The following is a 115,343-nucleotide window of genomic DNA, read 5'->3' on the forward strand; positions in this document are numbered from 1 at the left end:
ACCGCTGCGGCCAGTCAGATCATTGCCGGTCAAAACCTGGCCGTCAACGCCAAGCGAGATATCACCCAGATCGGCTCAGACCTTGAGGCGTTCAACGATATCGACTTGACGGCCGGTCGCAATATCAAGATCGACGCTGCCCGCGAAATGCAACTGATCGAGCATCAACGCGAGAGCGAACGAAACGGCGCCAGCCTGAGCATGAACCACAACTACGGCCGAACCCGCGATGCCGTCAAAGGTGCCGGCCAGGGCGAAGATGGTGTCAGCAAGGCTTCCAGTACGTTGAAGGCTGTGGACGGCGTTTCCCAATTTGTTTCAGGCCCTACGTTCGACGCCAAGATCGGTAACAGCAAGCAGAGCACCAGTCAGCAGTTCATTGAACAGACCCGTCGCTCGTCGACGCTGAACGCAGGTAACGATCTGAATATTGCTGCCAACAACGATGTTCAGATCAGCGGCAGCCAATTGATCTCCGGTCGCGATATCAATATCAAGGGACGCGATGTCACCCTCGATGCCGCCAAAGGCAGCTATGCCGAAGAGACTCGTGAGCGACAAAGTTGGGGCGGTATCCATGGTGGAACCAGCGGCGGCTTCAAGCTTGGCGTCGGTGGCAGCAATGGTATTGCCAGCGGCGACAGCGAACAGCAAACGTCGACGGTCACTTCTCTGGATGCGGCGCGGGACGTCAACCTGCAGGCGAGCAATGATCTGAACCTGATTGGCTCGCAGGTCAAGGCTCAGCGTGATATCGACCTGCGCGCAGCAAACAACCTGAACATTCGCGCCGCCCAGAACGACAGCGGCAGCGACAACACCCGCAAGAGCGGCGGCGGTGAGGTAGGCCTCAGCGTCGGCTCTGAAGGCGTCGGCATTTACGCCAGCGTCAATCTGGGCAGAGGCAACCTGGAGCGTGAAGCCCAGCGGCAACAACAGGCCTATCTGTACGCAGGTAATCGCCTGGGCTTCACCAGCGGCAAAGACACGAATATCGCCGGTGCGGACCTGCGCGGCAATGAAGTCATCGGCCGGGTTGGCCGCGACCTCAATGTCTCGTCGGTGCCTGATACGGGCAAGGTCGAAGGCAAGGAATTCGACCTCAGCGTGACGGTGACCGTGGGGCCGGGAGCGGGTGTCAGTGGTTCGGTCGGCTATGGCCAGACCACTGGCTCGACCGAATGGGTCGAGCAACAGACTCGCATCACCGGGCAGGACAAGGTCGACATCCGTACCGAAAACCACACCCAGCTCGACGGGGCGCTTATCGCTTCGGATACCGGCAAGCTCAAACTCGACACCGGCACGCTGGGCTTCAGCGATATCGCAGGCAAGGACAAGGAGCATGGCTATTACCTGAACGTCGGTGGCAGCTACTCCAAGGGGGGCGGCGGAGCCCAGGACGGTAGCCAGGTCGGCAAGGGCGAAAAGGACAAGAACGGCTGGAGTGTCGAAGGCTGGAACTATGAGAAGGACCGCCAGCAGCTCGTACGGGCCACCGTGGGGGCGGGCGACGTCGTGGTGCGCAATGACGCCGGGACCGTAGCCGATTCGACCAAAGGCCTGAACCGCGACGTCGACAAGGCCTACGAAATCACCCGGGACGATGAACACCGTACAGACCTGTACGTGACCAAGTCTTCTATGACGGCAGCTCTTACGCCGTTTGAAACCGCCAAGGAGTGGACCAAGCAACTCCGCAGTTACGACGAGACGGCCAAGAAAAACTTCCAGCAAGCCGGCTACGACTTCAATGCGGCGGTCAACAAGATCGAGGCAGGGTTGGGGCGGAAAATGGATGCGGGTGCCTCGGCGATGGTGGGCGTCGATTTCGCCGAAGCGACTATGGAGGCGTTGATCATCGGTGGTCTTACGCGTGCTCAGGCCATGAAGACCATGAGTAACCCGGACTTCCAAGAGCGGGTGCTGGCTGAGGTAGGCCGGCTCGCTGGTGTGGATGTTAAGCAGGTCGAGGCTATTAGCAAGAAAGTTCAGGTAACCCCGTCTGACACAGGGCGCCCACCGGCTTTGGAACTCGATACCTCTTATGTCACTGAGGACGATGTCGAGAGGTTGAGTCTTGCCCAAGATACCTTACGGACATTTTCGGGTATCAATGAGTACACCGCTGCGCATCAGGATGAGCTGCAAGCGATCTCGGTGGTGATTGCTATGGCACAAGGTCCCAAAGGGCTTGTGCAATTGGCGGTCATCAACGCGGCCTCTGAAACCGCGCCGGGCAAAGCACTGCTTGAGAAAACCGAACAATTCAGCGAAGCCGTAGGGAAAGAAATCGCGGATGAGATAGAAGATACTACGCTTGATCCAAAGTTCGAAACGGACAAGTACCTGATCGGCGGCGGTCAGTTCATGGCCTCAGTGTTGACAGGGGTGCTTTCGAAACGTAAAGGTGTGGAGGAGCGTACTTCTGTTTCGGTGATGGATGGGAAAGGGGCAAAAGGTGCATCAGGTTCAAACGAGGTTTTGGGTGGAGCGCATCGCGATACATCGAAACCTGTAAACGACAATCTTGACTCTCATCATTGTCCTGCAAGATCCTGTTATACGGATGCTCCGATCAGTTCTGTTGATGGTCCTGCGATAAAAATGGACCCAAATGACCACAAGTTTACTGCTAGCAATGGAAATTCAGATGCTGCAAAAGCTTATAGAGCGCAGCAAGAGGAATTGCTAAAACAAGGGAAGCTTCATGAAGCTATAAAAATGGATGTCGACGATATACGAAGTAAGTTTGGTGATAAATACGACGCGGCTATTGAGCAAATGTTAAAGTATTCAAAAAGTCTTAATCCTGAAGATTTTAAACCGAGGTAGATTTCATGAGGTTAAATTACAGCCAGTCTAATGGTCTCGAAAATTTCTTTTGCGGGCAAGGTAGAGAGGAAGTCCGGAAAGTTATTGGTTTGCCATATAGGGTTTTTCCTAAAACTGAGTTTTCAGAAAATTCAGTTGACGCGTTTGGTGAGGCTGTAATGCAAGTTTGGTACAACTGCTCTGATGAGTTGTTGGGGTTGGAGGTATATCTTCCTAATGCTTGTTTTTATTATGATGGTAAGCAGCTTTTAGGTCTGTCTATTGAGGATGTTGAGAATTTTTTTGTGGCTGAGGGTGTGTCTTTTGAAGTGGAGAAAGATAAAACCGGCATAAACGTTAATCAGAACTCGGTCAGGTTTTATGCTCCTGATATGAACGATTTGGGGGGGCAAGCCACGGTAGAGGCTGTATATGTTGGCTTTAAGTAGGGGGGCGGGGCTTTAATTTAAAAAGTTAGCCTTAATTGCTACGGGGCAAAAGGCGCAGGCGCGGCAGATGCTCTTGCAAAGAACAAAAAGGGGAAGAACAAAAAGGGGGCAGATTTATTTTATAAGGTACGGAAAGAGTCGATTCATTGGCTTGCTCGGTGTTCTAAAATAAATCTGTCCCCTTTTTTTCTTTTTGTCCCCTTTTTTTCAAAAAAAAGTTTGACTAAAAATTAGAAATATTTCAGTGAAGATGGTCCATGAGTCAGGAAATCAATAAGTGTGTTGCGCGTGCCATCGCCGAAATTGCAATATTTCTTGAATTTTCTGGAGAGGATGTAGTTGCTCCGGATGCGTCTGTCCAGGCACTTGAGCAGTTGGCGGCGACTCTTCAAATGGCCGATTTAAAAACGAAAAACGCCCTATGTCTGCAATTTTCTGAGATCGCTACTGAGTATTCTGATGAGCAGGCCGATTTCGTTGAGAGTCTTGGGGAAGCATTGGGATTGGTTAATGAATAGTGAGGACTCGGGGACAGCCCGCCTTGACCTAATGCTAGAGAGCGGGGCAGGCTACTCCCGCACGGTAAGGTCACAATGAAAGCATTCAGCGAAAAGGGACAGCGAAAAGGGGACAGATTTATTTTATGAAATGCAGAGGGAGCGGGCTTATTGGCTTGCCCAGTTTTCTAAAATAAATCTGTCCCCTTTTTTCAAAAATAAATTTCTGAAGAGGTCTATCTGGAAAAATATACAGAGTTAGTGATTGATGGCCAGCTTGTAGTTGCTCCCAGTGTCAGCGAGTGGGAGGAGAGCTTGAATGCAGGCACGTATCAAGATGGAACTATTTTCAATGACAAACTTGAAATTGTTGTGCGCAATATGCTTGATTTTGTATCTGGGCGCGAAGGTCAATTCCGTTTGGGGCTACATTTGACTAAGTCGTTGAAGCCTTGGGTGCCATTATGTTTATATCGTATGGATGAACGATGGCAGCGAGTGCTCATCGAAAGGGTGGCTTGCGATCAATGCAAATGGGGTGGGAAAATTGCTAATCCTTCAGATCCGACTTTGTATTTTGGCGTTGATGATGGCTTAGGAGTTTCTTATAAGGCATTATCGCTTCCTCGTTGTAATTGCCCGAAATGTGGTATGGCGCTACCTCGGATAGCTGTGTGGGTGGAAGATATTGAAGCGGGCAGGAATAATTAAGTTGCCAGGTACGGCGTAAAGGAAAAAAGGGAGCCGAAAAGCGACCGAAAAGGGGACCGACCGAAATGGGGACAGATTTATTTATCGCGGCTTAAATAAATCTGTCCCCTTTATTGCTAAAGAGGCTGAAGGCGCGGGGTTGGAGATAACATTCCATTCTGGCGACACGATCGTCGTTGAGGCTGATAGCGAAGGTGGGTATGAGGCCTATTCAATTTATTTGGATTCTGGTGATGTTGTAGTGGTTTAATTTGCAAATAGATCTCCATCCTAGGTGAAAAAAGGGCGCATATCTATTTTGTGAGGCGCAGAGGGAGAGAAACGGAAAGGGGACGTATTTATTTAATGAAATGTAGCGGGCTTATTGGCTCGCCCAGTGCTCTAAAATAAATCTGTCCCCTTTTTTTTAAAAAAATTAGAAATATTTCAATGAAGGTGGTCCATGAGTCAGGAAATCAATAAGTGTGTTGCGCGTGCCATCGCCGAAATTGCAATATTTCTTGAATTTTCTGGCGAGGATGTAGTTGCTCCGGATGCGTCTGTCCAGGCACTTGAGCAGTTGGCGGCGACTCTTCAAATGGCCGATTTAAAAACGAAAAACGCCCTATGTCTGCAATTTTCTGAGATCGCTACTGAGTATTCTGATGAGCAGGCCGATTTCGTTGAGAGTCTTGGGGAAGCATTGGGATTGGTTAATAAATAGTGAGGACTCGGGGACAGCCCGCCTTGACCTAATGCTAGAGAGGGGTGCAGGCTACTCTCGCACGGTAAGGTCACAATGAAAGCATTCAGCGAAAAGAGCGAAAAGGGGACAGATTTTTTTTATGAAATGCAGAGGGTGCGGGCTTATTGGCTTGCCCAGTTTTCTAAAATAAATCTGTCCCCTTTTTTTTTGTCCCCCTTTTTTTTTTTCTTCTGGTTGCGGTACTCGCGTAAGTTCAGGCGGCTCAATTTCGCCGGTCAGACATGGACGGTCAATGTGCTTTTTCGGTTCTCGGTCGGAAGCCCCAAGCCAAAGGTTTATTTGGGCAAGAGTTCCGGTAATCCCGAGGTGGACATCGCCGTGGTGTCTGCGATGTACCGCCTGACCATGGAGGGTCCCTACATGGTTCCAGCGGGTCAGGAAACGTTCGACATTACGGCGCCGTTCGTCCTGTCTCCGAGTGCCAAACGTGGCTGACGGTTCGTATGATTTGAGTGGCGCGGATAAAAAGAAGCCCTTTGTGAAGCATAAATAAATCCCCTTTTTCGTCGAAGGCATGGTTGTGTTGGCGCTGTTTGAGGAGTTTTTGGCGCAATTGTGGCGCAGTTCTTGACGAACTGCGCCACAGCTCATCGCAGCAGATGGATGGAGTCGCTCCCGACGGTCGGGACTACGTTATGGCCACAAATAAAACCAATGCGCCCCGCTTAAATGGGTGGCATTGGGTTACCCACCAACCTAGCAGATTGACTCCTCAGCGCTTCCAGTCCTTCAGCACATCATCGATGCCAGCAGTGGCAGTGTCTCTAACGGATCGTGAAACGGGCGACCCCAAAGGTCGCCCGTTTTCATTTACTCAGCCGCCTGCGCCCGCAACGTAACCGTCTGGGCAACACATCTTCCTGATGCCATCGCTTAAGGCGATGGTGTCCACCTAAATTTAAGTGGACACCATTTTTTAGCCTTTTTAAGCGGACGCCCATGCCACAAGAACGTCGTTCCTATTCCAAATCCTTCAAGGCCCAAGTCATTGCCGAATGTGCGCAGCCTGACACCTCGATTGCCAATGTCGCTTTGACCCACAACCTCAACGCCAATCTAGTCCATAAATGGATTCGGGTGCATGCGCAGAAAACTCTGGCGCTGCAAACCGCCTTCATCCCGGTCAAGGCAGCGCCAGCGGTGCATCAAGTCCTTTCTGCCACGATTAGGATCGAAGTGCCTCATTCAAAAGGCGTAGTTGTGGTGAGTTGGCCGACAGAAAATGCAGCGTCGTGTTCCGCTTTCCTACGAGACCTGCTTCGATGATCCGCGTCGACTCCATCTGGCTCGCCACCGAGCCCATGGACATGCGCGCCGGCACTGAAACCGCGCTGGCGCGAGTTGTCGCGGTGTTCGGTGCGGCGAAGCCGCACTGTGCCTATCTGTTCGCCAACCGCCGCGCCAATCGCATGAAAGTGCTGGTGCATGACGGCGTGGGGATTTGGCTTGCCGCCCGGCGTTTGAATCAAGGACGCTTCTTCTGGCCGGGTGTGCGACACGGCTCAGAAGTTGAGTTGGATGCCGAGCAACTTCAGGCCCTGGTGCTCGGTTTACCTTGGCAGCGCGTCGGTGCAGGCGGAATCATCTCGATGCTTTAAGACCTGCCATGGCGCGCTTGCCAGCGCAATTGGCCCATCAGTCTGTCGCAGCCATGTGCCCTCTCTGGCAAAATCGGCGGTATGACTTCGCATCCGAATCTCGATCAATTAAACCCTGAAGAACTGCGAGCCTTGGCGGCGCAGTTGATCCAGCGCGTCGAGACGATGGACAAGCAAATTACTCATCACAAGTCGGTCAACGAGAAGCTGGCCCACGAGATCGCGCTGCTCAAACGCTTCAAGTTTGCCAAGCGCAGCGAGCAGCTAAGTCCGGATCAAGCCAGCTTGCTCGACGACTTGATCGACACCGATATCGCCGCCATCGAAGCTGAGCTTGAAGCACTGCAACCCGTGTCTGTCGAAGCCAAAATGCGCCAGCAGCCCAAGCGCGCTGCGCTGCCACCGCAGTTCCCTCGCACTCTGATCCATCACGAACCGGAAAACAGCCACTGCCAATGCGGCTGCGCCCTCAAGCGTATCGGCGAAGATGCCAGCGAAAAGCTCGACTACACACCGGGCGTTTTCACGGTCGAGCGCCATATCCGTGGAAAATGGGCCTGCGAGCAGTGCGAAACACTGATCCAGGCGCCGGTACCGGCGCACGTCATCGACAAAGGCATCCCGACGGCGGGCCTGCTGGCCCACGTCATGGTGGCCAAGTTTGCCGACCATCTGCCGCTGTATCGGCAGGAGAAAATCTTCGGCCGCGCCGGACTGCCTATTGCTCGCTCGACCTTGGCGCAATGGGTGGGCAACTGCGGCGTGCAATTACAGCCGCTGGTTGATGCGCTGCGCGAAGCCGTGCTGACGCACGGCGTCGTCCACGCCGACGAGACGCCGGTACAAATGCTGATGCCTGGCGCTAAGAAAACTCACCGCGCTTATGTCTGGGCCTATGCCACCAGCCAGTTCTGCGATCTGGCAGCAGTCGTTTATGACTTCAGTCCGAGCCGTGCTGGCGAACATGCCCGAGCCTTCCTTGGCCACTGGAACGGCAAGCTAGTCTGCGACGACTTCGCTGGCTACAAGGCAGGCTTTGAACTGGGCGTCACGGAGATCGGCTGCATGGCCCATGCACGCCGCAAGTTCTTCGACTTGCACGCGACCAACAAAAGCCAGATCGCCGAAAAAGCGCTGCACTACATCGGGGCCTTGTACGAAGTAGAACGAGAAGTCCGCGAGCTGGAACCGGGTGTCCGACAGCGAATACGGCAGGAAAAAGCAGCGCCTATTATCGACGCACTTCATACCTGGATGATCGCCCAGAGGCAGCTTGTGCCTGAGGGATCGGCCATCGCCAAGGCATTGGATTACAGCCTCAAACGCTGGATAGCGCTAACGCGTTATCTCGATGACGGTGCTGTACCCATCGATAATAACTGGTGCGAGAATCAAATTCGGCCGTGGGCTCTTGGTCGCTCGAACTGGCTGTTCGCGGGCTCGTTACGCAGTGGTAAACGTGCCGCAGCGATCATGAGTTTGATCCAGTCGGCGCGGCTCAACGGGCATGATCCGTATGCGTATTTGAAGGATGTTCTTACACGCCTGCCGACGCAGCGGGCGAGTGAGATTACCGAGCTGTTGCCGCACAGGTGGGTGCCCGTTTAATCACGCAAGGTGTGTTGGGCGGACGCTTACCCCGCAACCGCCTCCCAATCACATCCATCACGTCACACCCATCGCGCAACGATATTGTCAGCATTTTGCAAAGGTCGGAGAGCACCAGCGTGTCGGAGCTGATTTCCGAGCGGAACGCGATGTTCTCCAGCAGCTGGGTTACGGTGCGAATACGGTAATCGGCGGTTTCGAAGAGGACGTCGAGCGGGGCTTCGGTGTCGATGAGCAGAGTGGCGGGGATGCAGTCGATGCCGGTGATGGGCATGTATCTATTCATGAGTTTTCGCCTCGTTAGTAAGTAAAGAGCTACCCACTGTTCGTCGCCAAACGAAAAGGTGGCAGCTGTACGCAGGTTGGCGAACCGGAACGAGGCACCGGCAGACCCGGAGATCTCCCGCGCACAACTGCCATTGCGGCGGCAGTATCGCGGATGCGGGAGCGCCTGCAAACAAGCAATCGCTCTCGCACCTCGTTGCCGGGTCGCCAAACCCGAGTCGCCATTAGGGCGACGACGGAATATAGGCCGCCCTGCTTGAGAGCTACAAGACGTCACTTTCCGAGCTTCATGTAGGATTTTTTGGTCTGTCGGTGGTTGTATTTCGCCACGTTGGTTTTCGGCGAGCAAAGGAGCCAGAGCAGCCACTCCAAGCTCGTTCCCGAAACACTCAGGAGAGCCATTTGACCTTGACATAGGCGGCATAGGCGAATAGATTTTCGCCCAGCAGCTCAGTACAGCGCGCAGGCAATTGTTAGAACCTGCCCAGCAGTCCTGAGCTTTTTTTTGCCCAAGGAAAAGCCAGTGAAGCGAACCGCCGTTCTCATCGATGGAGGATTTTTCTTCCAGAGGGTTATGTTTTTCGGCCGTAAGTACTTCAGCAAGGAACTGCTGATATCCGCCGACCACCTATCCCAAATCATAAAAAAGTTAGTGAAGCTTCACATTGAAGACGAGCGCTCAGCGAGCCGCGAGCTGTATCGAATTTACTACTATGACTGCCCACCTCCCTCCAATCAGGTTCGATTACCAATAATTCCTGACGGTCACAAATCTGCTGGCCATATGGATTTCAAAGCTCATCCTCCCTATAGATTGCGAAGAGATCTCCACGATCAGCTTCGATCGAGCCGAAAAACGGCGCTTCGACTGGGCGAACTGGCCAAAAGCGGTGACTGGCAACTGAATTCCCATTCCCTTAGGGCCCTGTTGCGTGGTGAGAAGGTTTGGGCAGACCTCACGAATGATGATTTCCATTACAAGGTCGAACAAAAGACTGTCGATACCAAGTTGGGCATGGACATCACGACTCTTGCCCTTGAAAAGCTCGCCGATGTCATTGTTTTAATCGCCGGTGATTCGGATTTTGTGCCTGCTGCGAAATTGGCGAGAATGAAGGGAATCGATTTCGTACTTGATCCGATGTGGGCCAACACGACTGGGAGCTTAAGTGAGCACGTGGATGGGCTTCGATCCTTCGACATCGTTCGTCTCATTAGGGATGTCACCGGCCAACCTGTTACGACTCGGCCCGACTGGTGGGATGCTCGGACGAAGAGTGCAGCGCAGCTGTATGAGAATGTTGAGATTGCCGTTGCTGGTGATCTGGAACCTGATCCTGGACTGATATCTCAAATCGGTGCGCATCAGTAAGCAGCAGGCATGAACTTCATTTCGCAGCAGACCCTGCGCTCGCCCACTTCGGACTCATAGACCGTGCCCATCCCCATCCCCACCCGCAACGCGCTAATCACCCAACTCGCCACCCACCCCGATGACATCACCACACGTGCCGCGCTTTACCGCGATCTACTCGACGCCGCTGAGGTTTCATTGGACGGTATCCGCGTCGCGGCAGGGCTGGGCGATCCGGCGGCCAATGTCGTGATTGCTCAGTTGAATGCCACGGCACACGTCAATCGCCCCGGGCCGTTGCTGGCGCAGCTTGGCAACCTGCCGGTTGATCATGTGGCGTTGAATAACGCCGAGCCTGCGTGGTGCGATGCCTTGGCTGGGTTGCCTTTGCGCACGCTGGTGCTCAACAGCCCGCGATTCAGCTGCGATCAAAGCCTATGGCAGCGCTTGCCAGACCTTGCCCTCGAAGGCCTGGAAATCAGCGGATTCTCCCGCGACGATAACGCGGCCAGCCTTCCTTTCATCGAACGGCTGCGCCGGCTGAAGTTAAGCACTTACGGCGAAGACTTCGACGATAACTTCTTCGAGCAACTCGGCAATAGCGCGCTGGAGGAATTGTCGTTGGACCGTTGTGATGACGTGACCGACGCAGGCCTTGTCGGGCTTTCAAAACTCAAGTTGCGATCACTCACCTTGGAACGTGTGGGCGAGTTGACTTCACGTGGAATGGCGCAGTTATGCAGTCACCCACTTGAGCAACTGTCCCTCGGTTGGAGTGGCGCGATCCTGAAGGACCCTTCATGGCTTTGCGGTCTGACAGCTTTGCGTTCCCTGAGCCTGGATTATTGTTACGCAACGGACGCCACGCTGAATGCCATTTCCGGTTTGCCCATCGAACGGCTTTCGCTGCAGTCCTCTTATGTTTGCGAAGACGATCTTGAAGTACTGGTAGGCATGCCGCTCGCCGATCTGGATCTCAAGGCGTCACACCAGATAATCGAGCGGCTCGATGTGCTGCACGAGTTTCCACTAAAGCGTCTTGGGCTCTCTGATGTGCAAGGCATCAATGCAGATACGTTGAAGGATCTGCGCGGTTTGGAATTGGAATCCCTGGACCTGTCATTGAACGACGTCACTTGGAAAGAGTTGAAGCAACTCGCCGGCCTGCCACTGAAACGGCTGAAACTCAGCTTTTGTCGCGGCGTCGATGGCAAGGTTTTGCGCAAGCTTGTCGAGTTGGGTTTGCCATTGGAGCAGCTTGAAATCAGCGGCCTGGATCTGCGTGATGCGGACTTGGCTTGCCTGCGAAACTTGCCGCTGCAACGCCTCGGTTTGTATGACAGCCCTTGGCTCACCGACGCGGGAGTGGCCCATCTCGCCCGGATGCCGTTGCGTGACCTGACGATTGCGGCGGATCCCGGAACGTCGCGGATTACCTCAGGCGCCGTAGCGGTTTTAGAGCAACTGCCGCTGCGCACATTGGCGCTGTTCAATTGCACTGCCATCAATGCTGAAGGCTGGGATCGCCTGGCCAGGTTGCCGGCTCGCGTAATGGGCCCGGGTATCTGATTCCTTGTCAGCGTCGGCGAAGGTCTCAATAAGAGCGGCAGAACGGTTTCCCACATTTATGGGATATCGCTTTGCGCTCTTCGCTATAACCTTATAAGCCTCTGCGAATTAGACTTGAGGGAGTGCAGTCCGCGCGGCGATCAAGGAAAACAACGTGCAAGAAGTACTCAGCATTAACTGGCTGCTTTGGCTCTCGACCATGGTACCGCTGACCCTCAGTGCGGGCCCTGGCAACTTGATGGTCGCCACTTCCGGCGCACAGAGCGGCGTGCGCCGTTCGGTGCGGTTTATCGTCGGGCTGGACATCACTTACTTTCTGCTCGCGGTGCTGGTCGGGCTCGGGCTTTATCACACGTTGATGAACAGCCCCAAGTTGGTTTGGGTGCTGCAAGTGGTGGGCAGTTTCTACATCTTGTGGCTGGGTGTGCGCCTGCTGCGACGTCCCTTGAAAGCGCCCGGTGAAAAAGCCATGCACTTGCAATTTCGAGACGGCATCGTCGTGCAGCTGAGCAACGTGCAAGGAATCGTGATGCTGCTGGTGATGTTCTCCACCTTCACACCTTCTGGCGAGACGAGCAGCAGTGTCGTGTTGATCTTGAGCGCGGCGCTGATCTCGCTGAATTTTTTCTCTCACGTCATCTGGGTGTCCATGGGGTCGAGCGTGCAGAAGCTGATCCGGGCGCGACCAAGATTATTGGTACTTCAAAATGCGGTGTTTGGGCTGATGTTGATCGCGGTAGCGGTCTGGATATTCCTGCGGACTGGTCCGCTTTAAAGGAGCAACAGCCAGGACGCCGAACGCTATTGCATGTCTGCCGTTTTGTCGTGGAACAGCTGCGTCAGGTAATCCACCACTCGGTCGACGCGGCCCACACCTTGGGTCGCTTGATTGCGCAGCAGCCAGATATGGGAACGGTGTTGGGAACTGTCGGCCAGCACCTGACGCAGGCCCGACTGGTGTGCAACGTAGGCCGGTAGCGCGGCAATGCCAAGATTGGCTTCCACGGCCTTGAGTTGGGCGTTGAGGTTGGATACGCGGATCCACAGCTTCTGATCGTCGCTCAGTTCGCTCAGCCACTGCGCCAGCGGCATGTAAGACATTTCCTCGGTCCAGCCAATCAAGTGATGGTGCTTCAAGTCGGCGGGCTCCGCCGGCAGGCTATTGGAAGCGGCATAACCTTCGGAGCAGAACAGGCCCTGCACCAATGTCCCGACCCGGCGCATGGTGAAGTTGCCGTTATCGGGCCTGCGCAGTCGGATAATGATGTCGCTGTGGCTTTGGGTCAGTTTCGACGACACCGCCGAGTTGATGAAGTCGAAACTGATCTCGGGGTATAGCTCATGAAACTGGGCCAGCCCGGGGATGATCAGGTGCGTGCCCATCAACTCCGGGCAATCGATGCGCACCTGCCCGGCCATTCGATCGCTTGGCTGCGACATCTGCCGCTCGATGAGTTTGAAGCGCTCTTCGGTTTCCATCGCCAGCGGTAGTAATGCCCTGCCAGCTTCGGTCAGGAAATACCCATTGGTCTTTTTCAAGAACAACACGGTGCTGAGCGAGTCCTCGAGTGCGGCAATCTTGCGCGACACCGTCGAGGCCGAAACCTTGAGCGAGTTACCGGCCTCGGTCACGTTGTTCGACTTGGCGACGACGATGAAAACCTTCAGATCATCCCAGTTCACTTAAATGTCATACCCAAGAATGGAAAATCGATCCTCATCTATTTCTATTCGAAATGATCAGAGGCCAGTTTAAGGTTTTTCGCATGGTGCAACACCGTAGAGGATATAGGGGATGATACGTAACCCGATGCGCTCCCTTCCAGTTCATGCAGCCGTTCTTGAGTTGGCTGATAGCCAGGTTTCCTGTCGATCCCTTATTGCCTTCAACCCGATAACAAACGGGGCGCCGGCACGGTGGTGACTGCGCAAAATTATTACCACGGGTTCGAGGGCGAGCGGGTGGAGAACGCGTTTTCATTCCTGGCGGCGTTGCGGCAGAACATCCGGACCTATGATGGGGGGCGTTACCCCCGGGATGTCGTAGAGGGTGTCGTCGGACACTGGCGCGCGGACACAGGTTTTTGGGGTGGCGCAGGGCTGCATCCCTGCGCCTGGTCAATCTAGAAGCTGTACTTGGCGGTCATCATCAGGTTGCGTGGGGTGCCATAAGCGTCGCCGCCGTAGCTGATGGAATTGGCGACGGATGAGTAGTACTTGCGGTCGAAGATGTTATTGGCATTGAGCTGCAGGTCCAGATGCTGGTTGACCCGGTATCCGGCCATCAAGTCTGTGACCGCATAGGCGCCTTGCTTGAGCCGGTAGTTACTACCATCGAGCAACGCGACGTCGTTGTAGATGCGGCTCTGCCAGGAGACGTTGCCGCCGACGCGCAGTTTTTCCAGCGGGCCTTGGAATTGGTAGCGGGTGGTCAGCTTGAACAGGTGCTCTGGCGTGTCGGTGTCGAAGCGCTGATTCACCTTCTGCGGATTGGCGCTGTCCTTGATGGTATGCACGCGAGCGTAGGTATAGCCGCCACCGACCTGCCAATTTTCGGTCAATGCGCCTTGCAATTCGAAATCGACACCCTGGCTGCGAAGCTCGCCGGAGGCCTCGTAGCAAGAGGCCTGTGGACAGTTCGGCACGAACACTTGCACGGCGCGATTTTCCTGGTCGACGCGGAACAGGGCCATGCTCGCATTCAGCGCACCGTCAAAATATTCACCCTTGATGCCGACCTCGTAGTTCTTGCCGACGATCGGCTTGACCGGTGTGCCGGAGGTGTCCTTGGAACTCTGTGGCGTGAAGATGTCGCTGTAGCTGACATAGACTGAATGGTGGTCGTCCAGGTCGTATATCAAGCCTGCGTAACGGGTAACGTTTCGAGTGACCTTGTAATCCCCTTCGCCATCCCGATTGTCGTAGTCGTACCAGTCCAGCCGCCCGCCAAGAATCAGCTTCAGTGGATCGGCCAAGCTCAGGCGGGTGGTTGCGTACAGGCCATCCTGGGTCGTGACTTCGCGGCCATTATCCGTGTGGACGAAGTCCGGTTTGCCGGCGTTGATCGGCCAGTTCATGTCATACGGAGAATAGTTGTGAGTGGTCATGTCATAGATGCGCTTGCTGGCGCCCACCACCAGTTCGTGGGTACGTCCGAACGCTTCGAAGGGGCCATTGGCGAAAGCGTCCAGGCCGGCCTGGTTTTCATCATGGGCGGACTGGTAGACAGTCCGAGCCAGTGTGTTATTGACCCAGCGTGACTGGTACGAGCCAGAGAACAACGCGTTCTGCTCAGCGTAGTTGGCATTGAACTGAAGACTCCATTCATTGGCCAGGCGATGGCGGACTTCGGCGAAAAGCGTGTTGATCTCCTGATCCTTGTTCTCCCAATCGGTGCCAGGGTTGTACGACCGCGGCAAGTCCAGGTGATGGCCATCCTGGCCGATCATCGACGAGCCCCAGAAGTAATTGGTTTTGTCCTTTTGGTGCGAAAAGCCGAGGGTCAGGGTGGTGTCTTCGCTCAGGTCTGCTTCGGTGATTGCATAGAATAAGCCGTGATCCTCCTCGACATCGTCGATGAAACTGTTGGCATCGCGGTAAGACGCGACGACCCGACCACGCAGGTTGCCGCTGTCATTGAGCGGGCTGGACGCATCGATCTCGCCACGGTAATCGTCCCAACTGCCGGCGGCGCCTGTCAGCGTGACTCGCTGCTCGGCGAGCGGCCGCTTGCGTACCATGTTGATGGCCGCCGAAGGATTGCCTGCACCGGTCACCAGGCCGGTGGCGCCGCGCACGACCTCGACTCGGTCGAACATCGCAAGGTTCGGCTGAGCCCCGACGTTGACGCCGTCGTAGCCGCTCGGTATGCCGTCGTACATGAGGTTATCAATCTCGAAACCGCGCGCCGAGTACGTCTGCCGACCGGGGCCGCTTGAAAAGTCGAGGAACAACCCAGGGGTGAACTTCACCACGTCGTTGATGCTAGTCATGGCCTGGTCATCCATGCGCTGACGCGTAATGACAGTGGTGGCTTGTGGCGTTTCACGCATCGTCAGCGGCAGCTTGGTCGCCGTCGACATGATGCCCGTGGTGTAGGAGTCGGAGCCTTCCGTGATGCTGCCCAGCGGGCCGCTGGAAATTTCGGTCGCACCCAGCTCCAGGGTGGCGGGCTTGGATTTTTCCTGAGCAGCGCTGCTGTCATCGGCAAGGGCCGGTGAAAGGGCTGCCATGCAAATGGCCATGGCTAACAGATCACGTGACGCGTTGAAATAACACAGGGGTGTGGCGCGCGACATTGAAGGCTCCTGAGGCTCTAATGATAAGCAAGGTGTTGTTGAGAATTATTAGTGATTGTCGCAGGGTTTTCCGCTGTGCAAAAGCGTGATGCGTTAGAGGAGTGTTGAGTTTGGGGAGGGGGCTTCGGTTATGGCGCCGGGATGATTTGTTCGGGCATGAAAAAGGCACTGGCGAGATTCGCTAAGTGCCTGGTTTGTGGTGCTGGAATAGGCCCGTCGCCATTTGTGAGAACGTATTCCTTGTCTTTCGGTTTGAGCGCACATGAGATGTGCTCCCAAGATCAGCCTCGGGTAGCCGGGGATGCCATCTGCAATACCAAACAGCCCTGGGGCACAAAAAACTGGAAAGCCCCTTGCAGCGCTGAAACACCGAATGTACTGAATTTCAGGCACAAAAAAAGACGTCCGTGGACGTCTTTAGATGATGAAATGGTGGAGCCGGGGGGATTTGAACCCCCGTCCGCCAGTACTCCGCTGTCGGTACTACATGCGTAGCCGTGTCTATTAAGTTAACCCTCAGCGACCCGACGGGCAGGGTGCTTTGGGCGAGTTGTGTAGGTTTTAGCCGCTTCGTCCACAACGTACTGCACGGCGATTCCGTTCTATATGACAATCACTTTGGGTTTACGGACATCCCCTCGTGATTGCTGGACCCGAAGGTACCAGAAGCTCAGGCGTTAAGGCTGCTTACGCAGCGATAGCGTAGTCCTGGCCGTAGGTTTCGTCATTGGCAACTATAGAAGTTGCAACAGTGGATTTACGAGTTCTGTTACCAACTCGGCATGCACCTAGAGTTTCGCAACCGGCGTCGAATCCTAAACGGCCCCGAACCTGACGCTTCGTAAAGCTGTGAAGCGGCAGGCATTCGCAGTGTACGCCAATTCGCGTCTGAGGCCAACCCGAAGGCTGGCCTCAACCTGCTATGAGTTCTTGCCGTCTTTGCTGACCTTCCGGATTTCCTGGATGGTCTGGGTGGTTTCGGAAATGCATTTTTCGGTGCCTTCCTTGGTGTTCAAAGCCTGATGGGCCTTGGCTTGCTGGACGCTCGCCTCGACGCGCGCTTGCAGTTCCGGGGAGCCCTGGATCTGGGTCTTGGCGTTCTCAATGGTTTTCAGGTTGGTATCGCAGAGATCACTCGAGCCGCCGGCAGCGAACGAGGACGACGCCAGCATCGAGGCAGTGACAAACAGACCTAACAGTACAGAGCGTTTCATGTGTCTCTCCTTGACCCAAGGGCCGCATTTGCTGGCCATCAGGACGGCTACCTATTGAGGAAGCCCTGCATTTGCAGGACCTGCTCAATGGACTGCGGTCGTTCGCCAGGGTTCTATTTTTCTTCAGGTTGCCCTGGCCTGGGTCACTCGATCCACCAGGTAGACCAGCCCGTGGTAGTCGATTGCGCCGTGTTGCGTAAGACCAATCTCGCAGGTGCGGCTGGTGGAAATCCCTTCGCTGCAATGCTGGACCGCGTCCTTCAAGGTGCGCAGCGAATGGGCGTTCAATTGCGGCGTGGTGAAGCCTTTGTCGCCAGCAAAACCACAGCATTGGATGCCTTCTGGGATGACCACGTTTTTGCTGCATTTGCGCGCCAGATCGATCAACGCCTGGCTTTCGCCAAGGTGCTGCGTGCTACACGTAACGTGAACGGCGATGGGCGCCTCCTGTGGGATGAAATCGAGACGGTCCATCAAATGGGTGCGGATGAAACGCACTGGGTCGTACAGGTCCAGACGCACATCGCCCAGGTCCTGGACCAATCGCAACGTGCAGGGGCTGGTGTCGCAATAGATCGGATCAAGTCCGCCGCGACTGGCGTGCAACAGGGCGCCGATCAGTTCCTGGCGTTTGTGCTCGGCTTGTTCGACATAGCCTTTGGACGCAAAAGGCTGGCCGCAGCAAAGGCTGTCGACATTATCGGGAAAGACTACTTGGTAGCCGGCTTTTTCCAGCAGCCGTTGAGTCTTTTCGTACAGAGACATCTGCTCCTTATCCCCTGCTGCCGGGCCCATGACTCGCGATACGCAGGCCGCCAGGTACACCACTCTCGGACGCTCGTCCGACAAGGCGGGGCTGAAGCGGATGGCCTTTTCCGGCTGGGGCATGGCGTTGCTCCATTGCGGTACCTGGCCCTTGGACAGCCGCGTCAATGAGGCCGAAAGTTTTGCCAGGCGAGGCGCCCCTAGCAGCATTCGCGCACCGTTGGCGACGTGAAGGGCGAAGCGTGCGCCTTGCAGCGTGGTGGCGAAATTTCCTTCGATCCAGTTGGCGGTTTTCGTCTTCGTTGCCTCACGGCTGCGAAGCTTTTTCATCAGCTCGCCGGTATTGATGCCCACCGGACAACGTTGCGCGCACAGGCCCGTCGCGGCGCAGGTATCGATGCCTTGGTATTGGTAGGCGTGTTCCAGTTCCGAAGTATCGATGCCGGCGCGCTTTTTCGCCTGGATGTCCCGCCATATCACGATGCGCTGGCGTGGGCTCAACGTCAGGTCTTTAGACGGACACACCGGCTCGCAGAAACCACATTCGATGCACTTATCCACAATCTCATCGGCGGCCGGCAACGGCTTGAGGTGCTTGAGGTGGATCTGCGAATCCTCGCTGAGCACCACGTCCGGGTTGAGGATGCCGTTGGGATCGAGCAGGCGCTTGAGTTGCCACATCAATTGATAGGCATCGCTGCCCCATTCCAGCTCGACGAACGGCGCCATGTTGCGTCCGGTGCCGTGTTCGGCTTTCAACGAGCCGCCGAATTCCACTGCCACCAATTGCGCGACGTCCTCCATGAACGCCTGGTAGCGTGCGATTTCTTCGGGGTTGTTGAAGCCTTGGGTGAAGACGAAGTGCAGATTGCCTTCCAGTGCGTGTCCGAAAAGGATCGCTTCGTCGTAGTGATGTTTGTCGAACAGTTCGATCAGGCGATTCACCCCGATGGCCAGTTGTTCCACCGGGAAGGTCACATCTTCGATGATCACCGTGGTTCCGGTTTTGCGCACCGCGCCCACCGCCGGGAAGGTGTCTTTGCGGATGGCCCAGAGGCGGGCGTTCTCCCGTGGGTCTTCAGTGAAGTCGACCTGTTTTTCCACCGGGAAGCCCGCCAGCGAAGCCATGATCAGGCTCAGTTGTTCTTGGAGCAGCGACGAAGAAGCGGCGCGGGATTCGATCAGCAGGGCGCAGGCATTTGTCGACAGGTGCTGTACGAAATCCGGCATGCCCGGCTTGTCCTGTACCGAACGCAGGCTGCGACGGTCCAGCAGTTCCACGGCCGACACCGGTTGGTTTTTCAGCACAGTGACCGCGTTGCAGCAGGTTTCCACGTCCGGGAAGACGATCAGTGCCGACGCCTTGTTGGGATGGTCGATAACCGTGTTGTAGGTCACCGCACTGATGAAGCCGAGAGTGCCTTCGGAGCCCACCAGCAGATGACTCAAGATATCCACAGGCTCGTCGAAATCCACCAGGGCATTGAGTGACAGGCCGGTGGTATTTTTCAGACGGTATTTGTGCCGGATTCGCGCAGCCAGTTCGGTGTTGGCGCGGGTTTCGCGGCCCAGTGTCGCCAGGCGTTCCAGCAGTTCGTCATGGCTTGTACGAAAAGCCGCCACGCTGGCGTCGTCTTCGGTATCGAGACGTGTGCCGTCCGCCAGTACCAGACGCATGCCGGCCAAGGTGTGGTAAGTGTTCTGCGCCGTGCCGCAGCACATGCCGCTGGCGTTGTTGGCGACGATACCGCCAATCTTGCAGGCATTGATTGAGGCTGGATCAGGACCGATCTTGCGCCCGAACGGTGCCAGCCAAGCGTTGGCCTGGGCGCCGATTACGCCGGGTTGCAAACGAATCTGCGCGCCTTGCCCGCGGACTTCGCGGCCGTTCCAATTATCCCCCAGCACAATCAGCACCGAGTCGCTGATGGCTTGCCCAGACAAACTGGTGCCGGCGGCGCGGAAGGTGACGGGCACCTGGTCGCGCTGGGCGAGCTGTAACAATGCGACCACTTCATCTTCTGTTTCGACCCGTACCACCAGCTTCGGAATCAGCCGATAGAAACTGGCGTCGGTGCCGAAGGCCAAGGTTGACAACGGATCGTCGAAACGGCGTTTTTGTGGGATGAGCTGTTGTACGTCGCGTAGGAAAGAGGCCGGAAGGGTCATTGGTCCTCCAGGATCAAAACCACCAGATCTTTCGGGCCGTGGGCGCCGTAGGCCAGGACTTGCTCGATGTCGGCAGTCTTCGACGGGCCCGACACCAGCAGGGCGTTGGTGGGCATGCCTTGGGCCCATTCGAATTCCTGTTGCACTTCATAGAAATTGTCGCGGATCTCGCTGGCCTTGAGCAGGGCGAAATGCACCGGCGGCACGAGGCTCATCAATCGCGGTTCTTCCCGCGTCGGCCAGAGAATCAGGCTACCGGTCGCGGCGATGGCGCCAAGGGTGCCGGTCAGGCTGGCGGGCGTGTCGTTGAACAGTTCGGCTTTCCATTCTTCCACGGGGCGGTTGTAGGCCTTGAGGGCCGGCAGGTCCGGATTGTTCGCCCAGAACTGTGTGATTTTTTGCCCATGTGGCGTGGTCGGAGCGATAAGCAGGCTGGGCAGTTGCCGGTCGCGCAACAGCTGAGCCAGCAGCGCCGGCCAATCTTCGCCGGACGTCAGATGGATCTCCGTGTGTACCGCTTCCATCAGCTTGCGCAGCTGCGGGATACGTTCTTCGGGTGCGTAGCGGTAGGTCTGTGTCACCAGTTCGACATCGAAATTATCGGCAACGGGCGTGGCGCCCGTCAGACTTTTGCGCAGCTTGGCTAGGATATTTTCCTTGGCACTCATCGACGGTCTCCCTGCTGGTTCAGGTGTTCGCGGGCCAGGTCATGCAATGAGCGGGCAGCGGGTTTTGGAGCGCTGTGGTTCTGGGTCCATGGCCCGACATTACTCGGTGTCAGGGCGCGCAGGCGCGTGGCAAGGAAACCGAACAACCGGTACAGGCGCGGCGAGCTGTTGAGCCAGGCCCAGCCATTCCAGATGAAGCGCTCCTTGGGCGAGTACTTGCTGCCCTGACCGCGCATCACGGGATGAGCGCTGTCCGGCGCCTTGACGTTTTCTTCTCGCAGCCGTCGCAGCAAGGCCGGAATCGGGATTTTCACCGGGCACACTTCACCGCAAGCGCCGCACAACGAAGATGCACTCGGGTGGTCCGGCACCTTGGCCAGGCCGACCATGTGCGGCGTGATGATTTTTCCGATAGGCCCCGGGTACACCTCGCCGTAGGCGTGGCCACCGATTCGGGTATAGACCGGGCAGTGATTCATACAAGCGCCGCAGCGGATGCAGTTCAATGTCTGGCGCAGTTCACTGTCGGCAAACGCCTGGCTGCGACCGTTGTCCAGCAGCACCAGGTGGACTTCCTGGGGGCCGTCCAATTCATCGGCCTTGCGCGGACCGGAGATCATGTTGACGTAGGTGGTGATCGGCTGACCGAGGGCGGAGCGTGTGAGCAAGGAGAGCAGCGGCACGACATCGCGCAGGTTCTCCACGACTTTTTCGATGCCAGTCACGGCGATGTGGACTGGCGGCACGGTGGTGGACATCCGCCCGTTGCCTTCGTTTTCCACCAGCAGCAGCGTGCCGGTCTCGGCGACGGCGAAGTTGACGCCCGAGACGCCGATGTCGGCCTCGAAGAATTTCTGCCGCAACACCTTGCGACCGATCTGAATGAGTTGGTCAACGTCCTTGGTGTACTCCACGCCGAGTTTGTCGTGGAACAAGGACGCGACCTGACCGGCATTCTTGTGGATCGCCGGCATAATGATGTGGGAAGGCTTCTCGTGGTCGAGCTGGACGATGTACTCCCCCATGTCGGACTCAAGACATTCAATGTCCCGGGCCTCGAGGAAATGGTTCATCTCCATCTCTTCGCTGACCATCGATTTGCCCTTGATCACTTGCCGCGCCTCGTGAGCACGGATGATCGAGAGGACGATGCCATTGGCTTCGTCCACCGTCTCCGCCCAATGCACATTCACACCGTTGCGGGTCAGGTTGGTTTCAAGTTGCTCGAGCAGGTCGGGCAACTTGGATAACGCACGGGCGCGGACAGCATTGCCCAGCACTCGCAGGTGTTCCCTTTCGTGGGCATCGCTGAAGGACGTTGCCCGCTTGGTCATCAGTGAATCCATCGCATTGCGAAAGTTGTTTCGCAGTTGCGTGTCGCCCAGTGCCTTGTGGGCTCGGGCGCGAAAATCTTCTTGCACTTCAACCGTCGGAATCAGCGTCGGCGTACTCATGCGACACCTCCGGTACGCTGCCAGAGAAAGCTCGCCAGATGCTGACCGCGCAGCGCCTCCCGTTGTTTTTCCAGTGCGCCGTTGATGTTCATCAAGCAGCCGCAATCAGCACTGACGACCTGATGGGCGCCGGATTCCTTCAATGCCCGGGTCTTGTCGGCCACCATCGCGCCGGAAATGTCCGGCATGCGAACACTGAACGTCCCACCAAAACCACAGCATTCACTTTCATGGCTGTGTTCGACTCGCTCCACATTCTGCAACTGCGCCAACAAGGCACGGCCATGCAGGTGGGTGTTCATTTCACGCCGTGCCGAGCAGGACGTGTGCAGCGCAACCTTCACCGGCGCGCCACTGTCGTTGAGCTGGACCTTGCAGACAAACAGCAGGAACTCCGCCAGTTCGTAGGTCCGCGCAGCCAAGGCCTGGACCTGCTTGAGCGTATCGGGCTCGTCCTTGAACAGGTCGGCGTAATGCTCGCGCAGCATGCCGGCACAGGAGCCCGAGGGCACCACCACCGGATAGTCATTGGCAAACAAGGCCAGTTGCGCCCGGGCCACCGTCCGCGCCTGCTCGGTATAACCGGAGGTATAAGCCGGTTGGCCGCAGCAACTTTGCCCTTGCGGGTACTCCACCCGAATCCCTTCGCGCTCCAGCAAGTGAATCGCATCCATACCGGCTTCGGGATAGAACAGGTCCACCACGCACGTTCCGAACAGGTAGACCCGTTGCGGTTTTTCGCTGGGGTACTGCCGGGGCTCGGGCAATGGCGGGGCGACACGGGTCGCATTCGGCACAGCGTTGTAGAAAAGCTCGCTCATCAGGCGTGTCTCCGGGTGGTCCCGGTTATCCGTCCGCTGAGGCTGCTGAAATATAGACAGGAAATCTTTCAGCAGCCTTGCAGACCCGGTTGTGAATAGCAGATGCCGAATCACGGTTCGGCATCGGTTTTTTCAGTATTACGTGTAGGACTTAATGAACCAGCATGCCGGTGAACCAATAGGCCTGGGCCAGCGTGATCAAGCCGACAATCGTTGCAAAGAATAGGCTGTGTTTGAGCGTGAAACGGAACAGATCCGATTCCTTGCCCACCAGCCCGGTCGCCGCGCAGGCCACCGCGATCGATTGTGGCGAGATCATCTTGCCGGTCACGCCGCCGCTGGTGTTGGCCGCCACCAGCAAGGTGTCGTTGACGCCGATCTGGTGCGCGGTGGTGGCTTGCAACGAGCTGAACAGCGCGTTGGAGGAAGTGTCGGAGCCGGTCAGGAATACGCCCAGCCAACCCAGGAACGGCGAGAAAAATGGAAATGCCGCGCCGGTGGCTGCCAATACCAGGGCCATGGTCGATGACATGCCCGAATAGTTGGTAACAAAGGCGAACGCCAGGACCATGCCGATGGAAAGGATCGGCCAGCGCAGTTCAAAAAGGGTCTCTTTGAAAGTGGTAATACCAGTCTTGACATTGATTTTCAGCACCAGCATGGAAATCAGCGCAGAGAAGAAAATCGCGGTGCCGGTGGCAGAAATCGGATCAAGCTTGAACACGGCCGGAATGGCGGTGGGGTTGATCACGATTGGTGCGACTTTGATCACCATCTGGTCCAGGTGTGGAATGGCAAAGTTGAACACCCAGCTGTACATCGAGCCGCCAGCGGCGAACATCGCCTTGAATGGCTTCAAGGTCCAGATCGTCACCAGCACGGTGAGAATCAGGAAGGGGGACCAGGCCTTGAGGATTTCTCCCAGGCTGTAGGGCGATGCCACGGTGCTGCGAGGCAGTCCGAAACCACCGGCGCTGGCGGTGATGGTTGCGCTGGAGGTGGCGCCGGCAATCTGTGCGCCTGCGGTGCGTTTGGGTTGCCAGACTTTCAGGAACAGCGTCAGGGAAATCAGGCTGGCCAAGGCCGAGGTGATATCCGGCAGTTCCGGGCCGATGAAGTTGGAGGTGAAGTATTGAGTAATGGCGAAGCTCAAGCCTGCCACCAGCGCAGCCGGCCAGGTTTCCCGCACGCCGCGCAGGCCGTCCATCATGAACACCAGCCAGAACGGCACGAACAGCGACAGCAAAGGCAGTTGGCGACCGGTCATGGCGCCGATCTTGAACGCATCGATCCCGGTCACTTGGCCGGCCACGATGATCGGGATGCCCAGCGCGCCGAACGCCACCGGGGCGGTGTTCGCGATCAGGCACAGGCCGGCGGCATACAAGGGGTTGAAGCCCAGGCCGACCAGCAGCGCGGCAGTAATGGCAACTGGCGCTCCGAAGCCGGCGGCGCCTTCCAGGAATGCGCCGAAGCAAAAGCCGATCAACAACACTTGGAGGCGCTGGTCATCGGTAATCGACAGTACCGAACTGCGGATTACCTCGAACTGGCCGCTCTTGACCGTCAGTTTGTAGAGGAAAACGGCGGCGACGATGATCCAGGCGATGGGCCACAGGCCATAGGCAAAACCATAGCCGGCAGCGGCAAAAGCCATGTCCGCAGGCATGCCGAACGCAAAAATCGCCACGGCAATCGCCAGGGCCAACGTGATACTACCGGCCACGTGTCCCTTGAGGCGAAACACTGCCAGGGCCAGGAAGAAAAACACGATGGGAATAACGGCCGCGAGTGCGGACAAGCCGAGGCTGCCGAGCGGGCTGTAGAGCTGTTGCCAGGTTTGCATAATGGGTGGGCCCCTAATTGTTGTTGGTCAGGCACTGGTCAGCGATATTGGGTAATTGGTAATACCAATTTACAAGCGCTGATCGCTAGGGTAAAAGCCTTGGTTGTCGTGTGTCAATTTGCCGCCCTGAAACTTTCGTCGAATAAGCGGTGCAGATAGCATCTGATCCGTTCGAGCAAACCGTTTTTGATGGGTGTGGACTGGGTCCGGATGGGCCAGAATAGAGAGCCCGGCGAGCCGTCGGGATCGTGGAGAGTCGAGTTATGGGGTTTGATCAAATTCGTCAGCGCCGTTTGTCTGACGATATTGTCGAGCGGCTTGAGGGAATGATCCTTGAGGGGACGTTGAAGTCTGGCGAACGGCTGCCGGCCGAACGAACCCTGGCCGAACAGTTCGGCGTATCACGTCCGTCGTTGCGCGAGGCGATCCAGAAGCTGGCGGCCAAGGGTTTGCTAGTCAGTCGCCAGGGCGGCGGTAATTACGTGGTGGAGTCGCTGGGCTCGACGTTCAGCGATCCGCTGCTGCAGCTGTTGGAGAGCAACCCCGAGGCGCAACGGGATCTGTTGGAGTTCCGTCACACGCTGGAGGCTTCCTGTGCTTATTACGCGGCGCAGCGGGCCACGGAAGTAGATCGCGAGCGGCTGACGGCGGCGTTCGAAGCGTTGCAGGATTGCTATTCGCGCCACGAAGAAGTGAGCCGGGCGGAGGAGGGGGCAGCGGATGCGCGGTTCCATCTGGCAATCGCCGAGGCCAGTCATAACGCGGTCTTGCTGCATACCATCCGCGGATTATTCGACCTGCTCAAGCGCAACGTGGTGACCAATATCGGCGGCATGTACAAACAGCGCAGTGAAACCCGCGACATGTTGATCAGCCAGCATCGGGAACTGTACCAGGCGATTATGGACGGCCACGCCGAGCAAGCGCGGGAAGTGTCCAGCCGGCATATTTTGTATGTACAGGAAGTGTTGGAAGAGGTGCGTCAGGAAGTGCAGCGGGTTGCGCGGGCGGAGCGGCGCAAGGGGATCTAGCCAGTTAGTGTTGTTGTGGTTGGGCGATTGCATTCGCGAGCAAGCCCGCTCCCACATGGGATTTATGTCCAATCATCATTGTGTGATCGGTAGGACCAGGTGGGAGCGGGCTTGCTCGCGAATGCGGTCTCAAGGGCGAAAGACTCAGTCTTCCTTGCCCTTGTTGCGCACCGCACGCTGCAGTTCGCGACCGGCGTCGCGTTCGCGTTCGGTATCGCGCTTGTCGTATTCCTTCTTGCCCTTGCCTAGCGCAATCTCGCACTTGATCAAGTGCTTGCTCCAGTACAACGACGTACAGACGCAGGTGTAACCCTTCTGCTGCACGGAGGCGAAGAGCTTTTCCAGCTCGCGCTTGTTGAGCAGCAGCTTGCGCGAGCGCACCGGGTCGGCAATCACGTGGGTGCTGGCGGCGGTCAGCGGCGTGATGTGACTGCCCAGCAGCCAAGCTTCGCCATCCTTGAGCAGCACATAGCTGTCGACCAGTTGCGCCTTGCCGGCACGCAGACTCTTTACTTCCCAGCCGGCCAGGACCATGCCAGCCTCGAAACGCTGTTCGATGAAGTAATCGTGTCGCGCCTTTTTATTTTGCGCGATGGTCCCTGTGGGGTGTTTCTTCTGTTTAGCCATAGGGGCGGCATTATAGGCAGTTGCGTGCGTGTCGGCTACGGTGAAGCTGCATGCTTGAGCACGTTGAGTGAATCCCGGACAATGCGGCCTCTTTTTTGAACGCTTGGGCGTGATCACGATGTCGACAGACAAGGTTTCTGTGCACGGCAGTTGGGCTAGCCGCTGGGTCTTCATATTCGCGGCGACCGGTTCGGCCGTGGGGCTGGGTAGTATCTGGAAGTTTCCGTACATGGTCGGCGTCTACGGTGGCGGCGCCTTCGTACTGATGTTCCTGGCCTGCATCGCACTCATCGGCGCGCCAGTGATGCTGGCCGAAACCCTGATCGGTCGCCGCGCCCGACAAAGCCCGGCCAATGCCCTGAAGGTCCTGGCACTGGAGGCGGGGCATTCAACCAAGTGGTCGTGGGGCGCCTTCGCCGGGATGATCACGGCGCTGCTGATCCTTTCTTTCTATAGCGTGGTCGGCGGTTGGTCGCTGGACTACATCATCGACATGGGGCGCGGGGATTTCCAGGGCGCCACGCCGGACCAGGTGGGCGCCTACTTCGGTAACGTGATCGCCGATCCTTGGCGGCTCACCCTCTGGCATACGATTTTCATGGTGCTTTCCGCCGTGGTGATTGCCCGGGGCGTCGTCGCCGGGCTTGAACGCAGCTTGCGGATCATGATGCCGTTGCTGTTCGTGATGATCCTGGTGCTGCTGGGATATAGCATGACCACCGGGCATTTCATGGAGGGCGTGCATTTCATGTTCGATTTCCAGCCGGAAAAAGTCCTGGACGGCCTGTTGCCGGCGATGGGGCATGCGTTTTTCTCACTGAGCGTTGGGGTCGGCTCGATCATGATCTATGGCGCCTACATGCCCAAGAACGCGTCCCTCACGCGGACCGTGGTCGGTGTCGCGCTGCTGGATACGTTCGTGTCGCTGCTGGCGGGCGTGGCATTATTTCCGATTGTGTTTGCCGCCGGCCTGAACCCCAGCGAAGGGCCCGGGTTGATGTTTGTCAGCCTGCCTTTTGCCTTTGGCAGCATGGCGTTCGGTCAAGTGATGGGCGTTGTGTTTTTCGTCCTGGTGGCCATCGCGGCCTGGAGTTCGGCCATCTCCCTGCTGGAGCCCATGGTGGCTTATCTGGTTGAGCGGACCCGGCTCAGCCGCGCCTGGGTGACGTTCTGGCTGGCCTTTACCTGCTGGTTTGTGGGGCTAGGCACGGTGTTTTCCTTCAATATATGGAAGCAGGCGAAGTTTTTCGTGAACGAAGACGGCCTGTTCCGTCTCTACCAGTGGGGCGCAACCGGAGGTCTGGATTTCTTCGGCGTGATTGATTTCTTCACATCACGGATCATGCTGCCATTAGGAGGTATGTGTTTCGTGGTGTTTGCGGGGTGGATCATGGGGCGTGAGGCGGTGCGTGATGAATTGTCGCTGCGTAGCCCGGTATTGTTCGCCTTGAGCCTGTTCTTGATGCGCTATGTGGCGCCCATCGGCATTCTCGTAGTGTTTGCCGCCCAGCTGTGGAAGTGACGCTTACATGACGACACATATTCAACGCTCGGCCTTGCTGCCTTATCCGGCGCAGGCGCTATACGACCTGGTCAACGATGTGGCGAGTTATCCGCAATTCTTGCCTTGGTGTTCCTCCGCCGAAGTGCTGGAAAGCTCTGATACCCATATGCGCGCCAGCCTCAATATTGCCAAGGGAGGGTTGAGCCAGCGCTTCGTCACGCGTAATACCCTGGTGCCGGGGCAGTCCATCGAAATGAATCTGGAAGAGGGGCCTTTCAATCAGCTCCACGGCGTCTGGGTATTCAAGCCGCTGGGTGAGAAAGCCTGCAAGATCAGCCTGGATCTGTCGTTCGATTATGCCGGCCCACTGGTGCGAGCCACGTTGGGGCCGCTGTTCAATCAGGCGGCCAATACTCTGGTCGACGCCTTTTGCCAGCGCGCCAAGCAGAATGCCGAGCTCAAGCGTTGATTGAAATCGAAGTGGTATACGCCAGCGTTGAGCGCCAGGTCTTGCGTGCGTTTGCAGTGCAGGAAGGTACGACTGTTCGCGCAGCGCTGCTGGCTTCGGGGATTGCGGAAGCGTTCCCGGAGCTGGATCTGGCGACATGCCCGGTCGGGATTTTTGGCAAAGTGGTAGCCGATCCGGATCGTCAGGTCGTGCAGGCAGCTGATCGGTTGGAAATCTATCGGCCATTGCTGGCTGATCCGAAAGAAATTCGTCGTCTGCGCGCGGCCAAAGCGGCTCAAGCGCGCCAATAGTTGGCTTCGAATCGCAGGCAATAAAAACCCGGCATGCCGGGTTTTTTTATGTCGCGATTTATTGCGGTGACGTGTCCAGGGGTTCTGGAGTTGGGACAGGTACGGTCTCGACCTTGTCCACATCCTTCTGGATCTGGTCCAGCAACGAACCTGGCTTGGTCGGTTTTTCCGGCTTGGGCTTTTCGGCGTTCTGGGTCGGATCGGTGACAGTCGTGCCACTGTCCTTGCCCATGATGGCCTCGTCGCGGCTCACGCCAGGCATGAAATCACCCGACAGGCTGACGAGTTGGTCATTGGGGCTAAAGATAACGCTGATGCGCTCCTGTTGCCGCTCACCGCCGCCAGGCTGCAAGCTGTACAGATAATCCCAGCGATCGGCATGGAACGTGTCGGTCAGCAGAGGATTGCCCATGATAAACCGTACTTGCCGACGGGTCATTCCCGGGCGTAACTGGTCTATCATGTCCTGCGTGACGACATTGCCCTGCTGGATGTCGATTTTGTAAACCCCGGGGAATGAACAACCGGCGAGTGCGAGCAGTCCCACAAAGGTGAAACTGGTTAGCAAGAGCTTGGTGTTTTGCATCGGTGGGCGACTTCCACTATCTTGGCTGGGACAACGTAAACGCCGATCATACCCGCAATAAGAGAAGCTGCGAAGCAGCATCGCGAGAAAGCTGACCATGGTTGAAAATAGCGAACTACGCAAAGCCGGCCTCAAAGTGACCCTGCCACGGGTCAAGATTCTACAAATGCTCGATTCGGCAGAGCAGCGTCACATGAGTGCCGAAGACGTCTACAAGGCGCTTATGGAGGCTGGCGAGGACGTTGGTCTGGCCACGGTTTACCGTGTCCTGACCCAGTTCGAGGCTGCGGGTCTTGTGGCTCGTCATAATTTCGATGGCGGTCATGCGGTCTTTGAACTGGCGGACGGGGAGCATCACGACCACATGGTGGACGTGGAAAGCCGTGAGGTTATCGAGTTCTTCAGTCCCGAAATCGAGAAGCTGCAAAAGGATATTGCTCAAGAGCATGGTTTCGAGCTGATCGATCACCATCTCGTCTTGCATGTACGCAAGAAGAAGTAAGCACGCCGCGCGAGCCATAAGCTCTCAAAACGAAAGAAGGCGACCCCAGGGTCGCCTTCTTGCCATACGGCGTTCCTCAGGCTTTCGCCGCGACAACCATTTTCCTGGCATGGGCCAGGGATTCCTTGGTGAGGTCGATGCCTCCCAGCATTCTCGCCACTTCCTCCACGCGCTCGTTTTTATTGAGCTTGGACACTGCGGTACGTGTGGCATCCTCGCCGCGGACCTTGTGCACAAATAGATGCTGGTGTCCCTGGGCTGCGACCTGGGGCAGGTGGGTGACCGTCAGCACCTGGCCACGCTCCCCGAGTCGGCGCAGCAATTGGCCGACAATTTCCGCCGTTGGTCCCCCAATGCCCACGTCTACTTCATCGAATACCAGCGTCGGTACGCGCGAGGTCTGCGCCGTGATGACCTGGATGGCCAGGCTGATCCGTGACAGTTCGCCGCCGGACGCAACTTTCGCCAGTGCCTTGAGTGGTTGCCCGGGGTTGGCACTGACCAGCAATTCCACCTGCTCCAACCCATTGGGTTGAAGGTCATCGCTACTGTTGGGGCGCAGTTCGATGGTGAAGCGGCCACCTGGCATGCCCAGCCGCTGGATTTCCTGCTCCACGGCATTGGCCAGCCCTGTCGCGGCCTGCTTTCGCAGTTCGCTGAGCTGTTGGGCCTTTTCTTGATAATGACGCGCATAGGAAGCCAATTCGTCCCCCAGGCGTTCGATGGATTCATCGTTGGCGTTCAGGGTTTCCAGTTCATCCAGCAAGCGCTGCTGGAGTTCCGCCACTTCGGTTGGCTGGACGCGGTGCTTGCGCGCCAGCGTATAGATAGTGTCCAGGCGTTCTTCCAGGTATTGCAGGCGTGCCGGGTCGGCATCGAAGTGATCGAGAAAGCGGTTCAGTTCGCCCACCGCTTCTTCGACCTGGATCTGTGCGCTTGTCAGCAGGTTCGTGGCTTCGCTCAGTGCGCCCACCGAATTGTTCACGCTGGAAAGCCGGTTCAAGCTCGCCGTCAGCGCGTTGAGCACGTTCCCTGAATCGTTCTCGCTGCATTGCTCGACCACCTGGCGGCAAATGCCCAGCAGGGTTTCGGCATTGGTCAGGTTCTTGTGTTCCTGCTCCAGCTCCTCCAGTTCATTTTCACCCAGGGCCAGGTTCTCCAACTCTTCGAGCTGATAGCTCAGCAATTGATGGCGGGCGCGCTGCTCGTCGCCTGAATTGGAGAGTCGGTCCAGCTCCTGTCGTGTCTGGCGCCAGCGCTGGGCGGCCAGTTGAACCTGGCGGGCCAGGTCGGTGGCTGCGGCGTATTCATCGAGCAGGCGGCGGTGGGTATCGGTCTTGAGCAGGGATTGATGCTCGTGCTGGCTGTGGATGTCGATCAACAGTTCGCCGAGGGCCTTGAGGTCGCCCAATGGGCAAGGCGTACCGTTGATGTAGCCCCGCGAGCGGCCTTCGGCGGTGATGACCCGGCGCAGGATGCACAGGCCGTCGGTGTCCAGGTCGCGCTCGGCGAGCCAGGTGCTGGCTTCGGGAATGTCGACCAGGTCGAACGTCGCCAGGATGTCGGCCTTGTCCGCTCCGGGGCGCACCACGCCACTGTCTGCGCGATCGCCCAGCGTCAGGCCCAGGGCATCCAGCATGATGGATTTACCAGCACCGGTTTCGCCGGTAATCACGCTCATGCCCCGATCGAGCTCGAGGTCGAGATGCTCGACGATGGCGTAGTTGTGTACGGACAGGTGCACCAGCATGAGGCCGCTCCCAGATGTTAGGTCTGGTTATTTATACAGTGTTTTGTTTCCGGCTGACAATGCCTGGGCTTAGCTCGATTTGCTTGGCTGGGCGACTTTCTTAGCGCTGGAAGGAATGGCTTTGTAACTGTCTTTTGTAGGGTTAATTCGTCGGACGGCCCTTGAAGCTCGAAAACCTGGCCCCATATACCGGGGCAGAAGCGCGAGTCGAGCTCGCGGACGAAGTTGAAAGGAGAAATCTCTATGGCTGACGAACAGACGCAGGACACGCAAAATCTAGACGCCAATCAGGCTTCCCAGGATTCGGGTGAAGATCTGACGGCACGTGTACAAGTGCTCGAAGAGCAGCTGGCCGGTGCACAGGATCAGGCGTTGCGTGTAGCCGCCGACCTGCAGAATGTCCGCCGCCGCGCCGAGCAGGATGTGGAAAAAGCCCATAAGTTTGCTCTTGAGCGTTTCGCAGGCGACCTGCTGCCGATCATCGACAGTTTGGAGCGCGGCTTGGAATTGTCCAATCCGGACGACGAAAACATTCGCCCAATGCGTGAAGGCATCGAGCTGACCCTGAAAATGTTCCAGGACACGCTCAAGCGTTATCAGCTCGAAGCCATTGATCCACACGGCGAACCCTTCAATGCCGAGCACCACCAGGCCATGGCGATGCAAGAAAGCGCCGATGTCGAGCCAAACAGCGTCCTGAAGGTTTTCCAGAAGGGCTATCTGCTCAACGGCCGCCTGCTGCGCCCGGCCATGGTTGTGGTCAGCAAGGCGCCGGCACCCGTTTCGCCTTCTATTGACGAGCAGGCTTGAAATCGGTCGTAGCGACCCCATCTATATGTCAAGCGTTTAAGTGCTACCGCAGTTAGCCACCACTGCTGCGGCAACAAAATCCAAGTTCCGGGAGAGTTAACATGGGCAAGATTATCGGCATCGACCTGGGGACCACCAACTCGTGCGTCTCCGTGCTGGAAAACGGCAAGGCCAAAGTGATTGAAAACGCTGAAGGCGCGCGCACCACGCCGTCGATCATCGCGTACGCCAACGATGGCGAAATTCTGGTTGGCCAGTCGGCCAAGCGTCAGGCAGTGACCAATCCGCATAACACCCTGTACGCGGTGAAGCGTCTGATCGGTCGCAAGTTCGACGAAGAAGTCGTGCAGAAAGACATCAAGATGGTGCCTTACAAGATCGCCAAGGCTGACAACGGCGACGCTTGGGTTGAAGTGAACGGCCAGAAAATGGCTCCGCCACAGATTTCGGCCGAAATCCTGAAGAAAATGAAGAAGACCGCCGAAGATTACCTCGGCGAAGCGGTGACTGAAGCGGTCATTACGGTTCCAGCCTACTTCAACGACAGCCAGCGCCAGGCGACCAAAGACGCCGGCCGCATCGCGGGCCTGGACGTAAAACGTATCATCAACGAACCAACCGCAGCCGCTCTGGCCTACGGTATGGACAAGGCCAAGGGCGATCACACCGTGATCGTTTACGACTTGGGTGGCGGTACCTTCGACGTCTCCGTGATCGAAATCGCTGAAGTCGATGGCGAGCACCAGTTCGAAGTGTTGGCGACCAACGGCGACACGTTCCTCGGCGGTGAAGACTTCGACATCCGCCTGATCGACTACCTCGTCGACGAATTCAAGAAAGAAAGCGGCATGAACCTCAAGGGCGATCCGCTGGCCATGCAGCGCCTGAAAGAAGCCGCTGAAAAAGCCAAGATCGAACTGTCCTCGAGCCAGTCGACCGACGTGAACCTGCCGTACATCACTGCAGACGCCACCGGTCCTAAGCACTTGAACGTGAAAATCTCCCGCGCCAAGCTCGAAGCGCTGGTGGAAGACCTGGTTCAACGCACCATCGAACCTTGCCGTATCGCGATGAAGGACGCCGGTATCGACGTTGGCTCGATCAACGACGTGATCCTGGTCGGCGGCCAGACCCGTATGCCGCTGGTTCAGAAGTTGGTCACTGATTTCTTCGGTAAAGAAGCCCGTAAGGACGTGAACCCGGACGAAGCCGTTGCCATGGGTGCTGCCATCCAGGGCGCCGTCCTGGCCGGTGACGTGAAGGACGTTCTGCTGCTCGACGTCAGCCCGCTGACCCTGGGTATCGAAACCATGGGGGGCGTGATGACCGCGCTGATCGAGAAAAACACCACGATTCCTACCAAGAAATCCCAGGTGTTCTCGACTGCCGACGACAACCAGGGCGCCGTGACCATTCACGTGCTGCAAGGCGAGCGCAAGCAGGCTGCCCAGAACAAATCCCTGGGCAAGTTCGACCTGGCCGAGATTCCACCAGCCCCACGTGGTGTGCCACAGATCGAAGTGACCTTCGACATCGACGCCAACGGCATCCTGCACGTCGGCGCGAAAGACAAGGCCACTGGCAAGACCCAGTCGATTGTGATCAAGGCCAACTCCGGCCTGTCCGAGGAAGAAATTCAGCAGATGGTTCGCGATGCTGAAGTCAACGCCGAAGAAGACCGCAAGTTCGAAGAGCTGGCCAGCGCCCGCAACCAAGGCGATGCCCTGGTGCACTCGACCCGCAAGATGGTCGCCGATGCTGGCGAAAAAGTGACTGCGGAAGAGAAGACTGCCATCGAAGCCGCCGTGGTTGCCCTGGAAGCTGCCGTCAAGGGCGACGACAAGGCTGCCATCGAAGCGAAGATCGAAGAGCTGTCCAAGGTCTCCGCGCCAGTGGCTCAGAAGATGTATGCCGAGCAGGCGCAGCCCGCTGAAGGCGCAGCTGCCCAGGGCGAATCGGCCGAAAAAGCCGACGACGTCGTTGACGCTGAGTTCGAAGAAGTGAAAGACCACAAGTAACGCTTGTTGGTCGGCCGGTTGACTGCATTTGTGCGGTGGCTGGTAGGATGTCGCCGCGCGGGAGCTTGCTCCCGCGTTGGCGTGTCTGGAGCCAGAGAATTTTTACAGCATGCGACAGTGTTCGGATGCTGGCGGTGTGATCGGGAATGCTCCTGCTTTCCGGCGACAGGCACCGCGTTTTGGCCGGGGCCCTGGCTGAAAAATTAAAGACCAGGATCGTTGAATTGACGTGAGTTGGGTCCGGGCCTGTATTGGGGCTCAACGAGTTTGGCAAGGTTCAGGAGAGGTTTGCCGGACGTCCTATAAGAGTGCAAAGACTAATGGCAAAGCGTGATTTTTACGAAGTGTTGGGTGTCGAGCGGGGGGCCAGCGAGGCAGACCTGAAAAAGGCCTATCGTCGCTTGGCGATGAAGCACCACCCGGACCGTAATCCCGGCGATAAAGCGTCGGAAGAGATGTTCAAGGAGGCCAACGAGGCCTACGAAGTGCTTTCTGATTCGAGCAAGCGTGCGGCTTACGACCAGTATGGTCACGCCGGCGTCGACCCAAGCATGGGTGGCGGTGGTGCCGGTTTCGGTGGCCAGAATTTCTCCGATATTTTCGGCGACGTGTTCAGCGATTTCTTCGGTGGCGGTCGCGGCGGCGCCCGTGGCGGTGCCCAGCGTGGCAGCGACTTGCGCTATACGTTGGAGCTGAATCTGGAAGAAGCGGTGCGCGGTACCACCGTCAATATCCGTGTTCCGACGCTGGTCAACTGCAAGCCGTGCGACGGCTCGGGCGCCAAGAAAGGCTCCTCGCCTGTGACATGCCCAACCTGCGGCGGCATCGGTCAGGTGCGCATGCAGCAGGGCTTCTTCTCGGTGCAGCAGACCTGCCCGCGTTGCCATGGCCAGGGCAAGATCATTTCCGACCCGTGCGACTCCTGCCACGGCGAAGGGCGTGTCGAAGAGTACAAGACCCTGTCGGTGAAAGTGCCGGCCGGTGTCGATACCGGTGATCGTATCCGCCTGTCCGGCGAAGGCGAGGCGGGCGCTCAGGGCGGCCCGACCGGTGATCTGTACGTGGTTATCAACGTGCGTGAGCACGCGATTTTCCAGCGCGACGGCAAGCATCTGTTCTGCGAAGTGCCGATCAGTTTTGTCGACGCAGCCTTGGGTGGCGAGCTTGAGATTCCGACTCTCGATGGTCGCGTCAAGCTGAAGATCCCCGAGGGTACGCAAACCGGCAAGCAGTTCCGGATTCGTGGCAAAGGCGTTGCGCCAGTGCGCGGCGGCGGTGCGGGCGACCTGATGTGCCGCGTGGCGGTGGAGACTCCGGTGAATCTGAGCCGACGCCAGCGTGAATTGCTGGAGGAGTTCCGTAGTTCGTTGGCGGATGACAACAGTCATTCTCCGAAAACCACCGGTTGGTTCGAAGGCGTGAAGCGCTTCTTCGGCGATCTGTAAGGAGCTCACATGCGACGTATAGCTGTGATGGGCGCTGCGGGGCGCATGGGCAAGGCGTTGGTCGAGGCGGTGCAGCAGCGTTCGCCGCTCTCCGGCCTGACGGCGGCCATCGTTCGGCCCGACAGTACGCTGGTGGGCGCTGATGCCGGCGAGCTGGCCTCGCTCGGTCGTATCGGCGTGCCGATGTCCGGTGGCCTGGACAAAGTGCTCGATGAGTTTGATGTCCTGATCGATTTCACTCTGCCGGAAGTGATGCTGAAGAACCTCGCCATCTGCCGCAAGAACGGCAAGGCCATGGTGATCGGCACCACGGGACTGGACGCTGCGCAAAAGCAGTTGTTGGCCGAGGCTGGCAAAGACATTCCGATCGTGTTCGCGGCGAACTTCAGCGTGGGTGTGAACCTGTCGCTGAAGTTGCTGGACATGGCGGCCCGAGTCCTGGGCGACGATGCGGACATCGAAATCATCGAGGCACATCACCGGCACAAGATCGACGCGCCTTCGGGAACGGCCCTGCGCATGGGTGAAGTGATTGCCGATGCGCTGGGGCGCGACTTGCAAGAAGTGGCCGTCTACGGACGTCAAGGGCACACCGGTGCCCGTGAGCGCGACACCATCGGTTTTGCGACCGTGCGCGGTGGCGACGTGGTGGGCGATCACACCGTGCTGTTCGCCACTGAAGGCGAGCGACTGGAGATCACCCATAAGGCTTCCAGCCGGATGACCTTTGCCAAGGGCGCTGTACGTGCCGCGCTGTGGCTGGACGGCCGCGAGCCTGGTTTGTACGACATGCAGGACGTGCTCGACCTGCGTTAATGCTCCTTTGGAACGGGGTTCAGGTTATACTGCGCCCCGTTTTAAACCGCTTCGCGACGGCCTGTCGCATTCCCCTGCCTTTAAGGCTCATTAGCGGTGGACCAAAAAAGCCTTTTTCTGTAAGCTACAGCTTTAGTGTGTCCACTAAAAGCGCGCAGAATAATTCAGTGAAGAAGCGGGGTGACGTGTCCATACGTCACTCCGCTTTTTTACAACCTGCGATCGCCCTTTCAGGCTTTATTTACGGGAGGTCTTCTTGACTAAGCCAGCCATACTCGCCCTTGCTGATGGCAGCATTTTTCGCGGCGAAGCCATTGGAGCCGACGGTCAGACCGTTGGTGAGGTGGTGTTTAACACCGCAATGACCGGCTATCAGGAAATTCTTACCGATCCTTCCTACGCCCAACAAATCGTTACCCTGACTTATCCGCACATCGGCAACACTGGCACCACGCCGGAAGATGCTGAGTCAGATCGCGTCTGGTCCGCCGGCCTGGTCATCCGTGACCTGCCGCTGGTAGCGAGCAACTGGCGTAACACGATGTCCCTGTCCGATTACCTGAAAGCCAACAATGTCGTGGCGATCGCCGGTATCGACACCCGTCGCCTGACTCGCATCCTGCGGGAAAAAGGCGCGCAAAACGGCTGCATCATGGCCGGCGACAATATTTCCGAAGAAGCGGCCATCGCTGCAGCGCAAGGCTTCCCAGGCCTCAAGGGCATGGACCTGGCGAAAGTCGTCAGCACCAAGAAGCAGTACGAGTGGCGCTCCACGGTCTGGGATCTGAAAACCGACAGTCACGCGACCATCGAAGCTTCCGAGCTGCCGTACCACGTGGTTGCCTATGACTACGGCGTCAAGCTGAACATCCTGCGCATGCTGGTCGAGCGCGGTTGCCGCGTGACCGTGGTGCCGGCCCAAACCCCAGCCGTTGATGTCCTGGCCCTCAAGCCCGACGGCGTGTTCCTGTCCAACGGCCCGGGCGACCCGGAGCCTTGCGACTACGCGATCCAGGCGATCAAGGATGTGCTGGAAACCGAGATCCCGGTGTTCGGCATCTGCCTCGGCCACCAGTTGCTGGCCCTCGCTTCGGGCGCCAAGACCCTGAAAATGGGGCATGGTCACCACGGTGCCAACCACCCGGTGCAGGACCTTGACACAGGCGTGGTGATGATCACCAGCCAAAACCACGGTTTCGCCGTGGATGAAGCGACCTTGCCGGCCAGCGTGCGTGCGATCCACAAATCGCTGTTCGACGGCACGCTGCAAGGCATCGAGCGTACCGACAAGAGCGCGTTCAGCTTTCAGGGCCACCCTGAAGCCAGCCCGGGCCCGAACGATGTGGCGCCGCTGTTCGATCGCTTCATCAACGAGATGGCCAAGCGACGCTGACCGCGTGAAGCCTGAGGGCGGCCCCGAATTCGGCGGCCCCCTCAGGCGCTTCAAAGATTGTTCGACGGCCTAGCCGACTGACCTGCGGATTTGAGTGACAAACCCATGCCAAAACGTACAGACATAAAAAGTATCCTGATTCTCGGCGCTGGCCCGATCGTGATCGGCCAGGCCTGCGAATTCGACTACTCCGGCGCCCAGGCCTGCAAAGCCCTGCGCGAAGAGGGCTACCGCGTCATCCTGGTGAACTCCAATCCGGCCACCATCATGACCGACCCGGCCATGGCCGACGCCACCTACATCGAGCCGATCAAGTGGCAGACCGTTGCCAAGATCATCGAGAAGGAGCGTCCGGACGCGCTGCTGCCGACCATGGGTGGCCAGACCGCGCTGAACTGTGCCCTGGACCTGGAGCGCGAAGGCGTCCTGGAGAAGTTCGGTGTGGAAATGATCGGCGCCAATGCCGACACCATCGACAAGGCCGAAGACCGTTCGCGTTTCGACAAGGCGATGAAATCCATCGGCCTGGACTGCCCGCGCTCGGGCATCGCCCATAGCATGGAAGAAGCCAACGCCGTCCTGGAACGCCTCGGCTTTCCATGCATCATCCGTCCGTCCTTCACCATGGGCGGCACCGGCGGTGGCATCGCCTACAACCGTGAAGAATTCGAAGAAATCTGCGCCCGCGGTCTCGACTTGTCGCCGACCAAGGAGCTGCTGATCGACGAATCGCTGATCGGCTGGAAAGAATACGAAATGGAAGTTGTCCGCGACAAAAAGGACAACTGCATCATCGTCTGCTCCATCGAAAACTTCGACCCGATGGGCGTACACACCGGCGACTCGATCACGGTCGCACCGGCCCAGACCCTGACGGACAAGGAATACCAGATCCTGCGCAACGCCTCCCTGGCGGTACTGCGTGAGATCGGCGTGGAAACCGGCGGCTCCAACGTCCAGTTCGGCATCTGCCCGAACACTGGCCGCATGGTGGTCATCGAGATGAACCCGCGGGTATCCCGTTCGTCGGCCCTGGCATCCAAGGCCACCGGCTTCCCGATTGCCAAGGTCGCCGCCAAGCTGGCCGTGGGCTACACCCTGGACGAGCTGTCGAACGACATCACCGGCGGCAAGACCCCGGCGTCCTTCGAACCGTCCATCGACTACGTCGTTACCAAGCTGCCACGTTTCGCCTTCGAGAAATTCGCCAAGGCCGACGCACGCCTGACTACCCAGATGAAATCGGTGGGTGAAGTCATGGCTATCGGCCGGACCTTCCAGGAGTCCCTGCAGAAGGCCCTTCGCGGTCTGGAAGTGGGTGTCTGCGGCCTCGATCCGAAGCTTGACCTGAACGATCCTGAAAGCATGAGCGTGCTCAAGCGCGAGCTGACTGTGCCGGGCGCCGAGCGCATCTGGTACGTGGCTGACGCTTTCCGTGCCGGCATGACCGTCGAGCAGATATTCAGCATGAACATGATCGACCCTTGGTTCCTGGTGCAGATCGAAGATCTGATCAAGGAAGAAGAGAAGGTCAAGACCCTGGGCATGTCCAGCATCGACCACGACATGATGTTCCGCCTCAAGCGCAAGGGCTTCTCCGACATGCGCCTGGCCAAGCTGCTGGGTGTGACCGAGAAGAGCCTGCGCACTCATCGTCACAAGCTGGAAGTGTTCCCGGTCTACAAGCGCGTCGATACCTGCGCGGCCGAGTTCGCCACCGACACGGCTTACCTGTACTCCACGTACGAAGAAGAGTGCGAAGCCGCGCCATCGACTCGCGACAAGATCATGATCCTGGGCGGCGGTCCTAACCGGATCGGCCAAGGTATCGAGTTCGATTACTGCTGCGTTCACGCTGCGCTGGCGCTGCGCGACGACGGGTACGAGACCATCATGGTCAACTGCAACCCGGAAACCGTGTCCACCGACTACGATACTTCCGACCGCCTGTACTTCGAGCCGGTGACCCTGGAAGACGTGCTGGAAATCGTCCGCGTCGAGAAGCCCAAAGGCGTGATCGTCCAGTATGGCGGCCAGACCCCTCTGAAACTGGCTCGGGCCCTTGAAGCCGCCGGCGTACCGATCATCGGTACCAGTCCGGATTCGATCGACCGTGCCGAAGACCGTGAGCGCTTCCAGCAGATGGTCGAGCGCCTGAACCTGCGTCAGCCGCCAAACGCCACAGTGCGCAGCGAAGATGAAGCGATTCGTGCTGCCGCCAAGATCGGTTACCCGCTGGTGGTGCGTCCGTCTTACGTGCTGGGCGGTCGTGCGATGGAAATCGTCTACCAGGAAGACGAGCTCAAGCGTTACCTGCGCGAAGCCGTTCAAGTTTCCAACGACAGCCCGGTGCTGCTGGATCACTTCCTCAACTGCGCCATCGAAATGGACGTGGATGCGGTTTGCGACGGCAAGGACGTGGTGATCGGCGCGATCATGCAGCATATCGAACAAGCCGGTGTGCACTCCGGTGACTCCGCCTGCTCGCTGCCGCCTTATTCGTTGCCAGCGCACATCCAGGACGAGATGCGTGAGCAGGTCAAGAAAATGGCCCTGGAACTGGGCGTTATCGGCCTGATGAACGTGCAGCTGGCCTTGCAGGGCGAAGACATCTACGTCATCGAGGTCAACCCGCGCGCTTCCCGGACCGTGCCGTTCGTCTCCAAGTGCATCGGTGTTTCCCTGGCGATGATCGCGGCGCGCGTCATGGCTGGCAAAACCTTGAAAGAGCTGAATTTCACCAAGGAAATCATTCCGAATTTCTACAGTGTGAAAGAGGCAGTGTTCCCATTCGCCAAGTTCCCTGGGGTGGACCCGATCCTCGGCCCGGAAATGAAATCCACCGGCGAAGTGATGGGCGTGGGCGATACCTTCGGCGAAGCCTTTGCGAAAGCCCAGATGGGCGCCAGCGAAGTGCTGCCGACCGGCGGCACCGCGTTCATCAGCGTGCGTGATGACGACAAGCCACTGGTTGCAGGCGTGGCCCGTGATCTGATCAACTTGGGCTTCGAAGTGGTCGCTACGGCCGGGACTGCCAAGCTGATCGAAGCGGCAGGCCTGAAAGTGCGCCGCGTGAACAAGGTGACCGAGGGGCGTCCGCACGTGGTCGACATGATCAAGAATGACGAAGTCACCTTGATCATCAACACCACCGAAGGTCGTCAGTCGATCGCCGATTCCTACTCCATTCGTCGCAATGCGCTGCAGCACAAGATCTACTGCACCACGACCATTGCTGCGGGCGAAGCGATCTGCGAAGCGCTCAAGTTCGGTCCAGAGAAGACCGTCCGTCGCTTGCAGGATCTACATGCAGGATTGAAGGCATGAGCATAACCAAGTACCCGATGACTGTTCAGGGCGCAAAGGCCCTGGAAGAGGAACACGCCCACCTGACCAAGGTCGTTCGTCCGAAGCTCAGCCAGGACATCGGCACGGCCCGGGAATTGGGCGATCTGAAGGAAAACGCCGAATACCATGCTGCTCGCGAGCAGCAGGGTATGGTCGAGGCGCGTATCCGGGATATCGAGGGCCGCATGCAGAATGCGGTCGTCATCGATGTCACGACTATCCCGCACACCGGCAAGGTGATATTTGGCACTACTGTGGAAATCGCCAACGTCGAGACCGATGAAAGCGTCACTTACCAGATCGTTGGCGAGGACGAGGCAGACATCAAGCTTGGCAAGATTTCCGTCGGTTCGCCCATTGCTCGCGCCTTGATTGCCAAGGAAGAGGGTGATGTGGTGGCTGTGAAGACGCCCAGCGGTGTCATCGAGTATGAGATTGTCGAAGTCCGTCACATCTGAGCGAAGGCGCCCGCTGCGAGCCGGCGCCATGATCTGGCAGCTCACCCAGATGTTGTGGGTGGGCGGCGTCTGGTTGCTGCACATCGGTTTGCTGCCGGTATTGGGTCAAGTCGGCCTGGCACCGCTGCTTATCGACGAAATCGCGAGCATGCTGACGGCATTGCTGGTGGGGTTCTCGGCAGCGTGCGTGATGTTTCAGGCTTTGGTGCTGGTTCAGGCCGAGGGCCCAGCCAGTCTATGGCGTGACATTCGTGGGCAGTTGCTGCTCATGTCGTTGTACGCGTGCGGGATGTACTTTGTAGTACGTTTCGGTTGGCCAGATGCAAGCCAGTGGCAGGCATTCAGTTACTTGGTGCTGGGTTTTTCCGGGTTGGTGCTGGTATTGCAACCGGTTCCTGGATGGAGCGGCAGGGTGTGCAGCGCACACCCTTGACCCTTGGTATCACTTGAAGCGGTGAACGTTCGACAGTTGCTTGTTGACGCTGAAATTCTTGCGATAAATCAGCGCCATCTTGCCGATGACCTGCACGAGGTCTGCCTTGCCGGTCTTGCACAGTTCGGCAACGGCAGCCAGGCGGGCTTCGCGGTCGAGGATGTTGAGCTTGATCTTGATCAGCTCATGATCGCCCAAGGCGCGTTCCAGTTCGGCGAGAACACCTTCAGTCAAACCGTTGTCAGCCACAGTCAAAACCGGTTTCAGATGGTGGCCAATGGATTTGTATTGTTTCTTCTGCTCTTGAGTGAGCGGCATAATCTGACCCCTGCGTCTGATCTTGTAAAAAGCGGCGGCCAGTTTACCCGAGCGAGTACGGGACCGCCCACTTAATCACGACTCGTTTTATTTTTGAGGTGGCCCGTGGCCCGTTCCAAGACAAGTCTTAAATGGCTGCAAGAGCATTTCAACGACCCATTCGTGAAAATGGCGCAAAAAGACGGGTATCGTTCCCGTGCCAGCTACAAGCTGCTGGAGATTCAGGAAAGAGACCGTTTGATCCGTCCAGGCATGAGCGTGATCGACTTGGGCGCCGCCCCGGGTGGCTGGTCCCAAGTGACCAGTCGTCTGATTGGTGGGCAAGGCACACTGATCGCTTCCGATATCTTGGAAATGGACAGCATCCCGGATGTGACCTTCATTCAGGGCGACTTTACCGAGGACGCCGTACTGGCGCAGATCCTTGAAGCGGTTGGAAAAAACGAGGTGGACCTTGTGATTTCCGATATGGCCCCCAATATGAGTGGACTGGCATCTGTTGATATGCCGCGATCAATGTTCCTGTGCGAGTTGGCACTGGATCTTGCGACTCGGGTGTTGAAGCCAGGTGGTGATTTTTTGATCAAGGTCTTCCAGGGTGAAGGCTTCGACGAATACCACAAGAGCGTGCGCAAGCAGTTCGAGAAGGTCACGACACGCAAGCCGAAATCATCGCGTGATCGCTCCCGTGAGCAGTACCTGCTGGGCCGTGGTTTCCGTGGTCGCAGTGAGGAATAAGAGGTTTTTCGACCGGAGCGATAGGTTTTTCGTATTTCGTCCCGTGAGCATTAGCGAATATTGTGTAGAAAGTGTTTCACAAAGGGTTACAGACGGCGCCTGCCAGAGTCGTAGGTAATGTAGTAAGTTAGGCCGGTGAATATCATGCGAAGCGCGCGCCAGTAGCGGAGCTTGCTTCAGAGGGTAGTTAATTGAACGATATGGCAAAGAATCTGATCCTGTGGTTGATCATCGCCGCTGTCCTTGTGACCGTGATGAACAACTTCTCCAGCCCTAACGAGCCGCAGACCCTCAACTATTCCGACTTCATCCAGCAGGTCAAGGATGGCAAGGTCGAGCGCGTAGCCGTTGATGGCTATGTGATCACCGGCAAGCGCACCGATGGCGACAACTTCAAGACCATTCGTCCGGCAATCCAGGACAATGGCCTGATCGGTGACCTGGTGGACAACCACGTCGTGGTCGAAGGCAAGCAACCCGAACAGCAAAGCATCTGGACCCAGCTCCTGGTCGCCAGCTTCCCGATCCTCGTCATCATTGCCGTGTTCATGTTCTTCATGCGCCAGATGCAGGGCGGCGGCGGAGGCAAGGGCGGGCCGATGAGCTTCGGCAAGAGCAAGGCGCGGCTACTATCGGAAGATCAGGTGAAGACTACCCTGGCCGACGTCGCAGGCTGCGACGAAGCCAAGGAAGAAGTCGGCGAGCTGGTTGAATTCCTCCGTGATCCGGGCAAGTTCCAGCGCCTGGGTGGCCGCATTCCTCGTGGCGTGCTGATGGTAGGCCCACCGGGTACCGGTAAGACCCTGCTGGCCAAGGCGATTGCTGGTGAAGCCAAGGTGCCGTTCTTCACGATTTCCGGTTCCGACTTCGTGGAAATGTTCGTCGGCGTGGGTGCCAGCCGTGTTCGCGATATGTTTGAACAGGCCAAGAAGCACGCGCCGTGCATCATCTTCATTGATGAAATCGACGCCGTCGGTCGCCATCGTGGCGCCGGCATGGGCGGCGGTCACGACGAGCGCGAACAGACCCTCAACCAGTTGCTGGTCGAGATGGATGGTTTCGAAATGAATGACGGCATCATCGTGATTGCCGCCACCAACCGTCCTGACGTCCTTGACCCTGCACTGTTGCGTCCAGGTCGTTTCGACCGCCAGGTCGTCGTAGGCCTGCCGGACATTCGCGGTCGGGAGCAGATCCTCAAGGTCCACATGCGCAAGGTGCCTATGGGTGACGACGTTGCTCCGGCCGTCATCGCTCGCGGTACACCGGGCTTTTCCGGTGCCGATCTGGCGAACCTGGTCAACGAAGCGTCGCTGTTCGCCGCGCGTACTGGTAAGCGCGTCGTGGAGATGAAGGAGTTCGAGCTGGCCAAGGACAAGATCATGATGGGCGCCGAGCGCAAATCGATGGTCATGTCCGAGAAAGAAAAGCAGAACACTGCCTACCACGAAGCGGGTCACGCTATCGTCGGTCGTGTGGTGCCTGAGCATGATCCGGTCTACAAGGTATCGATCATCCCGCGCGGTCGCGCCCTGGGTGTGACCATGTTCCTGCCGGAGGAAGATCGCTACAGCCTGTCCAAGCGCGCATTGATCAGCCAGATCTGTTCGCTGTATGGCGGCCGTATCGCTGAAGAAATGACGCTGGGCTTTGACGGTGTAACCACCGGCGCGTCCAACGACATCATGCGTGCCAGCCAGATCGCCCGGAACATGGTGACCAAGTGGGGTCTGTCCGAGAAGCTGGGGCCATTGATGTATGCCGAAGAAGAGGGCGAAGTGTTCCTCGGTCGTGGTGGCGGTGGTCAGCATGCAAGTTTTTCTGGCGAGACGGCCAAGCTGATCGACTCCGAAGTGCGCAGTATCATTGACCAGTGCTACGGCACCGCCCGGCAGATTCTGACGGACAATCGTGACAAGCTGGATGCCATGGCTGATGCCTTGATGAAATATGAGACCATCGATGCCGAGCAGATCGATGACATCATGGCGGGCCGTGAGCCTCGCGAGCCTCGTGACTGGTCCGGTGGCACTGGCACTTCCGGCACGCCTCCGGCTGTACAGGGCGAGCGCCCGGAAACACCGATTGGCGGTCCGGCTGCTGACGTTTAAGGCTTGAAATGACTTCTGCTCAGTCCTCGACCCGGTTGCCTTGCGGCAACCGGGTTCTTGATTTGGCCCATACTCATGTCATGGGCATTCTCAATGTCACTCCCGACTCCTTTTCCGACGGTGGCCGATTCAGCCAGCTCGACGCTGCGCTGCGGCATGCCGAAGCGATGGTGATCGCCGGTGCCACGCTGATCGACGTGGGTGGCGAATCGACCCGGCCGGGTGCGCGTGCGGTCTCGCCCACCGAAGAGCTGGAGCGGGTTGCGCCGATTGTCGAGCGTATCCATCGCGAGCTGGATGTCATCATCTCGGTCGATACCTCTACCCCGGCAGTCATGCGCGAGACCGCGCGACTGGGGGCGGGGCTGATCAATGATGTACGTTCCCTGCAGCGCGACGGCGCGCTGGACGCCGCCGCGGCCACCGGTTTGCCGGTATGCCTGATGCATATGCTCGGCGAGCCCGGGACCATGCAGGACGATCCGCATTATCATGATGTAACTCGGGAAGTCGGCGAGTTCCTGGTGGCGCGTCTGGACGAGTGTGCGGCCGTGGGTATCCCTGCCGAGCGGATCATCCTTGATCCCGGGTTCGGCTTTGCCAAGACGCTGGGCCATAATCTGAGCCTGTTCAAACATATGGAAGCCTTGCATGCACTGGGGCGGCCCCTGTTGGTTGGGGTCTCGCGAAAGAGCATGATAGGCAATGCCTTGGGTCGTCCGGTGGGAGAGCGCCTGTACGGCGGTCTTGCACTCGCGGCCTTGGCCATTACCAAAGGCGCGCGCATATTGCGCGTGCATGATGTAGCCGAAACGATGGATGTCGTGCGGATGATCGCAGCTGTGGATTCAGCCGAATAAGAATGACGGAGCACTTATGAGCAAGAAATACTTTGGCACCGACGGTATTCGTGGTCGGGTCGGCGAATACCCTATTACACCTGATTTCATGCTCAAGCTCGGCTGGGCGGCGGGCATGGCGTTCCGCAAAATGGGCGCCTGCAAAGTGCTGGTCGGTAAGGACACACGAATTTCCGGCTACATGTTCGAATCGGCTCTTGAGGCCGGCCTGACATCGGCGGGCGCCGATGTGATGTTGCTGGGTCCGATGCCTACGCCGGCTATCGCCTACCTGACGCGTACGTTCCAGGGGCAGGCGGGTATCGTGATCAGTGCCTCGCACAACCCCCATGATGACAACGGCATCAAGTTCTTCTCCGGCCAGGGCACCAAGCTGCCGGATGACATCGAGCTGATGATTGAAGAGCTGCTGGATACGCCGATGACTGTGGTTGAGTCGAGCAAGATCGGTAAAGTGTCGCGGATCAACGATGCGTCGGGTCGCTACATTGAATTTTGCAAAGGCAGCGTGCCGACCGGCACGAGTTTCTCCGGCCTGAAGATCGTCGTCGATTGCGCCCACGGGGCCACCTATAAAGTTGCGCCGAGCGTGTTTCGGGAATTGGGGGCTGAGGTGGTGGTGCTTTCCGCCCAGCCTAACGGCCTGAACATCAACCACAATTGTGGCTCCACTCATACTGAGGCTTTGCAGGCTGCGGTATTGGCCGAGCAAGCCGATCTCGGGATCGCGTTCGATGGCGACGGCGACCGGGTTTTGATGGTCGATCACACCGGTACGGTCGTCGATGGTGACGAATTGCTCTTCATCATTGCTCGTGACCTGCATGGACGCGGCAAGTTGCAGGGTGGCGTGGTCGGTACGTTGATGAGTAATCTGGGGCTCGAGCTGGCCTTGGCGGACCTGGATATCCCGTTCGTGCGGGCCAACGTCGGTGACCGCTACGTGATTTCGGAATTGCTGGAGCGTAACTGGGTGGTCGGCGGGGAGAACTCCGGCCACATCGTGTGCTTCGACCATACCACCACAGGAGATGCGATCATCGCCGCCTTGCAGGTGTTGATGGCGCTCAAGGCGCGCGACGAAGGGCTCGCCCAGTCTCGCCAAGCGTTGCGCAAATGCCCGCAGGTACTGATCAATGTGCGTTTCGGTGGCGGTGCGAATCCGATCGAACATGCCTCGGTCAAGCAGGCCAGCGAACGTGTGACCCAGGCAATGGCGGGGCGTGGGCGCGTGTTGTTGCGCAAGTCCGGCACAGAGCCATTGGTGCGTGTCATGGTCGAAGGCGAGGATGAAGTGCAAGTTCGCGGTTATGCCGAAGAGCTGGCAAAACTTGTTACTGAAGTTTCTGCCTGAATTCGGCTTGCCAGTCATGAATCGGTTGGGTAACATCTGCGCCCACTTTGACCGACGAGGTACAGCATGCGTCGCCCTATGGTAGCTGGTAACTGGAAGATGCACGGTACCCGCGCCAGCGTCGCTGAGCTGATCAAAGGCCTTCGTCATCTGGCCTTGTCTAGCGGTGTTGATGTCGCGGTATTCCCGCCTTGCCTGTATATCAACCAAGTGGTTGATGGCTTGAAGGGCAAGTCGATTTCGGTCGGCGCGCAGAACTCTGCGGTGGAATCCATGCAAGGCGCATTGACCGGTGAGATTGCGCCGAGTCAGTTGGTGGATGCAGGTTGTTCACTGGTTTTGGTTGGGCACTCCGAGCGTCGCCTGATCATGCGTGAGCAGGATAGTGCCTGGGTTCGCAAATTTGCCGCGGCTCAGGCCTGCGGTCTGATTCCGGTGTTGTGCGTAGGGGAGACCCTCGAGCAGCGTGAAGCCGGAAAGACCCTTGAGGTTGTCGGGTCTCAGTTGGGCAGCATCATTGAAAATCTGGGTGTCGGTGCTTTTGCAAAGGCAGTCATTGCTTACGAGCCAGTCTGGGCCATTGGCACCGGGCTGACTGCTTCGCCGCAACAGGCGCAGGATGTGCACGCAGCCATTCGCGCACAGTTGGCGGCAGAGAATTCTGAAGTGGCACGAGGTGTGCGGCTTCTATACGGCGGCAGCGTGAAGGCGGCCAATGCGGTCGAACTGTTCGGCATGCCGGATATCGATGGGGGGCTCATTGGTGGAGCGTCCCTGAATGCAGATGAGTTCGGTGCGATCTGTCGCGCCGCGGGAAACTGAAAAAATGCTGGAAACAGTCGTAGTCGTTTTTCATCTGCTGGGTGCACTGGGCGTAGTTGCTCTCGTATTGCTGCAGCAGGGTAAAGGTGCGGATGCTGGCGCGTCTTTCGGTGCAGGTGCTTCAAATACTGTATTCGGAAGCCAAGGTTCCTCTACCTTTCTTAGTAAGTTTACTGCTATACTTGCCGCCGGTTTCTTCATGACCAGCTTAGGGTTAGGTTACTTTGCTAAAGAGAAAGCTCATGAGCTGACTCAAGTAGGTTTGCCAAACCCAGCGGTACTGGAAGCGCCCAAGCAACAACAACCGGCTTCTGATGATGTCCCGGTGCTTCAAGAGCAAAAGTCGGCCAACCCGGCGACTGACGTGCCTCCAGCTCAAGAGCAGAAGTAAGAAGGTTTCAAACGCTGTATTGCCGAGGTGGTGGAATTGGTAGACACGCAACCTTGAGGTGGTTGTGCCCATAGGGTGTAGGGGTTCGAGTCCCCTTCTCGGTACCAATTATCAGGAGAGCCCGCAATTGCGGGCTTTCTTGTAGGTGGAAGGGTTACATTGACCCTGTAATGGATCGGTCGTATACTTCCGCCCCAGCTTTGTCGCGGGATGGAGCAGTCTGGTAGCTCGTCGGGCTCATAACCCGAAGGTCGTCGGTTCAAATCCGGCTCCCGCAACCAGTTTCAGGGGCCCCTTCCAAGGGGCTTTTTGTTAGCTGGACACTTTATAACGCCGCTGTTCGACGGCGTTTCAGGGATGGGCGATTCGCCCATTTTTTTTTATTTGCACAGCATGCACAAACATGCACGAGGGGGTTCAGGTGTCGAGCAAGCTAGAACAGTTGCAGGCCTTGTTGGCCCCGGTGGTCGTGGCCCTTGGCTATGAATGCTGGGGTATTGAGTTTTCGGCTCAAGGTCGCCACTCACTGTTGCGCGTTTATATCGATAAGGAAGGCGGCGTGTTGGTGGACGATTGCGCCATCGTCAGCCGTCAGATCAGCGGTGTGTTGGATGTTGAAGATCCAATCACCTCCGAATACACCCTTGAAGTTTCCTCGCCTGGCATGGAACGCCCTCTGTTCACCCTTGAACAGTTCGCTTCGTTTGCCGGTGAACAAGTGAAGATCAAGCTGCGCTCGCCCTTCGAAGGTCGACGCAACTTTCAAGGCCTTCTGCGCGGTGTAGAAGAGCAGGACGTCGTGGTGCAGGTAGATGACCATGAGTTCCTGTTGCCGATCGATATGATCGACAAGGCCAACATTATTCCCAGTTTTGACTGATACGTGCCAGATACTGCGGATCCCGCGGATCCAATGGCTTGCGAAAGGCGAGGCGTACGATGAGCAAAGAAGTACTGCTGGTTGTTGAGTCGGTATCCAATGAAAAGGGCGTACCGGCTAACGTTATTTTTGAAGCGCTGGAGCTGGCCCTGGCCACTGCTACCAAGAAGCGGTTCGAAGACGAAGTTGATTTGCGTGTGGAAATCAATCGTCACACGGGTGCCTATGAGACTTTCCGTCGCTGGACGGTGGTCGAGGAAGCCGACCTGGACGATCCGGCTATCGAAACCTGGCCGAGCAAGGTTGCAGAGACGCATCCTGGCGCCAAGGTTGGAGACGTAGTCGAAGAGAAAATCGAGTCCATCGAATTCGGTCGCATCGCTGCACAGACTGCCAAGCAGGTCATTGTGCAGAAAGTTCGAGAGGCCGAGCGTGCACAGGTGGTCGACGCATATCGCGAGCGCCTGGGCGAAATCATCTCCGGCACCGTGAAAAAAGTCACCCGCGACAACGTGATCGTCGACTTGGGCAACAACGCCGAAGCGTTGCTGGCTCGTGAAGACATCATTTCCCGCGAAACTTTCCGGGTCGGCGTGCGCCTGCGTGCGCTGCTCAAGGAAATCCGCACCGAGAACCGCGGCCCGCAGCTGATCCTGTCGCGTACCGCGCCGGAAATGCTGATCGAGTTGTTCCGCATCGAAGTGCCGGAAATTGCTGAAGGCCTGATCGAAGTAATGGCCGCCTCCCGTGATCCGGGTTCGCGTGCCAAGATCGCGGTCCGCTCCAAGGACAAACGCATCGACCCGCAAGGTGCCTGCATCGGCATGCGTGGTTCGCGTGTCCAGGCCGTATCCGGCGAGTTGGGCGGCGAGCGCGTGGACATCGTCCTGTGGGACGACAACCCGGCTCAGTTCGTGATCAATGCCATGTCGCCTGCTGAAGTGGCGGCAATTATCGTCGACGAAGATGCCCATGCCATGGACATCGCCGTAGGCGCAGACAATCTCGCTCAGGCCATCGGTCGCGGTGGTCAGAACGTGCGTCTGGCCAGCCAATTGACTGGTTGGACCTTGAACGTGATGACCGAATCGGACATCCAGGCTAAGCAGCAAGCTGAAACCGGCGACATCCTGCGCAACTTCATCGAAGAGCTTGAAGTCGATGAAGAACTGGCGCAGGTGCTGGTGGATGAAGGCTTTACCAGCCTGGAAGAGATTGCCTACGTACCGGTGGAGGAAATGCTCAACATCGACGGCTTTGACGAGGAAATCGTCAACGAGCTTCGCGCTCGGGCCAAGGATCGTTTGTTGACCAAAGCCATCGCTACTGAGGAAAAGCTGGCAGACGCCCATCCGGCCGAAGACCTGCTCTCGCTTGAGGGCATGGACAAGGATTTGGCGATGGAACTGGCGGTGCGCGGCGTAATTACCCGCGAAGACCTGGCCGAGCAGTCTATTGACGACCTGCTCGACATCGACGGCATTGACGATGATCGTGCCGGCAAGTTGATCATGGCCGCCCGAGCCCACTGGTTCGAGTAATTAGGCGCGGCCTGAGGAGAGAAGTGCATGACGCAAGTCACGGTGAAACAACTGGCCGATGAGGTCAAAACACCGGTAGAGCGCCTGTTGCAGCAGATGCGTGAGGCAGGTCTGCCGCACACCGCCGCCGAGGAACATGTGACCGACAGTGAGAAGCAGTCCCTGCTGACTCACTTGAAGAGCAGTCACAAGGCGAAAGTGGAAGAACCACGCAAGATCACTCTGCAGCGTAAAACCACCAGCACCCTGCGTGTTGCCGGTAGCAAGAGCATCAGCGTTGAAGTCCGCAAGAAGAAAGTCTTCGTACAGCGCAGCCCGGAAGAAATCGAAGCCGAGCGCAAACGTGAACTGGAAGAACGTCGCGCAGTAGAAAATGCTGCACGTCAGAAGGCTGAAGAAGAAGCCAAGCGTCGCGCCGAAGAAGAAGCGCGTCGCCAGCCTGCTGCTGCGCCATCCGCTCCGGCCGAAGCTGTTGCGGCACCTGCCGCGGCGGCCGAGCCTGTTCGCGAAAGCGCTCCGGTCCAGGCGCCAGCGCCTGCACCTGTGGCTGATGCCCGTAAACGCGATGAACAGCGTCGTCCCGATAAGCCACGTGCCGACGACAACCGTCGTGGCAGCAGCGATGGCGAGCGCAAAAACGCTCCTCATCGTGCTTCGGTCAAGGAAAAGGCGCCGGCACCACGTGTTGCGCCACGTACTACCGATGAAGAGAGCGATGGCTTCCGTCGCGGCGGTCGCGGCAAGGCCAAGCTGAAGAAACGCAACGCTCACGGTTTCCAGAGCCCAACCGGCCCGGTCGTGCGTGAAGTGAAGATCGGCGAGACCATCACTGTGGGCGATCTGGCCCAGCAGATGTCGGTCAAGGCTGCTGAAATCATCAAGTTCATGTTCAAGCTGGGCACGCCAGCCACCATCAACCAGGTACTGGATCAGGAAACTGCCCAACTGGTTGCTGAAGAGCTGGGCCACAAAGTGACCCTGGTCAGCGACACGGCCCTGGAAGATTCCCTGGCCGAGTCCCTGAAGTTTGAAGGCGAGGCGGTTTCCCGTGCGCCGGTCGTGACCGTAATGGGCCACGTTGACCACGGTAAAACTTCCCTGCTCGACTATATCCGTCGTGCCAAGGTTGCGGCAGGTGAGGCTGGCGGTATTACCCAGCACATCGGCGCCTACCACGTTGAAACCGACCGCGGCATGGTGACGTTCCTCGACACCCCGGGTCACGCCGCGTTTACCGCGATGCGTGCCCGTGGTGCCAAGGCGACCGACATTGTGATCCTGGTGGTCGCAGCGGACGACGGCGTGATGCCGCAAACCATCGAAGCGGTCCAGCATGCCAAGGCAGCTGGCGTGCCGCTGGTGGTTGCGGTGAACAAGATCGACAAGCCGGGTGCTGACCTCGATCGCATCCGTAGCGAATTGTCGGTTCACGGCGTGACTTCTGAAGAGTGGGGCGGCGACACTCCATTCGTTCCGGTCTCCGCGAAAATGGGTACCGGCGTCGACGAACTGCTCGAAGCCGTCCTGCTGCAAGCCGAGGTTCTGGAGTTGACCGCTACACCTTCGGCTCCTGGCCGTGGTGTGGTTGTTGAGTCCCGTCTCGACAAAGGCCGTGGCCCGGTTGCAACGGTCCTGGTTCAAGACGGTACCCTGCGTCAAGGCGACATGGTGTTGGTCGGTTCGAACTACGGCCGTGTGCGTGCCATGCTCGACGAGAACGGCAAGCCAATCAAGGAAGCCGGTCCGGCTATCCCGGTCGAGATTCTCGGCCTGGACGGTACCCCGGACGCTGGCGACGAGATGAGCGTTGTGGCTGACGAGAAGAAAGCCCGTGAAGTGGCTCTGTTCCGTCAAGGCAAGTTCCGCGAAGTCAAACTGGCTCGCGCTCACGCCGGCAAGCTGGAAAACATCTTCGAGAACATGGGCCAGGAAGAGAAGAAGACGCTCAACATCGTCCTCAAATCCGACGTCCGTGGTTCGCTCGAAGCGTTGAACGGCGCCTTGAACGGCCTGGGTAACGACGAAGTGCAAGTGCGCGTGGTCGGTGGCGGTGTCGGTGGTATCACCGAATCCGACGCCAACCTGGCACTGGCTTCCAACGCTGTACTGTTCGGCTTCAACGTGCGTGCCGATGCCGGCGCTCGCAAGATCGTCGAGCAGGAAGGCCTGGACATGCGTTACTACAACGTGATCTACGACATCATCGAAGACGTCAAGAAAGCCTTGACCGGTATGTTGGGCAGCGACGTGCGGGAGAACATCCTGGGCGTGGCCGAAGTTCGCGACGTGTTCCGTTCGCCGAAGTTCGGTGCCATCGCCGGTTGCATGGTGATCGAAGGTGTTGTTCACCGTAACCGTCCGATCCGTGTACTGCGCGAAGACATCGTTATCTTCGAAGGCGAGCTGGAATCGCTGCGTCGCTTCAAGGATGACGCTTCCGAAGTTCGTGCCGGCATGGAATGCGGTATTGGCGTCAAGAGCTACAACGACGTCAAGGTCGGCGACAAGATCGAAGTCTTCGAGAAGGTCCAGGTTGCTCGCAGCCTCTAACTCGCGCACTTCAAGAGCCGCGTCGGGAAGTTGCATGAACATGCGCTGCCTGGCTGGCGGACTCTAAACGCAGCGCCCGGTCTGGCTTTTGCCAGGCCGGGCGTTTGCCGCTTTCAGACCTTGCGGGTTTCGCCGTGGGGCAGTAACAGGTAACAAGACATGGCAAAAGAATATAGCCGTACCCAACGAATCGGCGATCAGATGCAGCGCGAGCTGGCCCAACTGATCCGTCGCGAAGTCAAAGACCCGCGCGTCGGCTTGGTCACCATCACCGCAGTGGAAGTCAGTCGTGACGTCGGTCACGCCAAGATCTTCATCACCGTGATGGGCCAGGACAGCGCCGAGGAAATCGCCCAGAGCATCAAGGTGCTCAATTCGGCTGCCGGCTTCCTGCGCATGCAGCTGGCCCGTGAGATGAAGCTGCGCAGCGTTCCACAGCTGCACTTCCATTACGACGAAAGCGTCGTGCGAGGAGCGCATCTGTCGGCGTTGATCGAGCGCGCCGTGGCTGAAGACAGCCAGCACCCGGTTGCGGCTGAACCCGAAGACACCAAGGAGTAATCGGTGGCTCAGGTCAAACGTATCCGTCGTAACGTCAGCGGTATCATCCTGCTCGACAAACCGTTGGGATTCACCTCCAACGCGGCGTTGCAGAAGGTTCGCTGGCTGCTCAACGCTGAAAAGGCCGGTCACACCGGCAGCCTCGATCCGCTGGCCACCGGTGTGTTGCCGTTGTGCTTCGGCGAAGCGACCAAGTTCTCGCAATACCTGCTCGATTCCGATAAGGGTTATGAAACCCTGGCGCAACTGGGCAAGACCACCACCACGGCGGACGCCGAGGGTGAGGTTTTGCTGGAGCGTCCGGTGACCGTTGGTCAGGCGGATGTCGAGGCTGTATTGCCGCGTTTTCGTGGGCAAATCAGCCAGATACCGCCGATGTACTCTGCCCTCAAGCGTGATGGCCAGCCGTTGTACAAGTTGGCTCGTGCAGGCGAAGTAGTGGAGCGTGAACCGCGTTCTGTTACTATTGCGCGCTTGGAATTACTGGCCTTTGACGGTAATACTGCACGGCTCGCCGTGGATTGCAGCAAGGGCACCTATATCCGGACCCTGGTGGAGGATATCGGCGAGCAGCTCGGCTGTGGCGCGTACGTGGCTCAATTGCGACGGACCCAGGCCGGGCCTTTCACGTTGGCCCAGACGGTCACGCTGGAAGAGCTCGAAGCGGTACACGCCGAAGGCGGCAACGAAGCGGTCGACCGTTTCCTGATGCCATCGGACAGCGGATTGCTGGATTGGCCGTTGCTGCAATTCTCGGAACACAGCGCGTTCTACTGGCTCAACGGCCAGCCGGTACGTGCCCCGGATGCGCCGAAGTTCGGCATGGTACGGGTACAGGATCACAATGGTCGCTTCATCGGTATCGGTGAAGTGAGCGAAGACGGGCGGATCGCGCCGCGTCGACTGATTCGGTCAGAATGACCGGAACCAGCCTGCGTAACAGCAGGTTGGCGAGTGTGGCTGTTAACAGGCATGGTCACTACTCATTTTTAGATACAGGGATTTGTCCCTGGCCTGTTGAAACCGCCCCTGGGTGGTTTCCTGATAGAAGGATTGCCTCATGGCTCTCGACGTTCAAGAAAAAGCACAAATCGTAGCTGACTACCAGCAAGCTGTTGGTGACACTGGTTCGCCAGAAGTGCAAGTTGCACTGCTGACCCACAACATCAACAAGCTGCAAGGTCACTTCAAGGCCAACGGTAAAGATCACCACTCCCGTCGTGGTCTGATCCGCATGGTAAACCAGCGCCGTAAGCTGCTGGACTACCTGAAAGGCAAGGATCTGGGTCGTTATCAGACTCTGATCGGTCGCCTGGGTCTGCGTCGCTAATAAGCGATTGCGCTAGAGGTTGGTTGTTTGTCGTGTGCCGGTGGGATTCCCGCCGGCCCATGGCAGGCTCCCAGCCTCAAGTTTTATCTGGATACACGTTTTGCCCTGGACAAGGGTCGGGCCGATTCCCGACATTGCCCAAGAATTTCGCAAGAAGACAAGTTCCCCAAGAGCCACAAAGAAGGTAGGACACCGTGAACCCGGTCATTAAAAAATTCCAGTTCGGTCAATCGACCGTTACCCTCGAGACAGGCCGTATCGCCCGTCAGGCTTCCGGCGCAGTGCTGGTCACCGTTGACGACGACGTCAGCGTATTGGTGACCGTTGTTGGTGCCAAGCAAGCCGATCCAGGCAAGGGCTTCTTCCCTCTGTCTGTTCACTACCAGGAAAAGACTTACGCTGCCGGTAAGATCCCTGGCGGTTTCTTCAAGCGCGAAGGCCGTCCTTCCGAGAAAGAAACCCTGACTTCCCGACTGATCGACCGTCCGATCCGTCCGCTGTTTCCAGAAGGTTTCATGAACGAAGTGCAGGTTGTCTGCACCGTCGTTTCCACCAGCAAGAAAACCGATCCGGACATCGCTGCGATGATCGGTACCTCGGCTGCGCTGGCAATCTCCGGTATTCCTTTCGATGGCCCGATCGGCGCTGCCCGCGTCGCGTTCCACGAAAGCACCGGCTACCTGCTGAACCCGACCTACGAGCAACTGAAAGCTTCGAGCCTGGACATGGTCGTTGCCGGTACCTCGGAAGCCGTATTGATGGTTGAATCGGAAGCCAAAGAGCTGACCGAAGACCAGATGCTGGGCGCCGTCCTGTTTGCTCACGACGAGTTCCAGGTCGTGATCAACGCTGTCAAAGAACTGGCTGCCGAAGCTGCCAAGCCAACCTGGACCTGGGCTCCACAGCCAGAAGCCACCGCACTGCTGGGCGCGATCCGTGCCGAGTTCGGCGAAGCGATCTCCCAGGCCTACACCATCACCATCAAGGCCGACCGTTATGCACGCCTGGGTGAGTTGAAAGACCAGGTCGTTGCCAAGCTGTCCGGTGAAGAAGGCCAGCCATCTGCCGCTGAAGTCAAAGCTGCTTTCGGCGAGATCGAATACCGCACCGTTCGCGAAAACATCGTCAACGGCAAGCCACGTATCGACGGTCGCGACACCCGCACCGTACGTCCGCTGAACATCGAAGTCGGCGTCCTGCCAAAGACCCACGGTTCGGCTTTGTTCACCCGTGGCGAAACCCAGGCGCTGGTCGTTGCAACACTGGGCACCGCCCGTGACGCGCAACTGCTGGATACCCTGGAAGGCGAAAAGAAAGACCCGTTCATGCTGCACTACAACTTCCCTCCGTTCTCGGTGGGCGAGTGTGGCCGGATGGGTGGCGCCGGTCGCCGCGAAATCGGCCACGGCCGTCTGGCCCGTCGTTCGGTCCAGGCCATGCTGCCAGCCGCTGACGTGTTCCCATACACCATTCGCGTGGTATCGGAAATCACCGAGTCCAACGGTTCGAGCTCGATGGCTTCGGTCTGCGGCGCTTCCCTGGCCCTGATGGACGCCGGTGTGCCGATGAAGGCGCCGGTTGCCGGTATCGCCATGGGCCTGGTGAAAGAAGGCGAGAAATTCGCCGTCCTGACCGACATCCTGGGTGACGAAGACCACCTGGGCGACATGGACTTCAAAGTGGCCGGTACCGCCAAAGGCGTCACCGCACTGCAGATGGACATCAAGATCAAGGGCATCACCGAAGAAATCATGGAGATCGCCCTGGGCCAAGCCCTGGAAGCGCGCCTGAACATCCTCGGCCAGATGAACCAGATCATTGGTCAGTCTCGCACTGAACTGTCGGAAAACGCTCCGACCATGATCGCGATGAAGATCGACACCGACAAAATCCGTGATGTCATCGGTAAAGGCGGCGCGACCATCCGTGCGATCTGCGAAGAAACCAAGGCTTCGATCGACATCGAAGACGACGGTTCGATCAAGATCTTCGGCGAAACCAAGGAAGCGGCAGAAGCAGCACGCCAGCGCGTCCTGGGCATCACCGCAGAAGCCGAGATCGGCAAGATCTACGTCGGCAAGGTTGAACGCATCGTCGACTTCGGCGCGTTCGTCAACATCCTGCCAGGCAAGGATGGTCTGGTTCACATCTCCATGCTGAGCGATGCTCGTGTCGAGAAAGTGACCGACATCCTGAAGGAAGGCCAGGAAGTGGAAGTGTTGGTACTGGACGTGGACAACCGCGGCCGTATCAAGCTGTCCATCAAGGACGTCGCAGCAGCCAAGGCATCGGGCGTTTAATTACCCCTTCGCTTAGCTGTTGAACAAGCAAACGCCCCGACTGGTTCGGGGCGTTTTGCTGTGTGCACGAAATCACCGTGCCGCAGGTTGCCTGCCCCCAAGGTCAGTGCTAGGTTTAGCCCACCGCCCGTGTAGCTCAGCCGGTAGAGCAGCGCACTCGTAACGCGAAGGTCGCAGGTTCGATTCCTGTCTCGGGCACCATCCCCCTCGTTATTTTACCTTCCTGCTCAGTTCTTCGACCGTACGCTTGAGCTGATCCATCTCGCGATCCTGATCGCTGAGTTCCCGTTTCAGGGAAGAAATCTCGTTGTTGTTCGAGCTTGAACTGGAGCCGCTGTTGCGCTTGAGTTCTTCCACTTGTTTGCCCGGTCGTTCAGATCGCGTTCCTGTTCCTTGATAGTGCGCTTGAGATCCTCAATCTCCTTGCTGCTGGAGGAGGAGCTGGAACCACTGTTGCGCTTGAACTCCTCAATTAGGCGTGCCTGATCGCTGAGTGTGCGCTTCTGGTTTTCCAGTTCGGAGGCATTATCCTCCACGGCCTTTGGCAGTTTTTCCAACGCTGTGACACTGACGTTGGTGTTGACGAGTGTGTACTTGTCATTTGAGTAGCGAAGGGCAGGAATGGTGTCGGAAAAGAGCGGAAAGTCGGAGATGACTTCGACAGCCGCTTGAGCAGCGCCGATCAAAGTCAGGTTGCCTAGAAGAAGGGTCACGGTAGCAAGCCGGGTCGACGAACGTTTCGAAAAGCTGCGCATCACTGGGTTCCTTGTGAAGTGCTGACATGGCACATCGCTATGACTGGTTGTTCTGACAGTTGTTCCTGGGGCCTCGGCTTCTTTTACGTATGTTTTTTGTGGGATAGATGTAAAGAGCCGTGTAAATCGTCAGCAAAACATCCTATATTCAGTGCCTGCATGTGCATCGCCCAGCAGTTTTCAGATGATCCCCGAATGGTTCTGAAGGCCAGGTAAACCGGGCTTCACACGGTTTTCTGCGTCAGAGAGATCCTTGATGATCCAGATCCATCTTCCATTCCCCAGATCAGCGAGAACGCCATGACCGTTAAAGCATTGACCCAAGAAGCCAGGCACGAAGAAGCGCTGAAAAAATACGTACTGGATGCACCTCAGTTGCTGGAAGAGATCAAGGACTTGCCCGCCGACGATCAAAAAGACCAGATCCAATGGGCATTCGAAGATGAGGCCGAAGCCCAGGGGCTGCAGCCTTGGGAATTGACGCTCAGGTACACCAGCACGCCTGAAGAATTCGAGGCGCAGCGCCTTGCGTTGCACAAAGAGGCGGCCGAGGTGTTGGGTGTGGAATGGGATGAGTACTGCGAGATGAACAATCTTGTAGTTTAAGAGCAGCTACAAGCTACAAGCTGCAAGACAAGCACGGAGCGGCTTGAAGCTTGCAGCTTGGGGCTTGACGCTGCTCAGAGACTGAGTCGCATCGACAGGTCCACCGCCTTCACATCCTTGGTCATCGCACCGATCGAGATGTAGTCCACTCCGGTCTCGGCTATTGGCCGCAACGTGCTTTCGTTGATGCCGCCGCTGGCCTCCAGCTTCGCCTTGCCGCTATTCAGGCGCACGGCTTCGCGCATATCGTCCAGGCTCAGTTCGTCGAGCATGATGATGTCGGCGTTGGCTGCCAGCGCTTCTTTCAATTCCGCCAGGCTTTCCACTTCGACTTCCACCGGCTTGCCGGGGGCGATCTTGTGGGCGGCGGCGATGGCCTGGGCGATCCCGCCGCAGGCTGCGATATGGTTTTCCTTGATCAGGAACGCATCGTACAAGCCGATGCGGTGGTTATGGCAGCCGCCGCAGGTGACGGCGTATTTCTGGGCCAGGCGCAACCCGGGCAGGGTCTTGCGGGTGTCCAGCAGCTTGACCTGGGTGCCGGCGACAAAGTCCGCCAGGTAGCGGGCCCGCGTGGCCACGCCCGAGAGCATCTGCAGGAAATTCAGCGCACTGCGTTCGCCGGTCAGCAGCGAGCGAGCCGGGCCTTCCAGGTGGAATAACGCCTGGTCGGGGCTCACCCGCTCGCCGTCACGCACTTGCCAATGCACCGCGACGCGCGGATCCAGTTGCCGGAACACGGCATCGACCCACGCCGTGCCGCTGATGATCGCGGCATCGCGGGTAATGATGGTGGCCTTTGCCAGGCGTTCGGCAGGGATCAGTTGCGCGGTGATGTCGCCGCTGCCGATGTCTTCCAGCAACGCACGGCGCACGTTGGCTTCGATTTCGGCGGTCAGATCGGCGAGACGTAGATTCGGCATAACGGGCTCCACAAACAAAGTGGCCCGATTATAGGGCCAGGCCGCGAGCGAACCCAAGGCGCTGACGCTCGCCTGCATAAACAGATACCTGCATTTGGTCGCATCCTCGCAACATTTCTCCTTTTTCCCGGTCACTTATTGCGCCGTATTTGGAGCTGGATCACAGAGTCTGCTGGCACGACAGGGTTCTTTTACCTGATAATCCGCCTTTCGATTGACGTCATAGCTTTGACGTCGCGAGCCGAAGAATACCGTTTCAGGAGGCCAGGATGCACAACGACGGGAATGTAGTGCCTTTGCATAAGGTTTCTACCGATCAGGCGAATCGTTCGCCGCTCGCCCGCCTGCCTGTGATTCTGCTTCAGGTTCGCGACAAGGCCGCGCAGCAGTTGCGCGTGGGCTTGCAGGGGTTGTTCGATAACGCCGACGACACCTTGTTCGAAATGGCCGACCGGGCGCGCGACGATGTCGAACAGAACCTGTTCTTCGAAGCCATGCGGGACCTGCGCCTGAAGCGAAAGAGCATCGAGCGCGAGTTCATCGAGCAGTTTTTCGAGGCGTTCGTCAGCCTTGCCCAGTACGATCTCACCCAGGCGACCCTCGCGCCTGTCCTGTCTCCCGGTATCCCCTCCCAACCCACTCAAGACGAGCTGGAGCGTCATCTGGCGGTGGATGCCATGGTCGCTCGCGTGCTCAGGCGCGATGGCACGTCCCTGGAGCAACTGACGGCGCGGCTCACGGTGTTGCTGGGACGGCCATTGGCGAGCCAGCACAATCCCCTGAGCCCGGCACTGCTGTGTGAGAAATTCCTGCAGGCCGGGCGCAACCTGGGGGTAGGGATCAAGGTCAAGCTGATCCTGCTCAAATTGTTCGAGCGCTATGTACTCAGCGAGTGCGACCAGCTCTATGCCGAGGCCAACCAGTTGCTGGCCGCTACCGGGATTTTGCCGGAACTCAGGCTTTCACCGTCGCGGCGCGCCTCGGACCGTCCCGAAGAGAACCCCAGACCGCCAGCCGATATCGCCGCCAAGCCCAGTGCTGCTGAGGTCGATGACAGCGTGCAGGAGGTGTTTGCCGCGTTGCAGAAACTGTTGATGCACGTGCGTGGCAGCGTGGCGCCGACCCTGGAACCCAGCGCACCGGCCCAGCCGATCTCCACGCGAGACCTGCTTCGCCTGCTCTCCCATTTGCAGCAATACGTCCCGGCGCCAACCGTCCACGACGAATTCGACCTGCGCGGCCAGCTTGAGCAATTGCTGACCCGGGTCAGCGTCAGGAGCGGCAAGTCTAGGGTGGTCGAGGACGCCGATGAGGATGTGATCAACCTGATCTCGATGATGTTCGAGTTCATCCTCGACGACCATAACCTGCCGGATTCCTTCAAGGCCTTGATTGGCCGCCTGCAGATCCCGATGCTCAAAGTGGCTGTGCAGGACAAAAGCTTTTTCAGCCGCACTAATCATCCGGCCCGTCGACTGCTCAATGAAATTGCCGCGGCGGCCATGGGCTGGGGCGATTGCGACGATCACCAGCGCGACAGTCTTTATTTGCGCATCGAACAGGTGGTGCAGCGTCTGTTGAATGACTTTGTCGATGACCCGGCCATTTTTTCCGAACTGCTGGCCGACTTCCTGGCGTTCACCAGTGACGAGCGCCGCCGCAGTGAGCTGCTCGAACAGCGCATCCGTGACGCCGAAGAAGGACGGGCCAAGGCCGAGCTGGCGCGTCAGCGGGTCGAGGGGGCGCTGAACCAACTGATGCTGGGCAAAATACTGCCGCAGGCGGTCGTGGAGTTCGTGCAGCAGGCCTGGAGCCAGGTGCTGCTGCTGACTTGCTTCAAGCACGGCGAGGATTCGGCTGAGTGGAAAGCCGACGTCCTGACTCTGGAGCAACTGATCTGGAGCGTCCAGCCCCACGATGAGCCCGACGCGGGCCTGCGTTTGCTGGCAATGGTGCCGGAACTGCTCAAGGCCCTGCGTGAGGGGCTTAGCCGTTCGGCGTTCGACCCGTTTGCCACCAGCGAATTCTTCAGCGAGCTGGAAGTCCTGCATGTGCAGTCGCTGGAGCGCACGGGACAGGCGCCGGAACAAACGCAATCGTCCGATTCGCCGGTCATGATCGAAGTGCTGGAACGAATCGTCCTGCGCGCCCCCCACAAGGCACCGGTGGACAACGTCGCGGTTCGATTGCCCGCCGATGACGTGGGCCTGCTTCAGGTTGACCAGTTGCGCCTGGGGAGCTGGGTCGAATTCCAGGAAGACGAGGACAACAACCTGCGTTGCAAGCTGGCGGCGATCATCGAGGCCACCGGCAAATACGTCTTCGTCAACCGCACCGGGCTCAAGGTGCTGGAACACAGCCGCACCAGCCTGGCCCTGGAGTTTCGTCGCGGCGCGGCGCGTTTGCTGGACGACACCCTGTTGTTCGATCGGGCGCTGGAGTCAGTACTGGGTAATCTGCGGCAACTCAATCGCGGCAAGTGATCGCGCAGCCCGGGCCGATCACGGCATACTGATGACATCAGCGTTGTCATCGAAGGAACCTGTATGCAGTTCGACTCCGCGAGCGGTTGGTGCGAAAACGTGCGTCATTGCCCGTCACCCAACTTCAATGCGCGCCCCGAGGGCGAAATTTCCCTGCTGGTGATCCACAACATCAGCCTGCCACCGGCGCAATTCGCCACGGGCAAGGTGCAGGAATTTTTCCAGAATCGCCTGGATGTCACGGAACATCCCTATTTTGCCGGTATCGCCGACCTGCGCGTCTCTGCGCATTTTCTGATCGAGCGTGACGGCACCGTCACCCAGTTTGTCTCCTGTCTGGATCGTGCATGGCACGCGGGCGTCTCGTGTTTCGAGGGGCGGGAAACCTGTAATGATTTTTCCATAGGCATCGAACTCGAGGGCACCGATGATTTGCCGTTCACCGAGGCGCAGTACACCGCGCTGGTGGCACTGACCCGGCAGTTGCGAGCCGCGTTCAAGGCGATCACCGTCGAGCGTATTTGCGGGCACAGCGACATCGCACCGGGGCGCAAGACCGATCCGGGACCGGCATTCGACTGGGCGCGCTATCGCGCGGCCCTGACAGAAGAGGAAGGACAATGAGTTTTCTGGTATTGCTCCTGGCGGTCTGGATCGAGAAGTTCTCGGCCCTGCGCCAGCGCGTACAGCGCGACGGTGGTTGGCTGCGCGAACTGAACAAGCTTGAAGCGAGCCCGCGTTGGGTCAACCGTCCATGGCTGGTGCTGGTGGTACTGGTCTTGCTGCCAGTGGCACTTTTGGCATTGCTGCTCTGGGTGCTGGAGCCGGTGGCGTATGGTCTGCTGGCATTGCCAGTGCACTTGGTGGTGGTCATCTACAGTTTGGGACGCGGCGACCTGCTGGCCGACCTGGGACCGTTTCGCGATGCCTGGCGTCGAGAGGACCTGCAAGCGGCTGCCCATGTGGCCAAGCGCGACCTCGACATCGAAACCGATGACGGTGAGCAGTTATTGGAGGAGGTCCAGGGGCATTTGCTGTGGCAGGCCTACCAGAGCTTTTTCGCGGTGATCTTCTGGTACTTCCTCTTGGGGCCGGTAGCGGCTTTGAGCTATCGATTGCTGGCACTGGCCGCCGAGCACAGCCACAACCCCGGCGTTGCCGAGCGGGCCGCGCAACTGCGCCATGCCTTCGACTGGGGGCCGGTGCGGTTGCTGGCGGCGAGCTTCGCCCTGGTGGGCAACTTCGTGGCAGTCAGCCGGGTCATGCTGCATGAACTGCTGAACTGGAACATCAGCGCCGCCGACCTCATCGACAAAGTCGGCCTGGTGGCCGGCGAGATCCCCAAGCCCGTCGCGGGACCGGACGGCATCAACAGCCTGGATCGACTTTGGGAATTGCTGCTGCGTGCGGCGGTGCTCTGGTATGCCGGGTTTGCGTTGTGGACGGTGCTGGCCTAAAAAACGATTAACGCGCTTCTCGTTAACCTTAAGTTACAAATCTCCCGGCCAATTTAGGCTATACAAGGACAGCGCCCCAATAGTGGCTTTGTGCTGTCTTTGCGCGCCCATAAAACAATAAAAACATTACCGGGAGACTTCCTTGTGAAGAGTTTGCTCTGGCCCGCCGTCGCGCTGATGAATCGCCTGAGCTTCGGCATGAAGTTCAGCCTGATCAGCGTGTTGTTCCTGCTGCCGATGCTGGTGACCAATTTTTTTCTGGTGCGCGACTCCTATCGGGAATTCCAGGGCACGCAAGTGGAGTTGCAGAGTCTCGACCTGCTGGGCAGCAGCCTGACCTTGCGCCGAGACCTGGAAACCCTGAACAACCTGGTGCAGATCAACGCCAGCCTGGGTCAGTCGGGCAAGGCCGGTGACGTAGAGGCGAAGATCGGCACCCTCGAGCAGCAGGTACTGGCGCGCCTGCAAGGCATGAACGCAGTGGCGGTCGAGCCTGAGCAGGCCAGCGCCTTCGATGCCAAGCGCGATGAGATGATCGCGGCCTTCAAGGCCCAGCAGGCCGAAAGCTCCTTGCAAAGCAAAAGCGCGTTGATTGGCAAGCTGCTCAACAGCGCACAGATGTTCAGCCAGATCATCGCCAGCCAGGCGGGGCTCAGCCGCGACAATCAGAGCGATATCCGCCAGCTCAGCGAACTGATTATCGGCATGACCCCCAAGGTCACCCAGATCCTCGGTGAAGGCCGTGCCTTGGGGGCTTCTTCCTTGGGGCTGGGTTTTCTCAATTCGGCGTCGAGTACCCGGTTCGATGAGCTACTGGCGCAGATCGAGAAACTCCAGGGTGAATATGACCTGAAGCTGCAAGACGCCCTGGGCTCGAGCAAGGCGGCCGGACAAGCCTTGGCCGAGCCCGCCGGCGGCAGCAAGAGCACCTTGAAGAAAGCCTCTGAGCTGATCGAGGAACAGGTGGTCATGGCCGACACGCTCGATGCGCCCTGGCCGGCATTCTTTGAGCAGGTCAGTGGCCTGATGGAACAGACCTATCGGCTGAACGAGGCAACACAGGGGTTTCTTGGCGTGCAGTTGCAGCATCGCCTGGAGCAGAACCGTAGCCACATGGTGTTGCAGGCCGTGGCGCTGGCGTTGGTGTTCCTGCTGATTTTCTACCTGTACGCCGGTTTCTACGCCTCGACCCGCACCACGCTCCAACACTTGGGCGAGATGATGGACAAAGTGGCCGCCGGGGACATGACGGTCAATTTCGTGGCCCGCAGCAAGGACGAACTGGGCGAGTTGGGCGAGGTGTTCAATGGCACGGTGGCGAAAATCCATGACCTGATCGAACAGGTCGGCCGCACTGTCGCTGAAGTCGAACGCCAGGCCGGGCAGGTGGAAACGGTATCGGCCCAGAGCAACCAAGCCGTCGCCGGGCAGCGCAGCCAGATCGAACTGGTGGCCACGGCGATGAACCAGATGTCGGCCACGGCCCAAGAGGTTGCTCGCAGTGCCGCCGCAGCGGTCAGCAGCGCCCACAGCGTGAACGATGAAACCCTGAGTGGGCGTGGGCTGGTGGAGTCGCAGCAGGGCAGCATCGCCCGCTTGGCCAGTGAGATCGATCAGTCGGTGCAGGTGATCAACCAACTGGCGACCGACAGCCAGGCCATCAGCCGTGTATTGGACGTGATCAAGAGCATCGCCGAGCAGACCAACTTGCTGGCCCTGAATGCCGCCATCGAGGCAGCACGGGCCGGTGAACAGGGGCGCGGTTTTGCGGTGGTGGCCGATGAAGTGCGGACCCTGGCCAAGCGAACCCAGCAATCGACCGAGGAAATCGAAGCGATGATCTCCCGCCTGCACGGCGGCGTGGGTGCTGCGGTCAAGGCGATGGGCACCAGCCATGAGATGGCCAGCGGCACGGTCAGTCAATCGGAAAAGGTTCAGCAGGCATTGGACAACATCCTCGGCGCGGTCGGCATGATCGTCGATCAGAATCAGCAGATCGCCGCCGCAGTCGAACAACAGACGGCCGTGGCCCATGACATCGACCAGAACATCGTCGAGATCAACCGCGCCGGTGAACGCACCGCCGAAGGCGCGCACCAGACCGAAGACGCCAGCCGTGAACTGTCCGCCCAGGTGGTGCAGCTCAAGCAGTTGATCAATGCGTTTCGGGTGTGATTAATCTAGCCCCTGCAAAGCAGAATGTGGGAGCGGGCTTGCTCGCGAAGGCGGAGTGCCAGGCAACCTTCTTGTTGACCGATACAACGCTTTCGCGAGCAAGCCCGCTCCCACAGGTTTTTCACCAGTTGAACAAATCGCGGGCGTTGGCGGTGCTGGCCTCGGCCAATTGCCCAGGGCTCACTGCCATGATCTGGGCCAGTGCTTCGCAGATCGCCGGCAGGTGCGCCGGACTGTTGCGTTGCCCTGGGAACATCGCCGGTGCCATGTCCGGCGAATCGGTTTCCAACACCACCGCGTCCAATGGCAGTTTTGCCAGCACTCGGTGCATGCGCAGGGCCTGGGGCCAGGTCGCGGCGCCGCCCAGGCCGAGCTTGAAACCGAGCTTGATGTATTCGCGGGCCTCTTCAAAGCTGCCGGCGAAGGCGTGGATGATGCCCGTGCGTTTCAGGCCAATGCGCTTGAGGGTTGCGATTACGGCCGCATGACTGCGGCGCACGTGGATCAGCGCCGGCAGTTCGAACTCCGCAGCCAGATTTAATTGCGCCTCGAACAGCGCCTGCTGGCGCTCACGGTCGAGGGTTTCGATGTAGTAATCCAGGCCGATTTCCCCCACCGCGCACAGCTGCCGGTGCCCGGCCAGGCGGGCCAGCCATTCGCGCAATTGCACGATGTCTTCGCGGCGATGCTGGTCCAGATACACCGGGTGCAGGCCCAGCGCGGCGTACAGGTCGGGGTCGCTTTGCACCAGCTCCCAGACCCGCTGCCAATTGTCCCGATACACCCCAAGCACCACCATTTCCCGCACGCCCGAGGCGCGGCTTTCAGCCAGCAGCGCCGGGCGGTCTGCGTCGAAGTCGGGAAAGTCCAGGTGGGTGTGGGTGTCGATCAGCTCCATGCTTGAATCAGCCCTGATGAATGCGCTGCTTGAAGGTCCGCTCGATGGCCTGCACGCCAGGTTGGTAAACATCGTTTTCGATGGCCGCCAATGCCAGTTCCAAGGCCTTATCGGCAATCAGTTGATGTTGCTGGGACATGGCATTGACCGGCAGCGGCAGGAAATCCAGCAACTGCGTGTCACCAAACGTGCCCAGGCGCAGCGGGCGTGCCTTGAGCGGGAAATCGTGGAGGGCGTCGAACACCCCTTGCAGCAGAACGTAGGAGGTCGTGATCAGCGCATCGGGCAGGTGCCCCAGGCGCGCAAGCAGTTCATCCATCAACTGGCGGCCGCATTCGCGACTGAACGACTCACCATGCTCGATCAGCACCTGACCGTCGAACCCGGCCAGCGCCTCGTTAAACCCTGCGGTCCGTTCCTGGCTGATGCTCAGCTCGGGGCGGGCGCTGATCAGGGCGATTTGCCGAGGGTTCGTCTCAAGCAGGCTGCGCGTCAGTTGCAGGCTGGCTTGGCGGTCGTCGCTGATCACCGAACAGAAATGCGCAGGTTCCATCACCCGGTCGATGGCGATGATGGGGATGCCTTTGGCTTGCAACTGGCGATAACTGTCGTCCCCGGCCGGCAGGCAACTGGCGACGATCAACGCATCGCAGCGCCGGGCACGGAACAATTGCAGCAATTGCCGCTCACTGTCGGGTGCATCGTCGGAGCTGGCGATCAGCAACTGATAACCCCGCGCCCGCGCCCCTTGCTCCAGCAGCTTGGCGATGCGTGCGTAGCTGGGGTTTTCCAGGTCCGGCAGAATGAAGCCCAGCGTGCGCGTGTGTCGGCTACGCAAACCGGCGGCCTGGGGATTGGGCGTGAAGCCATGCTCCTCAACCACCGCTCGCACCCGTTCGACGGTGGCGCTGCTGATGCGTTGCTGTTCGGCCTTGCCGTTGATGACATAGCTGGCGGTGGTCACCGACACACCGGCCAGTTGGGCAATATCACTGAGTTTCAACCCGGTTTTCCTTGTTTTTTCGAGGCTGTCCCGCCAATAAGGGCCATCCTACCCGATTCAAGATGATCGTCACTGCCCAGCACCGGCGACAAGTTGCACTTCAAGGATGAGAGATTATCGAGTAACGTGCCATTCTTTCTAGATTAAACGTTTCAGCAAGCGTATTTTCAAGGTTAGCAGGGTTTTTGGCTTCTCTGCCGCGATAGCGCCAAAAGCTGTCCTGCAACGCTAAGCTGATTCATTCAAAACAATACCTGGCGCCAATCGGACGCCAAGAAGGAGAAAGCATGCTCGAGCTCACTCTAGAGCAGATATCCATGGCTCAAACCGCTGTGGATAAAGACGCTGCGCTGCAATTGCTCGCTGACAGACTGGTGGCCGATGGCTTGGTAGCTGAGGGATATCTCGCCGGCTTGCAGGCCCGCGAAGCCCAGGGCTCGACCTTTCTTGGCCAAGGTATTGCCATCCCCCACGGCACCCCGCAAACCCGCGACCTGGTGTATTCAACCGGCGTACGCCTGCTGCAATTTCCCGAAGGTGTGGATTGGGGCGATGGCCAGATCGTTTACCTGGCCATTGGCATCGCGGCCAAATCCGACGAACACCTGCGCCTGTTGCAATTGCTGACCCGCGCCCTCGGCGAGACTGACCTGGGCCAGGCCCTGCGCCGTGCCAGCTCCGCCGAAGCGCTGTTGAAACTGCTGCAAGGCGCGCCGCAGGAACTGGCGCTGGATGCGCAGATGATTGGCCTTGGCGTGTCGGCTGACGACTTCGAAGAGTTGGTCTGGCGCGGCGCCCGTCTGCTGCGCCAGGCCGATTGCGTGAGTAATGGTTTTGCCGGTGTCTTGCAGCAAGTCGAGGCGCTGCCCCTGGGTGATGGCCTGTGGTGGCTGCACAGCGAGCAGACGGTCAAGCGTCCGGGACTGGCGTTCGTCACACCGGACAAACCCATCCGCTACTTGGGCCAACCCCTGAGCGGCCTGTTCTGCCTTGCCAGCCTTGGCGAGGCTCACCAAAGCTTGCTGGAAAGGCTCTGCGCGCTGCTGATCGAAGGTCGTGGCCACGAACTGGGCCGCGCCACCAGCAGCCGCAAGGTGTTGGAAGTGCTCGGTGGTGAGTTGCCCGCCGACTGGCCCAGCGCCCGCATCGGCCTGGCCAATGCCCATGGCTTGCACGCGCGGCCGGCGAAGATCCTCGCGCAGCTGGCGAAAAGTTTCGATGGCGAGATCCGCGTGCGTATCGTCGACGGCCAGGACAGCGCCGTGTCGGTCAAGAGCTTGAGCAAACTGTTGAGCCTGGGCGCCCGGCGCGGCCAGGTGCTGGAATTCATTGCCGAACCGAGCATTGCCAACGACGCGCTGCCGGCATTGCTGGCAGCCATCGAAGAAGGCCTTGGCGAAGAAGTCGAACCGCTGCCGCCACCGAGCACGCCGCGAGAACCCGCGATAGCCGAAGTGGCTGCCGTGATGCTGGCGCCCGAATCCGGCAGCCTGATCCAGGCCGTCGCTGCGGCGCCGGGCATTGCCATCGGCCCGGCCCATATCCAGGTGCTGCAAGCCATCGATTATCCGCTGCGCGGCGAGTCGGCGGCCATCGAGCGCGAGCGCCTGCAAAACGCTTTGAACCAGGTGCGCCGCGATATCGAAGGGCTGGTCGAGCGCGCCAAGGCCAAGGCCATCCGCGAGATCTTCATCACCCACCAGGAAATGCTCGACGACCCGGAGCTGACCGACGAAGTCGACACCCGCTTGAAGCTGGGAGAGAGTGCGCAAGCGGCCTGGATGGGGGTGATCGAAGCCGCCGCGAAAGAACAGGAGGCCTTGCAGGACGCACTGCTCGCCGAACGTGCCGCCGACCTGCGAGACGTGGGCCGTCGTGTGCTGGCGCAATTGTGCGGCGTCGAAACCCCGAACGAACCCGATCAACCCTACATCCTGGTGATGGACGAAGTCGGCCCGTCCGACGTCGCCCGTCTGGACCCGGCCCGTGTCGCGGGTATCCTGACCGCTCGCGGCGGCGCGACTGCCCACAGCGCGATCGTTGCCCGAGCCTTGGGCATTCCGGCACTGGTGGGCGCTGGGCCAGCGGTGCTGTTGCTGGCGCCGGGCACGTCCTTGCTGCTGGACGGCCAGCGCGGTCGCCTGCACGTGGACCCCGACGCGGCTACCCTGCAACGGGCCAGGGAAGAACGCGACACCCGCGAGCAGCGCCTCAAGGTTGCTGCCGAACAGCGCCACCAGCCGGCGCTGACCCGCGACGGTCACGCCGTGGAAGTGTTTGCCAACATCGGCGAGAGCGCCGGTGTCGGCAGCGCGGTGGAGCAGGGCGCCGAAGGCATCGGTCTGTTGCGCACCGAGCTGATTTTCATGGCCCACACCCAGGCACCGGACGAAGCGACCCAGGAAGCCGAATATCGCAAGGTGCTCGATGGCCTGGCTGGCCGGCCGCTGGTGGTGCGCACCCTCGATGTCGGCGGTGACAAACCGCTGCCGTACTGGCCGATCGCGAAAGAAGAGAACCCGTTCCTCGGCGTGCGCGGCATTCGCCTGACCTTGCAGCGTCCGCAGGTCATGGAAGCGCAGTTGCGCGCCTTGTTGCGCTCGGCGGACAACCGTCCGCTGCGGATCATGTTCCCCATGGTCGGCAGCGTTGACGAGTGGCGTCAGGCCCGGGACATGACCGAACGCCTGCGCCTGGAGATTCCTGTGGCGGACCTGCAACTGGGGATCATGATCGAAGTGCCGTCCGCTGCCTTGCTCGCGCCGGTGCTGGCCAAGGAAGTCGACTTCTTCAGTGTCGGCACCAACGACCTGACGCAATACACCCTGGCCATCGATCGTGGTCACCCGACCTTGTCGGCCCAGGCCGATGGCTTGCATCCGGCGGTGCTGCAACTGATCGATATCACCGTGCGTGCCGCCCATGCCCATGGCAAGTGGGTCGGCGTATGCGGCGAGCTAGCGGCTGATCCACTGGCGGTGCCGGTGCTGGTGGGCCTGGGCGTGGACGAGTTGAGCGTTTCGGCGCGCAGCATTGCCGAAGTCAAGGCGCGGGTTCGCGAGCTGAGCCTGGCGCAAGTACAGACCCTGGCCCAAGAGGCGTTGGCCGTGGGCAGCGCCGATGATGTGCGCGCATTAGTGGAGGCGCTGTAATGGCGAAGATTCTTACCCTGACCCTCAACCCGGCGCTCGACCTCACGGTTGAACTGGCGCGCCTGGAGCCGGGACAGGTCAACCGCAGCGATGCCATGCACACCCACGCCGCCGGCAAAGGCGTGAACGTGGCCCAAGTGCTGGCCGACCTCGGTCATACGTTGACGGTCAGTGGTTTCCTGGGGGAAGACAATGCCCAGGCGTTCGAGACGCTGTTTACCCAGCGTGGTTTTATCGACGCCTTTATCCGTGTGCCCGGGGAAACCCGCAGCAACATCAAGCTGGCCGAGCAGGACGGACGTATAACTGACCTCAACGGGCCGGGCCCGGTCGTCGACGAAGCCGCGCAGCACGCGTTGCTGGAGCGACTGGAACACATCGCCCCCGGCCACGACGTGGTAGTGGTGGCGGGCAGCTTGCCCCGGGGCGTCAGCCCGCAGTGGTTGCAGGCGTTGATCGTGCGCTTGAAACAGCTCGGCCTGAACGTGGCCCTCGACACCAGTGGCGAAGCCTTGCGCGTCGCCTTGGCGGCGGGGCCCTGGCTGATCAAGCCGAACACCGAGGAACTGGCCGATGCGCTGGGTTGCGAGGTGGTGAGTGGGTTGGCCCAGGCGCAAGCGGCGCAGCGCCTGCACGCCCAAGGCATCGAGCATGTGGTGATTTCTCACGGCGCCGATGGCGTGAACTGGTTCAGCGTCGGTGCGGCGCTGCATGCCTCGCCGCCCAAGGTCAGCGTCGCCAGCACCGTGGGTGCCGGGGATTCACTGTTGGCGGGCATGCTGCATGGCCTGCTCAGCGCCGACACTCCGGAGCAGACCCTGCGCACGGCCACGGCCATCGCCGCCATGGCGGTCACGCAGATCGGCTTTGGCATCCACGACACGGCACTGCTGGCGTCGCTTGAACAGGGCGTGCGCGTGCGCCCCCTGACAGAACAATAAGAGGGTTCGCAAAATGAAATTAGCCATTGTGACGGCCTGCCCGAATGGCATGGTCACCAGTGTGTTGTGCGCCCGCCTGCTGGACGCGGCAGCCCAGCGCCAAGGTTGGAGCACCAGTGTCGAAGTGCATGACCCGGCCCATCCGGAACGTCAGTTGTCGGCGGCGACCCTCGACGCGGCCGAGTGGATCCTGCTGGTTGCCAGCGGCCCATTGGACTTGTCGCGGTTTGTCGGCAAGCGTGTGTTTCGCAGCACCCCGGCCCAGGCCCTGCAAGACGTTGATTCATTGCTGCGTCGCGGCGCTGTAGAAGCCACGGTGCTTGCCGAGGCGGATGTACTGGAGCCGGTGCCTGCGGCGGCTGAGCGCGCGCCGCGCCTGGTTGCCATCACCGCCTGCCCCACGGGCGTTGCCCATACGTTCATGGCGGCCGAGGCGTTGCAGCAGGCGGCGAAAAAACTGGGCTACCACCTGCAAGTGGAAACCCAGGGCTCGGTAGGGGCTCGGGATCCGTTGAGCCCCGAGGCTATCGCCGAGGCTGACGTGGTGTTGCTTGCCACCGACATCGAAGTCGCCACCGAGCGCTTCGCCGGCAAGAAAATCTACCGCTGCGGCACGGGCATCGCCTTGAAACAGGCCGAAGCCACGCTGAACAAGGCGTTGGTCGAAGGCCGGCAGGAAAGCGCATCGAGCGGCGCCAGCGGCCCGGCCAAGGCGGAAAAGACCGGCGTCTACAAACACCTGCTGACGGGCGTGTCGTTCATGCTGCCGATGGTGGTGGCCGGTGGTTTGTTGATCGCCTTGTCGTTCGTGTTCGGCATCACCGCGTTCAAGGAGCCCGGCACGCTGGCGGCGGCGCTGATGCAGATTGGCGGCGACACGGCATTCAAATTGATGGTGCCGCTGCTGGCTGGCTACATCGCTTACTCCATCGCCGACCGTCCGGGCCTGGCACCGGGGATGATCGGCGGGATGTTGGCGAGCACCCTCGGCGCCGGGTTTATCGGCGGGATCATCGCCGGTTTCCTGGCCGGTTACGTCGCCAAGGCGATCAATCGCTACGCGCGTTTGCCCCAGAGCCTGGAAGCGCTCAAGCCGATCCTGATCATCCCGCTGCTGGCGAGCCTGGTCACTGGCCTGGTGATGATCTACATCGTCGGCAAGCCGGTGGCGGGCATGCTCGCAGCGCTGACCCACTTCCTCGACAGCATGGGCACCACCAATGCGATCCTGTTGGGCGTGCTGCTGGGAGCGATGATGTGCGTCGACCTCGGCGGACCGATCAACAAGGCCGCCTATGCGTTTTCGGTGGGGCTGCTGGCCTCGCAGAGTTACGCACCGATGGCCGCGACCATGGCCGCCGGGATGGTGCCGCCGATTGGCCTGGGCATCGCCACCTTCATCGCCCGCCGCAAATTCGCCCAGACCGAGCGCGAGGCCGGTAAGGCGGCGCTGGTGCTGGGCTTGTGCTTCATCTCCGAAGGCGCGATCCCGTTCGCCGCCAAGGACCCGTTGCGGGTGATCCCGGCCAGCATCGCCGGCGGTGCGTTGACCGGCGCGCTGTCGATGTACTTCGGCTGCAAGCTCATGGCGCCCCACGGCGGGTTGTTCGTGATGCTGATTCCGAATGCGATCAACCATGCGCTGTTGTACTTGCTGGCAATCGTCGCGGGCAGCCTGGTAACGGCGGTGGCCTATGCAGTGCTCAAGCGTCCTGAGGTGGTAGAAATGGCGTTGGAGCCAGCCAAAGCCTGACCACTTTGTTGACGCAATGAAGGTCCCCTGTGGGAGCGGGCTTGCTCGAAAGCGGTGCTTCAGTCGATAAAAAATCGCCTGACACACTGCTTTCGCGAGCAAGCCCGCTCCCACATTGGTTTATTGGTGTTCATAAAATTCCTGTCACACCCATTTCACACAGCCATGCTTAAGTTTTTCCATTTGGGGGAAACACCATGAGCGAATTCGACCTGGGCCGTCGTCGTGTGATGCAAGCCGTGGGGGCGGGGTTGTTGTTGCCGGGGCTGGCGCCGGCGGTGATGGCCTCGGTCAAGGACCGACCGGTGCTCACCGATGGTGTGCAGTCCGGCGACCTGCAGGGCGACCGGGCGATGATCTGGAGCCGCAGCGACCGCCCGGCGCGGATGGTGGTGGAGTGGGACACCCGTAGCCAATTCAGCAATCCCCGCCGCTTTGTCTCGCCTGTGGCCGACACCCGTAGCGATTTCACCGCCCGGGTCGAACTCACCGGGTTGCCGCCTGACCAGGCGATTTTCTACCGTGTGCATTTCGAAGACGCCCAAAGCGGCGTTGCCAGCGAACCCTGGCTAGGCCATCTGCGCAGTGTGCCGCAGTTCAAGCGCAACATCCGTTTCGTCTGGAGTGGCGATACCGTTGGCCAGGGTTTTGGTATCAACCCGGACATCGGCGGCATGCGCATCTACGAAGCCATGCGTTTGCGCCTGCCGGACTTCTTCATCCACAGCGGTGACACCATCTATGCCGACGGCCCGGTGCCGGCGCAGCTCACCACCGAGGGCGGGCGTATCTGGCGCAATCTCACCACCGAAGCCAAGAGCAAGGTGGCCGAAACCCTGGACGAGTATCGCGGCAACTATCGCTACAACCTGATGGATGAAAACCTGCGGCGCTTCAACGCCGAAGTGCCGCAGATCTGGCAGTGGGATGACCATGAGGTGGTTAACAACTGGTCGCCGGGCAAGCAACTGGACGAGCGCTACCAGACCCGGGATATCCACACCTTGGTGGGGCGTGCGCGGCAGGCCTGGCTGGAATATGCGCCGATGCGTTTGCAGAAGGCCGATGGCGGCGGGCGGATCTATCGCAAGCTCAGTTACGGGCCGATGCTGGATGTGTTCGTGTTGGACATGCGCAGCTATCGCGAAGCCAACGACGCCAACCTGGGGGCGGCCAAACCCTTCCTCGGGCGTGAACAGTTGAATTGGCTCAAGCGCGAATTGAAGCAGTCCCGCACCCAGTGGAAAGTCATCGCCGCCGACATGCCCATCGGCCTGGGTGTGCCCGATGGTGAAGTCAGCCCCGGTGTGCCGCGCTGGGAGGCGGTCGCCAACGGTGATCCCGGCCCGGCCCAGGGCCGTGAAATGGAAATCGCCGAATTGCTCGGTTACCTGCGCAAACATCAGGTGCGCAATTACGTCTGGCTCACCGCCGATGTGCATTATTGCGCGGCCCATCACTATCACCCAGAACAGGCCGCGTTCCAGGACTTCGAACCGTTCTGGGAGTTTGTCGCCGGGCCGTTGAACGCTGGCAGCTTCGGCCCCAATGCCTTGGACAAGACCTTCGGTCCCGAAGTGGTGTTCCAGAAAGCGCCGCCGGCCCAGAACACCTCGCCGTTTGCGGGGTATCAGTTCTTTGGTGAGGTGAATATCGACGGGCCGAGCGGGGAGATGAGCGTGGTGCTGCGGGATCTGGAAGGCGTGGCGGTGTTCGAGAAGAAGTTACAGCCGGTTTGATCCAAGGAGCACAGAAAATTTTCTGTGGGAGCGGGCTTGCCCGCGAAAGCGGTGTGTCAGTTGATAAATGTATGACTGACAGGACGTCTTCGCGGGCAAGCCCGCTCCCACAGGGTGTTGTGCATTATTTGAGGTGGTCAGTAAACATCCCGCCGATACCGCCCCTGCTCGATCAGCCGCTCCACTTCCTCACGCCCCAGCACGCTGTTGAGTACGTGATCTACCCCTGAGGCCATGCCCTGCAAGCTGCCGCAGACATAGATCACCGCGCCGTCGGCCACCCACTGCTTGAGTAGCGCTGCCGATTCCAGCAGGCGGTGCTGAACGTAGATTTTTTGTTTCTGGTCCCGGGAGAAGGCCAGGTCCAGGCGTTCCAGGTCGCCTGAAGTCACCCATTCCTGCAGTTCGTCGCGGCAATGGAAATCGTGTTCACGGTTGCGCTCGCCAAACAGCAGCCAGTTGCGCTGCATGCCCTCGGTGACGCGCGCCTTGAGCAGGCTGCGCAGGCCGGCCAGGCCAGTGCCGTTGCCCAAAAGGATCATCGGCACGCCCTGGGGTGGCAGGTGGAAACTGCTGTTGCGGCGCACCCGCAGGGTAATGGCGCTGCCCAGTGGCGCATGTTCGGTGAGCCAGCCGGAACCGGTGCCCAGGCTGCCGTCGGCATGGCGTTCCTGGCGCACGATCAGCTCCAGCACGCCGTCGGCCGGGATCGAGGCGATGGAATATTCGCGTATCGCCAGCGGTGCCAGCGCATCCACCAGCGCCTGGGCATGCAGGCCGACCAGATGGGCGCGGTTTTCAGGCAACTGGCGGGTCGCCAGGGCCTGATCGAGACTCTGTGGCAGGCCATCGATTTGCACGCGAGCGTGGCCGGAGAGACCGAGCCCGTCGAGGAAATGCTCGATGGCCCACAGGTCATTACGCGGCAGGACTTCCACCAGGTCCCCGGCCAGCCAACTGCTCGGGCCCGGAGCCGTGAGGCCCAACAGGTAGACGCCCGAGCCGCTGCTCTCAGGGTTGAGCAGGGTGCGCTGGCTCAGGGTCCAGTGCTCGAAGCTGGGCGCCTGCCAGGTGTCCACCGGCGCTTGGCCGGTCAGTTCGGCCAGTTGTTGTTGCCAGTGACGCAAGGCGTAAGGGTCACCGCTGTCGACTTCTACCGGGGCGAACAAGGTCTTGCCGCCATGTTCCGTCAGCCAGGCATGCAGGCGCCGGGCGAAGCCGCAGAAATGTTCATACTGCCGGTCGCCCAGGCCCAGCACCGCATACTGCAAACGCTCCAGGCCCACGGCGCGGCCCAGCAGCTTGCGTTCGAAGCCGCGAGCGCTGTCCGGCCCGTCACCGTCGCCAAACGTACTGACGACGAACAGGGCGCGGGTAGCGTTGCACAGGTCTTGTTCGCTGACGCCAGCCAGTGGCTGGACGTTCACCGACAAGCCAGCGGCCTGGAGCTGGCCGGCGGTCTGCCAGGCCAGTTGCTCGGCGAAACCGCTCTGGCTGGCGAAGCCGATCAGCCAGGCCGGGGCGTCGCTCGGGTTGTCGGCGAGTTGCTGGCGTGCCTGTTTCACTTGGCGCTTCTTGCGACGGCGGTCCAAATACAATAACCAGCCGGTGATGAAGAACAGGGGCATGGTCAATGCGGCCACCGTGACCAGGATCCGCCCGACCAGGCCGAAGTAGCTGCCGACGTGGAGGGCATACACGCTGGTCAGCAATTGCGCCTTGAGGCTCTTGTCGCTGTAACGGCTGTGGCGGCTGACGACCCCCGTGGCCGGGTCGAGGTTGATCTGATTCAGCGCTCGGTCGTGGGGTGAGGTTTTCAGCAGGTAAAACACCGTTGCCGGCTGCCCGGCCACCGGCGGCATGCGCACGTTGTAAGCGGACAGGTCCGGGCCGGCGGCGCTGTAGATGCTGCTCCACATGGCCCGATAATCAGCCACCGGAGCCGGGCCTTGCGGTGCGGGGCCGCGGTTGCGTACGCGTTCTTCCTTGGGCGAATCGGACAAGAGGCGGGTCGCGCCCTTGTTGTACCACTCATAGGACCAAGTCAGGCCGGTCAGGGCCGCCAACAGGTAGAACACCATGCACCAGGTCCCGGCCACCGAATGCAGGTCCCAATTGAAACTGCGGCCTTTTTTCGCCCAGTCGAGCGTCAGCCAGGCGCGCCAGCTTTTCCACTGGCGCGGCCAGCGCAGGTACAACCCGGACAGGCAGAAGAACACCAGGATCAGCGTGCACGCGCCGGTGATCTGCCGCCCCACTTCATCCAAGGTCAGGACCCGGTGCAGCCTGAGCATCAGGCCGAAGAAATCCTGGCCCACCACCTCGCCCATGAACTGGGCGTTGTAGGGATTGAAATAGCGCATGGCCCCGCGCTTTTCCCCGGGCGGCGCGCTGAAAATCACCCGCGCGGCATTGCCGCTGTCGGTCTCGACCCAAAGCATGGCGACGGTTTTACCGGAAGCGGCCTCGATCTGTTCTACCAGCTCGGCGGGCGGCAGGACGCCGGCCGGTTGTTTTTCAACCATCAGCACTTGTGGATTCAAGGCCCGTAGAATCTCGTCTTGGAACGATACCGCAGCCCCGGTAATGCCCATCAACGCCAGGACCAACCCGGCACTGATGCCGAAGAACCAGTGCAACTGGAACAGGGTTTTCTTCAACACGTCGCTCGCCTTGTTCATTCTTCGCTGTTTATCACGGCGCACATTATGCCGTGTGTTATCGAGAAGCATTCATAAACACACACAAAAATCCCGATCAGTTGCGCGAGCGGGGCTTTTGCCCGGTGCCAGTTGGCTAACGGATACCTCCGTGGTGAAGAAGCAAGGCTTGCAGTCCAGACGCTGGCGCTGTTTTTCGGTCTTTCCCGGTGCGCAAAATTGCCGCTGTCAATGAGAGACGACATGATTATTCGGCGAAACATTTATCGTGGGTCAAACTAAGTTGCCCGCCAACTTTGTATTATTCGCTAATGTTTGCTTTGTTTTCGGTCTTTGACTTCCTCTAACTTCATCGTCTAGTGTTCGCTCAGCTGTACATTGACCGTACTTTCAAATGCCAATGAGCCAACGAGGCTCGCTGTTTGGCAATTAAATAATTAAAGGATTAATTATGAATACTCAAGCCGTCTGGAATGAGGCACTGGAAGGCGCCTCGACTGAAGATATCATCCGCTTTGCACAACTGGCGCCCAAGACGTTATCCAACGCTTCGACGTCGGCGCAGGAAGGCGAGTCCCGTGGCACGGGGTTGTTGCTGACCAAGAAACAGATCATCGACCTGAGAAAATATGAAGCCGCCGCCTTGGCCCTGCCTTATACGCCTGGAGACGTTAGGGATTACCTCAGTTTCGGTGACGATGCCGGCGGTGGCCCGGGCCTGCGCCATGAAGATTTCCTGAGGACCTTCCGCGCCACCCGCAACCATGCGCAACGCTGGTCGCCCCTGCGCGAATCGATCATGTTGACCGGTAGCCAACTGAAACTTTTCGCCGCGAACATGACCCTTTACGGCAAGGCGATGGATGAGATCTATATCGAAGTCCAGCCTACCAGGGAACTTGATCGATATAATATCCAGACATTGGAGCAGTTAAGAAAGTTGGAAATGGAGTTGGGTATAAAATTTCCTGGTATTGAGCTGGAGCCGGGCATTGTCGAAGAGGTGGGTTATTATCTAGGCCGGATTTTCGAAAGGGTCGAGGATAACTTCCGGCGGGTAAAAACCATCAAGAACAGCCTCGATCTTTTTGGTTATGACCTTCGTCAATACATTCTTCCCGATATAAAGCTGCGCCTGAGCCTGATTGGCAATACGGCGCTGCCCATCGAAGTCGAGATGCTCAAGCGCGAGGTCGAAGAGCGGGCGTTACGCATCGAGGAAAAAACGACGAGTACGCCAAGGCGGTGCAAAAATCCCTCGGCGCTGCGGCCGGATTGAATCTGATCGGCCTGGCGCTGGCGATTTACCTGGGGGTGGAAGCCGAGAGCATCCGGGCCGAAAGAAACCGACTGTACAAGGAGCAGGAAGCAGCGATTGAAGCGCTCCGGAGCAGAAACCAGACCCTCGGTTCCTTGAGTCGCGTCAAGCACGACTTGCAGGGGCTTGAGCTGGTGGCCATCGACGCCGACATCGCGACGCAGAACCTGATGCACGTGTGGAACGTCATGCATCTCTACATCACGACCTCCCAGGAAGCGATTGCCGGCATTCATGACGCCCTGACTTTGAGGCGATTCATCCTGGCCTTCAGACAAGTCGCCCAACCGTGGAAGCAGATCGAACAGGATGCAGACGCCTTGATCGCGGTATTCAAGGACGCGGACCGGGACTACGAGCGTATTTATGGCATCCAACCTCGCGCTGCGCTCACCCTCGCACCCTACGCATTGCGTAGCGACTATCCCAAGGTCGATCTCCAGGTCATGGCCGACAGTAACCGGCAGATGCGAGACGGCGCAGTCCAGGCCCGTGCGCTGTCCATTCAATGGAATTACCTGCCGCAGCTGCGGGCGCGGTTCGATGACGTGGTGCTCAGCGTGGGCAAGAGTTGCGATGTGCTGAGCGAGTCCGCGTTAAGCGCGAGCATGGTCCTCGATAGGCGGATTCGTCAGCTACAGGGATTGGAGAAAGAGCTGGCGAGCGCGTTCGATGAAAAGAATATCGAGGAAATCAAGGTTGACCGTGCTGAAGTCCTGGCGGGCATAAGCCGATGGACGCAACAGGCCACCCGCCGGCTAAGCGATCAGTTGGCGGTCATTCACGATGTGTTCGATCGACGCTTGAGCCTGGGCTTCATTGACGACCTCGATAAGCAGCGTCAAGCCGTCGAGGCCAGCCTCGGACAATTGCACGATGAACGGGGCGAACGCCAGAAGGAGCGTGGCCAAGTCACTGAGGCCATCGGGTCGCTCAGCAAGGTCGGCATCGAAGCGATTGGCAACGATCTGGTGCTGAACCTGGAGCAGGTGATGAAGCTCGGCGTAGCCCCGCCTGAAGTGCAACTGGTCATGCAAGCCATCGAGCAGCTCAAGAAAACGTTGGTACAGGTCGGCGAAGGCGTCCGGTTCGTCGATCTGGTGCGCGAGCGAGACAGGCTGGTTGGGAAGATCGAGGCGCTGAATGGCGATATCGATGGGAAAAACAACGAGATCATGGCGCTCAAGGGCAAGGCCGAGTTCATCCGGGTCATCCACGGCATCGACGATGAGCGCCGCCGTTATGTGGGCGAATACCAGGGCGTGGTCTCGGCCTATCGAGCCTTTGCCAGGCAGATGGACGCCAACGGGTACCTCGAAGAGAGCGAGCGCAGCGCCGACTTCATCCAGCAGGCCCGGCAGTTCATTGGATTCCTGACGCCACTGTCCCTGCCATTGGCAATCGCTTGAGCTTCACCGGGCAAGGATAGCCGGTCGGGCTGTTGACCATGGAGTACGCGACTGTCGGGCTGTCTTCGTAGTGACCGACAGTCGCCCGTTATGAGGCATCGAACATGTTCGACTTCTTGCTGGACGAGAAGAATTTTTCTTCGTTGAAAGAGTACATCGATTTTTTGAGCGGTCTGCCGGATGCCTTGAAGGAGATCGAGCAGTTCTCGGATGTTTTCCGCCGTTCCGGACACTTACTGCTGGCACCTCCGGATGGGCAGGCACTGACCCGGACGGCGATAGCCAATAAAAACAACTGGCGGGCCATCGTCGCAGTCGTGCCGTCACTGGGGGCGATGGGCCGCCAGTTGGTCGGGCAAACCTCCATTTTTGTCCGAGAGTTTGAGCAGGTGGCCCGGGAAACACCGACTCGGCAATCCCTCGGCAACCTTGATCCCTCGCGTTTCACGCCGGTCAATTTTGGCCCGATGGGGAGCAATCGCACGTCAGACCTGATGCAATTGCTCGGCAACCTCGTGCTGCGGCTGGAGGAATGTGCGACGGCGGTGGCGCGGCTCAAGGCCCTGGTCGTGGACGTTTCCCAGACGATCCACAGCATTTTTGTGCGCTTCATCGACACATTGACGCTGAGGCTGTGCAGCTGTCACGGGCCGGATTCGAAGATCGAGATTTACTACGCCCTGGGGCGGGTCTGCCTGCCGAATATGCAATTCGATCCAGACGCGTATTACTCGCAGCAGCAACGCAGGGCAAAAGCCCGCGAGCATCTTGAGATGCTGCGCACGCTTTATGTGAGGGCAACGTCAGCGGGAAACAACATCGCCGACGTGTGCCATCGCATGGGCTATTTCCTGGAGCAAATGAAGGTCGAGCTCCAAGTCAATGACCGGCAGCAGAGCCTGCGGCGGGCGCAGACTTCGTTCGCTCAGTTGGCTCATCCGCTGCGGGAACTGGACGGAATGGCGCGTGCCCTGGTCGCCCTGTCTTACCGATTGGAACCATGAAAAAAGCCCGTGACATCGGTCACGGGCTTTCGGGTTTCACACTGTGGCGAATTACACGTAGTAAGACTTCAGGGGCGGGAAACCGTTGAACTCCACCGCGCTGTAGCTGGTGGTGTAGGCACCGGTCGACAACCAGTACAGACGGTCACCGATGGCCAGGTTCAGCGGCAAACCGTACTTGTAGTTTTCGTACATGATATCGGCGCTGTCGCAGGTAGGGCCGGCGATGACCACTTCTTCCATCTCGCCTTTCTTCTCGGTCCAGATCGGGAATTTGATGGCTTCGTCCATGGTTTCGATCAGGCCGGAGAACTTGCCCACATCCGTGTACACCCAACGCTCGACGGCGGTGCGGGACTTGCGTGCCACCAGTACCACTTCGCTGACCAGGATGCCGGCGTTGGCGATCAACGAACGGCCCGGCTCCAGGATGATTTCCGGCAAGTCATCGCCGAAGTCTTCCTTGAGGAAGCGGATGATTTCCTCGGCGTAGGTTTCCAGGCTGTTGGTACGGGTGATGTAGTTGGCCGGAAAGCCGCCACCCATGTTGATCAGCTTCAAGACGATGCCGTCTTCTTCCTTCAGGCGCTCGAAGATCACCTTGACCTTAGCAATCGCGGCGTCCCAGACACTGATGTCGCGCTGTTGCGAGCCGACGTGGAACGAAATGCCGTACGGCACCAGGCCCAGGTCGCGAGCCAGGATCAGCAGGTCCATGGCCATGTCGGTCTGGCAGCCGAACTTGCGCGACAACGGCCAGTCAGCCGTGGTCGAGCCTTCGGTGAGGATGCGCACGTAGACTTTCGAGCCCGGCGCGGCCTTGGCGATGTTGCGCAGGTCGGCTTCGGAGTCGGTGGCGTACAGGCGCACGCCTTTTTCGTAGAAGTAGCGGATGTCCCGGGATTTCTTGATGGTGTTGCCATAGCTGATCTGGTCCGGGCCCACGCCGCGGCTCATGACCTTGTCCAGCTCATAGATCGAGGCGATGTCGAAGTTCGAGCCTTTGTCCTTGAGCAGGTCGATGATTTCCACCGCCGGGTTGGCCTTGACTGCGTAGTAGACCTTGGCGAATTCGAAACCGGCGCGCAGGTCGTCGTAGGCCTGGGAGATCATCGCGGTGTCGATCACCACGAACGGGGTTTCCTGCTTGTCGGCGAACGCTTTCATTTTCTGGAAGGTTTCGCGCGCGAAATAATCTTCGACCTGGATCGACATACTTGGGACTCCTACTGGCAAACATCAGGATCAATGGGTGTGAGGGCAAGCAGCCCCCGTGAACGTCCTCCGTATCCCCACTTTGGTTCGCCTACTTCCCAAGGCATGTCGCCGAAAGCAAAAAGGCCACGGGATGCGTGATTCCCTTGGCCTTGCTGTCTCGTCGTCAGTACTTGAGCCGGATGGATCGTTTCCAGCATGGACGTTCGGCGCGAACTGTAGGGCGTGAGGGGCCTGAGATCAACTAAAAATGTCGCGTTTTTGCACACTTCCGTCGTGCGGCCCGCGACAGCTCATGATGTAACCGACCGGTGTGACAGGTTGATGTTCAATTGGATCGGTTTTTCAGGCTGCTCAATGTCGCTTTTGCCTTTGTGGCGAGGGAGCTTGCTCCCGCTTGAGTGCGAAGCGCTCATCGCTTTTTGGGGTCGATTCGCGCCCCAGCGGGAGCAAGCTCCCTCGCCACAGGTCCCAGGCTACTTTCCAGAGTGCGGGAGCTATCAGAAGTCAGGCAGAGGCTGCCTCGGCCGGCGAGACAATACTGGTCTTGCCGCCCCGAGACTTACCGGAGCTCAGGTACTCGGCAATCGATTCCTGGGTCACCTCGCCGAGGAACACCCGCTCGGCGTCCATCACCGGCAGCCACGAGCGGTTGAATTCGTACATGCGCGACAGCAGGATCCGCAGGTGTTCGTCGTAGGCCGCGGTGGCGTTGAACTCACGCAGGAATTGCGCGCAGGTGCCGGTCTGGCGGTACAGGTCGCGACGGCGCACGTAACCCAGGGCCTTGTTCTCGGCGCAGGTGACCACCACGTAGCGACGGTCATGTTCGTCCATCAGTTCCAGTGCTTCGGCCACCGGCGTTTCGGGGCTGACCGACGGGGCGTTGTCTGCCGCGTCTTCGGCCTTGACCAGCAGCAAGCGCTTGAGCGTGCTGTCCTGGCCGACGAAGTTGCTGACGAACTCATCCGCCGGATGCGCCAGCAGCGTGTCCGGGTGGTCGCACTGGATCAGCTTGCCGGCGCGGAAGATTGCAATCTTGTCTCCCAACTTGATGGCTTCGTCGATGTCATGGCTGACCATGATCACGGTCTTGTTCAGCGCCCGTTGCATCTCGAAGAACTCGTTCTGGATCATCTCGCGGTTGATCGGGTCCACCGCACCAAAGGGTTCGTCCATCAACAACAGCGGCGCATCGGCCGCCAACGCACGGATCACGCCGATCCGTTGCTGCTGGCCGCCCGACAATTCACGGGGGTAGCGATGCAGGTACTGCTTGGGTTCGAGCTTGATCATGCTCATCAGCTCGCGGGCGCGGTCGTGGCATTTCTGCTTGTCCCAACCCAGCAGGCGCGGCACGACGGTGATGTTCTCCTCGATGGTCATGTTCGGGAACAGGCCGATCTGCTGGATCACGTAGCCAATGTTGCGGCGCAGGGTCACTTCGTCCAGGCCGGTGGTGTCCTCGCCATTGATCAAGACCTTGCCCGAGGTCGGCGGGATCAGGCGATTGATCATCTTCAGCGTGGTGCTCTTGCCGCAGCCCGATGGCCCGAGGAACACGCAGATCTCGCCTTCGTTGACGGTCAGGTTCACCGAGTCCACGGCCTTGACGTCCTTGCCGTTGCTCTTGAAGGTTTTGCTGAGGTTTTGAAGTTCGATCATTTGAGGAGTCCTTTTGGGGTCAGCGAGCGTTGCAGCCATTGCAGGAGCAGGTCGGCGAAGATGGCCAGGAGACTGACCAGCACGGCGCCGACGATCAGCATCGACATGTCGCTGCGGCTGATGGAAGCGAGGATGAGCACGCCCAGGCCACCGGCACCGATGGTGGCAGCGATGGTCATGACGCCGATGTTCATGACCACGGCGGTGCGCACGCCGGCCAGGATCACCGGCACGGCGATAGGCAGCTCGACCATGCGCAGGCGCTGGCCGAAGGTCATGCCGATGCCGCGAGCGGCCTCACGGATACCCGGTTCTACGCCGGTCAGGGCCAGGTAGGTGTTGCGCATGATCGGCAGCAGGGAATAAAGGAACACGGCGGTAATCGCCGGCATCGGGCCCAGGCCCTGGCCGAACTTGGAATAGAACGGCAACAACAGGCCGAACAGTGCTATCGACGGAATCGTCAGCAGCACCGTGGCGCTGGCCTGCAACGGGCCGGCAAGCGCAGGAAAACGGGTCATGAAGATACCCAGCGGTACGCCGGCCACGATCGCCAGCGTCACGGCGATGCCCACCAGGGTGATGTGCTGCCAGGTCAGGTGCAGCACCAGCGGCCAGTCCAGATGGGAAAAGGCGTCGAGAAAATCCATGGCTTTTCCTCCAGGTCATTGGGTTGAGAGCAGGGAATGCTGGCGCAGGAAATCGGCGGCAACGGCGGAAGGGCTTTGGTGGTCGACGTCCACACGGGCGTTGAGCTGGCGCATGGTTGCGTCATCGAACAGCTCGGCCAGGGGCTTGAGCTGCGCGGCCAGTTGCGGGTGCGCGTCGAGGAACGCCTGGCGCACCACCGGCGCGGCGGTGTAGTCGGGGAAGTAATGCTTGTCGTCTTCCAACAGTTTCAACTTGAAAGCGTTCAGCCGGCCGTCAGTGGTGTACACCAGACCGGCGAATACCTGGGCGTTGCGCAGGGCCGTGTAGACCAGGCCGGCGTCCATTTGCCGGATATTCTTGCGGGTCAGGTTCATGCCGTACTGCTTGACCATGCCCGCCAGGCCGTCGGAGCGGTTGGCGAATTCGGTGTCCAGGGCCACCAGGTGATTGTCATCGGCTTCGGCTTGCAGCACCGCGTTCAACTGGCTGATGGAATTGATCTGCGGATATTTCTGCGCGACCTTCTCCGGCAGGGCCAGGGCGTAGGTGTTGCTGAATTTCGACGGCGTCAGCCAGGCCAGGCCTTTTTTCGCGTCGAGTTCCTTCACCCGGGCGTAGGACTGCGCGCTGTCGAGTTTTTCCGTGACGTGGTTGTAGGCCACCAGCGACACGCCGGTATATTCCCATAGCAGGTCCAGTTGCCCGGTTTCATGGGCGCTACGGGCCAGGTTGCTGCCCAGACCGCCCGTGATCTGCGCGTCGTAACCCTTGGTGCGCAAGTATTGGGCGGTGATTTCGGCCAGTAGCGTCTGTTCGGTGAAGACCCGGGCGCCGAGGCGAATCAAGGGTTTTTCTGCGGCTTGGGCGAACCCAGCGAACAGCAGGACGCAGCCCAGTATCAAACTCAACTTCTTCATAACGATTCCTTTATCCAGCCTGGCTTATGACGGTCGCAGACCGCGTTCCAGCCAGAGGCGGCTGGCCAGTGTCACCAGGCCGTCGAGCAGCAATGCCAGCAGCGCGGTGCAGGCTGCGCCGAGCAACAGTTGCGGCTGGTTGTTCAAGGCGATGCCGGGGAAGATCAGGCTGCCGAGGCTGTTGGCGCCGATGAGGAAGGCCAACGGCGCGGTTCCGACGTTGATCGCCAAGGCCACGCGCACGCCACCGACAATGATGGGAACGGCGTTGGGCAGCTCGACTTTCCACAGCACCTGGCGCGGGGTCATGCCAATGCCGACGGCGGCTTCCTTGAGAGAGCCCTGGACGTTTTTCAAACCTTCGTAGGTGTTGCGCACGATGGGCAACAGCGAGGCGAGGAACAGGGCGAAGATGGCCGGCCCGCTGCCGATGCCGAGGATGCCCAGGGCGATGGCCAACACGGCCAGAGGCGGCACGGTATTGCCGATGTTGAACACTTGCATGAAGCGTTCGGCGCGCCCGACCATGCCGGGGCGGCTGAGGGCGATGCCGGCCGGGATGCCCACGATCAGGGCTGCGAGCATGGAAACGATGACAAGCATCAGGTGCGCTTGCAGGTAAAACAGCAGGTCGTCGCGGTAACGTTGGATCGTATCGATGCCGATCCAGTGGACCAACAGGGCCAGGAGGGCGACGACGACCGCACCCCCGATAAGCCCTTTGCCATAGCGGATAGCCACAGGCGGACTCCTTTGTCTTTTTAGTCGGCGCACGCTTTCCCGGGCGGCAAACCATCACGGGTTGCCGGGAAAACGTTCGCGAGAAGCAGCTCTTTTCAATGCCGCTAAACGGCACGCAGATCGAGCCATGAGCGCAGCCCCGTCAGGCTAACTTGCTGATTTTCCAGACCCTGACAGGTATTCGCATCAGGGGGGTGGACGCCTCCACGTCGTAAAAGGTTCCCCTATCAGGCAGCATTTGGCCACCCTGGATGTGCTCAACGGTTCGGTTCCTGGCACAAGTTGGGCTATAATCGCCGCCCTTTTTTGAATCACCTGCCAGGCGATTTCCCATGACCAAACAGGCCGCCGAAGTCGCGAAACGCCGCACTTTCGCCATTATTTCCCACCCCGATGCCGGTAAGACCACCATCACCGAGAAGCTCTTGCTGATGGGCAAGGCGATTGCGGTCGCCGGCACGGTGAAATCTCGCAAGTCCGACCGCCATGCCACCTCCGACTGGATGGAAATGGAAAAACAACGGGGTATCTCGATTACCACGTCGGTCATGCAGTTCCCGTATCGCGATCACATGATCAACCTGCTCGACACCCCGGGCCACGAAGACTTCTCCGAAGACACTTACCGCACCCTGACCGCGGTGGACTCGGCATTGATGGTTCTCGACGGTGGTAAGGGCGTCGAGCCACGGACCATCGCGCTGATGGACGTCTGCCGTTTGCGGGACACGCCGATTGTCAGCTTCATCAACAAACTCGACCGCGACATCCGCGACCCGATCGAACTGCTTGACGAGATCGAAGCGGTCCTGAAGATCAAGGCCGCGCCGATCACCTGGCCGATCGGCTGCTACCGCGACTTCAAGGGCGTGTACCACCTGGCCGACGACTACATCATTGTCTATACCGCCGGTCACGGGCATGAGCGCACCGAAGTCAAGATCATCGAGAAGCTCGATTCCGATGAGGCCCGCGCCCATCTGGGTGACGAGTACGACCGCTTTGTCGACCAATTGGAGCTGGTGCAGGGCGCCTGCCATGAGTTCAACCAGCAGGAGTTCCTCGACGGCCAACTGACTCCGGTGTTCTTCGGTACCGCGTTGGGCAACTTCGGCGTGGACCATGTGCTCGACGCCGTGGTCGATTGGGCCCCGCGCCCGTTGGCTCGTGTTGCCAACGAACGTACCGTGGAGCCGGTGGAAGAAAAGTTCTCGGGTTTTGTCTTCAAGATCCAGGCGAACATGGACCCCAAGCACCGCGACCGTATCGCCTTCATGCGCATCTGCTCCGGCAAATACGAAAAAGGCATGAAGATGCGCCACGTGCGCACCGGCAAGGACGTGCGCATCGGCGACGCCCTGACCTTCTTCTCCTCGGAACGCGAGCAACTGGAAGAAGCCTTCGCCGGTGACATCATCGGCCTGCACAACCACGGCACTATCCAGATCGGCGACACCTTCACCGAAGGCGAAGCCCTGGGCTTTACCGGCATCCCGCACTTCGCCCCGGAACTGTTCCGTCGCGTGCGCTTGAAAGATCCGCTCAAATCCAAACAACTGCGCCAAGGTTTGCAGCAATTGGCCGAAGAGGGCGCCACCCAGGTGTTCTTCCCGACCCGCAGCAACGACATCATCCTCGGTGCCGTCGGTGTGCTGCAGTTCGACGTGGTCGCCAGCCGCTTGAAAGAGGAATACAAGGTCGAGTGCTCCTACGAGCCGATCACCGTGTACTCCGCCCGTTGGGTCGATTGCGGCGACAAGAAGAAACTCGAGGAATTTTCCAACAAGGCCGTGGAAAACCTGGCGATGGACGGTGGCGGTCACCTGACCTACCTGGCCCCGACCCGGGTCAACCTGGCGCTGATGGAAGAGCGCTGGCCGGATGTGAAATTCCGCGCGACGCGTGAGCATCACTAAGCATCGAGCGTGACCCATTGTGGGAGCAAGCTTGCTCGCGAAGCGGTGGGTCAGCTTGCGTCGATGTTGGATGCCACCGTCATCGCGAGCAGGCTCGCTCCCACACTGGATCTTCAGAGAACAGAAAATTTGTGTTCGGCACAGATTCTCTGTGGGAGCGAGCCTGCTCGCGATGGCGGCAAGTCAGCTTGCCTGGGGCACGTTGCTAACGCGGATCGGCGATATCCAGCGCCCGATTCGCCAGCAGCTCACTCACCTCAATCACTTGCAGGATCCCCAGCGCAACATGTCGGCGAGAGCCTTCAAGGTCGAATGCCAAGTCGCTGATCATGGCGTTGGCGGAGGCCAGGTTTTCGCTGAGGTTGGCGAGCAGGCTTTCGCTATCAATCCCCTCCACGACGGTCAAGAGCTGAGCTGTTCGCGGCTCTTTCTTGGCTTTGGCCTGTTCCGGCTTCAAATAATAATCGAGCGCCCGCTCAGTGGCTTCGTGGAACTTTTCCGGATCGAGGCTTGAGTAGGAAGAGGTGGGGTCTGATTCTGGTGGATTGGGTGTAGCTTTGAGCATGATGACGCTCCTATGAGGAATGGGCGTCGCCAAGACCTGTCGCTAAACAGAGTGGTGGCGACTGCACGCAGGTTAGCGAACCGGACATAGGCACCCGGCAGACCCGAAGGTCTCCTACATACAGCCGCCATAACGTAATCGCGGTTGGACCCCGCAATGCAGCATGGTTGCTTATGTGCCTATGGTTCGAGTCGCTAAACCCGACCGCTGATTTTCAGCGACCCGGTAACCATAGAGTCCAGCCTCAAGGCGCACAAGCCGGCGGATTCTGGCTGAGTTGTAGGTAAAGGTGCAAGACGATGTAGCCTCAGGACTAGTGCTCCGTGTTACTGGGTATATGTCTGTAAGGCTTTAAGAAGGGCGGGTGTTAGCGCCAATATCATGCGGACCCAATCTGTGTGTGCGAGCTTGCTCGCGAAAGCGGCGGGTCAGCTTGCCTGGATGGTGGATGTGCCGCCGTCATCGCGAGCAAGCCCGCTCCCACACTGGTCTTGTGTCAGTGCTCAATCTCCCGGTTATCCATAGCCCCTGTGGATTTTCGTTGGGCAAGAAACTTGTGTTCGGCACAGATCCCTCTGTGGGAGCAAAGCTTGCTCGCGATAGCGGGGGTGTTGAATGTACTGGCGCCATCGCGGGCAAGCCTTGCTCCCATATGGGTTCCTGGCGTTAGCAGGTTTGGAGATAACACTTATTCGAAACCAATCTGTCGGGCGGTGGCATTTATGGTGGTTCTGGAGCGTCCTATCTGGTGAACCGGCCTGTTCATAACTAGATTTTCTTGAGTGCCGTCGGGCCGCGGCTTTATCCGAAAAAGAAGGAATAGGCTATGAACAAGCTGCTACGCATGATGTTTTTGCTGAAGGTGTTGGTGATGCTGTCCCTGGGCTCCACCGCCGCGTGGGCGGAGTGTGATGAGCATGAGCAGCACGCGTCGAGTGGGCAAGTGACGCAGGGCGGGTTGATGCTTGCCGCGACCACCACAGAGGAGTCAGGCGATCAGGATAATGATGACTCGACCATAGACGAGCCGGACACCGACGACGGTGGTGATGGTGGTGAGGGCGACGCTGACGAAGGCGATAGCCAGACGTAGACTGCTGACCTAAAAGAAAACCCCTCCAGCCCAAACTGATACTCAGTCGGGGCTGGAGGGGTTTTTTATGCAGGGCGCATTATCCAAGGCAAGGACTTACCCCTGTGGCGAGTGAGCTTGCTCCCGCTGGACTGCGCAGCTGATGAATCGGATACCGACGATGGCGATGGCGATGGCGATGGCGATGGCGATGGCGACAGGCAGTCGTAAATCACCGGCAAATAACGCCTTCTGCCTTGACGGATTGCACCCGAAACTGCGGAGATTTAGCAGCGGGCCGAAGACATTTGTAGGTTTTCTCTGTAACACTTTTCTCCGTCACTCGTAGCTCCATTCTTCTTTTCCATGACCAAACGCTTTGCTCTCGACGTTGAAGTCACAAGCGATTAGTTTTAAGCCGTCGGCAAACATCGACAAAGGAAAAACCGCGAGCCAGAGGCTGTTTTGTCAGGGCTGATTTCATTAAGCCATTGTCGTGGCAGAGCGTTGATCCCGTGCTGGTCTACGCAATGATCAATTAGGAGTCGATATTTAAAAATTAAATTTGCAATGATGTTTCTTGACGGTATGGATTATTGCGTGATATTTCTCGACGTCGAAACGATATGCGCAATGGATAGCTCATTTTTTCAAGGTCTCAGTCGCGATGGATAGCATCAGTGTAAGAAATTTGTCCAAGACTTATCGAATAAAAGAGCGCTCAGAAAGGGCGTTCGGTTGGTTGAAAGAGCTTGTATCTCCCAAGACTTCTGAAAAGACTGCGGTTGACGATATTTCCTTCACCGTCAAGCAGGGTGAGGTCGTGGGCTTTCTCGGTCCGAATGGCGCAGGTAAAACCACTACATTGAAAATGCTGTCGGGGTTACTCTACCCGACTGCCGGACAAATATCGGTTCTGGGTCATAAGCCTCAACTGCGGAGTAAGGAATTTCTCAAGTCCATCTCGCTGATCATGGGGCAACGTCAACAGTTGATCTGGGACTTGCCGGCCATGGAAACCTTTCGGTTGAATCAGAAGATATTTGAAATTTCTGATGCACAGTTCAAAAAGACTTATGGTTATTTGGATGAGTTGCTTCAGGTGTCGAAGTTGGCCAAGGCGCCAGTGCGTACCTTATCGCTTGGCGAGAAAATGAAGTGTGAGCTGGTTGCGTCATTACTTCATGATCCCAAGGTTCTTTTTCTCGATGAGCCTACCATCGGGCTTGATGTCGGCGTGCAGAAGATAGTTCGTTCGTTTGTTCGGGACTATAGTCGCGAGCGCAATGTAAGCGTACTGCTAACGTCGCATTATATGCAGGATATTGAAGCCCTGTGTGAGCGAGTCGTTGTGGTTTCCGATGGCAAGATATCCTTTGATGACACCCTGGAGTCATTGCGTAAACGCATGTCGGATCACCGCATCATCACGGTGGAGCTATCCGAAAATATCGTGGCTTCAGCGCTGGGCAGATATGGTCTGGTGCGTTCCACGGACGGCTTTGTGCATGAAATGCTGGTCCCGGCTGCCGAGGTCGTGGCCGTTTGTTCGCGGGTTCTGGCCGAGCAGCCGGTCATCGACATTTCCATTGGTGATCCGCCGATCGAAGAGGCGCTGTTGAAGCTGTTCGTGGCCTCTCAGCCCGATACCCGGAAAAAGGTCCCGGGTGCTTCCGGGGAGCTTGTCGCATGAGCCGGTTTGCAGTGAAAGTCGCAGGGGTGGCACGCACGGCCATTCGTCGCAAAATTGCACATCGCGCAGAGTTGTTCGTATTGGTGCTCGCGTCTTTGGTGCCGTTGTTCATGATGGCCATCTGGATGGGTATTGCAAAAGATGCCGCACTGGAAGGTTTTACACCAGTAAGGTTTGCGGCTTACTTTGCGCTAGTGTTTCTAGTTGGCGAAATAGTCTCTAGTACGGCTGCTGAGGAAGTGGAGAGCGACATCCATTCGGGTGATATAGGCAGTCTCCTTTTAAGGCCATTCAACATTGCGCTGTATTATTTCTTGAGCGAGCTGGCTTCGGCGATGGTCAGGGTTATTCCAGTGTTTTTTCTGGTGGCCGGCGTATTCCTGTTTTCTGAGGCGGGCCAATATTTACACCTGAGCTATCTTCTCCCCGCACTGCTCGGGGTAATGCTTGGGTTTGCCATAAATTACTTGCTGTATTTCATTGGTGGGCTTGCGGCTTTCTGGTCCGATCAGGCAAGTACCTTTGATCTGGTCTTGACTTACATGCTTACTCTGTTTGGTGGTGTTCTCGCACCCTTGACACTTTATCCCGCATGGATGCAGTCGATACTTGAGTGGTCACCGTTCCCTTATATTATTAGTTTTCCAATACGAATCATTATGGGGGAGCTGACCGTCGAACAACTGATCAACGGATTGCTGTTTCAGATAGTGCTGGTCGTTGCGCTCTCGTTGTTGGCTCATTTTGTCTGGGCCAAAGGTGTTAAGCGTTATTCGGTGTTTGGGTAATGAAGACATTAGGCGCAGTCAAGGCGCTTCTAACTGCACGGTTGCAGGCGAATATGAAGGATCGTGTTCCGGTCTTTGTCAGCCTGTTGAACACTGCTTTGCTGGGATTGTCCGTTTATGTCGTGATCGAGATTTTCTTTGGAAATGTCGAGACAATTGGTGGCTGGAACAAGCAGCAGTCGATTGTGCTGTATGGGGCATTCATTTTTATTCGCTCCTTTGTACAAATGGTGGTGTTGCCTAACTGCGAGGCTGCCTCGAAGTTGATTATCAACAAGTCCATTGATACTTACTTATCCAAGCCGGTTGACCTTAAAACTATCCTGGCTTTTGGGCAGCTCCGCCTGTGGCATATCTTCGGCGCCCTGCTGGGGCTGGGATTGATGCTGGGCGGTAGCCATGCGCAGGGACAATTGACGTTGCAGACGCTGGTCGCTTTCTTCGTATTCCTGATACTGGCATGTGCGCTGGTTTATTCGGTCTGGTTCAGTATCGCGAGCCTGGCGTTTTGGACCAAGAAGACCAGCAACATTTCCCACCTGCTATTCATGTTTTTGACTACCGGTCGGTTTCCGTCCGGCGCGTACCCGGAGTGGATCCAGGTCGTGATCATGACCGTAGTACCTGTCTTTTTCATCATGGAAGTGCCCGCACAATCAGCGATGGGGTTGACGACGGGGCGGTCATTGGCGGGCGCTGTTCTGGCCACCCTGGCCTTCTTGTTGTTGTCGAGATTGCTTTGGCATTGGGGGGTCAAGAAATACCTTCGAGAAGGTGCCTGACACAAGAAGCATCGAAATTTAGACCATAAACATGGAATGCTATGGACAATTTTCTGGATGTATTCGCCGAGCAGGTTCGGCGGGCGCCTGGCGCCATTGCAGCTTCGGATGGCTGCAACAGTCTGAGCTATCGCGATCTTGACGAAATATCCGACGGCTTCGCCCGCATGCTGAGCGTCGCATCTGTCAGGCCGGGCGATATTGTCGCTATCGGTCTGGAAAGGGGACTCGGATTTCTCATTTCGATGATTGGCCTGTTCAAGGTAGGGGCCGCTTATCTCCCTCTGGATCGTACTCTGCCGCTGGATCGGCGGGCCTATATGCTGGAGCAATGCAGTTGCCAATGGCTGATAGCGGAAGACGACGCCCAGTTACTGATCGACGATGTTGGGCTTCTGACAATGCCGGTCCGGCTCGAAGGCCTTAAGGACGGGTCGCCGTTCGAGCGCTGCATACTGGCGGACGACAGTCTCGCTTATGTGATTTTCACCTCTGGCTCGACAGGGATGCCCAAGGGGGCGATGGTCCATCATGGTGGAATGCTTAATCATCTGCTGGCCAAAGTCGAAGATCTGGGCATGCACAAGGCACCCAACGTGGCGCAAACAGCGCCACAGAGTTTCGACATTTCCGTCTGGCAATTCCTGGCGCCACTCATCTGCGGCGGGCGTACGGCAATCCTGACCCGTTCGGAGTTTCTTGATCTGGATCGTCTGGGGGCACGGATCGAGCTCGACGAAATCGATATCCTGCAAGTGGTGCCGAGTCATCTGTTGGCCATTCTGGATGCGATTTGCGTGGATGCCCAAAACGCACGCTTCGACCGTTTGAGCTGCCTCGTCGCCACGGGTGAGGTGCTGCCCGTTTCACTTGCCCAACGTTGGTTGGCGACCAAGCCTCACGTCCCTTTGGTCAATGCCTACGGGCCAACTGAATGCAGTGACGACATCACTCACCAGGTTATTACCCGGATGCCTGCGGCTGACCAGGCGATCCCGATCGGGCGGGCGGTACGCGGTGTTCGGCTGGTCGTACGCGATGCTGACCGGGTAGCTTTGCCCGTAGGTGAAGTCGGCGAACTCTACGTCGAAGGGATTGCGGTGGGGCTCGGCTATATCGGTCGCCCCGACCTGACTGCCAAGGCGTTTGTCATTGTCGATGGCCGCCGAGCCTACAAGACTGGCGACCTCGTCAGTTGTGATGCCGAGGGTGTCTTTCACTATCACGGTCGGGCCGATGATCAGGTCAAGGTGCGAGGTCACCGGATCGAGCTGAGTGAGGTCGAATTCGGCATCCTGCGACTGGCTTACATCAAACAGGCGGCAGTGGTACTCAACACTTCGCGCACTCGTGCCTTCCTGACGGCTTTCATCGTCGAGCAGGAGGGCACCGCAACCGATCTTGATAGGTTGCGTCTCGACCTGCACGACGTCTTGCCGGAACACATGATTCCATCCGAGTTCCGGGTTCAGTCGTCTCTTCCCCAAACGTCCAATGGCAAGATCGACAAGAAAAAACTCACGGCCATCGCTAATGAAACAACGGCGCCTGACACCGTACAGAGCGTTGCGACAACTGCAAGTGTCGGCGCAGAGGCGCTGCTTGAGACTTGGCGTGAATTGCTGCGTAACCCGGCGTTGCGACCCGCCGACGATTTTTTCAAGCAGGGGGCTGATTCAATTCTCGCCTTGCAGTTCATTGCACGGGCAAAGGTCCACGGATATGCCTTCACTCTCGGGGACATCTTCCGGCATCCAACCACGCTCGGGCTGCTCAAAGTGGCCAGAACCCAAAACGCGGTGGTCGGCACCGCAGCTAGGGCGGGCGTTACACATTTGAATCCGCAACAAGCGAAGGGCGATTCATCATCCTTCAAGCAGATTTCGCCGGCGCAGAAGGGCATCTACGTTCAGTCGCTACGAACCCGTCATCGCACGACTTACGTGCTGCAGTATTCGTTCCGCATGGTGCTGCCTGATGGCGGTGCCGTGCTGGAAGACGGGTGGCGCAAGGCTCATCAACACCATGAGTTACTGCGCAGCGCGTTCGTTCTCGCGCCGACGGGCCAACCGGTGCGTGTCGTTGTCGAAGACGCTCCACTACGATGGTCTCGGACCAGTCTTTTGCACCTTGACGACGAGCACCAGCGCAAGCATGTGGAAGACTTCCTCGTTCAGGAAAAACAGACCGGTTTCGAGCTGGATCAGCCGGCGCTCTATCGAGTGCATCTGTTCCATTTTGGGGGCCAGGATTATCAATTTATCCTCAGTGTCCACCATCTCGTGCTCGATGGTGCATCGATCTTTGCGCTGATGAGCGAAGTCTTCTCGGGAGCGCCGGTGGCGCAGGATGCATTTTCAACCTATATCGCCGGCCAGGAAAAATTCCACTTGCAATGGGAGGATCAGCAACTCTGGTCGGACCTCCTGGAGCCCTTCCATGTGCCGGTCTGCGTAGCAGACAAGCTTGCTGAGCCGTCCTTGAAACCGGTCGAACATCGAATCTTCAAAAGACGACTGCCCGCGGCACTTGAGCAGGGCATCGCGAGGCTGTGTGGTCGTGCCGGGGTCACGATTGCCGCTGTTGCGGCAACGGCCTGGGGGATGGCACTCAATGCAATAAATGGCGGGCAGCACCAATTATTTGGAATGATTGTCTCGGGGCGTGCCGACACCGGGGTTGGGCTGGATGATATCGGGATGTACGCCAATACCTTGCCGATTCCCTTGGCACTGGCGGCGACGCAGAGCCCCGAGGTCAGCCTCCAGGCGGTCAGTAGGCGCATCGCCGAGCTGCTTCGCTTCGAATCGATATACATGAACGAGGCGTTGGCCAGCACGCGTTCGCGTTTTGCCAACGGCGCTTTTGATACGGTGCTGAACGTCGAGACGTTGGCGGATTGGGCTGTGCTTGAGGCCCCCGGCGTCACGGTCGAACTCACGCAGGTGACTGACCTCACCGAGTTTGCCTTTGCCGTTGAAGTCCTTAGCAGCGCAGATGCCATCACTGTGGATTTCATTCGCGATCCTGAATATGTCTCCGAGGAGCGAGCAGAGGCGCTGTGCGAACATTTCCTGAGTGCACTGACCTATATCTGTGAAGCACATCGCCCGCTGCAAGAGTGGCTGGGCTGGCAAGGTGTGCCCATGGTCGGTGACGAAACTTCGGCTCCGAAAGATCAACACCCGACGTCTTCGCAGCACACGTCCTTCGACACGATGGTGCTGGCTGCGGCGCGTGCAATCATCGGCGATGACACGATTGCCCTGCAGCAGAATTTCTTCTCTTCGGGCGGAGACTCGATCGGTGCGTTGCAACTCATCGCTCGTTTGAGAAGTGATGGGATGACAATTGATCTTGACAGTATCTTTGCCAGTCGATCACTGTCCGAAATCGCCCAGGCAGTGCGGCCACTGCACTGTACCGCCCGCGGAGAAATTCATCCGCCGACCGGTGCAACAGCACTGGTGCCTGTACAGCGCTGGTTCGCCGAACAGCAGCTAGTCAATCCTGACCATTGGTGTCTCGGCACGGCGGTCGAGATTCACCGTCCCGTCGCGGCCGATACCCTTGTCGCGATCACTTACAAGATACTGGAGCGCTATCCGATATTGAGTGCGCAGTTCAAGATCGGCGATGGATACGACCAGACTATTCCGGCCAATCCCGTCGATGTGCAGTCGAGTTGCAGGACAGCGCAACTGGCTGCATCGATCGATCAATCGCTGGAGCATATCCGGGCGGTGCTGGACGAGTCTCTGTCCGGTCTCGACCTCGAGCAGGGCGATTTGTTTCGTGCGGTGCTGTTTCGCACCCCGGATCCCGACACCAATCTATTGGTGCTGGTGGCGCATCACCTTGTGATCGATGCGGTGTCCCTGCGAATCCTCGTCGAGGATTATCTGCGCCTCTATGCCGGCAGCACGGTTCCTGCGCAGGTCACCCCGTTTCGCGCTTGGGCGCAGCAGCTTGCGAGTCACGGCCAAGCATTCAAGAACGATGTCCTGTCGCAGACCGCCTACTGGTCGCGGGTCATCGAGGCAATTCCCGCTGCGATACCTTTTGACCTGAACCGGCGACCATCGGGTCGCACCGCAATGTTGTCCCGGGGGTTGAGTTGCGCGGCGACCAACGCCTTGATCCGGGAGGTACCTGCGGCTTACAACACCCATATCAATGACATTCTGATCTCCGCGCTGGTCCGGGCGTTTTCCGGCTGGCGGGCGAGACCGGACATTGCGATCAACCTCGAAGGACATGGCCGTGAAAGCGTCCTGGAAGGTGTCGACGTGTGCCGCACGGTAGGCTGGTTCACCTCTGTGTTCCCGGTATGCCTGAATGATCCCCAAGAGGGGCTTGGAAGTTTGATTCAGGCGACCAAACGTACACTCGCGGATATCCCGCAACGAGGTGTAGGGTATGGTCTGCTGCGTTACCTGTTCAATGAGTCCCGGGTGATTCCTGCTGCCGAGCCCATGGTGCAATTCAACTATCTCGGGCAATGGGACAACGTGTCATTTGATGACCCGGATGTGTCGATGCCGTCTGCCCAGGTCCTGAGTCTCCTCGATCAGGTGTCGGTGGACCCGCGCAACGGACGCCAACATGCACTGGAGATCGAGGCAAGGATTGCCCAGGGTCGATTTGAAATCGACTGGTATTACGACGACGGGATCCTGTCCCCGCAGGAGGCCGGGGATCTTGCGACGCGCTACGTCGATGCATTGGCCCAGATCATCGAGCATTGCACGGCGGGCGCCGTGGTGCGGGTGCCCGGCGACTATCCGGATGTCGATCTGACGGACGATGAGTTGCAGTCGCTGATTGCAGGCGTCGGCGCCGTACCGGCGGATATCTATCCGTTGTCACCGACACAGGAGGGAATCCTGTTCCAGCACCTGATGAGCGATGACGACACCTATACACTGCAGTACGTCATGGACATTAATGGTGACGTTGACATCAGTGTGCTGGATGCGGCGTGGCAGGTGCTGGCCGAGCGTCATCCGATCCTGCGCACGGGGTTCTTCTGGGATGCGGTGGCGGGACCGGTGCAATATGTGCTGCAGAAGGCAACTTGCAGTTGGCCGATCATCGCGGGTAATGGTGATCCGGCGCAATATGAACGCCTGATGAAGGATGATCGTTCACGGATCTTTGATCTTGCGACGCCTGCTTTGACTCGCTTCACGTTGCTGTCCGATGGTTTGCAGGCGCACAAATTGATCTGGACCTACCATCACATCCTTCTGGACGGCTGGTGTGTGGCCAAGGTCATCAAAGAGCTGTTTGCCATCTACGACCAGATGATCCGAGGTGTGCAGCCCGAGGCGGTCTTCGGTCCCGTCTATCGTGACTATATCGAGTGGCTGGCCAGTCAGCAGGCGCGGGAAAATCGTCCGTTCTGGCGACATTATCTGGCGGACGCCAGGCCCAGTCTGTTTACCAGTCCGGTTGCCTATCAGCCCTCCTCGCGTGCAGATCACAACGTCTACCGGTTTACCCTCGGACGTGACCTTTCGGGTTGCATCGAGCGATTCTGCGCCGGGCTGGGTGTGACCGTTGCGGTTCTCTTCCAGCGTATCTGGGCACAGATCCTGGCCGATAACACCCAGAGCTTCACACCCATCTTCGGCTGGGCTATTTCGGGACGGCCTGTCGACCTTGAGGGCTCCCAAGACATCATCGGGCTGATGACTTCCATCGTCCCGTGCAAGGTCGATGCACAGGCGCCGTTCTCCGTCGAGGCCCTTCGGCAGTTGCAGCGCAGCAGTGCAGCCCTGCAGGACGAAGGGCATGTCTCGATGAGTCATTTCCGGAGTGCTGCCGGACTTGGTCTGGAGGCGTTGTTCAATACCGTTCTCGTGGTCGAAAACTTCGAGCTTCAGGACAACTTGCCGGTCGGTGATCGCTACCGCCTCAGTAATCTGCAGTGGATCGAGAAGTCGGAGTTTCCTTTGGTTCTCGGTCTGGTTCCGGCAGATGATTTTCTGATCGAACTCAATTTCAACCCCGAAAAGTTCTGCGTTGCGCAAATGGTCGATCTTCAACAAAGGATTGTTTTCCATTCGCGTCAAATATCTTCTCTTGGAAATGGATACCTTGAGCATGATGCAAATTTACAGTGCGAATCAGTATCACAAGCTGGCTAACTTCATTGGCGACGTGCCGGTCTACCTGAAGATAGAAGGGTTGAATCCGGCCGGGTCGATAAAACTCAAGACTGCAATATCGCTGATCGAAGAAAGTGAGCGTCTGGGCCTACTTTCACCCGGACGAAAAGTAATCGAGTCCAGCTCGGGAAACCTCGGTGTTGCGTTATCGATGATTTGTGCGCAGCGCGGTTATCCGTTTACCTGCATAACCGATCCCAACGTCAATCAGGTCAGTGTCAACCTGATGAAGGCTTACGGCGCCGAAGTCATTGTCTGTGACACCCGCGACCGAAATGGCGGTTTTCTCGGGGCGCGCATTGCCTTGATTCAGGAAATGATCCGTCAGGACCCGAGGTATTTCTGGACCAACCAGTACGCCAACCCGGCCAACCCACTGGCGCACTACAACTGGACTGCGCCGGAAATCCTGCAGCAGCACCCCAACTGCAAATGGTTGTTTGTCGGTGCCGGTACCACCGGGACGCTTATAGGCTGCGCGCGATATCTGCGTGAAAAAGCGCCAGAGGTAAAACTGATTGCCGTCGATACCGTGGGTTCGATCAACTTTCAGGAGGTGCCCAAGAAGAGGCTCATTCCCGGTTTGGGAACGAGTCGGCGCCCGGAAATTCTCGAGCGGGATCTAGTCGAGCATATCGAGTTCGTTGATGAGGTCGAGACGATCCGCATGTGTCGCAGTGTTGCGTTGGGCTACGGCCTGCTGCTTGGGGGGTCCACGGGGACCGTACTGGTTGCGGTCAAGCGCCTGAGGAAACAGATTCCGGCGGGCGACGAAGTGGTCGTGATCAGCCCCGATATGGGTGAGCGGTATCTCGAAACGATCTATTCGGATAAGTGGTGTGACGCCAACTTTGGTAGCCAGATGTATCAACACGCGATGGTGGGTTGAATCTCGGCGGTGCGTTGGTTGATGTTTCTCAGAGCAGAAGGAACCTAGCTTGTCACAACTTCAATTCCCCCCGAGCGACGTTGCGCAAACACAGATATTTCTCGATCAGTGGGCCCGCGTTAGTCACGATTTCAAAGGAGAACCCGCCATAGAAGATGGCGGTGTTCTGTATACCTATGGCGAAGTGGACACCGACAGTCAGCGAATCGCGACCTACCTGGCACGCAACGCGATTGGTGCAGGCGCGATAGTGGTCATTGGTTGTCCGCGCGGCAAGGATCTGCTGGTGGCCTTGCTAGGTGTCATGAAGAGTGGCGCAGCCTTAATCCTCATGGACCTGGACGCCGCCCCAGCCCGCTTGTCCGTACAGCTGGACGCTGCCAATGCGAAGCTGGTTCTGGTCCCTGATGGGTACATCGTTGGCAACAATCCTGCCCTGGTCGCTGAAAAGGTCGTGACCCTCGGCCAGGCTCGGGATACGGCGCAGTCCCTGCACTTCGAACAACCGCGGATAGCACCACAAGACCTGGCGTACATCATTTTCACTTCGGGCTCTACAGGGCAACCGAAAGGGGTGATGGTTTCGCACCGGGGCATCCCTAACCTTGCCCATCATGCGGTGACGTATGGCATTACGCAGGGCAGTCGGGTGCTGATGTTTTCCCCGGTCTGTTTCGACGCGATCATTGCCGAAATCACCATGACCCTGTTTGCAGGTGGCTGTCTGGTTGCCGTGGCTGACCACGAGCTGCGAGATTTCGATAATCTGCAAAACCTGCTGTGCAATCGTCGCATCGATGTCGCCACGTTGCCTCCGTCACTGGTGTCGTTGCTGCCGTCCGAGTTACCGATCAGCCTGAGTACATTGATCGTGGCCGGCGAGAGGTGCAACAAGGAAGTCATTGTCAACTGGGCGAGCAAGACCCGTTTGATCAATGCCTATGGGCCTTCTGAGGCGACGGTCGCTACAACGGTGAAGTTGTGCTCTCTCGACACCTCTCCAGCGGATATTGGCCAAGCGATCTCCAACGTCACGGTGCGCCTCCTTGACGAAGCGCTGGAGGACGTTCCGGATGGCGAACTCGGCGAGATCTACATCAGCGGAGTGAGTGTTGCCTTGGGCTATCTGGGCAATCCGGACCTGAGCAATGCACGGTTTATCCGTGGCTTGGCCGGCGACGACAGCTTGAGCTTTCGAACCGGGGATTTCGCCAGGCGCGATGTGAACGCAGGCATCCTGTTCGAGGGACGCAAGGACGATCTGGTCAAGATCAACGGAAACCGTGTCGAGCTGGCCGAGATCGAGGCCTGTGCCATGGCTTCGCGGCTGATTAGAAGCTGCCACGCTTGTTGCGTCGATGCCGGCACTTCGGGCGTGAGGATCTCGCTTTTTGTGACGCCGTCTGACAAAGCTGACGATGGGCGGCTGGAGCCTGAGCTGAGGGCCCGGATCAGCGCCGAGTTGCCCGCTTATTTCATGCCTGCGCGGATCGTCGTTCTGGATGAACTGCCGCGCAATCCGGCGGGTAAAGTCGATCGGGCAGCGTTGATCGCGCAGTTGAGCGACCTGGTGGAGGAGAGCGGGGCCCCGGAGGCAATGACCCCTCAGGAAGAAACCCTGGCGCTGATCTGGGCACAGATCCTAGGGCGTCCGATTGAAAACCGTGAGGCGAATTTCTTTGCGTTGGGTGGTAACTCCCTCTTGGCGATGCGTCTCGTCGCGCTGATGAAACGCAGTGGTATTCAAATCAATCTCAAGCGCGTGTTTGGCGCTCCGACACTGGCAAAAATGGCCTGTCTGATGGAGGGTAAATAATGGCGGGCAAAGGACTGAACCCATACCAACGCTATTATTGGAGCGCGTCCAGCGCCTACGACCTCGCGGAAACGGCCTGCGTGAGCATTGGTTTTGTACTGGACGGGCCATTGAACATCGCGCAGTTCAGCCGAGCGGTGGACGCGGTGGTCAATCGTCACGAACAACTGCGGTCCCACTTCTACGAAACGGAAGAAGGCCCTCGACGATTTCCCGCAACCGAGGTAACTGACGTACTGAGCGTCGATGGTGAACCGTTCGAGTTGTCCAGACTGGAAGACTGTATCGAGAACTTGTGCCGACGGTCGCTCGATCTGAAGGTGGATATACCGTTCAGGGCCTATCTGAAAAAGCTCGGGCAGGATCGTTACCTGTTTGCACTGATCATTCACCACATCGTTGTCGATTCATGGTCGCTGGAGGTCATCCTCGACGATCTGGCGACCGCCTACAACGGGTTGATATCCGCCGCGCCGGAACCGTTGCTGGAGCCGCTCACTTTCGATCATGAAACGCTGGCAGCGCCGTTGGAGCAGGATGAGCATCAGCGTCAGGCGCTGTTCTGGCGACACTATCTCAAGGACGCGAAGATCCCGCTGATTCCGGGTTTGCTCATCGGCGAGAGCGCGCAAGCCAAGTCGACCTTCGATGTAATGACCCCCGGTGTGGAGATTCATGGGGCCATCAACCGACTTTGTAATACGTTGGATGTAACGCCTTTTGTGGTTTACACCGCGGCGGCGTCTATTGCTCTCGCACATTTTTGCGCGACGGACGATTTTTTGATCCAGACCAATGTGACGCCGCGTTGGACGGAAGGCACGCAGACTGTCGTCGCCTACCTGTCAGCGCGCATTCCATTGCGAATACGCGTTGACTCGAAATTGTCGTTGCAGGCTCACATCCTCAAAGTCGCCGACTCACTCTACGAAACCTTCGACAGCGTCGGTCTTTCTATCGGTGAAATCATGGCCGAATCCGAAATCAGACAGAGCCTGCCTGTTCACATCGGTGCAGAAAGCCCGTTTGAAAGCTGGGATCTTGAAGGTGTCGCTGTCTCCCAGGTCCAGCTACCCGACTATCAGCCGTGGCCGCTATTTTTGTGGGTACCTGTCACGACTGATCATTGCTTTATCAAGCTGCAGTACCAGGCTGACAGAATCTCGCCTGAAAACATGCTGAAACTAAAACATCTGCTGAACGAAACGTTAGATCAATTCAGTCTCCTGGAGGCCGAAGGAAGCGCTCGTGACACAGCGGTTTTACAACACGATGCCATTCAATGAGACCTTCCATGAAAGACTCCCGACACCTGTCGTCCCACGCGTTGACCGTCGTTTCTGGCGCGCAGATCGCCAGTCTGATGCCTTCGTTGCGCGAGGACATTCTGCGTCTGGTCGAAGAAACCTACTTGCAGCACGATGCCGGCCTGACCAACAACCCCGACAGTTATTTCCTGAGATTCGAAGAACGTCAATCGGATCGGATCATTGCTTTGCCAGCTGCCATTGCCAACGACACGCCCATTTCGGGCATCAAGTGGATTGCCAGTTATCCGAAGAACATCGAGCAAAATCTACAGCGTGCCTCGGCCGTCCTGTTGCTCAACGATTACGAAACGGGTTACCCGGTGGCATGCCTTGAAGCCTCGCAAATCAGCGCGGCCAGGACCGCGGCGTCTGCAGTGCTCGCTGCAAGGGCGCTGGTGGCGGATCCGAAGGAGGCGGTGAATGTTACATTCGTCGGCGCCGGGGTGATTTCCCGCGCAATCTTTGATTTTTTCATGGCTGATGGCTGGAGGTTCGGTCAGGTAAATGTCTGTGATCTGGACGCGGGGTCGGCCGCTGAGCTTCGTCATCACATAGAGGCCGGGACAGGCCAGGAAGCGCGTTTCGTCGAGAGCTGGAAGTCAGCTATCAGTGCTGCCGATATCATTGTTTTCGCCACCAACGCAGGCACGCCTTATGTATCGGGAGACGATGTCTTTGCGCCCGGACAGATCATTCTGAATGTCTCGCTGCGCGATATCAGCCCGGACATCATCTGGCATGCGTTCAACGTATTCGACGATGTGGAACATTGCATGAAAGCCAATACTTCTCCCCATCTGGCGGAGCAGAAGTACGGTGATCGCTCATTTGTGCACGGCACGCTCGCGCAAGTCCTAAAGACCCCGAGCTTGATCAACCGTTCGCGTCCGCTGATTTTCTCGCCATTTGGGTTGGGTGTCCTGGATCTTGTGGTGGGCCAACTGTTCGTCGACAAATGTATGGAGGCTGGGGCCTATACCAACATCGCGGACTTCATTCCGGACACGCGACGTTGGGACACGTCCCACGGCTGAAGCCATCAAGCAGTAGAAACGCGAGTATGTACTCGTTCCATTCCAGGGAGGAATGACCCGATGCCCATTAAAAAATGCATGATCATTGGCTTCAATGATTTCTCGTTTGACGACTACTGTCAGATGCTCGATCAACTTGCACCTGAAGCGGCAGCGAAACGGGATCTGCGCTTGGCGTTTGTCAATTATGAGGGCTCGCGGTTTCATGCATTGGGCGTGCTGAACAAGACGCGTGAATTGCAGGGGCTAGCTGACCTGGACCTGAACAATGCCGACTTTCTATGGCCGGTTGTGATGGTGTTGGGGACCTATCTCGACAAGCACCGCATTGCTTTTGACTACGTCAACCTTTTTCAGAAAGAGAAGGACGTTCTGGCGCAAAAACTGACATCCGGGACGATCAACGCGGTGGTCATCACCACGACCCTCTATGTGATGCCCCATCCGGTGCAGGAGATTGTGGACTTCGTGCGCTCCTTTGCCCCTGAGGTGCAGATCATCATCGGCGGGCCCTATATCAGCGGTCTGTTCAAGGCTCATGATCGCGAGCTGCTCGGCGACTACTTGAGTGTTCTTGGCGGTGATATCTATATCAACAGCAATGAAGGGGAGGACACACTTCGCCAGGTACTGGAGGCGCTCAACCAGAACCGTTCAGTCATCGGCTTGAGCCGCACGGCGGTACGGGACGGTGATACGTGGGTGTTCGGTACGGATGAGCCAGAATACAACGAGCTGAAGGAAAATTTCGTCAATTACAAGTTGTTCGAACCGCGCGGCATCGGACGTTTTTTGTCCACGCGTACAGCCAAGTCGTGCCCATACTCCTGTGCATTCTGCGGTTTTCCCCAGCGGGCCGGTAAGTACCGCTACTTGTCCACCCGCGATGTAGAACGCGAACTGGACGCGGTGAAGGCGATCGGCACCGTGGATACGCTGACGTTCCTGGATGACACATTCAATGTGCCCAAGCAGCGCTTCCGGGAAATCATGCAGATGATGATCGACAACCAGTACAACTTTAAGTGGAACTCCTTCTATCGCTCTGATCAGGGCGACCCGGAAACCATCGAACTGATGGCGCGCGCAGGGTGCGAAGGCGTTTTTCTGGGGATCGAGTCTGCCTCCGACAAGATGCTTGCATTGATGCGCAAGACGTCACGTCGCAAGAACTATGAACAGGCCATTAGTGCATTCCGCTCGGTGGGCATTGCGACGCACGCCTCGTTCATCATTGGCTTTCCAGGGGAAACCATCGACACGGTGCAAGAGAGCCTGGACTTCATCGAAACCTTTCGGCCGGACACCTTCCGAGCGCAGGTGTGGTATTGCGACCCGCTGACACCCATCTGGAATGATCGGGAGAAGTACGGCATCACCGGGTCGGGCTTCGACTGGGCGCACGACACGATGGACAGCGAACTGGCTGCATCCATTACCGAGCGGTTTTTTCTTACCGCACAAAACTCCACGTGGTTGCCACAGTTCGGCTTTGAGCAATGGAGTCTGTTTTATCTGCATCGCCAGGGAATGGAGCAGAGTAATATCCTCGGGTATCTGGACGGCTTCAATGCGGCAGTCAAGCATCAGTTGTTGCATGGCGATGAGGTTGAGTTACCTGCCTCAATCGTCGACCGCTTCAGGTTCAGTGCCCATTTGCCGGCGCAAAGTCCTGCCGTGCCGCAGCCCAGGTTATCAACGGAATCGGCGACGCACTTCAAGGCTGCTGAAGCACGCTTGCGGGCCGTGGCCGCGTGGCTGGATCCGCAGAATATCGGGGCAATGCCGCTGCACACGGGGGAGCAGACGCAAGCAGCGCTGAGCTGGCCCGAGGGTATCGTCAATGGCAGCGATCCGGACGTCGGCTGGATCGTGGCCTTTTTGAAGCACGCTTCGAGCATTCTTCAGGGCAGTCGATTTGTTTGGCAACACGTCGTCAAGGAAGGCTCCCGACAGATTGTGATCGATGATGTCGACCGTTGCAGCGAGGCTGCGCTGTATGACCGCGTCGCGACATCACTTGCCCAGACCCCACTACTCGGCAGTCACGACAACTATCTGCTGTCGCGCAATTCACGGTTGGGTGCTTGCGGCATCGTTTTATGTCAGCCGGTCCTTCGCGTGTTCGCCGATGATGTTGTCGCTCATTCGTCTGACAGCGGGCTTTACATGCACCTGCTGCTGCCCAGTAGCGGGCAGGGACGGGTGCTGAGCAATTTTGTCCGATGGGCTCCCGAGCTTCACACTGCGGATGCGCGGAGTTCGCTTGCCGAGCAGGCCGTGTTTGTCAGAGTGCAATAAGTGCGATCAGGGGAGGAGAACGCCAAAAGCCCCCCTCCCTGATCCTTGACACACGCTTAGCGGGGGGAACCTTGCAACGCAGCTCTCTTGCGTTCTTCACGGGCGCGGGCAGCCGCTAGAAGCTGTTCGGCTATGCGCATTTCCAGACGCTCTTCACCGAGCCGGATGAACAACGGATGGCCGACAATGGTCGCGTCGAGTTCATAACCGCGTCCTTCGGGTTCTCGCATCCAGTAGTTGCCATCAATCAGCGTACGCCGCAGCTCCACCACATCGCTTCGCAGCATGGGAGCATATTGTGTTTTCCATTGATCCAGCCGCGCGGTGGCGTCACGTTCGCTATAGCGTTCGCCGGGCTTGAGCGCGCAGCTGATGTACAAAAGTATTACCGCCAGTTCCTGGCGATTCAGCCGGCCCAGGGTCAAGCCGTTCTTGTTGCTCAAGCGCGTCAGTGTCTCGACGAAGTGCTCAAAGTCTGTTGGAAGTTCCTTGTTCAATGTCCTGCTCCTTTGGATATTCATGGTTCTCGCAGTTTAGCGGTGAAGCGCGGCACGAGTGAGCCGGTATGGCGGTTGTCATGCAGTGTTGTATGGGCGTTCTTTTAAAAAAGAAAACCCCGCCAGCCCAAACTGATACTCAGTCGAGGCTGGAGGGGTTTTTCATGCCGGATACATGACCCAAGGCGAAGGTTCTCTACCTGCCTTATGCCTTTACGCCGCGCCGTCGAGGAACCGCTCGGCGTAGTGGCACGCCACCAGGCGGTTATCGAGCGGGCGCAGGGCCGGTTCTTCGGTCTTGCAGCGCTCGGTCGCGTACGGGCAGCGCTTGTGGAAGGCGCAGCCGGACGGTGGGTTGAGCGGGTTGGGCAGTTCGCCGACGATCTTGATCTTCGGCTTGTTCGGGTCCGGGTGGATGGTCGGGGTCGCCGACAGCAGCGCCTGGGTGTACGGGTGCAGCGGGCGGCTGTAGATGGACTCGTTGGGGCCCATTTCCACCGGGCGACCGAGGTACATGACCATCACGTCGTCAGCGACGTGTTGCACCACCGCCAGGTTGTGGGAAATGAACACGTAGGCGGTGTTGAACTCCTGCTGCAAATCCATGAACAGGTTCAGCACCTGGGCCTGAATCGACACGTCCAGCGCCGATGTCGGTTCGTCCGCCACCAGCACCTTGGGTTGCAGCATCATGGCCCGAGCCAGGGCGATGCGCTGGCGCTGGCCGCCGGAGAACATGTGCGGGTAGCGCTGGTAGTGCTCGGGGCGCAACCCCACCTGCTTCATCATTGCCTGGACTTTCTCGCGCCGCTCGGTGGCCGACAGGCTGGTGTTGATCAGCAACGGCTCGCCCAGTTGATCACCGATTTTCTGCCGTGGATTGAGGGACGCGTAAGGGCTCTGGAAGACCATCTGCACGTCTTTGCGCAATTGCTTGCGTTCGGCCTTGTTGGCGCCGGCGACTTCCTGGCCGGCGATTTTCAAGGAGCCGGAGGACGGCTCTTCAATCAGCGTCAGAGCTCGGGCCAGGGTGGATTTGCCACAACCGGATTCACCGACCACGGCCAGGGTCTTGCCAGCTTCGAGTTCGAACGACACACCATTGAGGGCGCGCACGGTCGCGTGACCCTTGAACATGCCACGGGACACTTCGTAATGACGGGTCAGGTCACGGGCGGTAAGTACGACGGCCATCACGCCACCTCCTGGTTCAACGGGTAGAAGCAGCGGGCGAGGCTGTTGGATTTTGGATCGAGGGCAGGACGCTCCTGGCGGCAGTTATCGCGCACGTACGGGCAACGCGGCGACAGCAGGCAGCCCTGTGGACGGTCATAGCGACCGGGCACGATGCCCGGCAATGTCGCCAGGCGCTCGGCGCCCATGCTGTGTTCCGGAATCGCCGCCAGCAACGCTTCGCTGTACGGGTGGGCCGGAATGTCGAACAGCTCGGGCACCTGGCCCACTTCGACCGCTTGACCGGCATACATCACGCACACGCGCTGGGCGGTTTCAGCCACCACGGCCAGGTCATGGGTGATCAGCACGAGGCCCATGTCCTGCTCTTTTTGCAGGGCCAACAGCAGGTCCATGATCTGCGCCTGGATGGTCACGTCCAGGGCGGTGGTCGGTTCGTCGGCGATCAGCAGCTTCGGCTCGCCGGCAATCGCCATGGCAATCGCCACACGCTGGCTCATGCCGCCGGACAGTTGATGCGGGTAAGCGTCCATGCGACTGGAAGCGCCGGGGATCTCGACTTTTTCCAGCAATTCGATGGCGCGCTTGCGGGCGGCCTTGCCGGACAACTTCAAATGCAGGCGCAGCACTTCTTCGATCTGAAAACCCACGGTGTAGCTGGGGTTGAGCGCGGTCATCGGGTCCTGGAACACCATCGCCAGGTCCTTGCCGACGATCTGCCGACGCTGGCGATTGCTCAGCTTGAGCATGTTCTTGCCGTCGAAGTTCAGCGCGTCGGCGGTGACGATGCCGGGGTGCTCGATCAGCCCCATCAGCGCCATCATGGTCACGGATTTACCCGAGCCCGATTCGCCGACAATGGCCAGGACTTCGCCTTTTTCCACGGTCAGGTCGAGGCCGTCGACCACCGGCACAGCGGTGGCGTCGCCGAAGCGGACGTTGAGATTCTTGATTTCTAGCAGTGACATGGGAATCTCCTCAGGCGGCATTCTTGAGTTTCGGGTCCAGCGCATCGCGCAGCCCGTCGCCCATCAGGTTGATTGCCAGCACGCTGAGCAAAATGGTCAGGCCAGGCAGGCTCACTACCCACCAGGCGCGTTCGATGTAGTCGCGGGCCGAGGCCAGCATGGTGCCCCACTCCGGGGTGGGCGGCTGCACGCCGAGGCCGAGGAAGCCCAGGGCTGCGGCGTCGAGGATTGCCGAGGAAAAGCTCAGGGTCGCCTGGACGATCAGCGGCGCCATGCAGTTGGGCAGCACGGTGATGAACATCAGGCGCGGCAGGCCGGCACCGGCCAGGCGCGCGGCGGTCACGTAGTCGCGGTTCAGCTCGCCCATCACGGCGGCGCGGGTCAGGCGCACGTAGGACGGCAGCGAGACGATGGCGATAGCGATCACGGTGTTGATCAGGCCAGGGCCGAGGATGGCGACAATCGCCACGGCCAGCAGCAGCGAAGGCAGGGCGAGCATGATGTCCATCAGGCGCATGATGGTCGGCCCGAGGATGCGCGGGAAGAACCCGGCGAACAGCCCCAGCAGGATGCCCGGGATCAGCGACATCACCACCGACGACAAGCCGATCAGCAGCGACAGGCGCGAGCCTTGGATCAGGCGCGACAGCAGATCGCGGCCCAGTTCGTCGGTGCCCAGCAAAAATTGCATCTGCCCGCCTTCGAGCCAGGCCGGCGGCGTCAGCAGGAAGTCGCGGTATTGCTCGCTCGGGTCATGGGGTGCGACCCACGGCGCGAAGAGCGCGCAGAACACCACCAACATCATGAACAACAGCCCGGCCACGGCGCCCTTGTTGCGGGAAAACGCCTGCCAGAATTCTTTGTACGGGGACGGGTACAGCAGGCTTTGATCGACTGCTACCGCGGTAGTTGGAGTACTCATGGTCTTGATCTCAGCGCTGATGACGGATGCGTGGGTTGGCAAAGCCGTAGAGGATGTCCACGACGAAGTTGACCAGAATCACCAGGCAGGCGATTAACAGGATGCCGTTCTGCACCACGGGATAATCCCGGGCGCCGATGGCTTCGATCAGCCACTTGCCGATGCCTGGCCAGGAGAAGATCGTTTCGGTCAGGACCGCACCGGCCAGCAAGGTGCCGACTTGCAGGCCGACCACGGTCAGCACCGGGATCAGCGCGTTGCGCAGGCCATGCACGAACACCACGCGCGACGGCGACAGGCCCTTGGCCTTGGCGGTGCGGATATAGTCCTCGCGCAGCACTTCGAGCATCGAGGAGCGGGTCATGCGGGCGATCACCGCCAGCGGAATGGTGCCCAGTACGATGGCCGGCAGGATCAGGTGATGCAGGGCATCGAGGAACGCGCCCGGTTCATCGGCCAGCAGCGTGTCGATCAGCATGAAGCCGGTTTTCGGCTCGATGTCGTAGAGCAGGTCGATCCGCCCCGATACCGGGGTCCAGCCCAGGGACACCGAGAAGAACATGATCAGGATCAGGCCCCACCAGAAGATCGGCATCGAATACCCCGCCAGGGAGATGCCCATCACCCCATGGTCGAACAGGGACCCTCGCTTGAGTGCCGCGATCACCCCGGCCAGCAGTCCCAGGATACCGGCGAACAACAGGGCGGCCATGGACAGTTCCAGGGTCGCGGGAAACAGGGAGCTGAACTCGCTCCATACACTTTCACGGGTACGCAGCGATTCGCCGAGATCACCGTGGGCCAGTTTGCCGATGTAGTCCAAGTACTGGGCATACAGCGGTTTATTGAGGCCAAGGCGTTCCATTGCCTGAGCATGCATTTCGGGATCGACCCGACGTTCGCCCATCATCACTTCCACGGGGTCGCCGGGAATCATGCGAATCAACGCGAAGGTCAGCAGGGTGATGCCGAAGAACGTAGGGATCAACAATCCCAATCGGCGGGCAATAAAACTAAACATCTTCAGGTGTACCTCATCAGCCGGTTAGGCGTGCCCGGCCACTCTTGGCGTCAAGAGCGACCGGGCGTTTTCTTATCTACTTCACCTGGGTAGTGGCGAAGTTGTTGGTGGTGAGCGGGCTAATCACGTAGCCCTCTACGTTGTTGCGCATTGCCGTGAACATGCGGGTGTGGGCCATGCTGATCCACGGTTGGTCCTGGTTGAAAATGACCTGGGCTTGCTCATAGAGCTTGGTGCGCTCCTCGGGGTTCACTGTGGCGCGAGCCTGGTCGATCAGCGCCTGGAACTTCTCGTTGCACCAGCGCGCGTAGTTTTCGCCGTTCTTGGCCGCTTCGCAACTGAGCATAGGCGTCAGGAAGTTATCCGGGTCGCCGTTATCGCCCGCCCATCCGGCAGACACCATATCGTGCTCGCCGTTTTTCGCGCGCTTGAGCATTTCGCCCCATTCCATCACGCGTATATCGACCTTGATCCCGACTTTCGCCAGGTCCGATTGCATCATTTGTGCGCCGAGCATCGGGTTGGGGTTGGTCGGGCCGCCGCCGTTGCGGGTGAACAGGGTGAACACGGTGCCTTCCGGTACGCCGGCTTCCTTGAGCAACTGGCGGGCTTTATCCAGATCGCGAGTCGGGTTCTTCAGTTCGTGATTGAAGCCCAGCAGGGTCGGTGGGTACGGGTTGACCGCCACGGTGGCGTTGCCTTTGCCGAACAGGGCGTTGACGTAGGCTTCCTTGTCGAAGGCCAGGTCGATGGCTTTGCGCACCCGCACGTCGCTCATGTATTTGTGGCTGGTGTTCAGGGCGGTGTAGGAAACGGTCATCGCATCCAGCTCGGCGACCTTCAGGTTCGGGTCTTTCTTGATGCTGGGGATGTCATCCGGTTTCGGATACAGCGCAATTTGGCACTCGTTGGTCTTGAGTTTTTGCATGCGCACGTTGTTGTCGGTGGCGATGGCCAATACCAAGGCATCGGCTGGCGGCTTGCCACGGAAGTAATCCGGGTTGGCCTTGAAGCGCACCTGGGCGTCCTTGTTGTAGCGCTGGAAGACGAACGGGCCGGTGCCGACTGGCTTGCTGTTGAGGTCGCCGGCCTTGCCTGCCTTGAGCAACTGGTCGGCGTATTCGGCCGGGTAGATTGAAGAGAAGGCCATGGCGATGTCGGCCAGGAACGGCGCTTCGCGGCGGGTCAGGGTGAACTTGACCGTGTACTCGTCGACCTTCTCGACATTCTTCAGCAGCTCCTTGAAACCCATGCTTTCAAAGTACGGGAAGCCCACGCTCGACAGTTTGTGCCACGGGTGGTTCGGGTCCAGTTGGCGCTGGAAACTCCAGACCACGTCGTCGGCGTTCATGTCGCGGGTCGGCTTGAAGTATTCAGTTGTGTGGAACTTGACGCCTTTGCGCAGGTGGAAGGTGTACGTCAGGCCATCGTCACTGATTTCCCAGGTATCTGCCAGCGAGGGAATCACTTCGGTAGTGCCGGGCTTGAAGCCCACCAGACGATTGAAGATGGTTTCGGACACCGCGTCGCCTGTGACTGCAGTCGTGTACTGGACCATGTCGAAGCCTTCCGGGCTGGCTTCTGTACAAACCACCAGGGGTTTGGCGGTGGCGCCAACGGCGACACTCAGCAGCGCAGCGGCGATGGCGGCGCGTAGGGGGATCATGTTCATCGTCAATCCTCTGCAATCGGTTAAATGGCAAAAACCGAACGGCCAACCTTGTGAGTCGACCGTTCGGTGGAAGGTTTAGAGAATGTTGAACGGGATGGTGGTGACCAGGCGGAACTCGTTGAGGCTGCCGTCGGCCTGGTTTTCGCTCGCGCGGTGTGCGGTGTAGGTCGCACGGATCGCGGTGGCTTTCAGTGGGCCGCTCTGTACCGCATAAGATGCGCCAATGCCGTATTCGTAATGGTGCTCACCGTCCATGGCCTTCACATCGCTGTAGCCGGTGCTGTTGTAGTGAGTACCGTCGATGCCCCAGCCGCGAGCTTGGTAGATGTTGAACTTCAGGCCTGGCACGCCGTATTCGGCCATGTTCAGGCCGTAGGCGATCTGGAAGGATTTCTCGTTCGGGCCGTTGAAGTCCGACAGCAGGGAGTTGGCCAGGTAGATGCCGTTGGTTTCGTGCAGGTAGTCGAAGTACTCGTTACCGTTCACTTCCTGGTACGAGAACGTCAGGCTGTGGGCCTGGTGGGTCAGGCCGAACGACAGGGAGTAGGTGTCGTTGTCGATCTCGCCCAGCTTGCTTTTGCCCGAGTCCACGGTCTTGTAGTAGTTCAGGCCGGTGGTCAGGCTCAGCACCGAGCTGTCGCCCAATTCGTGGGTGGCGCCGAAGTAGTACTGGTTCCAGAGGTCTTCAGCCTGGGTTGCCCAGAGGCTGGTCTTCAGGCTGGCCAGAGGCTGGTAGGTGATACCCGCAGTGTTGACGTGATCGGTTTCAACGCTGCTGTCGCCGTATTCGGAGCGGAACTTGCGCAGGCTTTCTTCGGTACGTGGCGAGTTGCGGTCGAACGTGGCGATGTCCAGGCCAAGGTTCTCGAACTCTTCGCTGTGCAGGCTCACACCCTGGAAGCTGGAGGGCAGGGCACGGTTGCCGATGACGTCGACCATCGGGCTGCTGTAGTTCTGGCGGCCGGCGGTCAGGGTGGTGTTCGAAACGCGGGCCTTGACGTTCGCCAGGCCCAGTTTGCTCCACTGGCCAACGGCGTCGCCGCCTTCGCGGGTCAGGGTGCGGTTGTTACCGGCGCCAGGACGGGTGGTCGGTGCGCCGCCGTTGTTGGATGCCAGGTCCTTGCGGTCCTGGTCCAGGGCGATGGCGTTGTAGGCGGCCAGTTC

General features: G+C 58.7%; 89 protein-coding genes, 3 tRNA genes, 1 other RNA gene and 3 pseudogenes (2 of these 96 running past the window's edge). 64 read left to right on the forward strand and 32 right to left on the reverse strand.

Features of this window, described 5'->3' with window-relative positions; translation table 11 throughout:
- From PFLQ2_RS24190 to tnpC, 9 genes are all read left to right on the forward strand, one after another.
- Nucleotides 1-2,835, forward strand: the end of a protein-coding gene (locus PFLQ2_RS24190) for a hemagglutinin repeat-containing protein (RefSeq protein WP_003177782.1). The gene continues 6,150 nt to the left of window position 1, outside the view; only the last 2,835 of its 8,985 coding nucleotides appear in the window; its start codon lies beyond the left edge, outside the window; the stop codon is at nucleotides 2,833-2,835.
- Between the two features lie 5 nt (nucleotides 2,836-2,840).
- Nucleotides 2,841-3,263 carry a hypothetical protein gene (locus PFLQ2_RS29435; RefSeq protein WP_033045901.1) on the forward strand — a complete coding sequence of 141 codons (423 nt, stop codon included), beginning with the start codon at nucleotides 2,841-2,843 and terminating at the stop codon, nucleotides 3,261-3,263.
- Nucleotides 3,264-3,520: 257 nt separating this feature from the next.
- A complete protein-coding gene (locus tag PFLQ2_RS24185) occupies nucleotides 3,521-3,781 on the forward strand; it encodes a hypothetical protein (protein WP_003177784.1) in 261 nt (86 codons plus the stop codon).
- Nucleotides 3,782-4,075: 294 nt separating this feature from the next.
- Nucleotides 4,076-4,471, forward strand: a complete 396-nt coding sequence (locus PFLQ2_RS29440; RefSeq protein ID WP_152632661.1) for a hypothetical protein — start codon at nucleotides 4,076-4,078, stop codon at nucleotides 4,469-4,471.
- 442 nt (nucleotides 4,472-4,913) lie between these two features.
- Complete coding sequence (locus tag PFLQ2_RS24180; RefSeq protein WP_003177787.1) at nucleotides 4,914-5,174, forward strand: hypothetical protein; 261 nt, start codon at nucleotides 4,914-4,916, stop codon at nucleotides 5,172-5,174.
- Between the two features lie 75 nt (nucleotides 5,175-5,249).
- Nucleotides 5,250-5,651, forward strand: coding sequence for a hypothetical protein (locus PFLQ2_RS27515; protein WP_033045902.1), 402 nt, complete (start codon nucleotides 5,250-5,252; stop codon nucleotides 5,649-5,651).
- 504 nt (nucleotides 5,652-6,155) lie between these two features.
- Nucleotides 6,156-6,482 (forward strand): IS66-like element accessory protein TnpA, encoded by a 327-nt coding sequence (gene tnpA / locus PFLQ2_RS28540; RefSeq protein WP_003177792.1) that lies wholly within the window; start codon nucleotides 6,156-6,158, stop codon nucleotides 6,480-6,482.
- Complete coding sequence (gene tnpB / locus PFLQ2_RS29445) at nucleotides 6,479-6,814, forward strand: IS66 family insertion sequence element accessory protein TnpB (RefSeq protein WP_003177794.1); 336 nt, start codon at nucleotides 6,479-6,481, stop codon at nucleotides 6,812-6,814. Before tnpA ends, tnpB begins: the two co-directional genes overlap by 4 nt.
- Before the next feature lie 81 nt (nucleotides 6,815-6,895).
- A complete protein-coding gene (gene tnpC / locus PFLQ2_RS24170; protein ID WP_003177796.1) occupies nucleotides 6,896-8,422 on the forward strand; it encodes an IS66 family transposase in 1,527 nt (508 codons plus the stop codon).
- Here the strand turns inward: tnpC and PFLQ2_RS24165 are convergent.
- Entirely contained in the window at nucleotides 8,385-8,708 is a 324-nt protein-coding gene (locus tag PFLQ2_RS24165) for a hypothetical protein (protein WP_003177798.1), read from the reverse strand. The genes tnpC and PFLQ2_RS24165 overlap by 38 nt on opposite strands.
- Nucleotides 8,709-9,230: 522 nt before the next feature.
- Between PFLQ2_RS24165 and PFLQ2_RS24160 the strand changes: the two genes are divergently transcribed.
- From PFLQ2_RS24160 to PFLQ2_RS24150, 3 genes are all read left to right on the forward strand, one after another.
- A complete protein-coding gene (locus PFLQ2_RS24160; protein ID WP_003177800.1) occupies nucleotides 9,231-10,079 on the forward strand; it encodes an NYN domain-containing protein in 849 nt (282 codons plus the stop codon).
- Nucleotides 10,080-10,148: 69 nt separating this feature from the next.
- Nucleotides 10,149-11,630: a hypothetical protein gene (locus tag PFLQ2_RS24155; protein ID WP_088021810.1), complete on the forward strand. Its 1,482-nt coding sequence runs from the start codon at nucleotides 10,149-10,151 to the stop codon at nucleotides 11,628-11,630.
- 154 nt (nucleotides 11,631-11,784) lie between these two features.
- A complete protein-coding gene (locus PFLQ2_RS24150; RefSeq protein WP_003177806.1) occupies nucleotides 11,785-12,405 on the forward strand; it encodes a LysE family translocator in 621 nt (206 codons plus the stop codon).
- A gap of 26 nt (nucleotides 12,406-12,431) precedes the next feature.
- Here the strand turns inward: PFLQ2_RS24150 and PFLQ2_RS24145 are convergent, their stop codons facing one another.
- The 9 genes from PFLQ2_RS24145 to PFLQ2_RS24110 all read right to left on the reverse strand — a co-directional run bounded on the left by PFLQ2_RS24145 (nucleotide 12,432) and on the right by PFLQ2_RS24110 (nucleotide 24,865).
- A complete protein-coding gene (locus PFLQ2_RS24145; protein WP_003177809.1) occupies nucleotides 12,432-13,313 on the reverse strand; it encodes a LysR family transcriptional regulator in 882 nt (293 codons plus the stop codon).
- 440 nt (nucleotides 13,314-13,753) lie between these two features.
- On the reverse strand, nucleotides 13,754-15,928 hold the full coding sequence (locus PFLQ2_RS24140) for a TonB-dependent siderophore receptor (protein ID WP_003177811.1): 2,175 nt from the start codon (nucleotides 15,926-15,928) through the stop codon (nucleotides 13,754-13,756).
- Nucleotides 15,929-16,358: 430 nt separating this feature from the next.
- Nucleotides 16,359-16,755, reverse strand: a transfer-messenger RNA (tmRNA) gene (gene ssrA, locus PFLQ2_RS28555).
- A gap of 93 nt (nucleotides 16,756-16,848) precedes the next feature.
- Complete coding sequence (locus PFLQ2_RS24135) at nucleotides 16,849-17,142, reverse strand: hypothetical protein (protein WP_003177813.1); 294 nt, start codon at nucleotides 17,140-17,142, stop codon at nucleotides 16,849-16,851.
- A gap of 123 nt (nucleotides 17,143-17,265) precedes the next feature.
- Entirely contained in the window at nucleotides 17,266-20,076 is a 2,811-nt protein-coding gene (locus PFLQ2_RS24130; RefSeq protein ID WP_003177814.1) for an FAD-binding and (Fe-S)-binding domain-containing protein, read from the reverse strand.
- Complete coding sequence (locus PFLQ2_RS24125) at nucleotides 20,073-20,744, reverse strand: LutC/YkgG family protein (protein ID WP_003177816.1); 672 nt, start codon at nucleotides 20,742-20,744, stop codon at nucleotides 20,073-20,075. The genes PFLQ2_RS24130 and PFLQ2_RS24125 overlap by 4 nt, the downstream gene beginning before the upstream one ends.
- Nucleotides 20,741-22,198, reverse strand: a complete 1,458-nt coding sequence (locus PFLQ2_RS24120) for a LutB/LldF family L-lactate oxidation iron-sulfur protein (RefSeq protein ID WP_003177818.1) — start codon at nucleotides 22,196-22,198, stop codon at nucleotides 20,741-20,743. The genes PFLQ2_RS24125 and PFLQ2_RS24120 overlap by 4 nt, the downstream gene beginning before the upstream one ends.
- Nucleotides 22,195-23,019, reverse strand: a complete 825-nt coding sequence (locus PFLQ2_RS24115) for a (Fe-S)-binding protein (protein ID WP_003177819.1) — start codon at nucleotides 23,017-23,019, stop codon at nucleotides 22,195-22,197. Before PFLQ2_RS24115 ends, PFLQ2_RS24120 begins: the two co-directional genes overlap by 4 nt.
- Nucleotides 23,020-23,170: 151 nt before the next feature.
- Nucleotides 23,171-24,865: a lactate permease LctP family transporter gene (locus PFLQ2_RS24110; protein ID WP_003177821.1), complete on the reverse strand. Its 1,695-nt coding sequence runs from the start codon at nucleotides 24,863-24,865 to the stop codon at nucleotides 23,171-23,173.
- 263 nt (nucleotides 24,866-25,128) lie between these two features.
- Here PFLQ2_RS24110 and PFLQ2_RS24105 point away from each other — a divergent pair, with 263 nt between their 5' ends.
- A complete protein-coding gene (locus tag PFLQ2_RS24105) occupies nucleotides 25,129-25,896 on the forward strand; it encodes an FCD domain-containing protein (protein ID WP_003177823.1) in 768 nt (255 codons plus the stop codon).
- Nucleotides 25,897-26,040: 144 nt separating this feature from the next.
- On the opposite strand, the gene smpB is transcribed toward PFLQ2_RS24105, so the two are convergent.
- A complete protein-coding gene (smpB, locus tag PFLQ2_RS24100; RefSeq protein WP_003177825.1) occupies nucleotides 26,041-26,523 on the reverse strand; it encodes an SsrA-binding protein SmpB in 483 nt (160 codons plus the stop codon).
- A gap of 118 nt (nucleotides 26,524-26,641) precedes the next feature.
- On the opposite strand from smpB, the gene PFLQ2_RS24095 reads away from it, so the two are divergent.
- Genes PFLQ2_RS24095 through PFLQ2_RS24085 form a run of 3 tightly spaced genes read left to right on the forward strand, consistent with a single transcriptional unit; the run spans nucleotide 26,642 to nucleotide 28,786 of the window.
- Nucleotides 26,642-28,045, forward strand: coding sequence for a sodium-dependent transporter (locus PFLQ2_RS24095; protein ID WP_003177826.1), 1,404 nt, complete (start codon nucleotides 26,642-26,644; stop codon nucleotides 28,043-28,045).
- 7 nt (nucleotides 28,046-28,052) lie between these two features.
- Nucleotides 28,053-28,496 (forward strand): type II toxin-antitoxin system RatA family toxin, encoded by a 444-nt coding sequence (locus PFLQ2_RS24090; protein WP_003177828.1) that lies wholly within the window; start codon nucleotides 28,053-28,055, stop codon nucleotides 28,494-28,496.
- Nucleotides 28,493-28,786, forward strand: coding sequence for an RnfH family protein (locus PFLQ2_RS24085; protein WP_003177830.1), 294 nt, complete (start codon nucleotides 28,493-28,495; stop codon nucleotides 28,784-28,786). The genes PFLQ2_RS24090 and PFLQ2_RS24085 overlap by 4 nt, the downstream gene beginning before the upstream one ends.
- Nucleotides 28,787-28,844: 58 nt before the next feature.
- On the opposite strand, the gene PFLQ2_RS24080 is transcribed toward PFLQ2_RS24085, so the two are convergent.
- Nucleotides 28,845-29,372, reverse strand: coding sequence for an outer membrane protein assembly factor BamE (locus tag PFLQ2_RS24080; protein WP_003177832.1), 528 nt, complete (start codon nucleotides 29,370-29,372; stop codon nucleotides 28,845-28,847).
- A 97-nt stretch (nucleotides 29,373-29,469) separates the two neighbouring features.
- On the opposite strand from PFLQ2_RS24080, the gene fur reads away from it, so the two are divergent.
- Nucleotides 29,470-29,874, forward strand: a complete 405-nt coding sequence (gene fur, locus PFLQ2_RS24075; RefSeq protein WP_003177834.1) for a ferric iron uptake transcriptional regulator — start codon at nucleotides 29,470-29,472, stop codon at nucleotides 29,872-29,874.
- A 76-nt stretch (nucleotides 29,875-29,950) separates the two neighbouring features.
- Here fur and recN read toward each other — a convergent pair whose 3' ends face one another.
- The gene (gene recN, locus PFLQ2_RS24070; protein ID WP_003177836.1) at nucleotides 29,951-31,624 is read right to left on the reverse strand and encodes a DNA repair protein RecN; all 1,674 of its coding nucleotides are present in this window, start codon (nucleotides 31,622-31,624) and stop codon (nucleotides 29,951-29,953) included.
- A 243-nt stretch (nucleotides 31,625-31,867) separates the two neighbouring features.
- Here recN and grpE point away from each other — a divergent pair, with 243 nt between their 5' ends.
- The 8 genes from grpE (at nucleotide 31,868) to PFLQ2_RS24030 (ending at nucleotide 42,345) form a co-directional block, all read left to right on the forward strand.
- Nucleotides 31,868-32,434 (forward strand): nucleotide exchange factor GrpE, encoded by a 567-nt coding sequence (gene grpE / locus PFLQ2_RS24065; protein ID WP_033045904.1) that lies wholly within the window; start codon nucleotides 31,868-31,870, stop codon nucleotides 32,432-32,434.
- Between the two features lie 101 nt (nucleotides 32,435-32,535).
- Nucleotides 32,536-34,452, forward strand: coding sequence for a molecular chaperone DnaK (gene dnaK, locus PFLQ2_RS24060; protein ID WP_003177839.1), 1,917 nt, complete (start codon nucleotides 32,536-32,538; stop codon nucleotides 34,450-34,452).
- A 320-nt stretch (nucleotides 34,453-34,772) separates the two neighbouring features.
- Nucleotides 34,773-35,897, forward strand: a complete 1,125-nt coding sequence (gene dnaJ, locus PFLQ2_RS24055; protein WP_003177841.1) for a molecular chaperone DnaJ — start codon at nucleotides 34,773-34,775, stop codon at nucleotides 35,895-35,897.
- Nucleotides 35,898-35,906: 9 nt separating this feature from the next.
- Nucleotides 35,907-36,713 carry a 4-hydroxy-tetrahydrodipicolinate reductase gene (gene dapB / locus PFLQ2_RS24050; protein WP_003177844.1) on the forward strand — a complete coding sequence of 269 codons (807 nt, stop codon included), beginning with the start codon at nucleotides 35,907-35,909 and terminating at the stop codon, nucleotides 36,711-36,713.
- 256 nt (nucleotides 36,714-36,969) lie between these two features.
- Nucleotides 36,970-38,106, forward strand: coding sequence for a glutamine-hydrolyzing carbamoyl-phosphate synthase small subunit (gene carA, locus PFLQ2_RS24045; RefSeq protein ID WP_003177846.1), 1,137 nt, complete (start codon nucleotides 36,970-36,972; stop codon nucleotides 38,104-38,106).
- Between the two features lie 105 nt (nucleotides 38,107-38,211).
- The gene (gene carB, locus PFLQ2_RS24040; RefSeq protein WP_003177848.1) at nucleotides 38,212-41,433 is read left to right on the forward strand and encodes a carbamoyl-phosphate synthase large subunit; all 3,222 of its coding nucleotides are present in this window, start codon (nucleotides 38,212-38,214) and stop codon (nucleotides 41,431-41,433) included.
- A gap of 2 nt (nucleotides 41,434-41,435) precedes the next feature.
- Nucleotides 41,436-41,912 (forward strand): transcription elongation factor GreA, encoded by a 477-nt coding sequence (greA, locus tag PFLQ2_RS24035; protein WP_033046390.1) that lies wholly within the window; start codon nucleotides 41,436-41,438, stop codon nucleotides 41,910-41,912.
- Nucleotides 41,913-41,940: 28 nt separating this feature from the next.
- On the forward strand, nucleotides 41,941-42,345 hold the full coding sequence (locus PFLQ2_RS24030) for a hypothetical protein (RefSeq protein WP_003177851.1): 405 nt from the start codon (nucleotides 41,941-41,943) through the stop codon (nucleotides 42,343-42,345).
- Nucleotides 42,346-42,354: 9 nt separating this feature from the next.
- Here the strand turns inward: PFLQ2_RS24030 and PFLQ2_RS24025 are convergent, their stop codons facing one another.
- Nucleotides 42,355-42,663 carry a YhbY family RNA-binding protein gene (locus PFLQ2_RS24025; RefSeq protein ID WP_003177852.1) on the reverse strand — a complete coding sequence of 103 codons (309 nt, stop codon included), beginning with the start codon at nucleotides 42,661-42,663 and terminating at the stop codon, nucleotides 42,355-42,357.
- Between the two features lie 105 nt (nucleotides 42,664-42,768).
- Here PFLQ2_RS24025 and rlmE point away from each other — a divergent pair, with 105 nt between their 5' ends.
- From rlmE to PFLQ2_RS23945, 16 genes are all read left to right on the forward strand, one after another.
- Nucleotides 42,769-43,401: a 23S rRNA (uridine(2552)-2'-O)-methyltransferase RlmE gene (gene rlmE / locus PFLQ2_RS24020; protein WP_003177853.1), complete on the forward strand. Its 633-nt coding sequence runs from the start codon at nucleotides 42,769-42,771 to the stop codon at nucleotides 43,399-43,401.
- 200 nt (nucleotides 43,402-43,601) lie between these two features.
- A complete protein-coding gene (gene ftsH, locus PFLQ2_RS24015) occupies nucleotides 43,602-45,512 on the forward strand; it encodes an ATP-dependent zinc metalloprotease FtsH (protein ID WP_033045905.1) in 1,911 nt (636 codons plus the stop codon).
- 8 nt (nucleotides 45,513-45,520) lie between these two features.
- Entirely contained in the window at nucleotides 45,521-46,372 is an 852-nt protein-coding gene (gene folP / locus PFLQ2_RS24010; RefSeq protein WP_003177857.1) for a dihydropteroate synthase, read from the forward strand.
- A gap of 16 nt (nucleotides 46,373-46,388) precedes the next feature.
- Nucleotides 46,389-47,726 carry a phosphoglucosamine mutase gene (gene glmM / locus PFLQ2_RS24005; RefSeq protein ID WP_003177858.1) on the forward strand — a complete coding sequence of 446 codons (1,338 nt, stop codon included), beginning with the start codon at nucleotides 46,389-46,391 and terminating at the stop codon, nucleotides 47,724-47,726.
- A gap of 66 nt (nucleotides 47,727-47,792) precedes the next feature.
- On the forward strand, nucleotides 47,793-48,548 hold the full coding sequence (gene tpiA / locus PFLQ2_RS24000; protein ID WP_003177861.1) for a triose-phosphate isomerase: 756 nt from the start codon (nucleotides 47,793-47,795) through the stop codon (nucleotides 48,546-48,548).
- 4 nt (nucleotides 48,549-48,552) lie between these two features.
- Nucleotides 48,553-48,939 (forward strand): preprotein translocase subunit SecG, encoded by a 387-nt coding sequence (secG, locus tag PFLQ2_RS28560; protein WP_003177862.1) that lies wholly within the window; start codon nucleotides 48,553-48,555, stop codon nucleotides 48,937-48,939.
- 21 nt (nucleotides 48,940-48,960) lie between these two features.
- A tRNA-Leu gene (locus tag PFLQ2_RS23990) sits at nucleotides 48,961-49,046 on the forward strand.
- Nucleotides 49,047-49,143: 97 nt separating this feature from the next.
- Nucleotides 49,144-49,220: transfer RNA gene (locus PFLQ2_RS23985), tRNA-Met, on the forward strand.
- 140 nt (nucleotides 49,221-49,360) lie between these two features.
- Nucleotides 49,361-49,819 (forward strand): ribosome maturation factor RimP, encoded by a 459-nt coding sequence (gene rimP, locus PFLQ2_RS23980; RefSeq protein WP_013692254.1) that lies wholly within the window; start codon nucleotides 49,361-49,363, stop codon nucleotides 49,817-49,819.
- Between the two features lie 59 nt (nucleotides 49,820-49,878).
- Nucleotides 49,879-51,360: a transcription termination factor NusA gene (gene nusA / locus PFLQ2_RS23975; protein ID WP_003177868.1), complete on the forward strand. Its 1,482-nt coding sequence runs from the start codon at nucleotides 49,879-49,881 to the stop codon at nucleotides 51,358-51,360.
- Between the two features lie 27 nt (nucleotides 51,361-51,387).
- Nucleotides 51,388-53,910, forward strand: a complete 2,523-nt coding sequence (gene infB, locus PFLQ2_RS23970) for a translation initiation factor IF-2 (protein WP_003177870.1) — start codon at nucleotides 51,388-51,390, stop codon at nucleotides 53,908-53,910.
- Between the two features lie 159 nt (nucleotides 53,911-54,069).
- Nucleotides 54,070-54,471, forward strand: coding sequence for a 30S ribosome-binding factor RbfA (rbfA, locus tag PFLQ2_RS23965; RefSeq protein WP_003177871.1), 402 nt, complete (start codon nucleotides 54,070-54,072; stop codon nucleotides 54,469-54,471).
- A gap of 3 nt (nucleotides 54,472-54,474) precedes the next feature.
- Entirely contained in the window at nucleotides 54,475-55,392 is a 918-nt protein-coding gene (gene truB, locus PFLQ2_RS23960; RefSeq protein WP_003177873.1) for a tRNA pseudouridine(55) synthase TruB, read from the forward strand.
- A 139-nt stretch (nucleotides 55,393-55,531) separates the two neighbouring features.
- Nucleotides 55,532-55,801 carry a 30S ribosomal protein S15 gene (rpsO, locus tag PFLQ2_RS23955; protein WP_003177875.1) on the forward strand — a complete coding sequence of 90 codons (270 nt, stop codon included), beginning with the start codon at nucleotides 55,532-55,534 and terminating at the stop codon, nucleotides 55,799-55,801.
- A 194-nt stretch (nucleotides 55,802-55,995) separates the two neighbouring features.
- Nucleotides 55,996-58,101, forward strand: coding sequence for a polyribonucleotide nucleotidyltransferase (gene pnp, locus PFLQ2_RS23950; RefSeq protein WP_003177877.1), 2,106 nt, complete (start codon nucleotides 55,996-55,998; stop codon nucleotides 58,099-58,101).
- Between the two features lie 125 nt (nucleotides 58,102-58,226).
- Nucleotides 58,227-58,302: transfer RNA gene (locus tag PFLQ2_RS23945), tRNA-Thr, on the forward strand.
- 9 nt (nucleotides 58,303-58,311) lie between these two features.
- Here PFLQ2_RS23945 and PFLQ2_RS23940 read toward each other — a convergent pair.
- Nucleotides 58,312-58,856 (reverse strand): annotated as a pseudogene (locus PFLQ2_RS23940) (hypothetical protein).
- A gap of 300 nt (nucleotides 58,857-59,156) precedes the next feature.
- Here PFLQ2_RS23940 and PFLQ2_RS23935 point away from each other — a divergent pair.
- Nucleotides 59,157-59,462, forward strand: a complete 306-nt coding sequence (locus PFLQ2_RS23935) for a DUF6388 family protein (protein ID WP_003177881.1) — start codon at nucleotides 59,157-59,159, stop codon at nucleotides 59,460-59,462.
- 74 nt (nucleotides 59,463-59,536) lie between these two features.
- Here PFLQ2_RS23935 and nadC read toward each other — a convergent pair whose 3' ends face one another.
- Nucleotides 59,537-60,385: a carboxylating nicotinate-nucleotide diphosphorylase gene (gene nadC, locus PFLQ2_RS23930; RefSeq protein ID WP_003177883.1), complete on the reverse strand. Its 849-nt coding sequence runs from the start codon at nucleotides 60,383-60,385 to the stop codon at nucleotides 59,537-59,539.
- Nucleotides 60,386-60,654: 269 nt separating this feature from the next.
- Here nadC and PFLQ2_RS23925 point away from each other — a divergent pair, with 269 nt between their 5' ends.
- From PFLQ2_RS23925 to PFLQ2_RS30945, 4 genes and pseudogenes are all read left to right on the forward strand, one after another.
- Complete coding sequence (locus tag PFLQ2_RS23925) at nucleotides 60,655-62,868, forward strand: DUF1631 domain-containing protein (RefSeq protein ID WP_003177885.1); 2,214 nt, start codon at nucleotides 60,655-60,657, stop codon at nucleotides 62,866-62,868.
- A 63-nt stretch (nucleotides 62,869-62,931) separates the two neighbouring features.
- Complete coding sequence (gene ampD / locus PFLQ2_RS23920; RefSeq protein ID WP_003177886.1) at nucleotides 62,932-63,492, forward strand: 1,6-anhydro-N-acetylmuramyl-L-alanine amidase AmpD; 561 nt, start codon at nucleotides 62,932-62,934, stop codon at nucleotides 63,490-63,492.
- Nucleotides 63,489-64,325: a regulatory signaling modulator protein AmpE gene (gene ampE / locus PFLQ2_RS23915; protein WP_003177888.1), complete on the forward strand. Its 837-nt coding sequence runs from the start codon at nucleotides 63,489-63,491 to the stop codon at nucleotides 64,323-64,325. Before ampD ends, ampE begins: the two co-directional genes overlap by 4 nt.
- 1,602 nt (nucleotides 64,326-65,927) lie before the next feature.
- Nucleotides 65,928-66,500: pseudogene (locus PFLQ2_RS30945) on the forward strand (methyl-accepting chemotaxis protein); the annotation flags it as partial.
- A 121-nt stretch (nucleotides 66,501-66,621) separates the two neighbouring features.
- Here PFLQ2_RS30945 and PFLQ2_RS23905 read toward each other — a convergent pair.
- A complete protein-coding gene (locus PFLQ2_RS23905; protein WP_003177892.1) occupies nucleotides 66,622-67,398 on the reverse strand; it encodes a TatD family hydrolase in 777 nt (258 codons plus the stop codon).
- 7 nt (nucleotides 67,399-67,405) lie between these two features.
- Nucleotides 67,406-68,401, reverse strand: coding sequence for a catabolite repressor/activator (cra, locus tag PFLQ2_RS23900; RefSeq protein ID WP_003177894.1), 996 nt, complete (start codon nucleotides 68,399-68,401; stop codon nucleotides 67,406-67,408).
- Between the two features lie 287 nt (nucleotides 68,402-68,688).
- Between cra and ptsP the strand changes: the two genes are divergently transcribed.
- The 4 genes from ptsP to PFLQ2_RS23880 all read left to right on the forward strand — a co-directional run bounded on the left by ptsP (nucleotide 68,689) and on the right by PFLQ2_RS23880 (nucleotide 75,986).
- Entirely contained in the window at nucleotides 68,689-71,553 is a 2,865-nt protein-coding gene (gene ptsP, locus PFLQ2_RS23895) for a phosphoenolpyruvate--protein phosphotransferase (protein ID WP_003177896.1), read from the forward strand.
- The gene (pfkB, locus tag PFLQ2_RS23890) at nucleotides 71,553-72,494 is read left to right on the forward strand and encodes a 1-phosphofructokinase (protein ID WP_003177898.1); all 942 of its coding nucleotides are present in this window, start codon (nucleotides 71,553-71,555) and stop codon (nucleotides 72,492-72,494) included. Before ptsP ends, pfkB begins: the two co-directional genes overlap by 1 nt.
- Nucleotides 72,495-72,507: 13 nt before the next feature.
- On the forward strand, nucleotides 72,508-74,247 hold the full coding sequence (locus PFLQ2_RS23885; RefSeq protein WP_003177900.1) for a PTS fructose-like transporter subunit IIB: 1,740 nt from the start codon (nucleotides 72,508-72,510) through the stop codon (nucleotides 74,245-74,247).
- Nucleotides 74,248-74,444: 197 nt separating this feature from the next.
- On the forward strand, nucleotides 74,445-75,986 hold the full coding sequence (locus PFLQ2_RS23880) for an alkaline phosphatase D family protein (protein ID WP_003177901.1): 1,542 nt from the start codon (nucleotides 74,445-74,447) through the stop codon (nucleotides 75,984-75,986).
- A 137-nt stretch (nucleotides 75,987-76,123) separates the two neighbouring features.
- On the opposite strand, the gene PFLQ2_RS23875 is transcribed toward PFLQ2_RS23880, so the two are convergent.
- The gene (locus PFLQ2_RS23875) at nucleotides 76,124-78,649 is read right to left on the reverse strand and encodes a PepSY domain-containing protein (protein ID WP_003177903.1); all 2,526 of its coding nucleotides are present in this window, start codon (nucleotides 78,647-78,649) and stop codon (nucleotides 76,124-76,126) included.
- A gap of 448 nt (nucleotides 78,650-79,097) precedes the next feature.
- Between PFLQ2_RS23875 and PFLQ2_RS28330 the strand changes: the two are divergent.
- The 3 genes and pseudogenes from PFLQ2_RS28330 to PFLQ2_RS23870 all read left to right on the forward strand — a co-directional run.
- A pseudogene (locus PFLQ2_RS28330) lies at nucleotides 79,098-80,227 on the forward strand (alpha-xenorhabdolysin family binary toxin subunit A); the annotation flags it as partial.
- 345 nt (nucleotides 80,228-80,572) lie between these two features.
- Entirely contained in the window at nucleotides 80,573-81,373 is an 801-nt protein-coding gene (locus PFLQ2_RS30575) for an alpha-xenorhabdolysin family binary toxin subunit B (protein WP_225970868.1), read from the forward strand.
- Nucleotides 81,374-81,477: 104 nt separating this feature from the next.
- Nucleotides 81,478-82,377 carry a hypothetical protein gene (locus PFLQ2_RS23870; protein WP_003177909.1) on the forward strand — a complete coding sequence of 300 codons (900 nt, stop codon included), beginning with the start codon at nucleotides 81,478-81,480 and terminating at the stop codon, nucleotides 82,375-82,377.
- Nucleotides 82,378-82,428: 51 nt separating this feature from the next.
- Here PFLQ2_RS23870 and PFLQ2_RS23865 read toward each other — a convergent pair whose 3' ends face one another.
- The 5 genes from PFLQ2_RS23865 to PFLQ2_RS23845 form a co-directional block, all read right to left on the reverse strand.
- Complete coding sequence (locus tag PFLQ2_RS23865) at nucleotides 82,429-83,592, reverse strand: type III PLP-dependent enzyme (protein WP_003177910.1); 1,164 nt, start codon at nucleotides 83,590-83,592, stop codon at nucleotides 82,429-82,431.
- Nucleotides 83,593-84,099: 507 nt separating this feature from the next.
- Nucleotides 84,100-85,257, reverse strand: a complete 1,158-nt coding sequence (locus PFLQ2_RS23860; RefSeq protein ID WP_003177912.1) for a betaine/proline/choline family ABC transporter ATP-binding protein — start codon at nucleotides 85,255-85,257, stop codon at nucleotides 84,100-84,102.
- Complete coding sequence (locus tag PFLQ2_RS23855; protein WP_003177914.1) at nucleotides 85,254-85,907, reverse strand: ABC transporter permease; 654 nt, start codon at nucleotides 85,905-85,907, stop codon at nucleotides 85,254-85,256. The genes PFLQ2_RS23860 and PFLQ2_RS23855 overlap by 4 nt, the downstream gene beginning before the upstream one ends.
- Nucleotides 85,908-85,922: 15 nt before the next feature.
- Entirely contained in the window at nucleotides 85,923-86,825 is a 903-nt protein-coding gene (locus tag PFLQ2_RS23850; protein ID WP_003177916.1) for a glycine betaine ABC transporter substrate-binding protein, read from the reverse strand.
- 24 nt (nucleotides 86,826-86,849) lie between these two features.
- A complete protein-coding gene (locus PFLQ2_RS23845) occupies nucleotides 86,850-87,566 on the reverse strand; it encodes an ABC transporter permease (RefSeq protein ID WP_003177918.1) in 717 nt (238 codons plus the stop codon).
- Between the two features lie 332 nt (nucleotides 87,567-87,898).
- Between PFLQ2_RS23845 and PFLQ2_RS23840 the strand changes: the two genes are divergently transcribed.
- Nucleotides 87,899-89,482 carry a peptide chain release factor 3 gene (locus tag PFLQ2_RS23840; protein WP_003177920.1) on the forward strand — a complete coding sequence of 528 codons (1,584 nt, stop codon included), beginning with the start codon at nucleotides 87,899-87,901 and terminating at the stop codon, nucleotides 89,480-89,482.
- 205 nt (nucleotides 89,483-89,687) lie between these two features.
- Here the strand turns inward: PFLQ2_RS23840 and PFLQ2_RS23835 are convergent, their stop codons facing one another.
- Entirely contained in the window at nucleotides 89,688-90,047 is a 360-nt protein-coding gene (locus PFLQ2_RS23835; RefSeq protein WP_003177922.1) for a DUF6124 family protein, read from the reverse strand.
- Nucleotides 90,048-90,873: 826 nt separating this feature from the next.
- Here PFLQ2_RS23835 and PFLQ2_RS23830 point away from each other — a divergent pair.
- The 10 genes from PFLQ2_RS23830 (at nucleotide 90,874) to PFLQ2_RS23785 (ending at nucleotide 107,905) form a co-directional block, all read left to right on the forward strand.
- On the forward strand, nucleotides 90,874-91,140 hold the full coding sequence (locus PFLQ2_RS23830; protein WP_003177924.1) for a hypothetical protein: 267 nt from the start codon (nucleotides 90,874-90,876) through the stop codon (nucleotides 91,138-91,140).
- 646 nt (nucleotides 91,141-91,786) lie between these two features.
- A complete protein-coding gene (locus PFLQ2_RS23825; protein WP_003177926.1) occupies nucleotides 91,787-92,812 on the forward strand; it encodes an ABC transporter ATP-binding protein in 1,026 nt (341 codons plus the stop codon).
- Nucleotides 92,809-93,600, forward strand: a complete 792-nt coding sequence (locus PFLQ2_RS23820) for an ABC transporter permease (protein WP_003177928.1) — start codon at nucleotides 92,809-92,811, stop codon at nucleotides 93,598-93,600. The genes PFLQ2_RS23825 and PFLQ2_RS23820 overlap by 4 nt, the downstream gene beginning before the upstream one ends.
- Nucleotides 93,600-94,382, forward strand: coding sequence for an ABC-2 family transporter protein (locus PFLQ2_RS23815; protein ID WP_003177929.1), 783 nt, complete (start codon nucleotides 93,600-93,602; stop codon nucleotides 94,380-94,382). Before PFLQ2_RS23820 ends, PFLQ2_RS23815 begins: the two co-directional genes overlap by 1 nt.
- A 41-nt stretch (nucleotides 94,383-94,423) precedes the next feature.
- Nucleotides 94,424-100,534, forward strand: a complete 6,111-nt coding sequence (locus PFLQ2_RS23810; RefSeq protein WP_003177930.1) for a non-ribosomal peptide synthetase — start codon at nucleotides 94,424-94,426, stop codon at nucleotides 100,532-100,534.
- Complete coding sequence (gene sbnA, locus PFLQ2_RS23805; RefSeq protein WP_003177931.1) at nucleotides 100,491-101,444, forward strand: 2,3-diaminopropionate biosynthesis protein SbnA; 954 nt, start codon at nucleotides 100,491-100,493, stop codon at nucleotides 101,442-101,444. Before PFLQ2_RS23810 ends, sbnA begins: the two co-directional genes overlap by 44 nt.
- A gap of 49 nt (nucleotides 101,445-101,493) precedes the next feature.
- On the forward strand, nucleotides 101,494-103,260 hold the full coding sequence (locus tag PFLQ2_RS23800; protein ID WP_033045908.1) for a non-ribosomal peptide synthetase: 1,767 nt from the start codon (nucleotides 101,494-101,496) through the stop codon (nucleotides 103,258-103,260).
- Nucleotides 103,260-104,546: a condensation domain-containing protein gene (locus PFLQ2_RS23795; RefSeq protein ID WP_003177933.1), complete on the forward strand. Its 1,287-nt coding sequence runs from the start codon at nucleotides 103,260-103,262 to the stop codon at nucleotides 104,544-104,546. The genes PFLQ2_RS23800 and PFLQ2_RS23795 overlap by 1 nt, the downstream gene beginning before the upstream one ends.
- Before the next feature lie 8 nt (nucleotides 104,547-104,554).
- On the forward strand, nucleotides 104,555-105,604 hold the full coding sequence (gene sbnB / locus PFLQ2_RS23790; protein WP_003177934.1) for a 2,3-diaminopropionate biosynthesis protein SbnB: 1,050 nt from the start codon (nucleotides 104,555-104,557) through the stop codon (nucleotides 105,602-105,604).
- Between the two features lie 60 nt (nucleotides 105,605-105,664).
- Entirely contained in the window at nucleotides 105,665-107,905 is a 2,241-nt protein-coding gene (locus PFLQ2_RS23785) for a PhpK family radical SAM P-methyltransferase (RefSeq protein WP_003177935.1), read from the forward strand.
- 56 nt (nucleotides 107,906-107,961) lie between these two features.
- Here the strand turns inward: PFLQ2_RS23785 and PFLQ2_RS23780 are convergent, their stop codons facing one another.
- The 7 genes from PFLQ2_RS23780 to PFLQ2_RS23750 all read right to left on the reverse strand — a co-directional run.
- The gene (locus PFLQ2_RS23780; protein ID WP_003177936.1) at nucleotides 107,962-108,402 is read right to left on the reverse strand and encodes a DUF2087 domain-containing protein; all 441 of its coding nucleotides are present in this window, start codon (nucleotides 108,400-108,402) and stop codon (nucleotides 107,962-107,964) included.
- Between the two features lie 213 nt (nucleotides 108,403-108,615).
- Nucleotides 108,616-109,596, reverse strand: a complete 981-nt coding sequence (locus PFLQ2_RS23775; RefSeq protein ID WP_003177937.1) for a peptide ABC transporter ATP-binding protein — start codon at nucleotides 109,594-109,596, stop codon at nucleotides 108,616-108,618.
- On the reverse strand, nucleotides 109,596-110,564 hold the full coding sequence (locus PFLQ2_RS23770) for an ABC transporter ATP-binding protein (RefSeq protein WP_003177938.1): 969 nt from the start codon (nucleotides 110,562-110,564) through the stop codon (nucleotides 109,596-109,598). Before PFLQ2_RS23770 ends, PFLQ2_RS23775 begins: the two co-directional genes overlap by 1 nt.
- A gap of 10 nt (nucleotides 110,565-110,574) precedes the next feature.
- Nucleotides 110,575-111,486, reverse strand: coding sequence for an ABC transporter permease subunit (locus tag PFLQ2_RS23765; RefSeq protein WP_003177939.1), 912 nt, complete (start codon nucleotides 111,484-111,486; stop codon nucleotides 110,575-110,577).
- 10 nt (nucleotides 111,487-111,496) lie between these two features.
- Complete coding sequence (locus PFLQ2_RS23760; RefSeq protein ID WP_003177940.1) at nucleotides 111,497-112,507, reverse strand: ABC transporter permease subunit; 1,011 nt, start codon at nucleotides 112,505-112,507, stop codon at nucleotides 111,497-111,499.
- Nucleotides 112,508-112,583: 76 nt separating this feature from the next.
- Nucleotides 112,584-114,179, reverse strand: coding sequence for an ABC transporter substrate-binding protein (locus PFLQ2_RS23755; protein WP_003177942.1), 1,596 nt, complete (start codon nucleotides 114,177-114,179; stop codon nucleotides 112,584-112,586).
- A 75-nt stretch (nucleotides 114,180-114,254) separates the two neighbouring features.
- Nucleotides 114,255-115,343 carry the 3' portion of an OprD family porin gene (locus tag PFLQ2_RS23750; RefSeq protein WP_003177944.1) on the reverse strand. The gene runs 327 nt beyond the window's last position, so the window shows 1,089 of its 1,416 coding nt (coding positions 328-1,416); its start codon lies off the right edge, out of view; its stop codon occupies nucleotides 114,255-114,257.

It is taken from the genome of Pseudomonas fluorescens Q2-87, assembly GCF_000281895.1.
GTDB classification, from domain to species: Bacteria; Pseudomonadota; Gammaproteobacteria; order Pseudomonadales; family Pseudomonadaceae; genus Aquipseudomonas; species Aquipseudomonas fluorescens_S.

Coding starts and splice junctions, on each gene's coding strand:
- PFLQ2_RS29435 (WP_033045901.1), top strand. CDS start 2,841: ATGAGGTTAAATTACAGCCAGTCTAATGGTCTCGAAAATTTCTTTTGC.
- PFLQ2_RS24185 (WP_003177784.1), top strand. CDS start 3,521: ATGAGTCAGGAAATCAATAAGTGTGTTGCGCGTGCCATCGCCGAAATT.
- PFLQ2_RS24180 (WP_003177787.1), top strand. CDS start 4,914: ATGAGTCAGGAAATCAATAAGTGTGTTGCGCGTGCCATCGCCGAAATT.
- PFLQ2_RS27515 (WP_033045902.1), top strand. CDS start 5,250: ATGAAAGCATTCAGCGAAAAGAGCGAAAAGGGGACAGATTTTTTTTAT.
- tnpA (WP_003177792.1), top strand. CDS start 6,156: ATGCCACAAGAACGTCGTTCCTATTCCAAATCCTTCAAGGCCCAAGTC.
- tnpB (WP_003177794.1), top strand. CDS start 6,479: ATGATCCGCGTCGACTCCATCTGGCTCGCCACCGAGCCCATGGACATG.
- tnpC (WP_003177796.1), top strand. CDS start 6,896: ATGACTTCGCATCCGAATCTCGATCAATTAAACCCTGAAGAACTGCGA.
- PFLQ2_RS24165 (WP_003177798.1), bottom strand. CDS start 8,708: ATGAATAGATACATGCCCATCACCGGCATCGACTGCATCCCCGCCACT.
- PFLQ2_RS24140 (WP_003177811.1), bottom strand. CDS start 15,928: ATGTCGCGCGCCACACCCCTGTGTTATTTCAACGCGTCACGTGATCTG.
- PFLQ2_RS24135 (WP_003177813.1), bottom strand. CDS start 17,142: ATGAAACGCTCTGTACTGTTAGGTCTGTTTGTCACTGCCTCGATGCTG.
- PFLQ2_RS24130 (WP_003177814.1), bottom strand. CDS start 20,076: ATGACCCTTCCGGCCTCTTTCCTACGCGACGTACAACAGCTCATCCCA.
- PFLQ2_RS24125 (WP_003177816.1), bottom strand. CDS start 20,744: ATGAGTGCCAAGGAAAATATCCTAGCCAAGCTGCGCAAAAGTCTGACG.
- PFLQ2_RS24120 (WP_003177818.1), bottom strand. CDS start 22,198: ATGAGTACGCCGACGCTGATTCCGACGGTTGAAGTGCAAGAAGATTTT.
- PFLQ2_RS24115 (WP_003177819.1), bottom strand. CDS start 23,019: ATGAGCGAGCTTTTCTACAACGCTGTGCCGAATGCGACCCGTGTCGCC.
- PFLQ2_RS24110 (WP_003177821.1), bottom strand. CDS start 24,865: ATGCAAACCTGGCAACAGCTCTACAGCCCGCTCGGCAGCCTCGGCTTG.
- PFLQ2_RS24105 (WP_003177823.1), top strand. CDS start 25,129: ATGGGGTTTGATCAAATTCGTCAGCGCCGTTTGTCTGACGATATTGTC.
- smpB (WP_003177825.1), bottom strand. CDS start 26,523: ATGGCTAAACAGAAGAAACACCCCACAGGGACCATCGCGCAAAATAAA.
- PFLQ2_RS24095 (WP_003177826.1), top strand. CDS start 26,642: ATGTCGACAGACAAGGTTTCTGTGCACGGCAGTTGGGCTAGCCGCTGG.
- PFLQ2_RS24090 (WP_003177828.1), top strand. CDS start 28,053: ATGACGACACATATTCAACGCTCGGCCTTGCTGCCTTATCCGGCGCAG.
- PFLQ2_RS24080 (WP_003177832.1), bottom strand. CDS start 29,372: ATGCAAAACACCAAGCTCTTGCTAACCAGTTTCACCTTTGTGGGACTG.
- fur (WP_003177834.1), top strand. CDS start 29,470: ATGGTTGAAAATAGCGAACTACGCAAAGCCGGCCTCAAAGTGACCCTG.
- recN (WP_003177836.1), bottom strand. CDS start 31,624: ATGCTGGTGCACCTGTCCGTACACAACTACGCCATCGTCGAGCATCTC.
- grpE (WP_033045904.1), top strand. CDS start 31,868: ATGGCTGACGAACAGACGCAGGACACGCAAAATCTAGACGCCAATCAG.
- dnaK (WP_003177839.1), top strand. CDS start 32,536: ATGGGCAAGATTATCGGCATCGACCTGGGGACCACCAACTCGTGCGTC.
- dnaJ (WP_003177841.1), top strand. CDS start 34,773: ATGGCAAAGCGTGATTTTTACGAAGTGTTGGGTGTCGAGCGGGGGGCC.
- dapB (WP_003177844.1), top strand. CDS start 35,907: ATGCGACGTATAGCTGTGATGGGCGCTGCGGGGCGCATGGGCAAGGCG.
- carB (WP_003177848.1), top strand. CDS start 38,212: ATGCCAAAACGTACAGACATAAAAAGTATCCTGATTCTCGGCGCTGGC.
- PFLQ2_RS24030 (WP_003177851.1), top strand. CDS start 41,941: ATGATCTGGCAGCTCACCCAGATGTTGTGGGTGGGCGGCGTCTGGTTG.
- PFLQ2_RS24025 (WP_003177852.1), bottom strand. CDS start 42,663: ATGCCGCTCACTCAAGAGCAGAAGAAACAATACAAATCCATTGGCCAC.
- ftsH (WP_033045905.1), top strand. CDS start 43,602: ATGGCAAAGAATCTGATCCTGTGGTTGATCATCGCCGCTGTCCTTGTG.
- folP (WP_003177857.1), top strand. CDS start 45,521: ATGACTTCTGCTCAGTCCTCGACCCGGTTGCCTTGCGGCAACCGGGTT.
- glmM (WP_003177858.1), top strand. CDS start 46,389: ATGAGCAAGAAATACTTTGGCACCGACGGTATTCGTGGTCGGGTCGGC.
- tpiA (WP_003177861.1), top strand. CDS start 47,793: ATGCGTCGCCCTATGGTAGCTGGTAACTGGAAGATGCACGGTACCCGC.
- secG (WP_003177862.1), top strand. CDS start 48,553: ATGCTGGAAACAGTCGTAGTCGTTTTTCATCTGCTGGGTGCACTGGGC.
- nusA (WP_003177868.1), top strand. CDS start 49,879: ATGAGCAAAGAAGTACTGCTGGTTGTTGAGTCGGTATCCAATGAAAAG.
- infB (WP_003177870.1), top strand. CDS start 51,388: ATGACGCAAGTCACGGTGAAACAACTGGCCGATGAGGTCAAAACACCG.
- rbfA (WP_003177871.1), top strand. CDS start 54,070: ATGGCAAAAGAATATAGCCGTACCCAACGAATCGGCGATCAGATGCAG.
- rpsO (WP_003177875.1), top strand. CDS start 55,532: ATGGCTCTCGACGTTCAAGAAAAAGCACAAATCGTAGCTGACTACCAG.
- PFLQ2_RS23935 (WP_003177881.1), top strand. CDS start 59,157: ATGACCGTTAAAGCATTGACCCAAGAAGCCAGGCACGAAGAAGCGCTG.
- nadC (WP_003177883.1), bottom strand. CDS start 60,385: ATGCCGAATCTACGTCTCGCCGATCTGACCGCCGAAATCGAAGCCAAC.
- PFLQ2_RS23925 (WP_003177885.1), top strand. CDS start 60,655: ATGCACAACGACGGGAATGTAGTGCCTTTGCATAAGGTTTCTACCGAT.
- ampD (WP_003177886.1), top strand. CDS start 62,932: ATGCAGTTCGACTCCGCGAGCGGTTGGTGCGAAAACGTGCGTCATTGC.
- ampE (WP_003177888.1), top strand. CDS start 63,489: ATGAGTTTTCTGGTATTGCTCCTGGCGGTCTGGATCGAGAAGTTCTCG.
- PFLQ2_RS23905 (WP_003177892.1), bottom strand. CDS start 67,398: ATGGAGCTGATCGACACCCACACCCACCTGGACTTTCCCGACTTCGAC.
- ptsP (WP_003177896.1), top strand. CDS start 68,689: ATGCTCGAGCTCACTCTAGAGCAGATATCCATGGCTCAAACCGCTGTG.
- pfkB (WP_003177898.1), top strand. CDS start 71,553: ATGGCGAAGATTCTTACCCTGACCCTCAACCCGGCGCTCGACCTCACG.
- PFLQ2_RS23885 (WP_003177900.1), top strand. CDS start 72,508: ATGAAATTAGCCATTGTGACGGCCTGCCCGAATGGCATGGTCACCAGT.
- PFLQ2_RS23880 (WP_003177901.1), top strand. CDS start 74,445: ATGAGCGAATTCGACCTGGGCCGTCGTCGTGTGATGCAAGCCGTGGGG.
- PFLQ2_RS30575 (WP_225970868.1), top strand. CDS start 80,573: ATGGTCCTCGATAGGCGGATTCGTCAGCTACAGGGATTGGAGAAAGAG.
- PFLQ2_RS23870 (WP_003177909.1), top strand. CDS start 81,478: ATGTTCGACTTCTTGCTGGACGAGAAGAATTTTTCTTCGTTGAAAGAG.
- PFLQ2_RS23865 (WP_003177910.1), bottom strand. CDS start 83,592: ATGTCGATCCAGGTCGAAGATTATTTCGCGCGCGAAACCTTCCAGAAA.
- PFLQ2_RS23860 (WP_003177912.1), bottom strand. CDS start 85,257: ATGATCGAACTTCAAAACCTCAGCAAAACCTTCAAGAGCAACGGCAAG.
- PFLQ2_RS23855 (WP_003177914.1), bottom strand. CDS start 85,907: ATGGATTTTCTCGACGCCTTTTCCCATCTGGACTGGCCGCTGGTGCTG.
- PFLQ2_RS23850 (WP_003177916.1), bottom strand. CDS start 86,825: ATGAAGAAGTTGAGTTTGATACTGGGCTGCGTCCTGCTGTTCGCTGGG.
- PFLQ2_RS23840 (WP_003177920.1), top strand. CDS start 87,899: ATGACCAAACAGGCCGCCGAAGTCGCGAAACGCCGCACTTTCGCCATT.
- PFLQ2_RS23835 (WP_003177922.1), bottom strand. CDS start 90,047: ATGCTCAAAGCTACACCCAATCCACCAGAATCAGACCCCACCTCTTCC.
- PFLQ2_RS23830 (WP_003177924.1), top strand. CDS start 90,874: ATGAACAAGCTGCTACGCATGATGTTTTTGCTGAAGGTGTTGGTGATG.
- PFLQ2_RS23825 (WP_003177926.1), top strand. CDS start 91,787: ATGGATAGCATCAGTGTAAGAAATTTGTCCAAGACTTATCGAATAAAA.
- PFLQ2_RS23820 (WP_003177928.1), top strand. CDS start 92,809: ATGAGCCGGTTTGCAGTGAAAGTCGCAGGGGTGGCACGCACGGCCATT.
- PFLQ2_RS23815 (WP_003177929.1), top strand. CDS start 93,600: ATGAAGACATTAGGCGCAGTCAAGGCGCTTCTAACTGCACGGTTGCAG.
- PFLQ2_RS23810 (WP_003177930.1), top strand. CDS start 94,424: ATGGACAATTTTCTGGATGTATTCGCCGAGCAGGTTCGGCGGGCGCCT.
- sbnA (WP_003177931.1), top strand. CDS start 100,491: ATGATGCAAATTTACAGTGCGAATCAGTATCACAAGCTGGCTAACTTC.
- PFLQ2_RS23795 (WP_003177933.1), top strand. CDS start 103,260: ATGGCGGGCAAAGGACTGAACCCATACCAACGCTATTATTGGAGCGCG.
- sbnB (WP_003177934.1), top strand. CDS start 104,555: ATGAAAGACTCCCGACACCTGTCGTCCCACGCGTTGACCGTCGTTTCT.
- PFLQ2_RS23785 (WP_003177935.1), top strand. CDS start 105,665: ATGCCCATTAAAAAATGCATGATCATTGGCTTCAATGATTTCTCGTTT.
- PFLQ2_RS23775 (WP_003177937.1), bottom strand. CDS start 109,596: ATGGCCGTCGTACTTACCGCCCGTGACCTGACCCGTCATTACGAAGTG.
- PFLQ2_RS23770 (WP_003177938.1), bottom strand. CDS start 110,564: ATGTCACTGCTAGAAATCAAGAATCTCAACGTCCGCTTCGGCGACGCC.
- PFLQ2_RS23765 (WP_003177939.1), bottom strand. CDS start 111,486: ATGAGTACTCCAACTACCGCGGTAGCAGTCGATCAAAGCCTGCTGTAC.
- PFLQ2_RS23760 (WP_003177940.1), bottom strand. CDS start 112,507: ATGTTTAGTTTTATTGCCCGCCGATTGGGATTGTTGATCCCTACGTTC.
- PFLQ2_RS23755 (WP_003177942.1), bottom strand. CDS start 114,179: ATGAACATGATCCCCCTACGCGCCGCCATCGCCGCTGCGCTGCTGAGT.